Raw genomic sequence first — 114,330 nt, 5'->3', positions numbered from 1 at the left:
GACGACGTGTTCGGCGCCATGTGGACCATCTTCGCGCCGGCGTCCTGGTGCTGGCCCTCGCCCGCGAAGGCGATGGACAGCGTCTCGCCCTTGGCGTGCTCGCCCATCAGGTAGATGGCCGGGTACTTCATGGTCACCTTGGAGCCGATGTTGCCGTCGACCCACTCCATGGTCGCGCCCTCGTAGGCGACGGCACGCTTGGTGACCAGGTTGTAGACGTTGTTCGACCAGTTCTGGATGGTCGTGTAGCGGCAGCGCGCGCCCTTCTTGACGATGATCTCGACGACGGCGCTGTGCAGGGAGTCCGACTTGTAGATCGGGGCGGTGCAGCCCTCGACGTAGTGGACGTAGGCGTCCTCGTCGACGATGATCAGCGTCCGCTCGAACTGGCCCATGTTCTCCGTGTTGATACGGAAGTAGGCCTGGAGCGGGATCTCGACGTGCACGCCCTTCGGCACGTAGATGAAGGAGCCACCCGACCACACGGCGGTGTTCAGCGCGGCGAACTTGTTGTCGCCGGCCGGGATGACGGTCCCGAAGTACTCCTTGAAGAGCTCCGGGTGCTCCTTCAGGGCCGTGTCGGTGTCCATGAAGATGACACCCTGCTCCTCCAGGTCCTCACGGATCTGGTGGTAGACGACCTCGGACTCGTACTGGGCCGCGACACCGGCGACGAGGCGCTGCTTCTCCGCTTCCGGGATGCCGAGCTTGTCGTACGTGGCCTTGATGTCCTCGGGCAGGTCCTCCCAGGACTCCGCCTGCTTCTCCGTGGAGCGCACGAAGTACTTGATGTTGTCGAAGTCGATGCCCGACAGGTCCGAGCCCCAGTTCGGCATGGGCTTCTTGCCGAACAGCTTCAGGCCCTTGAGGCGGAGCTTGGTCATCCACTCCGGCTCGGACTTCTTCGAGGAGATGTCCTTGACGACGTCCTCGTTGATGCCGCGCTTGGCAGAGGCACCGGCCTCGTCGGAGTCCGCCCAGCCGTATTCGTACTTGCCCAGGCCCTCGAGCTCAGGGTGGGCAGTCTCCTCGATGGGGAGAGTCATGCGGGGTTCCTCCCGGCCGTGCTTGCAGATGCGTTGGTGGTCGTGTTGGGGGTGTTCTTGGGGATGAACGTCGTGCAGACCCCGTCGCCGTGGGCGATGGTGGCCAGTCTCTGTACGTGGGTGCCGAGCAGTTGCGAGAACATTTCCGTCTCGGCCTCGCACAGTTGCGGGAACTGCTCGGCCACGTGGGCGACTGGGCAGTGGTGCTGGCAGAGCTGCTCACCGACCGGTGCGCTACGCGCCGTAGCAGCGTACCCGTCCGCGCTCAAGGCCCTCGCCAGGGCCTGGGCGCGCTCCTCGGGGGCCGCCGCCTCGATCGCCGCCTTGTAGGGACCGGCCTGCGCGGCGATCCGCGCACGGGCGAACGAGACGAGCGCCTCGTCGCCGCCGGCCTGCTCCTTGATCCAGCGGAGCGCTTCCGCGGCGAGCTTGTCGTAGGACTGGTCGAAGGCGTCCCGGCCGCAGTCGGTCAGCGCGAACACCTTGGCGGGGCGGCCGCGGGTGCGGGCGCCGTAGACGCGCTGATCCCTGGGCTCCACGACATTGTCGGCACCGAGTGCGTCGAGGTGGCGGCGGACGGCGGCCTGGGTGAGGCCGAGGCGTCCGGCCAGCTCGGCGACGGTGGACGGGCCGTGGTCCAGGATGGAGCGCGCGACCCGGTTGCGGGTGGACCGCTCCCCGGTCGTGAGCTCCTCTGGGGCCTCGCCGACGTTTTTCACAACGCCATTGTTGCGTAATTCCTCAGACCCTGACAAGCGCGGCGGCGATCACCCTTCGGTGCCGTGCATCACTTAGGCGAACCTAAGTAGTCACGTGCCGTGACCTGCGGAAACGATCTTTGATCGATCAGAATTCCGGTGTCCCGCCCCTCGGGCCGGGAGCTAATTCCGTGGCGCCCGACGCCCCTGACCAGGACACTCGCCCCCATGCCCACACCCGCTCCGGCCGGCCCACTGGTCACCCGCGCGTCCCTCGCCTCGGACCTGCGTTCGCTCGGCGTCCGACCCGGCGAGACCCTCCTCGCGCACACCTCCCTCAGCAGCCTCGGATGGGTGAACGGCGGGGCGGTCGCGGTCGTCCGGGCCCTCCTCGACGCGCTCGGCGCCGACGGCACGCTCGTCGTCCCGACACAGTCCGCCGATCTCTCCGATCCGGCCGAGTGGAGCCGCCCGCCGGTCCCCCGGGAGTGGTGGGAGACCGTCCGCGCGACCATGCCCGCGTACGACCCGGCGACGACGCCCACGCGCGGGGTCGGCATCGTCCCGGAGACCCTGCGGACCTGGCCGGGCGCCCTGCGCAGCGCCCACCCGCAGACCTCCTTCGCCGCGCTCGGCCCGCGCGCCGCCGAGGTGACCGAGGGGCACGCGCCCGACTGCCGGCTCGGCGAGCGCAGCCCGCTGGCCCGCCTGGAGGCCATGGGCGCGCGGGTGCTGCTGCTCGGCGCCGGGTACGAGGCGTGCACGAGCTTCCACCTGGCCGAGTACCGCGTCCCGGCCGAGTACGAGGACGCCGGGCGGCCGGGGCCGCACGGCTGGGAGCACGTGCGCGAGGTGGTGATCGACGCCGACCGGTTCGACGAGCTGGGCGCCGGCTTCGAGGCCACCGGCACGGTCGCCCGGGGCCGCGTCGGCGCCGCCGAGTGCCGGCTCTTCGGGGTCGCGGAGGCCGTGGCGTACGCCGAGAAGTGGCTCCCCGCGCGTCGGAGCGCCGCGCCGCCTCCCTAGACTTGCCCACCATGCGAAGCGAGCCAGTCGTCCACATCACCGGTCTGGTGAAGCGGTACGGAACCAAGACCGCGGTCGACGGCCTCGACCTCACGACGGCCCCCGGCATCACGGCCGTCCTCGGCCCCAACGGCGCGGGCAAGACCACCACCATCGAGACCTGCGAGGGCTACCGCAGGCCGGACTCCGGCACCGTCCGCGTCCTCGGCCTCGACCCGGTCAAGCAGGCCGCCGCGCTGCGCCCCCGGATCGGCGTGATGCTCCAGTCCGGCGGCGTCTACTCGGGCGCCCGCGCCGACGAAATGCTCCGCCACATCGCCAAGCTGCACGCCCACCCGCTCGACGTGGACGCCCTCATCGAGCGTCTCGGCCTCGGCAGCTGCGGCCGCACCACCTACCGGCGCCTGTCCGGCGGCCAGCAGCAGCGGCTCGCGCTCGCCATGGCCGTGGTGGGCCGCCCCGAACTGGTCTTCCTCGACGAGCCGACCGCGGGCCTCGACCCGCAGGCCCGGCACGCCACCTGGGACCTGGTGCGGGACCTGCGGGCCGACGGCGTCTCCGTCGTCCTCACCACGCACTACATGGACGAGGCGGAGCAGCTCGCCGACGACGTCGCCATCGTCGACGCCGGCCAGGTCATCACCCAGGGCTCCCCCGAGCAACTGTGCAAGGGCGGCGCCGAGAACACACTGCGCTTCTCCGGCCGCCCCGGCCTCGACGTGGCCTCGCTCCTGAAGGCCCTGCCCGCCGACGCCGCGGCCGCCGAGCTGACCCCCGGCTCCTACCGCGTCAGCGGCAAGGTCGACCCCCAGCTCCTCGCGACGGTCACCTCCTGGTGCGCCCAGCACGGCGTGATGCCGGACAAGATCTCCGTCGAGCGGCACACCCTCGAAGACGTATTCCTGGAACTGACCGGTAAGGAGCTGCGCGGATGAGCGCGACCGACACCCACCGCGGCACCGGTACGTACGCCCCGAAGCCCGGAGCCGCGCCACTCGGCCGCATGATCGCGACGCAGGCCGCGCTCGAGACGAAGATGCTGCTGCGCAACGGCGAGCAGCTGCTCCTCACGGTTGTCATCCCGACGCTGCTGCTGGTCCTGTTCTCGGCGGTCGACATCGTCGACACGGGCTCCGGCGAGGCCGTCGACTTCCTGACCCCGGGCATCCTCGCGCTCGCCGTGATGTCCACGGCGTTCACCGGACAGGCCATCGCCACCGGCTTCGAACGCCGCTACGGCGTGCTGAAGCGGCTCGGCGCGTCCCCGCTCCCCCGTTGGGCGCTGATGACGGCGAAGACGCTGTCCGTCCTGGTCACCGAGGTGCTCCAGGTCGTCCTCCTCACGGTCATCGCGTTCGCGCTGGGCTGGTCCCCGCACGGCAACCCGTTCGCCGTGCTGCTCCTCCTGGTGCTCGGCACGGCGGCGTTCTCCGGTCTCGGCCTCCTCATGGCGGGCACGCTGAAGGCGGAGGCGACGCTCGCCGCGGCGAACCTGGTGTTCCTGCTCCTCCTGGTCGGCGGCGGCGTCATCGTGCCGCTCGACAAGTTCCCCGACGCCGCGCAGTCGGTGCTCGGCCTGCTGCCCATCTCGGCCCTCTCCGACGGCCTGCGGGACGTGCTCCAGCACGGCGCGGCGATGCCATGGGACGACCTGGGGATCCTCGCCGTCTGGGCGGTCGTGGGACTCGGCGCGGCGGGCCGCTTCTTCCGCTGGGAGTGACGGACGAGCTGGGCCGGGGGACGTAACCCCCGTCACAGTTGGCCCAGTTACGTCCCCCTCGTGAAGGCGTGCACAAGCGGCCGCCTACGATGGGCCCGTGCCAAAGCTGACCCCCACCGACGCCGCGCGGGCGCTGCGCAATCCGCTCGCCTTCATCGCCGAGTACTGGACCCCCACCCAGCGGACCGTCCAGCGCGCGGCCATGTCCGCCGTCGTCATGACGGTGCTCATCGTCTGCACCGGCGGTGCCGTGCGTCTGACCGGCTCGGGCCTCGGCTGCCCGACCTGGCCCAAGTGCACCGACCAGTCCCTGACCGCGACGAGCGAGATGGGCTTCCACGGCGCCATCGAGTTCGGCAACCGCATGCTCACGTACGTGCTGTGCGCCGCGGTCGGCTGGGCGATCATCGCCGCCCGCTCGCAGAAGCCGTGGCGGCGCACGGTGACCCGGCTCGGCTGGGCCCAGTTCTGGATCGTGATGGGCAACGCGGTGCTCGGCGGCATCGTCGTCCTGGTCGGCCTCAACCCGTACACGGTGGCGGCCCACTTCGTCCTGACGACCGCCCTGCTGACGGTCGCGGTCCTGATGTGGCAGCGCACCCGTGAGGGCGACGCGGAGCCGCGTCCGCTGGTCGGCGGCGCCATCAAGCAGCTGGTGTGGTTCCTGGTGGTGGCGTCCGCGCTGCTGATCATGGTCGGCACCGTGGTGACCGGTGCGGGCCCGCACGCGGGCGACTCCAGCGACGTGCACCGGATGCCGCTCGACTGGGAGACGGTCGCCAAGGGGCACGCCGTCCTGGCGTGGATCGTCGTGACGCTGACGTTCGCCCTGTGGTTCGTCCTGAAGGCGGTCGACGCCCCGAAGGGCCCGCTGCACCGTACCCGCGACCTGTTCCTGATCCTGCTGGCGCAGGGCGTCATCGGCTACGTCCAGTACTTCACGGACCTGCCGGAGATCCTGGTCGGCCTGCACATGCTGGGCTCGGCGCTGGTGTGGATCGGCGTGCTGCGCGTGGTGCTCTCGCTGCGCGAGCGCCCGGTGGCGCAGCCGGACCTCCCGTCCCAGTCGGGCCAGTCGGGCCAGGAGCTCTCGGCGGTCTGAGGCTTCCCGTACGGGGGCCCGAGGCGTCCGTACGGGCTCAGGCGGACTCCAGCCCGTACACCCGCCGCGCCGTCCCCGACGCGATCATCTGGGCCACCCGCTGCGCGTCGCTCAGCGACCACGCCCCGTCGGCGACCCACTCCCCGAGCACCCGCCCGAGCGCCTGCCGGAACAGCCGCGCGCCCACCACGTGCAGCTCCGGCAACCCCTGCGCGCCGGTCGAGAACAGCAGCTTCCCGAACGGCGCCAGCTCCAGGAACTCCGCCAGCAGCGCCGCGGCCCGCGCCCCCGTGCGGGCGAGCGCGGGGCCCAGGTCCGCGTAGACGTGCGGGAAGACGCCCGCCAGATGTGCCGCGTGCCGGTGGTACGGATAGCCGTGCAGTAGCACCACGTCGGTGCCGAGTCCCGCCGTGGCGCGCGCGAACTCGGCGAGCACCGCCGGGTCCGTGGGGTCGAGCAAGCCCCAGCGCAGTTGCAGCGGGCGTCCCGAGGCGACCGCGATCCACAGCAGGTGGCGAAGGAGCACCGGGTCCGTGAGGGCGCCGCCGACCTGCCGCCCGGACAGCCAGCGCGCCGCCGCGCCGCGCACCTCGCCGGGGCCGGGCGGCTGCGGGTCGAGCGCGAGCCCGTGGCGCACGCCGGCGACGGAGGTGAAGGCGACCGCGCCGGAGGCCGCGGCGTGCACCGATTCGGCGAGGTTGGCGAGGAAGGACTCGACGGTCCCCGACGTGTCGGCGACCTGCTCCGCGAGGAGTTCGAGGCGGATGATCTCGTGGGCCTCACTGCGGGCTGCCGAGGCCAGCTCCGCGGGCCCGGTCAGATCGTCCCGCTGCCCCGTGTCCACGAGATACGTGGTGATGCCGCTGCCGCGCAGCAGCCTGCGCCCCGCCTCGACGACGCCCAGTTCGCGGCGCCTCGCCAGATAGCGGGCGGGCGGACAGTGGGGCTCGAGACCGAGCAGCGGCGGGCACCAGCGGCGCACCGCGAACCCGGTCTGGGTGTCGAAGAAGGTGGTGCCGGGGGCGGGCGGCCCCTCACCCCGGCCGAGGTGGGCCTCGAAGGTGCCGAGGCCCAGCTCCGTACGCAGCACCCCGTGGCAGTACTGATCCACGAGGGACGGCGTTTCGATCATCGGGCTCCCCGTCTGTGGACCGTGCTCCTACAGTCCTAACGGGTGAACAAGCGTCTGGTGTTGCTCGAATTCGGCCGCCGGGTCCGGCTGCCGAAGGTTTCGGCCGCCGGGTTCAGCCGCCGAGCTGAATGCCCGCCATCCGCTTCCATTCGTACGGGCCCGTCTCGACCTTGGCCGCGAAGTCGCCGTCGAAGTCCTCGTGGACGGTGATGCCGGCCTTCTCGACGGCCTTCTGCGCGATCTCGTACGTGCGGGCCACCACGTCGCCCCAGCCGCCGTCCTCGCCGACGAGCACGATCCGCGTGCCGTGCTCGCCGATGTACGCGAGCTGCCCCTCGGCGCCGCCGTGCGCCTTGGCGAACACGCCGATCTCCTTGGCCAGCTTGGCCGCGCGACGCTCGTCCTTGGCCGCCCCGCGGGGCGCCTCAACCGCTTGAGTCTCTGCCATGGACAGGATGCTACCGACGAGTAGCCCGACAAGCGACAAGTGGGGTACGTGGCCTGGGCCACGTACCCCACAAGGAAAGAGCAGAGCGAGCGATCAGCGCAAGAAGGGGTCCACCGCGATCGCCACGAACACCAGCGACACATAGGTGATGGACCAGTGGAACAGCCGCATCTCCTTGAGCTTCGCGCCCGTGACCTCGGCCTTGGCGCGGTTCTGCAGACCGTGCGCCTCCCACAGCCAGAAGCCGCCGGCGAGCAGCGCGACCGCCGTGTAGAACCAGCCCGTGTAGCCGAGCGGCTGGAGCAGCAGCGAGACCGCCACCATCACCCAGCTGTAGGCGACGATCTGCTTGGCCACAACCTTGTTGGAGGCGAGGACCGGAAGCATCGGCACGCCTGCGCGCGCGTAGTCCTCCTTGACCTTCATGGACAGCGGCCAGTAGTGCGGCGGCGTCCAGAAGAACATGACCCCGAAGAGGATGATCGGCGCCCACGACATGGAGTTCGTGACCGAGGACCAACCGATGAGGACGGGCAGGCAGCCCGCGATGCCGCCCCACACGATGTTCTGCGCCGTGCGGCGCTTCAGGATCATCGTGTAGACGACCACGTAGAAGAGCAGCGCGCCCAGCGACAGCCAGGCCGACAGCCAGTTCACCGCGAAGCCGAACAGCAGCGTCGAGATCACCGCGAGGGAGATGCCGAAGACCAGGCACTCGGTGGGGCTGACCATGCCGGTGACCAGCGGACGCTGCGACGTGCGCTCCATGAGCGCGTCGATGTCGCGGTCGTACCACATGTTCAGGGCGTTGGCCCCGCCCGCGGACAGGTACCCGCCGAGGCAGGTGATGAGCACGAGCCAGAGGTCGGGCACACCTTGTTCGGCAAGGAACATCACCGGAACGGTGGTGATGAGGAGCAGCTCGATGATTCGCGGCTTGGTCAGCGCCACGAACGCCTTGATCCTGGCCCCGAACGGCCGCTGGCCCCGACTATTGCTCGTCAGCGCTCCCGCTGGACGGGATTCGACGGCCGTCACGCACACCCCTGACAGAGACTCCAGCGAGCCCCCGTTGCGGACCACTTGATGTGAAGTCCCGGTAAAGGCTCGCGCGTACCACGCCACTCTAGACGTTGCCCATACCCAGCCCTTCGTGGGGGTGGGTCGTGTTGGCCCGCATGCCGTAACGGCCCTGTGGACCCCTCCCCCGGGGCCTGTCCGGATGAGCAATTCCGGCCACGGATGAGCCCCCATCTGAGCGGCTGCGTATTCACGTGTCGAATGCGCGCCGATCCGCGTCAGGAGGCGGATCGGACCGAGTCCCGGCAGTCTGGAATGAGTCGAAAAAAAGCACGTTCCAGCGAAGGTAGGCTCGACAGCGGCCGGTGACAGACGTCACCGGCGATGAGACATGTGGAGAGGAGCCCTGACCCAGGGTGAGCACCAAGCCGACCACCACAGACTTCGAGTGGACCGAGATGGACCAGCGGGCCGTTGACACCGTCCGCGTCCTGGCCGCCGACGCCGTACAGAAGGTCGGCAACGGCCATCCCGGTACGGCGATGAGCCTGGCCCCGGCCGCGTACACCCTCTTCCAGAAGGTGATGCGGCACGACCCGGCGGACGCCGACTGGGTCGGGCGGGACCGTTTCGTCCTGTCCGCGGGGCACTCGTCCCTGACCCTCTACATCCAGCTCTACCTGGCCGGCTTCGGCCTGGAGCTGGACGACCTCAAGGCGTTCCGCACCTGGGGCTCCAAGACGCCCGGCCACCCGGAGTACGGGCACACCACCGGCGTCGAGACGACCACCGGCCCGCTGGGCCAGGGCGTCGCCAACGCGGTGGGCATGGCCATGGCCGCCCGCTACGAGCGCGGCCTGTTCGACCCCCAGGCCCCGGCCGGGGAGTCCCCGTTCGACCACTACGTCTTCGCCGTCGCCGGCGACGGCTGCCTCCAGGAGGGCATCTCCGCCGAGGCGTCGTCCATGGCCGGTCACCAGCAGCTGGGCAACCTGGTCCTGCTGTGGGACGACAACCACATCTCGATCGAGGGCGACACCGAGACCGCGGTCTCCGAGGACACCTGCAAGCGCTACGAGGCCTACGGCTGGCACGTCCAGCGCGTGGAGCCGAAGGCGGACGGCGACCTGGACCCCGAGGCGGTCTTCCACGCCATCGAGGCCGCCAAGGCCGTCACCGACAAGCCGTCCTTCATCGCGCTGCGCTCGATCATCGCCTGGCCCGCCCCGAACGCGCAGAACACCGAGGCCGCGCACGGCTCGGCGCTCGGCGACGACGAGGTGGCCGCCACCAAGCGCGTCCTCGGCTTCGACCCGGAGAAGTCCTTCGACGTCTCCGACGAGGTCATCAACCACACGCGCGGCGCCCTCGAGCGCGGCGCGCAGGCCAAGGCCGAGTGGGAGAAGTCCTTCCAGGAGTGGCGCACCGCGAACGCGGAGCGCGCCGCCGAGTTCGACCGCATCAACGCGGGCGAGCTGCCCAAGGGCTGGGAGGACAAGCTCCCCGTCTTCGAGACCGGCAAGGGCGTCGCCACCCGCGCCGCCTCCGGCAAGGTCCTCCAGGCGCTCGGCGGTGTGATCCCCGAACTGTGGGGCGGCTCCGCCGACCTCGCGGGCTCGAACAACACGACGATCGACAAGACATCGTCGTTCCTCCCGGCCGGGAACCCGCTGCCGGAGGCCGACCCCTACGGCCGCACGATCCACTTCGGCATCCGCGAGCACTCCATGGCCGCGGAGATGAACGGCATCGCGCTGCACGGCCACACCCGCATCTACGGCGGCACCTTCCTGGTGTTCTCCGACTACATGCGCAACGCCGTGCGGCTGTCCGCGCTGATGTCGCTGCCCGTCACCTACGTGTGGACGCACGACTCCGTCGGCCTCGGCGAGGACGGCCCGACGCATCAGCCGGTCGAGCACCTCGCCTCGCTGCGCGCCATCCCCGGCCTCAACGTCGTGCGCCCGGCCGACGCCAACGAGACGGCGATCGCCTGGCGCGAGATCCTCAAGCGCGGCAAGAAGGAGTACGGCGTCTCGCACCCGCACGGCCTGTCGCTGACCCGCCAGGGCGTGCCGACGTACGAGGCCAACGAGGACACGGTCAAGGGCGGCTACGTCCTGGCCGAGGCCTCCAAGGCGACGCCGGACCTGATCCTGATCGCCACCGGTTCCGAGGTGCACCTGGCCGTCGAGGCCCGTGAGCAGCTGGAGTCCGAGGGCATCGCCACCCGCGTCGTCTCGATGCCGTGCGTCGAGTGGTTCGAGGAGCAGGACCAGGGGTACCGGGACAGCGTCCTGCCGCCCGCCGTAAAGGCGCGCGTCGCCGTCGAGGCCGGTATCGGTCTGACCTGGCACCGCTTCGTCGGGGACGCCGGTCGCATCGTTTCGCTGGAGCACTTCGGTGCGTCGGCGGACGGCAAGGTCCTCTTCAAGGAGTTCGGCTTCACCGCCGAGAACGTGGCGGCCAAGGCGAAGGAATCCCTCGCCGCGGCCCAGCGCTGACGCCAGTACACGACCTGTAGGAGATGCAATTTCCATGACAGACGCACTGAAGCGCCTCTCCGAGGAAGGCGTCGCGATCTGGCTGGACGACCTGTCGCGCAAGCGGATCACGTCCGGCAACCTCGCCGAACTGATCGACGAGCAGCACGTCGTGGGCGTCACGACCAACCCGTCGATCTTCCAGAAGGCGATCTCGCAGGGCGACGGCTACGACCAGCAGCTCGCTGACCTCGCCGCCCGGAAGGTCACCGTCGAAGAGGCCATCCGCATGATCACGACGGCGGACGTCCGCGACGCCGCCGACATCCTGCGCCCGGTCTTCGACGCGACGGGCGGCCAGGACGGCCGCGTGTCGATCGAGGTCGACCCGCGCCTGGCGCACAACACCAGGGCGACGGTCGCCGAGGCACGCCAGCTCGCGTGGCTGGTGGACCGGCCGAACACGCTGATCAAGATCCCGGCGACCAGGGCGGGCCTGCCCGCGATCACCGAGACGATCGGCAACGGCATCAGCGTGAACGTGACGCTGATCTTCTCCCTCGAGCGCTACCGCGAGGTCATGGACGCCTACCTCGCCGGCCTTGAGAAGGCGAAGGCCAAGGGCCTGGACCTGTCGACGATCCACTCGGTCGCCTCGTTCTTCGTGTCCCGCGTGGACACCGAGATCGACAAGCGGATCGACGCGCTCGGCACGGACGATGCCAAGGCGGCGCGCGGCAAGGCCGGCCTGGCCAACGCGCGGCTCGCCTACGAGGCGTTCGAGGAGGTCTTCTCCTCGGACCGCTGGGCCGCGCTCGACAAGGCGCAGGCCAACAAGCAGCGTCCGCTGTGGGCCTCGACCGGCGTCAAGGACAAGGCGTACAAGGACACCCTGTACGTCGACGACCTGGTCGCGCCCGGCACGGTGAACACCATGCCGGAGGCCACCCTCGAGTCGACGGCCGACCACGGGCAGATCACCGGGAACACGATCGCGGGCACGTACGACCAGTCCCGCAAGGAGATCGAGGCCGTCGAGAAGCTGGGGATCTCCTACGACGAGGTCGTGCAGCTTCTGGAGGACGAGGGCGTCGACAAGTTCGAGGCGTCCTGGAACGACCTGCTGAAGTCGACCGAGGCGGAGCTCAAGCGCCTCGCCCCCTCGGAGGGCTGATCCCTTGACCGCACACGGAGCGAACAGCAATCCGCTCCGTGACGCCGCAGACCGACGGCTCCCGCGCATCGCGGGGCCGTCGGGTCTGGTGATCTTCGGCGTCACGGGCGATTTGTCCCGTAAGAAGCTGATGCCTGCCGTTTACGACCTCGCGAACCGGGGTCTGCTCCCGCCCGGCTTCTCGCTCATCGGGTTCGCCCGGCGTGAGTGGCAGGACGAGGACTTCGCGCAGGAAGTGCACGACGCGGTCAAGCAGCACGCCCGCACGCCGTTCCGCGAGGAGGTCTGGCAGCAGCTCATCCAGGGGATGCGCTTCGTCCAGGGCAACTTCGACGACGACGACGCGTTCGAGCAGCTCAAGGCGACCATCAACGACCTGGACAAGTCGCAGGGCACGGGCGGCAACTTCGCGTTCTACCTCTCCGTACCCCCCAAGTTCTTCCCGCAGGTCGTGCAGCAGCTCAAGAAGCACGGCCTCGCGGACGGCTCGAACGACTCCTGGCGGCGCGCCGTCATCGAGAAGCCGTTCGGCCACGACCTCGCCTCGGCCAAGGAGCTGAACGCGATCGTGCACGAGGTGTTCGACCCGGACCAGGTGTTCCGGATCGACCACTACCTCGGCAAGGAGACGGTCCAGAACATCCTGGCGCTGCGCTTCGCGAACCAGATGTTCGAGCCGATCTGGAACCGGTCGTACGTCGACCACATCCAGATCACGATGGCCGAGGACATCGGCATCGGCGGCCGTGCCGGCTACTACGACGGCATCGGCGCCGCCCGCGACGTCATCCAGAACCACCTCCTCCAGCTGATGGCGCTGACCGCGATGGAGGAGCCCGCCTCCTTCGACGCCGACGCGCTCGTCGCCGAGAAGGCCAAGGTCCTCGGCGCCGTGAAGCTGCCGAAGGACATCGGCAAGGACACGGTGTTCGCGCAGTACGCGGCCGGGTGGCAGGGCGGTGAGAAGGCCGTCGGCTATCTCCAGGAAGACGGCATCGACCCCAAGTCGAAGACCGACACGTACGCGGCCGTGAAGCTGGAGGTCGACAACCGCCGCTGGGCGGGCGTGCCCTTCTACCTGCGCACGGGCAAGCGGCTCGGGCGACGCGTCACCGAGATCGCCGTCGTCTTCCAGCGGGCGCCGCACTCCCCCTTCGACCACACGGCGACGGAGGAGCTGGGCCAGAACGCGATCGTGATCCGCGTCCAGCCGGACGAGGGCATCACGGTCCGCTTCGGCTCCAAGGTGCCGGGCACGTCGATGGAGATCCGCGACGTCTCGATGGACTTCGCGTACGGCGAGTCCTTCACGGAGTCGAGCCCCGAGGCGTACGAGCGGCTGATCCTGGACGTCCTGCTGGGCGACGCCAACCTCTTCCCGCGCACGGAGGAGGTCGAGCTGTCCTGGAACATCCTCGACCCGATCGAGCAGTACTGGGACAAGCACGGCAGGCCCGCGCAGTACCCGTCCGGCACGTGGGGGCCCGCCGAGGCGGACGAAATGCTCGCACGAGACGGACGGAGCTGGCGCCGGCCATGAAGATCGATCTCACGGACACCACCTCCAGCAAGATCAACAAGGCGCTCGTCAAGGGCCGCCGCGCCATCGGCACACCCGCCGTCGGCATGGTGCTCACCCTCGTCATCGTCACCGACGAGGAGAACGCCTACGACGCCCTGAAGGCCGCCAACGAGGCCTCGCGCGAGCACCCCTCGCGCACCCTCGTGGTCATCAAGCGCGTCTCCCGCTCGCCCCGCGACCGCACGAAGTCCCGGCTCGACGCCGAGGTGCGGGTCGGCGCCGAGGCGGGCACCGGCGAGACCGTCGTCCTGCGCCTGTACGGCGAGGTCGTCAACCACGCCCAGTCCGTCGTGCTCCCGCTGCTGCTTCCGGACGCCCCCACGGTCGTCTGGTGGCCCGTGGACGCGCCGCTGGACCCCGCGAACGACCCGCTCGGCGCGCTCGCCCAGCGCCGCGTCACGGACACCTACGCGGCCGAGCAGCCGGTCCACGAGCTGGAGGCCAGGGCCGAGTCCTACGCCCCCGGCGACACGGACCTGTCGTGGACCCGGATCACGCCGTGGCGCTCCATGCTGGCCGCCGCGCTCGACCAGGTGACCTGCGACGTCACCTCGGTCGAGGTCGAGGGCGAGGAGTTCAACCCGAGCTGCGAGCTGCTCGCGATGTGGCTCGCGGACCGGCTCGACGTCCCGGTGCGGCGCAGTCTGTCGGCGGGCCCGGGCCTGACCGGCGTACGCATGGAGTCCACCTGCGGCCCGATCGTCCTCGACCGGGCCGACGGCACCCTCGCCACGCTCTCCATCCAGGGCCAGCCGGACCGCGCGGTCGCGCTCAAGCGCCGCGAGACGTCCGAGCTGATCGCGGAGGAGCTGCGCCGCCTCGACCCGGACGACACGTACGCGGCCGCGCTGCGGTTCGGCGTGGACCGTCTTGGCGAGCCCGAGGAGCAGAAGACGGTGCCGGATTCGGTGTCGTCGGCGGCCTCGGCCGCTCCCGCGGCGGCGCCCGCCCAGAAGGCGGCCGCGAAGAAGGCACCGGCCAAGAAGGCCCCTGCCAAGAAGGCTCCGGCCAAGAAGGCAACGACGAAGTGAGCGCAGACAAGTGAGTGCAGCACCCCAACTCGTCGTCCACCGCGACAAGGAGCTGATGGCGCAGGCGGCCGCGGCCCGGCTGATCACCAAGATCGTCGACGCCCAGTCCGCCCGCGGCTCCGCCTCCGTCGTCCTGACGGGCGGCCGCAATGGCAACGGACTGCTGGCGGCGCTGAAGGCGGCGCCCGCCCGCGACGCGATCGACTGGGGCCGCATCGACCTGTGGTGGGGCGACGAGCGCTTCCTGCCGGACGGCGACCCCGAGCGCAACTACACGCAGGCGAAGGAGGCCCTGCTCGACGCGGTGCCGCTGGACCCCGCGCGCGTGCACCCCATGCCCGCGTCGGACGGTCCCTTCGAGGCGGACGCCGCGGCCGAGGCGTACGCGGCCGAACTCGCCAACGCCGCGGGGCCCGAGGACCACGGCCCCGTGCCGACCTTCGACGTCCTGATGCTCGGCGTCGGCCCGGACACGCACGTCGCCTCCCTCTTCCCGGAGCTCCCGGCGGTCCGCGAGACGGAGCGCACGGTCGTCGGCGTGCACGGCGCCCCCAAGCCCCCGCCGACCCGCACCACGCTCACGCTCCCGGCGATCCGGGCCGCACGCGAGGTGTGGCTGCTCGCCGCGGGCGAGGACAAGGCGCGGGCCGCCGCGATCGCGCTGTCCGGCGCGGGCGAGATCCAGGCCCCGGCGGCGGGCGCGTACGGTCGCTCGCGCACGCTGTGGCTGCTCGACGCGGCCGCGGCCTCGCAGCTGCCGCCGGAGCTGTATCCGCCGGCCGTCGCGTAACGACGCCTCACGTAGGCACATGGGCCCCGCTTCTTAAGAAGTGGGGCCCTACGCGTGCTGCGGCACCCGGTAGTCCGAGCCGTCCTTCTCGCGTACGAGCAGGCCGTCGATGACGCAGTAGCGGCGCAGCGCGGCCGTGTCGTCGTGGACCGTGCGCAGCGCCTCGTTGACCTCGCGCTCGCTGTAGGTGCGCTCGGCGTCGAAGAGGGTGCCCGTGAGGTGGACGAGGAGGTCGTGCCGGACGGTCGGGCGTACCGGTATGGCGGTGAGGCGGCCCCGGGAGAAGAACCCGGTGAGGTGGCGGGGCACCCCCGTGGTGGAGTCGGCGGCCCGGTGGTGGCGGAAGATCTCGGGACCGGCCCGCAGCGAGCCGTCGTCGAGGCGCTGGACGAGTCCCGCGGCGATCAGCTTGCCGAGGTGCTTGCGGGCCACCGGGGAGTCGGCCTCGCGGGGCGGCAGGTCGTCGAGGACGATGCGCGCGTAGAGCCTGAGTCGTTCGGGGTCGGCGAGTGCCGACATGAGCTGGCCGTTGGTCATCAGGGGGCTGCCTCCCGGCTGGGTCACGGACGGGCAGTCTCACCCGCCGGAAGGACTTTGCGCACCCCAATAATGCTTAACGTCCCCGCAGCTCCCGGTACTTCGCGACCAGCGCCGTCGTCGACCCGTCGAGCCCCGGCACCTCGGCGCCCTCGGTGAGCGCCGGCTCGACGCGCTTGGCGAGCACCTTGCCGAGCTCGACGCCCCACTGGTCGAAGGAGTCGATGTTCCACACGGCGCCCTGCACGAACACCTTGTGCTCGTAGAGGGCGACCAGTTGCCCGAGCACGGACGGCGTGAGGTTCTTCGCCAAGATCGTGGTCGTCGGGTGGTTGCCCTTGAACGTCTTGTGCGGCACCAGCTCCTCCGGCACCCCTTCGGCGCGCACCTCGTCGGGCGTCCTGCCGAACGCGAGGGCCTGGGTCTGCGCGAAGAAGTTGGCCATCAGGAGGTCGTGCTGGGCGACGAGCCCCGGCAGCAGATCGGCGACGGGTTCGGCGAAGCCGATGAAGTCGGCCGGGATCAACTTCGTTCCCTGGTGGATGAGTTGGTAGTAGGCGTGCTGCCCGTTGGTGCCGGGCGTGCCCCAGACGACCGGCCCGGTCTGCCAGCCGACCTCCTCGCCGTCGCGCTGCACGTACTTGCCGTTGGACTCCATGTCGAGCTGCTGGAGGTACGCCGTGAACTTGGAGAGGTAGTGCGAGTACGGCAGCACGGCGTGCGACTGGGCGTCGTGGAAGTTGCCGTACCAGATGCCCAACAGGCCCATCAGCAAAGGCACGTTGGACTCGGCGGGCGCCGTGCGGAAGTGCTCGTCGACGAGGTGGAACCCGTCGAGCATCTGGCGGAACGCGTCCGGGCCGATGGCGATCATCAGCGCCAGGCCGATCGCGGAGTCGTACGAGTAGCGTCCGCCGACCCAGTCCCAGAACTCGAACATGTTGGCCGTGTCGATGCCGAACTCCGACACCTTCTCGGCGTTCGTCGACAGCGCCACGAAGTGCTTGGCGACGGCTTCCTGACCGGCCCTCAGCTCGGTGAGCAGCCAGTTGCGCGCGGACGTCGCGTTGGTGATCGTCTCGATCGTGGTGAAGGTCTTCGAGGCGATGACGAACAGCGTCTCGGCCGGGTCCAGGTCCCGTACGGCCTCGTGCAGGTCCGCCCCGTCGACGTTCGACACGAAGCGGACGGTGAGCGCGCGGTCGGTGAAGGAGCGCAGCACCTCGTACGCCATCGCGGGGCCGAGGTCGGAGCCGCCGATGCCGATGTTCACGACGTTCTTGATGGGCTTTCCGGTGTGCCCGGTCCACTCCCCCGACCTGACGCGGTCGGCGAAGGCGGCCATCTTGTCGAGCACGGCGTGCACGTCCGGCACCACGTTCTCGCCGTCGACCTCGATCACGGCGTCGCGCGGGGCGCGCAGCGCGGTGTGCAGGACGGCCCGGTCCTCGGTCGTGTTGATCTTCTCGCCGCGGACCATGGCGTCGCGCAGGCCGAACACGTCGGTCGCGGCGGCCAGCTCGCGCAGCAGCCGCAGCGTCTCCTCGGTGACCAGGTGCTTCGAGTAGTCGACGTGCAGGTCACCGACCTGGAGCGTGTACGCGGACCCGCGTCCGGGCTCGGCGTCGAACAGCTCGCGCAGCCCCGTACCGGCGAGCTGCTCCCGGTGCTTGGCCAGCGCCTGCCAGGCGGGCGTCTGAGTGAGCCGCGGACGGCTTCCGGCTTGGGCGTCGAACGCGTTCATGTCGGACTTCAGCCTTCTCTCGTACGTGTGCACGTGAGCGCAGTACCGCGCTGCCGAATCCCAACCTAAGGGATCGGCGGGGTCCTCTCCTGCGGAGCGGAGCGGACCCCGCCGGGGCGCCCTACTCCTCGGCGTCGAGCGCCTCGCCGATGCCGGCCGCGGGCGCCCCCCGGGCCCGTTCGATCCGGACGTGATGTCGCGCAGCGCGTCACCGAGGCCGTAGACGGCACGGACGTGGGGCGGGAGGCCCTCGCTCGCGGGGGCGCGGTCCGGCTGCCTATGCAGTCGAGGTGCTGGACTCACCCGAACGAGCGGACACGATCAGGGAGTTGACGTCACACATCCCGCTGTTCGCCGCCGAGCAGTCCCTGCTGCCGCGGCCGGCTGTAACCACCTCAGCCCGATCTTTCAAGCCCCGCCGGCGCTTGAGCAGCGGGGTCCCGCGCAGAGCCGATCTTTCAAGCCCCGCCGGCGCTTGAGGCGCGGGGCCCGGGGCGGAGCCCCGATCTTTCAAGCCCCGCCGGCGCTTGAGCAGCGGGGCCCGGGGCAGAGCCCCGCGGCCGCAACCCCGGCGCCCGCAACGAGACACGCCTCAGATCTCGCCCCGCAACTTCGCAAGCGCCTCCGCCAAAATCGCCTCACCATCCGCATCACTGCGCCGCTCCCGCACATACGCGAGATGCGTCTTGTACGGCTCCGTACGCGGCGGATCCGGCGGATTGTCCCGGTCCTGCCCGGCAGGGAATCCGCAGCGCGGACAGTCCCAGGTCTCCGGCACCTGCGCGTCGGAGGCGAAGCTCGGCTGCGTCTCGTGCCCGTTCGAGCACCAGAAGGAGATGCGCAGGCGCGGCGCGGACTCGCCGCGCTCGGCCTCGCCCATCGGCCCCGCCCCGACCCGACTTCCTCGGATCGCGTTGCCACTTGCCACGGTCGTAACTCCCTGCGTAATGGTGCCGCGAAGCGTGTCGGCGTTCGAGCTTCGCCGCGGAGCGCCTCAGTCTACGTAAGGCCCAACGCGCGTCCAGTGCTTGGAGTTACATCGCTCCCCAGACGCAAGCCCCATGATAGGCCGCGTTGTTGAGCGCGTACCGAACATGGGGCTTTACGTGAGAGATATGCGGTTGTGGCGGGCCGACCCACGAGGCCGGATCCCGAAAGTCAGTTGTTGATCTTCATCAGAATGCCGAGCACAACGATGCACGCGAACCACAGGAGACCGACCACGATCGTGATCCGGTCGAGGTTCCGCTCGGCAACCGAGGAGCCGCCGACGGAGGACTGCATGCCGCCACCGAACATGTCGGAGAGGCCGCCACCCTTTCCCTTGTGCATCAGCACAAGGAGCATCAGCAGCAGGCTGAAGACGATCAGGGCGATCGAGAACCCCATAACCACGGCTGGACCAACTTCCTCGGACTTATTTGTCGGACTTCTTGGGACGACGGAGCCGAAGCTCGGCAAAGAGCCTCGGCCCCGCAAGGGTACGACGTATGGCGCCTAGCGCCTACTCGCTGCTCCGATCACTGCTCGTGGAAGCGAACGATCTTGACGAACTCGTCCGCGTCCAGCGAGGCGCCGCCGATCAGCGCGCCGTCGATGTCGGGCTTGGCCATGATCTCCGCGACGTTCCCGGACTTCACGGAGCCGCCGTACTGGATGCGGATCTTGTCGGCGACGTCCTGCGAGTACAGGTCGGCGAGCTTGCCGCGGATGGCCGCGCAGACCTCCTGCGCGTCGTCGGCGCCGCACACCTTGCCGGTACCGATGGCCCACACGGGCTCGTAGGCGATGACGATGGTCTCGGCCTGCTCGGCGGGCAGGTCCTTGAGGCCGCCCTCGACCTGGCTGAGCGTGTGGGAGACGTGGTTGCCCGCCTCGCGGACGTCCAGCTCCTCACCGACGCACAGGATCGGCGTGAGGCCGTGCTTGTACGCGGCCTTCACCTTGCCGTTGACGATCTCGTCCGTCTCGTCGTGGTACTGGCGGCGCTCCGAGTGGCCGATCGCCACGAAGGTGCACTTCAGCTTGGCGAGCATCGGGCCCGAGATCTCACCGGTGTACGCGCCGGAGTCGTGCGCCGACACGTCCTGGGCACCGTACTTGATCTTCAGCTTGTCGCCGTCGACCAGCGTCTGCACGGAGCGCAGGTCGGTGAACGGCGGCAGGACGGCGACCTCGACGGCGTCGTAGTCCTTGTCCGCGAGAGCGAAAGCGAGCTTCTGGACGTGCGCGATGGCCTCGAGGTGGTTGAGGTTCATCTTCCAGTTGCCCGCCATCAGCGGCGTGCGGCCCTGTACGGGAGCAGTCATGCGGGGTCAGTCCTCCAGTGCGGCGAGACCGGGCAGCGTCTTGCCCTCGAGGTACTCGAGGGAGGCGCCACCGCCGGTCGAGATGTGGCCGAATGCCTTCTCGTCGAAGCCCAGGGTACGGACCGCGGCGGCGGAGTCTCCGCCGCCCACCACGGTGAAGCCGGGAGCGTCGATGAGGGCCTGGGCGACCGCCTTGGTGCCCTCGGCGTAGTCGGGGTGCTCGAAGACGCCCATCGGGCCGTTCCAGAAGACGGTCTCGGCGTCGGCGAGCTTCGAGGCGTACAGCTTGCGGGTCTCCGGGCCGATGTCCAGGCCCTCTTGGTCGGCCGGGATGGCGTCCGCGGCGACGGTCGAGGGGTTGGCCGGGGTCTTGCCCTTGAGGTCCGGGAACTCGGCCGAGACCAGGACGTCGACCGGGAGCACGAGCTCCACGCCGTTCTTCTCGGCGCGCGCCATGTACTCGGTCACGGTCGGGATCTGGTCCTCCTGGAGGAGCGAGATGCCGACCTCGTAGCCCTTGGCCTTGAGGAAGGTGTACGCCATGCCGCCACCGATGAGGAGACGGTCGGCCTTGCCGAGCAGCTGGTCGATGACGGCCAGCTTGTCGGAGACCTTGGCGCCGCCGAGCGCGACCACGTAGGGGCGCTTGACGTCCTGGGTGAGCTTCTTGAGGACGCCGACCTCGGTGGCGATGAGGTAGCCGGCGTAGTGCGGCAGCCGCTTCGGCAGGTCGTACACGGAGGCGTGCTTGCGGTGCACGGCGCCGAAGCCGTCGCCCACGTAGACGTCCGCGAGGTTCGCGAGCTGCTCGGCGAAGTCGCCGCGCTCCGCGTCGTCCTTGCTGGTCTCGCCGGCGTTGAAGCGCAGGTTCTCGATGACGGCGACCTGGCCGGGCTCCAGGCCGTCCACGGCCTCGTTGGCCGCGGGGCCGACCGTGTCCTGGGCGAAGGCCACCGGCTTGCCGAGCAACTCGCCGAGGCGCTCGGCGGCGGGCAGCAGGGAGAACTGCGGGTCCGGGGCGCCCTTGGGGCGGCCCAGGTGGGAGGCGACGATCACCTTCGCGCCGGCGCCGACGAGGGCCTGCACGGTGGGCAGGACGGCGCGGATGCGGCCGTCGTCGGTGATGAGGCCGTCGGCCAGCGGCACGTTGAGGTCGGCGCGGACGAACACCCGCTTCCCGTCGACCCCTTCGGCGAGAAGTTCCTCAATCGTCTTCATGGATGGGCTCCTTGAGAGGGCTGGTCGTGCACGTTTTCGAGAAGGGCGAGCCTTGAAGGCTGAGCCGTGGCGGCTGACGCGCGAAGGGTCCGGACTGTCGCGCGGCATCGCGCGGGTCCGGACCCTTCGCTCACATCTGAGTGCCTTGCTGCTCCAGAACCTTAGAGGTTCAGAGCTGGCCGCCGACGAAGACCGTGAGGTCGACGAGACGGTTGGAGTAGCCCCACTCGTTGTCGTACCAGCCGAGGATCTTCACCGTCTTGCCCTCCTGGACCATGGTCAGGGAGGAGTCGAAGGTGCAGGAGGCCGGGTCGCTGACGATGTCCGAGGACACGATCGGGTCCTCGGTGTAGTACAGGATGCCCTTGAGGGCGCCGTCGTCGGCGGCCTTCTTGAACGCGGCGTTGACCTCGTCCTTGGTGACCTCGCGCTGCAGGTCGACGACCAGGTCGGTGGCCGAGCCGGTCGGGACCGGGACGCGCATCGCGATGCCGTCGAGCTTGCCCTTGAGCTGCGGCAGGACCAGGGCGGTGGCCTTGGCGGCACCCGTCGTGGTCGGAATGATGTTCTCCGCGGCGGCCCGCGCGCGGCGCAGGTCGCTGTGCGGGAAGTCCAGGATGCGCTGGTCGTTCGTGTACGCGTGGACCGTCGTCATGAGGCCCTTGACGATGCCGAAGTTCTCGTCGAGCACCTTCGCCATCGGCGCCACACAGTTGGTGGTGCACGACGCGTTGGAGATGACGTTGTGCTTCGCCGGGTCGTACTGGTCCTGGTTGACGCCCATCACGATGGTGATGTCCTCGTCCTTGGCCGGAGCCGAGATGAGGACCTTCTTGGCGCCGCCGGCGATGTGCTTCTCGGCGTCCGCCTTCTTCGTGAAGATGCCCGTGGACTCGATCACGATGTCAACGCCCAGCTGGCCCCACGGGATGTCGGCGGGGTTGCGCTCGGACAGCACCTTGATGGTGTGGCCGTCGACCGTGATGGTGTCCTCGGTGTGCGACACCTCGGCCTTGAGGCGGCCCAGGATGGTGTCGTACTTCAGGAGGTGTGCGGTGGTCGCGGTGTCACCCAGGTCGTTGACAGCCACGATCTCGATGTCTGCACCCTGGTCAAGGAGGGCGCGGAAATAATTGCGACCGATGCGGCCAAAGCCGTTGATGCCTACGCGGATCGTCACGAACCGATCTCCTCGTTGGTACGCCGGAGTATCGACGCCGGCGAGATTTATTTGGGATGTCCCCGACCGCCTCCGACCCTACCTCCCATAAAGCCTTGGGGTGACATCGAGCGACTCTATGTAGGGCACAGCGGCCCGTACTGGCGAGTAACGTACGGGCCGCCGTGTATTTCGCGGGTAATTCAGACCCCGTTCAGTCGCTAATTGAGCGCAGGGCCTTTCGGATGAGCGCATTTCGATCGGCGGCCGCGGTGACATGTTCAAGGCCGAATCCGAGCAGCACCGTGTCCGGAGTGCGGATCGCCCCGTAGGTCGTGAACAGGTCCTTGGCGAGCGCCCAGTCCTTCACGGCGGGCGGGCTGCCCGCGGGCGGCCCGGGCACCTTCCAGACGCCCAGCGACGTCTCGAAGTCCTCGGTCTCGGTGGCCTGTCCCCCGATGACGACGGAGGCGTTGTCGGCGCGCACGCCCTCGCCTCCGGTGCCGGGGTCGCTCACGTAGCTCAGGGACACCTCGACGGTCTTCCCCGCGTAGGCGCTCAGGTCGTACGTGACCGTCTTCCAGTCGTCCGAGGAGCCGGTGAGGCTGTTCCACTGGCCCGAGGTGCCGGTGTTGCCGCAGGCGGCGCCGTCCGGCGTCAGGTAGCGGGTGAGCGCCGGGTGGTCCTGGATGAAGAACCCGGCCTCGCACTCGGTGGGCACCTTGTTCGACGTGTAGCCGTCCCGGTCGGGCAGGGTCGTCCAGTCCTCCGCGCCGGTGGTGTGCGCCTCCAGGATCGCGTGGTCGTAGCCCGGCTCGGTGTCCCACAGGAGCTGCATCCGCAGCATGGGCTGCTGGGCGGCGGTGACCTGGGTGAGGTCGATGGTGCGGGTCAGGCGCTTGTACGCGTCGTCCGTGTGGACGGCCGCCGCCATGCCCGCGCCCTCGTACTGGCCCGCTCCCGCGCTGGTGAACTGCGGCAGCGTGGCCGAGGTCGCCTCGTACAGACCCGCGCCGTTCAGCGGGTTGCCGGGGGCGTCGCCGAGCGTCGCGGCGATCCCGTCGAGGGCGCCGGAGCTGTCGAAGCGGGTCGCCACGGGAGAGGCCGTGCGCGAGTAGGCGCCCAGGTAGTACTGGCTGAAGTCGTTCGTCGTGGTGTCGCCGATGTCGACGGAGCCGCCCGCCTTCTCACCGGCCTCGACGAGCTTGCCGCCCTCGTTCAGGTAGTCGCGGACGGCGAGTTGGGTGGCGAGGGCCGGCCGGTCCGCGCTCGTGTAGTGGACGACCGCCTTGAAGTGGCCGAGGACCGCGAGGGGGTCGGGAGCGCCCTGCTCCGCGACGTTCCAGACGACCGGGGAGCGGCCCGCCGCCTTGAGCGCGTCCACGTAGGCGCCCGTCTGCACACCCGCGGCGTCGTTCTCGGCGACGACAAGGGTGTCTCCCTTGTCGCGTGCGGCGACGGTGTAGGTGAAGTGCTCGCTACTTGTGCGCTTTCCGGATTTCGTCCGCCCCGTGAACCACACCTCCACCTTGTCGCCCACATCGGCGTCCTCGACCTTCGCCCGATAGGCGTCGAAGTGCAGATTGTCGTCGCCTCCGTAGGTCTCGCCGCCCTTCCAGGCCCGCAATTCCTCGTCGTGCGAACGGCCGCCATTGATGCGGTAGTTCAGCTCCTTGTCACGCACCGACTTCCGTGCGATCACGGAGACTTCCTGGTCGGCACCGCGCGCGTACGAAGTGGTGAACTTCGCCGGGGTGAAGTCGGGCGCCTCCATGCCGACCGATGACGACGGCTGGTCCGGGTGCGAGGCGGTCTCGGCGACGGAGAGCGCGAAGGGGATGTTCTTTTCGAACTCGGCCTGGATGAGCTTCTCGTCGTCCGGGAACGTGAAGACCGACGCGCAGTCGCCGGGGTTCCAGGCGTCGTTGGGGTCGACGTTCGACGCCGTCTGGCAGGTGCTCATCTCGGGGGTGAACATCGAGACGCCGTTGACGTTGCCGGCGTGCCCGTCGGCCTCGCCGTTCGTCGTGTACAGCTCCGAGGAGACCTGCGGGTGGTAGCCGGGTATCGCGGACTTCTCCGGGGTGCCGGCGAGCGCCTTGTAGAGCACGTCGTCCGGGGTCGGCGTGGCGACCTGCCAGCCCACTCCGTAGAGCAGCAGTTCGGCGGCGGAGTGGTAGTTGATGGCGTAGTCGAAGCCGACGCGCTTCTCGAAGGCGTCGACGGCCTTGGTCTCCGGCTCGGAGTTCGGGCTCGCGCCGCGGTAGGTCTGGTTGGCGGGCTCGGGTGACGAACCCTCGTCGTCGTAGCCCCACTTGTAGGCGAAGTTGCGGTTGAGGTCGACGCCGTCGCCGGTGGTGATCTTTCCGTCGCCGTTGTTGTCGCGCATGTTCTTGCGCCACTGGCGGTTGGCCGCGTCCTTGAACGTCCAGTCGTAGCCGTCGGGGTTCGCGGAGAGGACGAACCACATCTCCGTGGAGTCGACGAGCTTCTTGATGCGCGCGTCCTTGGAGTAGTTGTCCACGTAGTGGTGCATCAGGCGGCGGGTCGTCTCCGGGGTGATCCACTCGCGCGCGTGCTGGTTCGACATGTAGAGCACGGACGGCTTCGCGCCGTCCTTGGTCTTCTTGGCGTTCTTGCTGAGCTTGAGCGCGAGGATGTCCTGGCCCTGGACCGTCTTGCCGATGGAGACGACCTTGGTGAGGTCGGGGTGCTCCTGGCCGGTGCGCAGGATCTCCTCCTGGAGGCCGCCCTTGCCGCTGTACGGGCGGAAGACCCCGTCGCCCGCGGCCTTCACGCGGGCCGTGGCCTTGGCGGTCAGCTTGTGCTCGGTGAGCTCGACGCCCTTCTTGCGAAGGCCCTCGGCCTGCTTGTCGGTGAGGTAGACCTCGACCTTAGCGGTGCCCTTGTCCGGCGCCTGCTCACTCAGTTCGTGGCTGTCCTGGCCCGCCTGGAGGAGCAGCGGTATCTGGTCCTTCGACACCTCGGCGCGGAACACCTTGACGGCGTCCGCGCCTGCACTGCTCTTCGCCGGGTCGTCGTCCGCGTGGGCGACGGGCGCCAGTGCGGCGCCTCCCACCCCCAGGACGAGCGCTCCGACAGCGAGGATCGATCTCGCTCGTCGTCCCGCCCCGTTCCCAGTGTGTTCCGTTCTTCGTCCCACACTTCGTCGCATGAGCCCCCCTTGCAGTTGTCTGCCACGGTTGTGGCGCGATGCCGCAGAAGCGAACAAGCGCCAGACTCGTGACCGTTCATGGTCAAGTCAAGGGGGCCTCAACGCCCGTTCACAGACAGGGAAAAGCCGGTGGCGGCGCCCTTTGGGGCGCCGCCACCGGCTCGTCGAGGAGGTGCCGCGGGTCAGCCCGCCATGTTCTCCGCGAGGCTCTGTGCCATCTCCTCGGTCATCTCCTCCGCCATGTCCTCCGTGATGTTGGACTCCGTGCCGGGGATGCCGAGGTCCTGGGCCCGCTTGTCCGCCATGGCCAGCAGGCGGCGGATCCGGCCCGCGACGGCGTCCTTGGTCAGCGGCGGGTCGGCGAGCGCGCCCAGCTCCTCCAGGGATGCCTGCTTGTGCTCCATGCGCAGCCGTCCGGCCGCGGCGAGGTGCTCGGGCACGTCGTCCGCGAGGATCTCCAGGGCGCGCTGCACCCGGGCGCCGGCCGCGACCGCGGCGCGGGCCGAGCGGCGCAGGTTCGCGTCGTCGAAGTTCGCGAGGCGGTTCGCCGTGGCGCGCACCTCGCGGCGCATCCGCCGCTCCTCCCAGGCCAGCACCGACTCGTGCGCCCCCATACGGGTGAGCAGGGCGCCGATCGCGTCGCCGTCGCGCACCACCACGCGGTCCACGCCGCGCACCTCACGGGCCTTGCCCGCGATCTGCAGCCTGCGGGCCGCGCCGACCAGCGCGAGGGCCGCCTCGGGGCCCGGGCACGTCACCTCCAGCGAGCTGGAGCGCCCCGGCTCGGTCAGCGAGCCGTGCGCCAGGAACGCGCCGCGCCAGGCCGCCTCCGCGTCACAGGTGGCCCCCGAGACCACCTGGGGCGGCAGGCCCCGGATCGGCCGGCCGCGGCCGTCCACCAGACCCGTCTGACGGGCCAGCTGGTCGCCGCCCGCCACCACTCGTACAACGAACCGCGAGCCGCGGCGCAGCCCGCCGGGCGCCATCACGATCAGCTCCGAGCTGTGCCCGAAGATCTCGAGAATGTCCCGCTTGAGCCGCCGTGCGGCCATCGCGGTGTCCAGCTCCGCCTCGATCACGATGCGGCCGCTCACCAGGTGAAGGCCGCCCGCAAACCGCAGGATGGCCGAGACCTCGGCCTTCCTGCAGCAGGTCCGGGTGACGGGGAGCCGGGAGATCTCGTCCTTCACCGCTGCCGTCATCGCCATGGGCCGATCCTTCCATGCATCCGAAAAATACGGTCGTACGCGGCGGCCAACAGCTCCGGGTCGTGCCTCGGAGTGCCGTCGGGCCTGGCCACCGGCGCCAGCTCGACCGCGGCACCGAAACGCTCATGCGCGGTTTCGGTCAGGGACTCACGATCGGGCACGGCGGCCTCGTCGGCCAAAACCACGTCCAGGGCGAGTTTAGGGGCGTGTCGTCCCAAAACTTCCAAATGACGCTGCGGGGAGAACCCCTCAGTTTCTCCGGGTTGCGGAGCGAGGTTGAGCGAGAGGACCTTGCGGGCCTTCGTCTCGATCAGCGCGTCGAGCAACTCCGGGACCAGCAGATGCGGAATCACGGAGGAAAACCAGGAGCCCGGGCCGAGCACCACCCAGTCCGCGTCGAGCACCGCGGCGACCGCCTCCGGGACGGCCGGCGGGTCGTGCGGCACCACGTGCACGGACTGGACCTCGCCGCGGGTGAGCGCGACCGTGGCCTGTCCGCGGACCGTCTCGATGTCGTCCGGGCACTCCGGGTCGTGCCCCTTGACCTGGGCCTGGAGCTCCAGCGGGACGGCGGACATGGGCAGCACGCGCCCCTGTGCGCCGAGCAGCTTGCCGACCAGGTCCAGGGCCTGCACATGGTCGCCGAGCTGCTCCCACAGGGCGACGATCAGCAGATTGCCGACCGCGTGCTCGTGCAGCTCGCCCTTGGACTGGAAGCGGTGCTGGATGACGCGGGCCCAGGTCTGGCCCCAGTCGTCGTCCCCGCACAGCGCCGCCAGCGCCTTGCGCAGGTCGCCGGGCGGCAGCACGCCCAGCTCGTCCCGCAGGCGGCCGCTGGAGCCCCCGTCGTCGGCGACCGTGACGACGGCTGTGAGGTTGTTCGTGATGCGGCGCAGCGCGGCCAGGGACGCCGAGAGCCCCATGCCGCCGCCGAGGGCGACGACCTTGGGTGTGGCTCCCTTGCCCGGCTTCACCGGTGAGGTTCTGCGGCGGATCCTGCTGGTGAGCCGCAGGGTGCGTCCCGTCATTCCCGTCCCATGTCGCGATGGACGACCACGGTCTCGACGCCCTGCGCGGCGAGGCGGGCGGCGAGCTTCTCGGAGGTCGCGACGGAGCGGTGCTTGCCGCCCGTGCAGCCCACGGCGATCGTCACGTAGCGCTTGCCCTCACGGCGGTAGCCGGCCGCGATCAGCTGGAGCAGCTCGGTGTAGCGGTCGAGGAATTCCTTGGCGCTGGGCTGCGAGAAGACGTAGTTCGACACCTCCTCGTTGAGCCCGGTGAAGGGGCGCAGCTCGGGGACCCAGTGCGGGTTCGGCAGGAAGCGCATGTCGACCACGAGGTCGGCGTCGACCGGCAGGCCGTACTTGAAGCCGAACGACATGACGGTGGCCCGCAGCTCGGGCTCCTCCTCGCCGGCGAACTGGGCGTCCATCTTGGCGCGCAGTTCGTGGACGTTGAGGCTGGAGGTGTCGATGACCAGGTCGGCGTCGCCTCGCAGCTCGCGCAGGAGCTCGCGCTCGGCGTCGATGCCGTCGACGATCCGGCCGTCGCCCTGGAGGGGGTGCGGACGGCGCACGGACTCGAAGCGGCGCACCAGAGCCTCGTCGGAGGACTCCAGGAAGACGATGCGCCGCGTGACGTTCTTGGCCTCCAGGTCGGCGAGGGACTGCCGGAGGTTGTCGAAGAAGCGACGTCCGCGGACGTCGACGACGACCGCGATCCGCGCGACGTTGCCCTGCGAGCGGGCGCCGAGCTCCACCATGGTGGGGATCAGCGCGGGTGGCAGGTTGTCGACGACGAACCAGCCGAGGTCCTCCAGGCACTTCGCCGCCGTGGAGCGGCCCGCGCCCGACATCCCGGAGATGATCACCAGCTCGGGGATGGCGGCGTCGGGGACGCCCGGCGCCTCGACGGACTTGCCGGCGGCCGCGCCGGAGTCCGCGTCCGTGCCGGTTTCCGTGCCCGTGCCCGTGCCGGTGTCCGCGCCCGCGCCGGATTCCGCGCCGGTCTCCGGGGCCGTGCCCGCGCCTGGTTCCGTGCCTGGCCCTGTCCCTGATCCGGTGCCCGTGCTCACGTGTGCTCCGTGCTGTGGTTGCGGCTGCTGTTCTGGTGCTGCGGGGCGCTGTGGCGTGCCGCCGGTGTCACTGCTCTCGTGGTCCTGCTCGCTCATGGCTCCTGCCCCCGTCGTTCTTCCGGGGCGCCCGCGCTGACGGGTTCCCCGTCGGTCGGCACGTCCGTCGTACCGGCCTCGTCTTCAATGATCTCTCCGGTGGCCGTGTTCACCGCGGGAGCGGCGGGCGCGGCCTTGGCGAAGGCCGCCACGATGGCCTCGGCCGTCTTGCGGCCTATGCCTGGCACCTCGCAGATCTGGTCGATGGTGGCGGCCCGCAGCCGCTTCACCGACCCGAAGTGCTTGAGCAGCGCCTGCTTGCGCGAGTCCCCGAGCCCCGCCACCTCGTCCAAGGGGCCCGCCCGGAAGCGCTTGGCCCGCTTGGAGCGCTGGTAGGTGATCGCGAAACGGTGCGCCTCGTCGCGCACGCGCTGGAGCAGATAGAGCCCTTCGCTGGTGCGGGGCAGGACCACCGGGTCCTCCTCGTCCGGCACCCAGACCTCTTCGAGGCGCTTGGCGAGGCCGCACACCGCGATGTCGTCGATGCCCAGCTCGTCGAGGGCCCGCTTGGCCGCGGCGACCTGCGGCTGCCCGCCGTCGACCACCACGAGCTGCGGCGGGTAGGCGAACTTCTTGGGGCGGCCGTCGTCCTCCGTGAGACGCGACTCCTCGACCACCGTCCCGTCGGCACTCGCGGCGCCCTCGGCGACGGCGGCCTGGTCCGGCTCCTCGTCCGACCAGTCGCGCGACTTCTCCTGTGCGGAGAGGTACCGCTTGAAGCGGCGGGTGATGACCTCGTGCATGGACCGGACGTCGTCCTGGCCCTCGAAGCCCTTGATCTCGAAGCGGCGGTACTCACTCTTGCGGGCCAGGCCGTCCTCGAAGACGACCATGGACGCCACGACGTCGTCGCCCTGGAGGTGCGAGATGTCGTAGCACTCGATGCGCAGCGGGGCGCTGTCCAGGTCGAGGGCCGCGGCGATCTCCTCCAGCGCGCGCGAGCGCGTGGTGAGGTCGGAGGCGCGCTTCGTCTTGTGCAGGACGAGCGACTGCTGCGCGTTCCTGTGGACCGTCTCCATGAGCGCCTTCTTGTCGCCGCGCTGCGGGATGCGCAACGACACGTTCGCCCCGCGGCGCTCCGTGAGCCAGGCCTGGACGGGCTCCAGGGGGTCGGGCAGCGCGGGGACGAGGACCTCCTTGGGGACGGCGTCCCCGGTCTCCTCCCCGTAGAGCTGCTGCAGCGCGTGCTCGACGAGGTCGCCGCTGGTGACCGCCTCGACCTTGTCGGTGACCCAGCCGCGCTGGCCGCGCACGCGTCCGCCGCGCACGTGGAAGATCTGGACGGCCGCCTCCAGCTCGTCCTCGGCGAGGGCGACGAGGTCGGCGTCGGTGGCGTCGGTGAGGACGACCGCGCTCTTCTCCATGGCCTTCTTGAGCGCCTCGATGTCGTCGCGCAGACGGGCCGCCCGCTCGTACTCCATCTCGTCGGCCGCGGCGGCCATGTCCTTCTCCAGGCGCCGGATGTACGTCCCCGTGCGCCCCGCCATGAAGTCGCAGAACTCCTCGGCCAGTTCGCGGTGCTCGTCCGGCGTGACGCGGCCGACGCAGGGCGCCGAGCACTTGCCGATGTAGCCGAGCAGGCAGGGCCGGCCGGTGCGCTCCGCGTTCTTGAACACGCCCTTGGAGCACGTGCGCACCGGGAAGACGCGCAGGAGCAGGTCCACGGTGTCGCGGATCGCCCACGCGTGCCCGTAGGGACCGAAGTAGCGCACGCCCTTCTTCTTCTGGCCGCGCATCACCTGAACCCGCGGGAAGTCCTCGTTCATCGTCACCGCGAGGTACGGATAGCTCTTGTCGTCGCGGTACTTGACGTTGAACCGGGGGTCGTACTCCTTGATCCAGGAGTACTCCAGCTGCAGCGCCTCGACCTCCGTGGACACCACCGTCCACTCCACGGACGCGGCCGTGGTGACCATCGTGCGCGTACGCGGGTGCAGGTTCGCCAAATCCTGGAAGTAGTTCGCCAGGCGCTGGCGCAGGCTCTTCGCCTTTCCGACGTAGATCACTCGGCGGTGCTCGTCGCGGAACCTGTACACCCCTGGGGAGTCGGGGATCTGTCCCGGCTTGGGGCGGTAGCTGGAGGGGTCGGCCATGTCAGACACCCTACTGGCGGTGTGTGACAGTTCGGGGTGCCCTGCGGCGGTGGCGCCCGGCTCACGGCGGTACGCGGCCGTCCGCGGCGCCCGACGCCCCTGCGTGTCCGCGCGGTGGCGGTCAGTGTGGTGCGCATCGAGGCTTGTCGGGCGGGGGTCAACACGCTTCAATGCCGGGTGACTTGAGGCGGTGAGCATGCGGCTCGACGAACGACGGACCGAAGCGGTCCGGGCGCCGAACCTGGAGGCCGCGTTGCGCTCCGGACCGTTCAGCAGCGCCCTGCGGGCGGCGATCGCCGCCCGGCGGCTGCCCCTGCACCGTGTGCGCCATCACCTGGCACGCCGGGGCGTCCACATCGGCGTCACCAGCCTGAGCTACTGGCAGCAGGGCGCGCGGCGGCCGCAGCGCCCCGAGTCGATGCGGGCCGTGCGCGCCCTGGAGGAGATCCTCGAACTGCCCGCGGAGTCGCTGATCCGGCTGCTCGGCCCGACCCCCGAGGCGGCCGTGCGCGAGCGCCGGGCGGGCCGTTCGTACGGCGCGCTCACCGAGGCGTCCGGGGCCGTCGAGCGGCTGCTCGCGGAGCTGGGGTGCCCGCCGGACGGCGGACTGCACACCGTCGGGCACCACGAGCGGGTGCGGATCGGCGCGCAGCGGCAGCTCCTCGGCAAGGACTCGCAGCAGATCGTGCGGGCGCACCGCGACGGTGTGGATCGCTATATGGCCGTCCACCATGGCGATCCGGGGTGCACCCCGGCGGATGTGGCGGTCTGCGCCATGGAGAACTGCCGTGCGGGGCGGGTGCGCTGGGACGAGGGGACGGGCGTCCTGGTCGCGGAGCTGCTCTTCGACGCGCGGCTGCGGGCGGGCGACACCCATCTGTTCCACTACGGCTTCGAGGACGGGACGGCCGGTTCCGCCTCCGAGTACGTGCGCGGATTCGGCTTCTCCGGAGGGCAGTACGCGCTCCAGGTCAGGTTCTCGGACGACGCGCTGCCCGTACGCTGCCACCGCTTCGCCCAGCGGTCGGCCGCGGCCCCGCGCGACGGCCGCCGCGACCTCGCGCTGAGCGGCACCCATCGATCCGTGCACGTGGTGGAGCCGCAGGTGCGGGCCGGGCTCGTGGGGATCGGCTGGGACTGGGAGTGAACCGTGCCGGGTTCGGGGCGTACGTGTCCTTGGCACGGGGAGGGCCGTGCCCCGGTCCAGGGGGCGTTTACGTACCCGGGTCCAGGGGGCGTACGTGCCCGGGTTCAGCGGCGTATGTGCCCGGGTGCGCGGTGTGCGTGCCCGGTTCGGGTGAGGCGGGTGCCGCGGAGCGTGTGAGGCTCTAGCGTCGGCGGTGCCCGCGGGTGGCCCCCTGCTCGCCCACCCGCTCGCCCACCTGCTCGAAAGGACACATCGTGATCGTCGTCGCCGGAGAGGCTCTGATCGACCTCGTCCCGCAGGGCGTGCCCACCGGCGGCGGCCCCGCCACCGGACTTCCCGACCTCGCCCCGCGGCTCGGTGGCGGCCCGTACAACACGGCGGTGGCGCTCGGCCGCCTCGGCTCGTCCGTCGCGTTCTGCTCCCGGGTGTCGCGGGACGCCTTCGGGGAGGCCCTGCTCGGCGGCCTGCGGGCGGCCGGGGTGGACGTGTCCCCGGTGCAGCGGGGCGACGAACCGACGACGCTCGCCGTGGCCTCCATCGGAGCCGACGGCTCCGCCGCGTACTCCTTCTACGTGGAGGGGACCGCCGACCGGCTCTTCGCGGCGCCCGAGGCGCTGCCGGCGGGCACGCGCGCGGTGTCGTTCGGCACCTGCTCGCTGGCCCTCGAACCGGGCGCCACCGCGTACGAGGACATGATGCGCTCGGCCGCCGCGCAGGGCGTGTGCACGGCGCTCGACCCGAACATCCGGGCCGGCCTGATCCCGGACGCGGACGCCTACCGGGCCCGCTTCAAGAACTGGCTCGCGTCGACGACACTGCTGAAGCTCTCCGAGGACGACGCCGAGTGGCTGGGCGGCACGCCGCAGGAGTGGCTGGCCGCGGGCCCCGCCGCCGTGGTGCTCACGCGCGGCGGGGAGGGGCTCACCGTGCTCACCCGCGACGGGGGCGAGTACTCCGTGCCGGGCGAGCGGGTCGACGTCGTGGACACGATCGGTGCCGGGGACACCGTCAACGCCGCGCTGCTGCACGGTCTTTCGCACCAGGACGCCCTCTCCCCCGCCGCGATCGCCGGGCTCGACGGTGCGGGCTGGTCCCGGCTGCTGGGGTTCGCCGCGCGGGCTGCGGCGGTCACCTGCTCACGGGCGGGCGCGGAGCCGCCGTACGCCGGCGAGGTGGCGGACCCCGCCCGGTGAGGTGCCGCTGAACGCACGGCGCCCCGTGGGAAGTTCCCACGGGGCGCCGTCGCGCGCGTACCGGCGAGGCCGGGCCTGCGTCAGGCCTGTCAGGCCTTGCGGGCCTTCCCGGTCGCCTTCTTGGCGGCGGGCTTCTTCGCGGCCGCCTTGGTGGCGGTCGTGGCGGTGGTCGACTTGGCGGCCGTCTTCTTGACGGTCGTCGACTTCGCCGTGGCCGTCTTCTTGGCCGGGGCCTTCGTCGCCGCCACCGTCTTCTTCGCCGCCTTGCGGGTGCGCGCCGCGGGCACGGCCGCGTCACTGACCCGGTCGGCGCCGAGCACGTCGCGCAGGAACTTGCCGGTGTGGCTGGCCGGTTCGGCCGCGACCTCCTCCGGAGTGCCCTCGGCGACGACCAGACCGCCGCCGCTGCCGCCCTCGGGACCCATGTCGACGATCCAGTCGGCGGTCTTGATGACATCGAGGTTGTGCTCGATGACGATGACCGAGTTGCCCTTGTCGACGAGCCCGGAGAGCACGGTGATGAGCTTGCTGATGTCCTCGAAGTGCAGACCCGTGGTCGGCTCGTCGAGCACGTACACCGTGCGGCCCGTGGAACGCTTCTGCAGCTCGCTGGCGAGCTTCACGCGCTGCGCCTCACCACCGGAGAGCGTCGGCGCGGGCTGCCCGAGCCGGACGTAGCCGAGGCCCACGTCGTTGAGCGTCCTGAGGTGACGGGCGATCGCCGGGACGGCCTCGAAGAAGCTGAGCGCCTCCTCGATCGGCATGTCCAGGACCTCGGAGATGGACTTGCCCTTGTAGTGGACCTCAAGGGTCTCCCGGTTGTAGCGCGCGCCGTGGCAGACCTCGCACGGGACGTACACGTCCGGCAGGAAGTTCATCTCGATCTTGATGGTGCCGTCACCGGAGCAGTTCTCGCAGCGGCCGCCCTTGACGTTGAAGGAGAAGCGCCCCGGCAGGTAGCCGCGCACCTTCGCCTCGGTCGTCTCGGCGAACAGCTTGCGGACGTTGTCGAAGACTCCGGTGTACGTCGCCGGGTTCGACCGCGGCGTGCGGCCGATGGGCGACTGGTCGACGTGCACGACCTTGTCCACGAGGTCGTCGCCGTCCACGCGCGTGTGCCGGCCCGGAACGGAGCGCGCCCCGTTCAACTCCCTTGCCAGGTGCGTGTAGAGGATGTCGTTCACCAGCGTCGACTTGCCGGAGCCCGAGACGCCGGTGACGGCCGTCAGGACGCCCAGCGGGAACGACACGTCGATGTCCTGGAGGTTGTTCTCCTTCGCACCGTGCACCGTGAGGCGGCGTGCCGGGTCCGCGGGCCGCCGGATGTCCGGGATCGCGATGGCCTTCTTGCCCGCCAGGTACTGGCCGGTCATCGACTCGGGGTTCGCCAGCAGCTCCTTCAACGGACCGCTGTGCACGACCTTGCCGCCGTGCTCGCCCGCGCCGGGGCCGATGTCGACGATCCAGTCGGCGACCTTGATGGTGTCCTCGTCGTGCTCGACCACGATGAGCGTGTTGCCCATGTCGCGCAGCCGCACGAGCGTCTCGATGAGCCGGTGGTTGTCGCGCTGGTGCAGGCCGATGGACGGCTCGTCGAGCACGTACAGGACGCCGACCAGGCCGGAGCCGATCTGCGTGGCGAGCCGGATGCGCTGGGCCTCGCCGCCGGACAGGGTGCCCGCCGCGCGGTTCAGCGACAGGTAGTCGAGGCCGACGTCGACGAGGAAGCGCAGCCGCTCGTTGACCTCCTTCAGGACGCGCTCGGCGATCTTCTTGTCGCGCGCGTTGAGCTTCAGCTCGCTCAGGAAGTCGGCGCAGTCGCTGATCGACATCGCCGAGACCTCGGCGATCGACCTGCCCATGACCGTGACGGCCAGGATCAGTGGCTTCAGTCGCGTGCCCTCACAGGTCGGGCAGGGCACCTCGCGCATATAGCCCTCGAAGCGCTCGCGGCTCGCGTCCGACTCGGCCTCGCTGTGGCGGCGCTTCACGAACGGGACGGCGCCCTCGAAGGGCGTCGTGTAGCGGCGCTCGCGCCCGTACCGGTTGCGGTAGCGGACCTCGATCTGCGTCTTGTGGCCGTTCAGGAGCGCCTTCTTGGCGCGCTGCGGCAGCCCGGCGAAGGGGATGTCCGTACGGAAGCCGAGGGCGTCCGCGAGGGCGCCGATGAGGCGGCCGAAGTAGTCCTTCGTGTGCCCGTGCGACCACGGGTGGATGGCGCCCTCGTCGAGCGACTTGTCCTCGTCGGGGACGATCAGCTCGGGGTCGACCTCCATGCGGGTGCCGATGCCGGTGCAGTCGGGGCAGGCGCCGAAGGGCGAGTTGAAGGAGAAGGAGCGCGGCTCCAGCTCCTCGAAGGACAGGTCGTCGTACGTGCAGTACAGGTGCTCCGAGTACATGCGCTCGCGCTCCGGATCGTCCTCGGGGAGGTCGACGAAGTCGAGCACGACCATGCCGCCGGACAGGCCGAGCGCGGTCTCCACGGAGTCGGTGAGGCGGCGCTTGGCGGAGCTCTTCACGGTGAGGCGGTCGACGACCACCTCGATCGTGTGCTTCTCCTGCTTCTTCAGCGTCGGCGGCTCGGACAGCTGGATCGTCTGCCCGTCCACGCGCGCGCGGGAGTAGCCCTTGGTCTGCAGGTCGCTGAAGAGGTCGACGAACTCGCCCTTGCGCTCGCGCACCAGTGGGGAGAGGACCTGGAAGCGGCTGCCCTCGGGCAGCTCCAGGACCTTGTCGACAATGGCCTGCGGCGACTGCCGGGCGATGGGCCGGCCGCACTCCGGGCAGTGCGGCTTGCCGACGCGCGCGAAGAGCAGGCGCAGGTAGTCGTAGACCTCGGTGATGGTGCCGACCGTGGAGCGCGGGTTGCGCGACGTGGACTTCTGGTCGATCGAGACGGCCGGGGAGAGGCCCTCGATGAAGTCGACGTCCGGCTTGTCCATCTGGCCGAGGAACTGGCGGGCGTACGAGGACAGCGATTCGACGTACCGGCGCTGACCCTCGGCGAAGATCGTGTCGAAGGCGAGAGAGGACTTACCGGAGCCGGACAGACCGGTGAAGACGATGAGGGAGTCGCGCGGGAGGTCGAGCGAGACATTCCGGAGATTGTGCTCGCGCGCGCCACGGACGATGAGACGGTCGGCCACGCCGGTCCGCACCTTTCTGGAGAGACAAGTGACAGGGGCGGGCCCCCGTCTCTCGAGGTCTGACTATCGAGGGCGCTTACGCCACGATCGAGGCGGAGCGGCCCCCTGAGAAGGCTGTCCTTCGAAGACTAGAGGGAGCCACTGACAACGCCGGTCCGATTCCCTGGTTGGTAACAAACTGGACCCCCCGGAACTTCCAGGATGCCCGACGCCGCCCTCGACCATATAGCACGCACATTCGATTCATGTGGATCGTAGGCCACCTTCACCCGAACGGGTCGCGGGGCTATCGTCGGCGCCATGAGTGATCATGTGCGCGACCTGGCGTCAGTACGCGAAGCGACCGACCGGCTGCTCGCCGCGGTCGGCACCCTGGACAACGCCGCCGTGGCCGGGCCGTCACGGCTTCCGGGGTGGACCCGGGGGCACGTTCTCGCCCACCTCGCCCGCAACGCGGACGCGCTCGTCAACGTCCTCGAGGGCCGCCCCATGTACGAGAGCGCCCAGGCCCGGGACGCCGACATCGACCGGGACGCCCCGCGCGGACTGCGCGAGCAGCTCGGCGACGTACAGGAGAGCGCGCAGCGGTTCCAGCGGCTGGGGGCCGAGGAAGCCGACTGGGCGCGCACCGTGGAGCTGCGCAACGGCGTGAAGGACCTCGCCTCGAACGTGCCGTTCCGGCGCTGGATCGAGGTCGAGCTGCACCACGTGGACCTCGGGATCGGCTACGAACTGGAGGACCTCTCCCCCGAGTTCACCCAGCGGGAGATCAACTTCCTCGCGAAGCGGTTCCGCGACCACCCCGGCCTGCCGCCCCTGCTGATCAAGCAGGACGACGGCCGGATGATCTCCACGGGGGCCGTGCAGAAGCTCACCATGGAAGAGATCAAGGACGGCGCTCCCCTGCCGCCCCTCGGCATCGTCGTCAAGGGCCACCAGGCGGACATCCTGGGCTGGCTCGCGGGTCGCAGGGACGGCGGCAGCCTCACCGTCGACCGGGGCTCCCTGCCCGACCTGCCCCCGCTATAGGCTGAATCCATGACGTACAGCGGAAGCGTGAAGGTCGGCGGCCCGGCGGATGTGCACGAGCTGCAGGATCTGATGATCTCCAAGGTCGCGGTCGGGCCGATGGACAACAACGCCTACCTGTTGCGCTGCCGCGCGACCGATCAGCAGCTCCTGATCGACGCGGCGAACGAGCCGCGGACGTTGCGCAACCTCATCGGCGAGGACGGCATCGCGGCCGTCGTCACCACGCACCGGCACGGCGACCACTGGCAGGCCCTCCAGGAGGTCGTGGAGGCGACCGGCGCGCGCACGTACGCGGGGCGCGAGGACGTCGAGGGGATTCCGGTGGCGACGGACGTCGCCGTCGCCGACGGGGACACCATCGAGTTCGGCCGGATCACGCTCACCGCCCGCCATCTGGTCGGCCACACGCCCGGTTCGATCGCCCTGGTCTACGACGACCCGCACGGCCACCCGCACGTCTTCACCGGTGACTGCCTGTTCCCGGGCGGCGTGGGCAACACGTGGAAGGACCCCGAGGCCTTCGCGAGCCTCATCGAGGACGTCGAGACGAAGATCTTCGGCACGCTGCCGGACGAGACGTGGGTCTACCCGGGCCACGGGGGCGACACGACGCTGGGCGCCGAGCGCCCCCACCTCCAGGAGTGGCGCGAGCGGGGCTGGTGACCTCCTGATAGGCGGGCCGTTTCGCTTCGGCCCGCCCACAGGGGACGCTCTACGCCTGCGCCGTCCCCGGCGCGGCGAGCGCCGCCACCCGCTCCACGCCGAACGCGTATCCCTGCACGCCGCATCCGGCGATCACGCCGTCGGCGCGCAGCGACACGTAGGAGTGGTGCCGGAACGCCTCGCGCTGGTGGATGTTGGAGATGTGGACCTCCACCACCGGCATGCCGTCACAGGTGTTGAGCGCGTCCAGGATCGCCACGGAGGTGTGCGAGTAGGCGGCCGGGTTGATCACGATGCCGACGTGGTTCTCGCGCGCCTCGTGGATCCAGTCGACCAGCTCGCCCTCGTGGTTGGACTGCCGGAAGTCGACGGTGGCGCCGAGCGCGGTGGCCGCCTTCACGCACAGGGCCTCGACGTCGGCGAGGGTGTCGCGGCCGTAGATCTCCGGCTGGCGCTTGCCGAGCAGGTTCAGGTTCGGGCCGTTGAGAACCATGATCGGGGCGTTGGCGAGCGTGCGCGGCACGAGTGACCTCCGTAGAAGAGCGTTTGCTCCTTGAGGGTCTATCACGGTGTCACCACTGCCCGAAGGGGGTGGTCACAGGGCGGTCAGGGCGTGACGGCGAGCTCGATGTACGCGGCGAGGATCACCAGGTGGACGCCGCCCTGGAGCGGTGTGGCACGGCCCGGGACGATCGTCAGGGTCGCGACCACCATGGTCAGCGCCAGCAGCACCATGTGGGTGGCGCCGAGCCCGAGGACGAGCGGCCCGGTCAGCCAGTACGAGGCGATGGCGACGGCGGGCACCGTGAGGCCGATGCTCGCCATGGACGAGCCGAGGGCGAGGTTGAGGCTGGTCTGCACGCGGTCCCTGCGGGCCGCGCGGAGCGCCGCGATGGTCTCGGGCAGCAGCACGAGCAGCGCGATGATCACGCCGACCACCGCCTGCGGCATGCCGGCCGCCTCCACCCCCTGCTCGATCGTCTTCGAGACGCCCTTGGTGAGTCCGACGACGGCCACCAGGGCGAGCCCGAGCAGGCCGAGGCTGAGCAGGGCGGTCCGGGTGCTCGGCACGTCGGCGTGGTCGTCGGCGTCGATCACCTCGCCGTGCTTGGTGATCGGCAGGAAGTAGTCGCGGTGGCGGACGGTCTGCGTCGCGACGAAGAGCCCGTACAGGACGAGCGCGGCGACGGCCGAGAAGACCAGTTGGGAGGTGGAGAACTCCGGGCCGAGCTTGCTGGTGGTGAAGGTCGGCAGGACGAGGCAGAGCGTCGCGAGCGTGGCCACGGTGGCGAGGGCTCCCCCGGTGCCCTCGGACTGGAAGACCGCCACGCGGTGCCGCAGCGCGGCCGCCAGCAGGCTGACGCCGACGATGCCGTTGCAGGTGATCATGACGGCGGCGAACACGGTGTCGCGGGCGAGCGTGGAGCTCTTGGCCCCGCCGTCGGCCATCAAAGTGACGATCAGCGCGACCTCGATGATCGTCACGGCCACGGCGAGCACGAGCGAACCGAAGGGTTCACCGACCCGGTGGGCGACGACCTCCGCGTGGTGCACGGCCGCGAGCACGGAGACCGCGAGGACCACCGCGACGACGGCGACCACGGCACCGGGCAGATCGCGCCCCCAGGTGAACGCGAGCAGCACGATCGCGATCAGCGGCACCACCACGGTCCACTGCGTACTCAGCGCCCGCACTCTGGTGATCATTCATCGATGGTGCCCGCGGCGGGGTGGGGGCGCGACTTCGCGGGCGGCGGCGCCCGGCGGGCGCGGGGCGCCGCGCGCAGGTCACTTGAGCTCGCGCACGTCCTTCAGGTCGCAGTTGATGAAGGCCGGCGGGCGGGTGCACAGGGCCGAGAGCTGCTTGTTGAGCTCGGCCACCTCGGGGTGATCGTTGCTGCGCATCGCGTCCTCGTAGGACTCGAACTCGATGACCGCGAGATAGCGGCCCGTGGAGTCCCGGTCCTTGAGCATCATCCGGTGCGTGGGGCCGCCCTCGGTGCCCTGCATCCGCTGTTCGAAGGCTTCGAGCAGCTCCCGCATCTCGCCGAACCGCTGCGATTCGAAGTCGATGATCTGGACGAACTTCATGGGGTCCTCCCCCGTCGTGCCCTCGCGCCCCCGTGGGACGCGCTCAGGGCACAACGAAGCACCGGGAACGACGCGCGGCAATCGGCCGCGCACCGCTCCCGGTGCTGGTAATTCCTACGCCCGACGCCGTCAGGCCTCGATGCTGTCCTTCTGAGCCGCTTCGGCCGCGTCCCTCTCCGCCTGCTTCTTCGAGGCGATGAGGCTGGTGATCGTCGTGACGATCAGGACGCCGCAGATGACGGAGAGCGAGACCGGGATGGAGATCTCCGGTACGTGCACCCCGGACTCGTGCAGCGCGTGCAGGATCAGCTTCACGCCGATGAATCCGAGGATCACCGACAGGCCGTAGCTGAGGTGCACCAGCTTCTTGAGCAGGCCGCCGATGAGGAAGTACAGCTGGCGCAGGCCCATCAGGGCGAACGCGTTGGCGGTGAAGACGATGTACGGGTCCTGGGTCAGGCCGAAGATCGCCGGGATCGAGTCCATCGCGAACAGCACGTCGGTCATGCCGATGGCGAGCATGACGACCAGGAGCGGCGTCATGACCTTCTTGCCGTGCTGCTGGATGAAGAGCTTCGTGCCGTGGTACCGGTCCGCGACGCCGAACTTCTTCTCGATCGACTTGAGGATGCGGTTCTCCTCGAACTCCTCCTCTTCTTCGTCCGCCATGGCCTCCTTGATGAGCTTCCAGGCGGTGTACAGGAGGAAGGCGCCGAAGATGTAGAAGACCCACGAGAAGCTGGAGATGATCGCCGCGCCGGCCGCGATGAAGATCGCGCGCAGCACGAGGGCGATCAGCACACCGAACAGCAGCACGCGCTGCTGCAGCTGGGTGGGCACCGAGAACTTCGCCATGATCAGGATGAAGACGAAGAGGTTGTCCACACTGAGCGACTTCTCGGTGATGAAGCCCGCGAAGAACTCGCCGCCGGCCTGGCTGCTCCCCCAGACCATCACGCCGACGCCGAACAGCGCGGCGAGCACGATCCAGACGATCGTCCAGATGCCCGCTTCCTTGATCGACACATCGTGGGGCTTGCGCCCGATGAAGAAGTCGACCGCGATGAGGGCGCACAGACCGAGAACGGTCAGCACCCACACAGTCATTGATACGTCCACTACTGCGCCTCCGGCGTCGTACGGCTACTGATCAGCGTCGTCGCTGCCGGAGGTCTCTTCCACCCGAGCGCCTTGGCGGGTCTCGGGCCGGCGCCCCGGGATCGATGCCTTCTGGCCTGTCGTCCGTACTGACGGGAACGCCGCGTTGGAGTACTCCCCTCCGCGTCAAGGAGCGTACTAGAAACACCCATGAGAGGTAAAGGGAAAGGTAAAGAAGTCACCAAGTCCGCAGGTCAAAGGCCCCTCCTTCGACGGGCTTCCGCCACCTCCGCGAGCACCTGACGCAGGATCTGGCTGCCCTGAGGGACCGTCGACGGCTCGTACGTCCATGCGTGGCCGACCCAGGGATCGGTCAGATGGTCGTCCGGGACGGGGGTGAGGCGCAGCAGGGCGCGCCACAAGGGGTCGAGCAACGGTCCGTACTCGGCGGCGTCCTCCCGGTCGGCGACGAGCATCAGGTGCACGCCGACCGCAGGGCCCTCGTCCGCGAGGTAGCGCAGTCGGGTGATGGACCGGTCGTCGAAGCCGTGCGGGAAGTCGTGCACGATCAGGAGCTGCTCGGCGACGTCCAGGTCCGGTGGCAGCGCGTCGGCCGCGCCCGCCCGGACCGCCATCTGTACGAGGTCGACGCGCTCGGTCAGCCGGGTCAGGGTGTCCGCGACCCCTGCCGCTCCCCTGGCCGGCGGCCCGGCGAGCACGCCCGCGTCCACGAGCGGGGCGAGCGCGCCGACCGCGGTACCGGCCGGGTCGATGACGTGCACGCCGAACCCGCCCGCCGGATGGGCCGCGAGCAGCCGGGCCGCATGGAGGACGGCGGTGTGGGCGGCACGCGCGCGTAGTGCGTCGGCATCGGCGAGGCCGTCGGAGGCGGAGGGTCCCGCGTCGATCCACAGCCCGCGCTCCAGCGGCAGCCGTACGAGCATCGGGATGCGCAGCCCGGCGCTCTCGCTCTCGGGCAGGCTCAGCTCCCCGACCCGGACCGCCATGGGGCTCTCCAGCGGGCTGCGGTAGGCGTGCCAGCAAGGGCTGTCCCAGCCCGCGTACGCCGCCGGGAGCGCGGGCTCGACGACCTCGGCCTCGGCGACGAGCTGCGCGAGGTCCCGGTCGAGCGCCTCCCTGGCCCGGTCGACGAGGGCGGCATGCCGGGCGCGGGCGGCCTCGCGCGCGGCGTCGCCCTGGCCGTCGAGGCGGCTGCGCGGGTCGGCGGAGTCGGCGAGGGCCCCGTCGAGCTCGCGCTCCAGGCGGGAGTCCGCGAAACCGACGGCGCCGCGGTACGCGGCCGTGGCGCGGGCCAGGTCCTCGAACATGCCCCACACCTGGTTGTAGAGCCGCTCGTCCAAGGACCAGCCCGTCGCGTCTCCGGCGACAGGCGCCGCGGGCTGCCGCGCCGGCTCGGACGGCTCGCGGTCCCCGCGGCCGGGGTGCGTGTAGTCGATGGGTCCGCCCGGCGCCGCGGCGGGCGTGGGCGCAGGGGCGCCCGGAGGCCGGGCGCCGGAGGCGTGGCCCGCGGTGGCCGCCGCGCGGACGTGGGACCCGTCCGTGGCCTCCGGAGTACGCGGCGGAGGCGCCACCGCGCGGTCGCGGCCCCGGGCGACGGCGTCGTGGACGGAGCCGGCGAGCGCCTGCGCGTCCGGCAGGCCCTGGTCGGCGAGGAGCGCGGCGAGGCCGTCGGCGTAGCCCTGGCCGACGGCGCGCACCTTCCAGGCGCCCTGCCTGCGGTAGAACTCCAGGGCGACGACCGCCGACTCCGTGTCGAGGTCGGTGATCGTGTAGCTGGCCTCCGCCACGCCGTCGGGGCCGCCGACGGCGATGAACGGGGCTGCCGCGGCGCCGAACCGGGCCGGGCCGCCGTCGCCCACGGGCAGCGCCAGAAGGACGGTGACGCGGTGCACGTCCTGCGGCATCGCGTCCAGGTCGACGGCCAGGCGGTGGTCCGCCGCCGCCTGGCGCGGGACCTCGATGCCCGGCAGCGCGGGCGCGCCGGTGTGGACGATCCGGTCCGCGCCGCGCACGGCGCCCCGGTCGTCGGCGAGCGTGGCGCCCGCGACGACCGGCCGGCCGGCCGACACCCGGATCTCCAGACGGGTCTGGGCGAGGGGGTGGTTCTGCCCCCTCACCAGTTCGGCCGCCATCGTGGGTCCGCTACAGGCCGGGCAGGATCGAGGGCATCAGGTCCTGGAACGTGCGCCCCTGCGCCGCTTCTCCCAGGGCCGTCATCTTCCAGCCCGCGCCGTCCCGGTGCACCTTCGCCATGATCTGCGCGGTGTACTTTCCGCCGCCGTCCAGCGTGTAGCGGGCGAGCTCCTCGCCCGTCGTCTCGTCGACCAGCCGGCAGAACGCGTTCTGCACTTCCTGGAAGGTCTGCCCTGTGAAGGAGTTGACCGTGAAGACGATCTGGTCGATGTGGACCGGGACGCGCTGCAGGTCGACGACGATCGACTCGTCGTCACCACCCTGGCCCGCGCCACCGACCAGGTTGTCACCGGTGTGCCGCACCGAGCCGTCGTCGCTGACGAGGTGGCGGAAGAAGACCACGTCGACGGGCTGCTTGTCGGCGAAGAGGACCGCCGACGCGTCGAGGTCGACCTCGCGCGTGCGCGTGCCGAACAGGCCGCGCCGAGGTGCCGCCTGCCAGCCGAGTCCCATCCGTACGGCGGTGAGGGTGCCCCCGCCCCGCTTCTCCAGGCTGATGGCCTGACCCTTGGTCAAGTCGATGCCCACGCGCTGTCCCCTCTCGGACCGTCCCCTGTTGCCGCGCCAAGTGCGCGGTTGGCCCAAACCCTAGAGGGCGGCACCGACAGCGCCGCCAGGGCGGGCGGGGTTTTGTGGCGGTCTTGCGACATGCCCCCGTCACCCCGCCCGTCGTGGCAGGTCAGGCGATGCCTGCCTCCTTCATCTGCCGCAGTTCCTTCTTCATCTCCGACACCTCGTCGCGCAGCCGTGCCGCGACCTCGAACTGCAGGTCCGCGGCGGCCGCCCGCATCCGCTCGGTCAGCTCCTCGATCTGCCCCGACAGCTCGGCCGCGGGACGGTCGGTGGGAACCGTCTCCTCCGCCTTGCCGCGCTTCTTCTTGGCCGGCGCCTCCGCCTTCCCGGCGGCGGGCACGGGGGCCTTGGCACCCTTTCCGTCCTTGCCGCCCTTGCGGTATCCGGTGCCGAGCAGCGCCTCCGTGTCGACGTCCTCGCGCGCGATGGACGCCACGATGTCGTTGATCTTCTTCCGGAGGGGCTGGGGGTCGATCCCGTTCGCCTCGTTGTAGGCGACCTGCTTCTCGCGGCGGCGATTGGTCTCGTCGATGGCCTTCTCCATCGCCGGCGTGATCTTGTCCGCGTACATGTGGACCTGACCCGACACGTTGCGCGCCGCGCGGCCGATCGTCTGGATCAGCGAGGTGCCGGAGCGCAGGAAGCCTTCCTTGTCGGCGTCGAGGATCGCGACCAGGGAGACCTCGGGCAGGTCGAGGCCCTCGCGCAGCAGGTTGATGCCGACCAGCACGTCGAACTCGCCCGCGCGCAGCTCGCGCAGCAGCTCGACGCGGCGCAGGGTGTCGACGTCGCTGTGCAGATAGCGGACCTGGATGCCGAGCTCGACGAAGTAGTCCGTGAGGTCCTCGGCCATTTTCTTGGTGAGCGTGGTGACCAGGACGCGCTCGTCCTTCTCGGTGCGCGTACGGATCTCGTGCACCAGGTCGTCGATCTGCCCCTCGGTGGGCTTCACGACGACTTCGGGGTCGACGAGGCCGGTGGGGCGGATGATCTGCTCGACGTGACCGTCCGCGCGCGAGAGCTCGTAGTTGCCGGGGGTCGCCGACAGATAGACGGTCTGACCGATGCGCTCCTGGAACTCCTCCCACTTCAGCGGGCGGTTGTCGAGCGCGGAGGGCAGCCGGAAGCCGTGGTCCACGAGGGTGCGCTTGCGGGAGGCGTCGCCCTCGTACATGGCGCCGATCTGCGGCACGGTGACGTGCGACTCGTCGATCACGAGCAGGAAGTCGTCCGGGAAGTAGTCGAGCAGCGTGTTCGGCGGGGAGCCGGGCTCGCGGCCGTCGAAGTGCATCGAGTAGTTCTCCACGCCGGAGCAGGAGCCGATCTGGCGGAGCATCTCCAGGTCGTACGTGGTGCGCATGCGAAGGCGCTGGGCCTCGAGCATCTTGCCCTGCTTCTCGAGCTCGGCGAGACGCTCCTCCAGCTCCTTCTCGATGTCGTTGGCCGCGCGCTCCAGGCGCTCGGGACCCGCCACGTAGTGGGTCGCCGGGAAGATGTACAGCGAGTCGTCGTCGCTGATGACCTCGCCGGTGAGCGGGTGCAGCGTGGAGAGCGATTCGATCTCGTCGCCGAACATCTCGATGCGGACCGCGAGCTCTTCGTAGACGGGGAAGATCTCGATGGTGTCGCCGCGCACCCGGAAGGTGCCGCGCTGGAACGCCACGTCGTTGCGCGTGTACTGGATGTCCACGAAGCGGCGCAGCAGGTCGTCCCGGTCGATCTCGTCCCCGACCTTCAGGGGGACCATGCGGTCCACGTACTCCTGCGGGGTGCCGAGGCCGTAGATGCAGGAGACGGAGGCGACCACGACGACGTCCCTGCGGGTCAGCAGCGAGTTCGTCGCGGAGTGCCGCAGGCGCTCCACCTCCTCGTTGATCGAGGAGTCCTTCTCGATGTACGTGTCCGACTGCGGCACGTACGCCTCGGGTTGGTAGTAGTCGTAGTACGAGACGAAGTATTCGACCGCGTTGTTCGGCAGCAGCTCGCGGAACTCGTTGGCCAGCTGGGCGGCCAGCGTCTTGTTCGGCGCCATCACGAGCGTGGGGCGCTGGAGCTTTTCGATCATCCACGCCGTGGTGGCGGACTTGCCGGTGCCGGTCGCGCCGAGCAGGACGACGTCCTTCTCGCCCCCGGAGACGCGCTTCTCCAGCTCGGCGATGGCCGCGGGCTGGTCACCGCTGGGCTGGTACGGGCTGACGACCTCGAAGGGCGCCACCGTGCGTTCGATCTTGGATACGGGCCGCATGGAACCAACCGTACGACCCACCACTGACAACCGGGTCCGAACCCCTGTGGGGCCCGGCCTTCAGGGGCTCCGGGTCACCAGTCCTGCGGGGTGCGCGACGTGGGTCGCCGCAGCGGGCGGCGCAGCCGCGGGACGGTCGGCGCGGGGGTGCCGAGCCGGGCCTGCGCCGCTCGGCCGTCCCGCCAGTCGGGGCGGCCCGTCACCAGCATCGGGTCGAAAACCACGACCACTCCGGCCAGCAGCAGGAAGCTCAGCGGGCCGATCAGCATGGGACCGAGGATGGCGGCGGCCGAGTCCCCTCCGAGGGCGCCCGCGGCATCGGTGTGCGCGTGGACGCTGACCCCCGCCATCGCCATGTAGTGCATCCCCGAGACGGCGAGCCCCATGATCAGGCTCGCGCCGAGGCTCCACATGATGCCGCGCACCTGGACGGCCGCCCACAGGGCGGCGGTCGCCGCCACCATGGCTATGACCACGGAGGCGACCACGGTGAACGTGTTGTAACTGATCGTCCCGTGAAGACGCATTCCGGCCATTCCGAGGTAGTGCATGGACGCGACCCCGAGGCCCGTGATGGTGCCTCCAGTGAACAGGGCCGGGCCGGTCGCGCCCTTGTAGCCGACGATGAAGACGCCGATGCCGACCATGAGGACGGCCACGCCGAGGCTCGCGAACGTGGTCAGCGGGTCGTAGCGGATCGTCATGCCCTTCACGCTGAAGCCCATCATCGCGATGAAGTGCATGGTCCAGATCCCGGAGCCGATCGCCGCCGATCCCAGGGCGAGCCACCCCATCCGCCAGGTGTTGGCGACGAGCAGGGATCTGGTGGTGCAGCGCAGCCCCAGGGCGCCTCCGATGCAGGCCATGAGATACGCCACCACCGGTGTGACGAGCCCGTAACTGAAGCCGTCGACCGAACCCTGCATGCGTGACAGCCCTTCCGACTGGATTTCCGTGAGGTGTGCAGCTCGTCCCTTCGCGCGCGGCGGCCGAGGCGGCCGCGGGTGAGGTGGAGATTAAAGCGCACACAGGAACGTCCGAACGATTTTCCGGCAAAGAAACCGGGCGCACGACACGGGGGTCGGCCGCAGTTGAGTGACTCCGTTCAACTCCTGACCATCCTGCGCCTACTCTTCGTTCGCTCTCTGCTGTCAATCTCGTACAGTCCGTGATTCCACGACGCATGAGGAGCACACGTGTACGGACGCACAGCAGCCGCCCTGACCGCAGTGGCGGGCTCCGTCGTCATCGGTGTCCTGGTCCTGCCCACCGCTGCACAAGCCGCCCCCCAACCCAACAGAACCGTGGTCGTCGCCCACCGCGGCGCCTCCGCGTACGCCCCCGAGAACACCCTGGCGGCCATCGACCGGGCGCGCGCCCTGGGGGGCACCTGGGTCGAGAACGACGTGCAGCGCACCAAGGACGGCGCCCTGGTCGTCCTGCACGACACCACACTGGCCCGCACCACCAACGTCGAGCAGGTCTATCCGGACCGCTCCCCGTGGAACGTGGCGGACTTCACCTCGAGCGAGATCGCCAAGCTGGACGCGGGCAGCTGGAAGGGCGCCGAGTACACGGGCACCCGGATCCCGACGCTCCACGAGTACCTGCGGCGCGTCGACCGCAACCACCAGAAGCTGCTCATGGAGATCAAGTCGCCCGAGCTGTACCCGGGCATCGAGGACCAGATCCTGCACCAGCTGCACAGGGACGGCTGGCTGGACTCCTGGGACGTCAAGCACCGGCTAATCATCCAGAGCTTCAACGCGGACAGCGTGCGGACCGTGCACGCCCGGCGCCCGGACATCAAGACGGGCTTCCTCGGCACACCCGCCGTGTCCGAGCTGCCCGCGTACGCGAAGTTCGCCGACCAGGTCAATCCGTCGCACTCGACGATCTCGGCGGACTACGTCAAGGCGGTGCACGCGCTCAAGGGCCCGCACGGCAAGCCGCTCGAGTCGTACACCTGGACCGTCAACGACGCGAAGACCGCGCAGAAGGTGGCCGGCTACGGCGTCGACGGGATCATCAGCAACGCCCCTGACGTGGTGCGGGCGGCCGTCGGCGGCTGACCCGCCCGGCGTTGTCAGTGCCCGGCCGTACCGTGGTCGGCATGAACGCCACTGGACCGATCGAGACCCCTCCCGCCGCGCCGCGGCAGGCCGTATGGGCAGTCGTGCGCAGCGACATCGGCCCGCTGCTGCTCGCCGCGACGGACGCCGGTCTGGTGAACGTGGTCTTCCACGCCACCGACGCGGTGCGGGACAAGGCGCTCGACCGGCTCGGCTCCCGGCTCGGGGCCGAGCCCGTCGAGGCACCCGACTCCCCGCTGCTCGCCGAGGCGATACGGCAGTTCGCCGAGTACTTCGCCGGGCGGCGGCGCGAGTTCGATGTGCCGCTCGACTGGTCGCTGATCACCGGCTTCAACCGGGAGGTGCTGCGCGAGCTGTTCGCCGGGGTGCCGTTCGGGGCGGTCGTCGGGTACGGGGATCTGGCCCACCGGGTCGGACAGCCGGGCGCCGCGCAGGCCGTGGGCCTGGCCATGGGGGCCAATCCGCTGCCGGTCGTGGTGCCGTGCCACCGGGTCGTGGAGCGCGACGGCGGGATCGGCGGCTTCGGGGGCGGGCTCGAGACGAAGCGGAAGTTGCTCGCCCTGGAAGGGGTGTTGCCCGAGCCGTTGTTCTGAGACGGTCCTGGGGTGGGGCGGACGGGCAGGGTCCACGGGGTTGATCGGGGGGTTGTGAGTTGAGCACGGACGAGGGGCAGTTGCGGCGGCCGGAGGATGTGCCACCGCAGGGCGGGAGCACCGACCCGGTCGGGCGGACCGGCGACGCCGAGCCGGGGACGGAGGCGCTGCAGCGGCGTACGCAGCGGGTGCTCGTCGCCTCGCAGATACTCGGCGGGCTCGGGACCGCCACCGGGATCGCGCTGGCCGCCGTGCTCGCCAAGAAGGTCAGCGGAGACGAGGCGCTCTCCGGCCTCGCGTCCACGGCGAGCGTCGCGGGGACCGCGGTGCTGTCGGTGCCGCTGGCCGCGCTGATGAACGCCCGTGGGCGGCGGGCCGGCCTCGTACTGGCCTATCTGATCGGCACCTTGGGGGCCGTGGTGACCGTCGTCGCCGCGGCGATCGGCACGTTTCCGCTGCTGCTGATCGGCCTGATGGGCTTCGGCGCGGCGTCCTCCGCCAACCTCCAGGCCCGGTACGCGGCCGCCGACCTGGCGGAGCCCGACCGGCGGGCCCGCGCCATCTCGACCGTCGTGTGGGCCACCACCATCGGCGCCGTCCTCGGACCGAACATAGCGGCGCCCGCGGGCCGCAGCGTCTCCGGGCTCGGCATACCGGCGGAGGCCGGACCGTTCGTCTGGGCGGCCGGGGTGTTCCTGATATCGGCGATCGTGGTGCACCTGTCGCTGCGCCCGGACCCGCTGTTGACCGCGCGGTCCCTGGCCCCCGCGGAGGAGCAGTCGCCGGCCGCGCGCTCCATACGGGCGGGGTTCGCGGCGGTGTCCGCGTCCCCCCGCGCCCGGCTGGCCCTCGTCACGGTGGCGGTGTCGCACACGGCGATGGTGTCCGTGATGTCGATGACGCCGGTCGACCTCGAACACCACGGCGCGGGCATCGAGTTGATCGGGCTCGTGATCAGCGGGCACATCGCGGGGATGTACGCGTTCTCTCCGGTCATGGGGCGTCTCGCCGACCGGTTCGGGCGACTGACGGTGATCGGGCTCGCGGTGGGCCTGCTCGCGTGCGCGGCGCTGCTCGCCGGGACCGCGGGCGGGAGTCACGGGCAGAGCGCGGCGGCGCTGTTCCTGCTCGGGCTCGGCTGGTCGGCCGGGCTCGTCGCGGGCTCCGCGCTGCTCACGGACTCGGTGCCGCAGGCCGCGCGGGCCGCCGCGCAGGGCCTCTCCGATCTGACGACGAGCCTGTCGGCGGGGATCGGCGGCGCGACGGCCGGCATCGTGGTGGCGACGGCGAGCTACGCGTGGCTGAACCTGGCCGCGGCGTGCCTGCTGCTGCCGCTCGGGGCGTTGGCGCTGTTCACGCGGCGGACCCAACACCCTTAGCGGAAGCGGCTGTTCGGGCGCGGGCTCAGCCCAGGGTGATGTGGTACGCCTTGCGCAGGGTCTCGTGCACCGTCCAGGTCGTCCGGTCGCCCTCGCGCAGCACGGCGGCCGTGCCGGGGCCGAGCTCCAGGCTCTCGCCGCCCTCGACCGTGACCGTGGCGCGGCCGCTGACGACCACGAACAGCTCGTTGGCCTCCGTGTCGGTGACCACGCCGGGCGTGATCTGCCAGATGCCGCGCAGCTGCTTGCCGTCGACGGACTCCCACAGCACCTTGCCGGTCACCTCGGGGGCGCCGGAGACGATCTGTGCGGGGTCGAGGGGCTCGGGTTCGAGCTCCGCGTCCGGGACGTGGACGGCGAAGGAGCCCAGGGCGGTCGCGGGTCGGTCGTTCGTGGTCATGGCCAGTCACCGTAGACGACCTGTGCCTCTGCTCTCACTGGACGGCCTGTGCCGTACGGGTCCCGCCGACTCGACGGCTCGTCGAGGCTTCAACAACTGCGGCCGGAAGGCTCCTCAGAACGCCGTTTCGGTAGCAGACTCCGCCGTGCGCACAGCCGGAGCATCCGCCGTAGACGAGTCACGGAGCCGAAGGGACGGCGATCAGGGATGAGCGGAAACAGGGCAGTCGCATATCTCAAGCCGGGCACGGTCGAGGTCAGGACCATCGACCACCCGACCCTTGAGCTGAAGGACGGGCCCGGAGTGGCCTCGCAGAACGTGGGCAGGACCTGTCGGCACGGCGTGATCCTCAAGGTGCTCGCCACCAACATATGCGGCAGCGACCAGCACATGGTGCGCGGCCGCACCACGGCGCCCGAGGGCCTCGTCCTGGGTCACGAGATCACCGGCGAGATCGTGGAGAAGGGCCCGGACGTCGAGTTCCTGGACGTCGGGGACATCGTCTCCGTGCCGTTCAACATCGCCTGCGGGCGCTGCCGCAACTGCAAGGAGCGCAAGACCGGCATCTGCCTGAACGTCAACCCGGCACGCCCCGGGGCGGCTTACGGCTATGTCGACATGGGCGGCTGGGTCGGCGGCCAGGCCGAGTACGCGATGATCCCCTACGCGGACTTCAACGCGCTGCGCTTCCCCGACGCCGAGCAGGCGCGCGAGAAGCTCCTGGACCTGACCATGCTCTCCGACATCTTCCCGACCGGGTTCCACGGCGCGGTGACGGCGGGCACGAAGGTCGGTTCGACGGTGTACGTGGCCGGAGCCGGGCCCGTCGGGCTCGCGGCGGCCGCGTCGGCGCAGCTCCTCGGGGCGGCCGTGGTGATCGTCGGCGACATGAACGCCGAACGGCTCGCGCAGGCACGGAGCTTCGGCTGCGAGACGGTCGACCTCACGCGCGGCACCGTGGAGGAGCAGGTCGCCGAGATCCTCGGGGTGCCCGAGGTGGACGCGGCCGTGGACGCGGTCGGCTTCGAGGCCCGCGCGCACGGCCCGGACGCACCCGAGGCACCGGCCACGGTCCTCAACTCGCTGATGGGGCTCACCGCGGCCGGTGGCGCGCTCGGCATCCCCGGCCTGTACGTCACCGACGACCCGGGCGGCGTCGACCAGGACGCGCGCACCGGGACGCTGAAGGTGCGGCTCGGCCTCGGCTGGGCGAAGAGCCACCAGTTCACGACCGGTCAGTGCCCGGTGATGCAGTACCACCGGGGGCTGATGATGGCGATCCTGCACGAGCGCGTGCACATCGCGAAGGCCGTCAACGCGACCGTGATCGGCATCGAGGACGCGCCGCGCGGCTACGCGGAGTTCGACCAGGGCGCGAGCCGCAAGTACGTCCTCGACCCGCACGGCGCGCTGAGCGGAGTCCGGCCCGTCTGAGGCCGGCCGGGAGGGGAAGTGGGAGTGGGCTGCGCCCCGCGGGGGGCGCAGCCCTACTTCCTCCCCCACGCCGAGATCAGCGGAGCCGTCGCCAGGTCCATGGTGCCCTCGGCGACATTCGCCAGGTGCTGGTCGATCTCGTCGTCCGTCGCAAGGCCCGCCGTCACGAGCCGCTCGCGGATCTGCCCGACCGTCGCCGTCTCCAGCGCCGTGCAGGCCGGTGAGGCCAGCGGGAAGTACGCGTCCGCCTCGACCTGGCGCAGGCCCGCCGCCCGCAGCAGGCCGGGCAGCCTGCGGCCGTAGCCCAGGTCGGCGCCGCGCTCCGCGAGCAGGGAACGGAAGCCGTGCCGCAGCCGGTTGGCCAACTGCTGCGCGGGACCCGCCTCGTCCGGACAGAGCAGGGGCTGGAGCGCGGGGTCGGCGTCCTCGACGAGCAGCCGCCCGCCGGGACGCAGGGCGCGGATCATCGACGCCAACGCCCGCTCCCGGTCCGGGACATGGACCAGGACGAGCCGCGCGTGCACCAGGTCGAAGCTCTCCGCGGGCGGCTCGTCGAGGCCGATGTCGTGGCGCCGCACCTCGACGGGCGTGCGGGGCGTGGCGGTCTGCCAGGACGTGTCGATGTCGGTGGCCAGGACACGGCCGGTCGGGCCGACCTTGCGCGCGAGCCACGAGACCACCGACGTGCCGCCGGCGCCGACCTCCCAGCAGCGCCAGCCGGAACCGATGCCGAGCCGCTCGATGTGCCGGAACGTCGTGGGGTCGAAGAGGACCGAGAAGGCGTCGAAGCGCCGCCCCGCCTCGGGCTGCCGGTTGTCGAGGAGGTACGCGTGCTCGCCTGATCGCATCATGGACCGATCATCCCAGCCCAAACGTTGAATACGGGATATTGCGCAGCGGAGCGGAGTATTCCGTTCCCACAGGGCTGGACACGCCGTCGGTGACCGCTGGCAGACTGACCCACCAAGTCGTCTCCGCGCCAAAGAACGCGCCAAGGAGCGCGCCAAGGACGCGACGAGGGCAGGACGGAGAGCGGACGGAAGCCAGGAGGGGCCGAGCATGTCGATGGCGGGCAATCTGCGGAAGGTCGGCGGTCTGCGCAGGGTAAGCAGCCTGCGCAAGGTCGCGCGGCTCGCGCGGCGCACGCCCAGGGTCGACCTGAGCCACCCGGCGCGCTCCCCGCTGGGCTCCGCGGTGGTGAACTGCGTGACCTACCGGGAGGGCGTGCGCGAGTCGGGCGACAGCGACCTCGTCGAGTCGGTGCGCGCGGTGCGCAAGGCCGCGGACGGGTTCGTCTGGCTGGGGCTGCACGAGCCGTCGGAGCTGGAGTTCGCGGACATCGCCGAGCTGTTCGACCTGCACCCCCTGGCCGTCGAGGACGCGGTGCACGCGCACCAGCGGCCCAAGGTGGAGCGGTACGGGCAGACGCTCTTCGCGGTGCTGAAGACGGTCTGCTACGTCGACCACGCGGAGCTGACCGCCACCAGCGAGGTGGTGGACACCGGCGAGATCATGGTGTTCCTCGGCCAGGACTTCGTGATCACGGTGCGGCACGGCCGGCACGGCTCGCTCGGCCCCGTGCGCGAGCGCATCGAAGCGGACACGGAGCAGTTGGCCAAGGGCCCGGCGGCGGTACTGCACGCGATCGCGGACAGCGTCGTCGACGACTATCTGACAGTGATCGACGAGGTCCAGGCGGACATCGACGAGGTCGAGGCGGACGTCTTCGCGCAGAACGGCGCGAAGGCCGACCCCGGCCGGATCTACCAACTCAAGCGTGAGCTGCTCGAGTTGAAGCGTGCCGTGGTGCCGCTGTCGCGGCCGATACAGGAGCTTTCGGGGCGCCCCTTCCCCGCCGTGCCGCCCGAGATACAGGCGTACTTCCGCGATGTGTCGGACCACTTGCTGCGGGCGGCGGAGCAGATAGCGTCCTTCGACGAACTGCTCAACTCGATCCTGCAGGCCCACCTGGCGCAGGTGACGGTCGCGCAGAACGAGGACATGCGCAAGATCACGGCGTGGGCCGCCATCGTGGCCGTGCCGACGATGGGCTGCGGCGTCTACGGCATGAACTTCACGTACATGCCTGAGCTGCACTGGCGGTTCGGCTATCCGCTGATGATGTCCGTGATAGCGGTGATCTGTTTCGTGGTGTACCGGGGGTTCAAGCGCAACGGCTGGCTGTGACCCGCACAGCGCACGCGGCGCACGCGACCGTACGGGGCTGAGCGGTCACCCGCTCCACGCCGGATGGCGCGGGTCGTCCGCGCGCACGACGACGTCGGCGCTCGCGGCGGGCCCGGTCTCGGAGTCGTAGCGCTCGAAGGCCGGGAGCGTCCACTGCTCGGGCTCGGGGGTGCGGCGCCGCAGCGCGCCCTGCGACAGGCTCACGTGCACGGTCAGATCGAAGGGGAACCAGTGGTGCAGCAGCAGCGGGCCGTGCATCAGCAGCACGCCGCCGGGCGGGAGTTGGACGTAGCCGCTGCGGGTCGCGCGATCCGTGACCGGGTCCCACAGGTCGGGCAGGACCCGGCCCGTGCCGTCCGGTTCGAGCGGTCCGAACACCTCGCGCCACAGCGCGCCCGTGTCGAACCAGCCGCTGTAGTACGCCTCGACGTCCCGGTGCCCGTACTCGAACCGGAGCGAGGCCGGGCGCAGAAAGCCCTCGGTGCCGACCGTGAGCGAGGACCGGCCGCGGGTGCGCAGGGCCTCGGAGACCAGCGCGGCGAGCTCGCCGGGGCGGGCGGCTGGCGCCCCGTCGAGGGCGACCTTCAGCCACGGGCCGCCGTCGGCCGGCTTCAGGTCGAGCAGCCGCTCGGCGAGGGCCTCGCCGAGCCGTTCCCAGGTGATCGCTTCGAGTCGCACGCCCTCCATGATGCAGGGGACGTCCGGGCGGGCATCACGCTCGTATGACCAGAGCCGCCCCACCGCAGGCCGCGCGCGGCCCCCTCGTCTTCCAGCCGGTCAAGCGCAAGCGGTGCGGCGCCTGCCGGCGGGGGCCGCTCGGGCTGCTGACCCTGGAGGGCGGGCAGCCCCGCTGTCTGGACTGCGCCGACCTGGGGCACCTCGTGTTCCTGCCGCGCGGGGACACGGCGCTGACCCGCAGGGCGCGCGAGGAGAGCGCGCTCTCGGCCGTCGTCGTGCGCTTCCACCGAAGGCGCGGGCGGTACGAGCGGCAGGGCGTGCTCGTCGAGGAGGCGGCACTCGCGCGGGCCGAGGCGCCCTGTCTGGCGGACGCGGAGGCACGGGCCCGGCGGCGGGCGCGGGACGCGGCGCGGCGGGCGGCGCAGGACGCGGTGTTCGTGACGGAGTTCGCGGCGCGGATCCTGCTGATGTATCCCGGCTGTCCGGCGGACCGGGCCGCGGCGATCGCCGCGCACGCCGGGGTGCGCGGGAGCGGGCGGGTGGGCCGGAGCGCGGCGGGGCGGGCGTTCTCGCAGGGCGCGGTCACGGCGGCGGTGCGGGCCGCCGTGCGCCATGTGGACACACCGTACGACCGCCTGCTGATGGCGGGCCTGCCCCGCAGGGAGGCCCGGTCGCGGGTGGCCGAGGAGGTGGCGGCGGTACTGGACGCGTGGCAGGTGCTCCACAGAACCGCCACAAGCGGCACCGTTCGCTCAATGTAATCGTGAAATCACTGTCCACAACCGACAAACTGCGGCATGATCGCTCTCAGACAGGGGGGACGCATGATCGAAGGTCCGTATTTCGCGCTGGTCGTACTGGGAGCGGTCTGGTGCGGCGTGAGCTCAGGGGTGTTCATCGCGTTCTCCACGTTCGTGATGCGCGGGCTCGGCGCGCTGCCGGCCGCACAGGGGATCGCCGCGATGAACTCCATCAACATCGCCGCCCTCACGCCGCCGTTCATGATCGTCTTTCTCGGCGCGGCGGTGCTGTGCGCGGTGATCGCGGTCGTGACGTTCCTGCTCTGGCCCGATCCGGGCGCCGTCGAGCTGCTGGTGGGCTGTGGGCTGTATCTGGCAGGGTCCTTCGGCGTGACGGTCCTGGCGAACGTGCCGCGCAACGCGGCGCTCGCCGGCCTCTCCGGCGACGAGGAGTCCGAGAGCGCCGCCGCGCAGTGGCGGTCGTACCTCGTCGAGTGGGTGCGGTGGAACCATGTACGGGCCGCGGCGGGCGCCGCCGCCTCCGCGCTGTTCGTGCTCGCCCTGACGTGAGCCGGAGCGGCCCGCGCCCACCCGACGTATCGTGACGAAAAGAACCGGAGCACCGGCAGGAGTCACGGCGTAGGGAGACGGCCATGGCCGACCCCAAGGGCTTCCTCAGCACGCCCCGGCAGGAGGCACCGCGCCGCCCCGTCGGGGAGCGGGTCCGCGACTGGGACGAGGTGTACGTCCCCGGCGGTCTGCTGCCGATCGTCGAGGCACAGGCCGACCGCTGCATGGACTGCGGGATCCCGTTCTGCCACGAGGCGTGTCCGCTGGGGAACCTGATCCCCGAGTGGAACGACCTGGTCTCGCGGGACGACTGGCGGGCGGCGAGCGAGCGGCTGCACGCAACGAACAACTTCCCGGAGTTCACCGGCCGCCTGTGTCCGGCCCCGTGCGAGGCCGGCTGCGTCCTCGCCATCAATCATCCCACCCGCCTCCCACCACCACCCTCAACCGGGCCCCTGCGGGCCGCCCCTCCTGCTCCAGTGACCATCAAGAACGTCGAGGTCGCCATCGCCGACCGGGCCTGGGACGAGGGCCTCGTGTCCGCGCAGCCGCCCGAGCGGCACAGCGGCCGCACCATCGCCGTCGTCGGCTCGGGCCCCGCCGGGCTCGCCGCCGCGCAGCAGCTGACGCGGGCCGGGCACACCGTCGCCGTGTACGAGCGGGACGACCGGCCGGGCGGGCTGCTGCGCTACGGGATCCCCGCGTTCAAGTTGGAGAAGCGACAACTGGACCGCAGGCTCGACCAGTTGGCCAAGGAAGGCGTGCGATTCCGTACCTCGACGGAGATCGGCCGGGACCTCGGGGCCGCCGACCTGCGGTCCCGCTACGACGCCGTGGTGATCGCGGCCGGCGCCACGGCCTGGCGTGAACTCGACGTGCCAGGGCGGGAGTTGACCGGAGTCGAGCAGGCGATGGAGTACCTGCCGTGGGCCAACCGCAAGTACGAGAACGAGACGCGCGCCGCGCAGGAAGAACAGCCGGATCCGCTCTCAGCCACCGGCAAGCACGTCGTCATCGTCGGCGGCGGCGACACCGGCGCCGACTGCCTGGGCACGGCGGTCCGCGAACGGGCCGCGTCCGTCACGCAGTTGGACATCTACGACAGGCCGGGCGAGGCACGCGACGAGGACGTCGAGCCCTGGCCGACGTACCCGAAGCTGTACCGGCTCTCCGCCGCGCACGAGGAGGCCGGTGAGCTGCGCACGGCCCCGGCGGCCGACGCGGACGCCCGGCTCTTCGCCGCCTCCACGCTGCGCTTCACCGGGGACGCGGCGGGGCACGTGCGGGAACTGCATCTCGTGGAAGTGGACGCGGGGCGCCGGCCGCTGCCGGGGACGGGGCGGACGCTGCCCGCCGATCTGGTGCTGCTCGCGCTCGGCTTCCACGGGCCCGAGCGCCGGGCCGGCGGCCTCATCGACCAGTTGGGCCTCGATGTCGACGAGCGGGGCCGGCTCGCGCGGGACGCCGCGTTCTCGACGGGCGTGCCCGGCGTGTTCGTCGCGGGTGACGCGGGGCGTGGCGCCTCGCTCGTGGTGTGGGCGATCGCCGAGGGCCGGGCGGCGGCCGCCGCGGTCGACCGCTGGCTGACGGGGCGCACACGGCTTCCGGAGCCGATCGGGGCGCACGACCGCCCGATGACCGTCTGAGCGGACCGCCCGCTGAAACGGCCGGCCCGCGGTACGTCACGAGAGCAGAAAGTCCGCGGCCCCCGACTTCGCTCCCTCGATGAACGCGGTGATCTCACCGATGGTGTAGATCAGCGCGGGCCCGTCCGGGTCCGAGGACTGACGTACGGCGACGCGCCCGTCGGCCAGCTTCATGGCTTCGAGGCAGTTGCCCCCGTTGCCACCGCTCCAGGGCTTGTGCCAGCCCTCGCTGCCGAGTTCGCGCGCCGGCATGCCGTTGTAGATCGGCTCGCCGTCGACGCCTCGTATTCGGTCCTTGATCGAGTCCATTCACAGCTCCTTGCGGAGATCACGGAGGATCTCCTTTGTGCGTTGCGCCGTCGCGGCATGCGCCGCCATGCGGTCCATGACTTCGAGGTGGGTGGCCACCTCGGGGCGCGCGTCGAGATAGACCGCGCCTGTCAGGTACTCGCTGTAGACCATGTCCGGCAGTTCTGACATGGCAAATCGGAACAGGACGAAGGGGCCGTACGTGCCCGGGTGCGGGCCCGCGGCGAACTCCGCGACCTGAAGCGTCACGTTCGGCAGCTCCATCGCCTCGAGGAGCCGGTCGATCTGGCCACGCATCACGTCCGCGTCGCCGACCGGGCGGCGCAGGGCGGTCTCGTCCATCACGACCCACAGACGGGGCGCGTCCTCGCGGGTGAGCAGGTTCTGGCGCTGCAGGCGCAGGGCCACGTGCCGCTCGACCACGTCGGGGTCCTCGGCCAGGGCCCGCCCTATGGCGCCCGACTCCAGCACCCCGCGCGCGTAGTCCTCGGTCTGCAGCAGGCCCGGCACGAAGTGCGGGTCGTACGACCTGATGAGCCGGGCCGCGCCCTCCAGGCTCACGTACATCGAGAACCAGCCGGGCAGGATGTCGTGGTAGCGCTGCCACCAGCCGGGCTTGTTCGCGTCCTCCGCGAGCTGCACGAAGGAGGCCGCCTCGTCGTCGGCGACGCCGTAGGCCTTGAGGAGCAGTTGGACGTACGGGATCCGCAGCGAGACCTCGGCGGTCTCCATGCGGCGGATCGTCGCGGCGGTCACGCGGAGTACTTTCGCGGCCTCCTCGCGCTTGAGCCCGGCGCCCTCGCGAAGGTCCTGCAGGCGGCGGCCGAGAACGACCTGGCCGACCGTCGGAGCGGACCGGGGTTCGCTCACGCCCCCTACCTCCCAGTAGTCCTGATGTCTGAATCCCGCCACTTCACACCGCGAGAAAAGGTCCGAAAGACGTCCCTCACCGGCCGTTTCCCTGCGGTTCACCCATGATTGAGGCCGCGTGGCGCACTGCTGCGAGCAGTCTGCCATGCCCGCTCCACACGGCATACGCCACTCTGCACTTTTCAGAGTGGCCCTTGCCAAGTGTTCATGGCGGGGAGATAGTGGCAAGCGTGACTCCGTCTGCGCCTTTAGGAACAGAAGCCGGCGAAACTACGCTCGGTGACCGTTCGGGTACCCCGGCTGGGGCCCACCCGTCGGCGGTCCGCCGCAGCAGTTTCGAACTGGCTCCCCATCCGGGCTCCGCCGCTCAGGCCCGGCGCGTGACGCGCACTCACCTCAGTGCGTGGGGCGCGTGCGAGGACACCCTGGACGCGGCGGCCCTCGTCGTGTCCGAACTGGTCACGAACGCGATCGTGCACACCGCGAGCCGGCGCATCCACTGCGAACTGCGCGAACTGCGCGACGACGCCGGTGACCGGCTGCGGATAGCGGTCAGGGACGAGGGCTGCATCCCCGGCGACGCGCGCGCGGGCCGTGTCGCGCCCGAGGAGGAGCACGGCAGGGGGCTCCTTCTCGTGGCCGCGGTCGCCACGGCGTGGGGCGCCCAGGAGACCGGGCCCGGTCTCCTGGTCTGGGCCGAACTGCCCCGCGACGAAGAGGCTCCGCAACCGCCGGGCCCCGTCCCGGGCGCCTCGGACGGCGCCGGATGGGCCTGGTGAACGTCCGCTCCTGCCGGACGGCGGGCGGAGGAACGACGAACGTGCGAAACGGGATCGGATGGGCGTGGTGACAACGGGCAAGCGGACGATGCACTTGAACTCGCTGGCCGGACTGGCCCGGAGGCGTCGCCCCCGGCATCCGGAGCACGCGGACGCGCCGCGTGCGGGCCGCGCCCGGCCCGTGCGGCTCAGCGTGCCCGCGGGCATGACCGCGCCGCTCGGCTGCGACGCCGTCGCCGTGCCCGAGGAGTTCGGCCGGGCGATGGCGAAGCGGCTGCCGCGCATGGGCTGTGTCTACGCGGACGGGGCGCACTGGTGGTGGCTCGTGCCCTCGGACTCCGATGTGTCCCTGGAGTGGCCCGCGCCCGCGGCCTACACGGCGGGCGCCCTGGTGCGCGATGCCCCGCGGGCCCCGTCCCTCGTGCACTGCCCGGAGGATTCGGTGCCGTACACGCCGCCGATTCCGCTGTACCTCGCGCTGTGCCGGGTCACCGGGACCACGCCGGTGTGGTCGCGCTCGGTCGGCGCCTCGTAGGTCCCGGTTCCGCCGCGGGCGTCAGCCCACCGGATCGGCGGCCGGCTCCCGCACGATCACCAGGAACGCGTCCGTCGCCAGGTCCATGACCACCTCGGCCGGCTGGCCCTCCTGACGGCGCCGGCTCGCGTACTCCTCCGCGGGCCAGGAGCCGCGGGGTCCGCCCGCCGGGAAACGCTGCAACACCACTCGTCCGTTGATCATCACTTGTCCCTGCCCCCGTGATCGTGCCGATGTGCGGCGCCCGATGCGTCCTGGCGCTTCATGAGGGAGAACGTTGACAGGGGCGGTTCCGGCTCGCAACGTGACGAGAATGACACCGGGTTGAGACGCGGTCAGGTCGTCCGTGCCGAGACTTCCGGCGGCTCTCAGCGGGTCTCGGTCGAGGTACTCGTCTCAGTCGAGGTATTCGTCGTGGTAGCGCACCCGCGCGCTGCCCGCCGGGGCGCCGAGGGCCGACGCGCGCCCCGCCGGTTCCTCCCACTCCTCCTGGCGGCCGAGGGCGGTGAGGTCCAGGAGGTTCGTGGTGAACCCGATGTGGTCCATGCCGCGGGCGAACGTCGAGTACGTGTGGAAGACCCGCTCCCCCTCGCGCAGGAAGCAGCTGATCGCGGGCTGCTCCTGCGGGACGCCGTCCTCGCCCACCACCGTGGCACCGAAGTCCAGGTTGAAATCGCTGAGATGGGACGAGTACCAGGGCACCGTCCACCCCATCCGCGCCTTGAACGGCAGGATCCTGGTGAACGGCGCGCGGGACACCGCCGCGAACTCCGTGCCACGGGCCCGCAGATGCGCCAAGTGCCCGATCTGGTCGAGGAATCCGGAGCAGCTGCGGCAGCCCGCGTCCCAGTCCGGCGCGAACATGAAGTGGTAGACGACCAGTTGGGGGCGCCCCTCGAACAGGTCGAGCAGCTCCGACTTCCCGTCCGGGCCCTCGAACACGTACGACTTGTCGATCTCGACCATGGGCAGCTCGCGCCGCCGTGTGTTCAGCGCGTCCCGCGCGCGGGTCGCCGCCTTCTCCAGGGCGAGCAGTTCCTCGCGAGCGGCGCGCCACTCCTCGCGCGTGACCACCTTCGGCAGCCCCATGGTTCCTCCTCCGGTCGTGTCTCTCGTCAGGGGTGACCGGGTGCCGGTGCGGAACTCATCGCTGCGGCGGAAGTTTTTCTGAACAGGCCCTGATTTCCTGTCGGGTCACCGATTCCCCGACGGGTCCCTGGACGGGTCCCTGATTTTCTGCAGGAGCGCTGTCCTCCCCGCGGGGCCGCTGGGACGCTGCCCGCCCCGGCCCGTCCGGGCCGGCCAGAGGACGGAGCACGCCATGCTCGTCGGAACCTGGAACCTGGAGAACCTCTATCGCCCCGGCGGCCCCTACGGCCTACGTGACAAGGCCGCTTACGAGGCGAAACTCGCCTCGCTCGCCGCCACCGTGAACCGGCTCCGGCCGACCCTGCTCGGCGTCCAGGAGGTCGGCGACCCGGCGGCGCTCGACGATCTCGTGCAACTGCTCGACGGCCGGTACCGGGTGACGCTGTCGGAGTATCCGGACGAGCGCGGGATCCGGGTCGGCTTCCTCAGCGACGTCATCGTGAACGTGGTCACGGACACGGCCGCGTTCCCCGAGGCCGTGCGCCCGGTGCAGGTCGACGACAGCGGCAGGACCGCGGACCGGGCGGGCCGGGGCGTGCTCGCCGTGCACTTCTCGACCCGGGCGACCTGGCTCACGGCCGCCGTCTGCCACCTCAAGTCGAAGCTCCTCGGCTACCCGGGCGGCCGGTTCGTGCCGCGCAACGAGGGCGAACGGGCGCGCTACGCGGCCTACGCGCTCCAGCGGCGCGCGGCGGAGGCGGCGACCGTGCGCGCCCTCGCGGACACCCTCGTCGGGGAGGACGGCCGGCGGGAACGCGTCGCGGTGCTGGGCGACTTCAACGACGAGGCGGCCGCGGCGACCACCCAGATCCTCCAGGGTCCGCCCGGCTCCGAGATCGGCACGCCCGGCTTCGACCACGCCGACAAGGGCGACGTGAAGCGGCTGTGGAACGTGGCGCCGCTGATCCCGGAGGAGCAGCGCTACTCGCGGGTGCACGCGGGCCACCGCGAGCTGATCGACCACGTCTTCGTCTCGCACGAGCTGCTCGGCCACGTGGTCCGCGCGGGAACGGGCGCGCCGCATGAGGAGGACGCCGCGCTCGAACCGCTGCCGTCGGTGGGCGCGGATCCGCAGGACCGGCGGGACGCGACGGGCTCCGACCACGCGCCCGTCTGGATCGACCTGCGGCCGTAGCTTTGGGGCCTAGGCGGCGAGTTCCGCGAGCAGCACGTCGATCCTGCGCGCGTGCTGCTCGGGCACCCGCCCGGTGTCGTCGACCTGGACCGCGCACGCGGTGGTCGCGTCGACGAGCCGTTCAAGTGCGACCGTCACCTGCCGCGAGCCGTCCGAGTGCCGCGCGAGCACCGGCAGTTCGGCGGCGGCCAGGTCCGCGGCGGCCCGCGCCTGCGCGAGCGTCCGGTACGCCTCGCGCCGCAGCGCCCACCGCCCGTGCCGGTCGACACCCGCCGCGCCCTGTCCGGACTCGCTGAGCACATGCCGTACGTAGGCGTGGGCGGCGTCGTGCGCGACGGCGAGCCGCACCCGCACCCCGCCCCCGCGGTGCCGGCCCGGCAGCGGCAGATGCCCGGCGACCAGCACGATGGCGCAGGCGAGCAGCGTCTCGGTGATCCGGCCCCAGGACGCCTGCGGTTCCCCGCCGACCATCACCAGGGACAGTACGAGGACGGTGACGACGGCGGTCTGCGCGGCGAAGTGCCGGGTGGCGACGGGGATCAGCGCCCCGCAGGCGGCGACGAGCGCGACGAGCCCGAGGGGGTCGGGCAGCACGGCGGCGAGCCCGGCGAACAGGACGGCCCCGGCCACGGTTCCCGCGGCCCGGCACAGCGCGCGCGAGGCGAGCGGCCCGAGGTCCGGCTTGACGAGGAAGACGGCGGTGGCGGGCAGCCAGTACCAGTGCAGCGGGTGCAGGGCCTGGGCGACGGCGGCGCTGGCCCCGAAGGAGAGCCCGACGCGGACGCCGTACTCGCGCCCGGCGGGCCCGACGGCCCTGCGCAACACACCGCGCACGGACGCGCGCCCGCCAAGCCCCGCCTGGGATTGAGACGCGGGCAATTCAAGCGGCATTTCAAGCCCCGCCGACGATTGAGATGCGGGCATTTCAAGCCCCGCCGGCGATTGAGGCGCGGGGTCCGGGGCAGAGCCCCGAGACGTCGGCAGCGGTGCCGGTGTCGCGTCCGCAGGGCTCCGCCCCGGCCCCCGCCGCTCAGCCGCCGCAGGCGCATGCGCACCGTTCCCGTCGAACGCCTCGGCGGCCCGCAGCAGCGACTCGTCGAGCGCCCGCAGCCCCGCGTCGGCGCGAGCGGGAGCGGGCAGCGCGCCCGGCGCGTCCCCGGACCGCACGGCGGCGGCGAGCCGGCGCGGCCCCTCCGCGGCCCGCGCGGGCACCGGCTGCCCGGCCCAGGCGAGCGCGGTGGCGGCCTCGGCAAGCGGGAGGGCGGCGGAGTACTGGCGGCGCAACCGCAGGGACGCCTCGGAGCGGCCGCGCCGCAGGGCGTCCTGCGCCTGGTCGAGGGCGGCGGTCAGCGCGACGCGGCGGGCCTGGGCCTCGGGGCCGCCGACGGCGTCGAGCAGCCGGGCCACGGCTTCGTACACGGAGGCGACGGCGGCGCGCTCGCCGTCGTAGAGGTAGCCGAGCCCCTTCGTGCGGACGTTCACGCGTACGGGAGAGGGCAGCAGCAGCCGCAGCAGGATCAGCCACGCGGCGCCACCGGCGAACAGCAGCGCACGCTGCCAGCCGGGTTCCGGCAGCGGCATCCCGGCGCCTATGGCGACAGTGACGAGGAACTGGGTCCCGGCGGAGGACGCGACGGGCCCGACGGCACTGAACGCACCGCCCACCAGCCCGAGCACCGCGAAGAGGCAGGCGATGAGCGCCCCGGTCGGCAGCGCGCCGCCGACGAAGCTGCCGACGGTCATGCCCAGGGCGCCGGCGAGCGCGGGCCCGCCCAGCCGTGACACGGCGGCGAGCCGCGGCCCCGGCCGGTCGTTGACCCCGGCGAGCAGCGTCCCGAGCGCGAGCAGCACTCCACTGGAGGGCCGCCCGGCGGCGACGGCGACCAGCAGCAGCGGCCCGCCTGCCAGGGCCCCGCGCACGACGGCGGGCCACGGCACGGGCGCGCGCTGGGCGCGCAGGGCGTGGCTCAGCCAGGGCGGAAGTGAAAGGGGGCGGCGCATGACGGTGGGCAGACTCCTGTCCTATGAGCACGGAGGGGTGCCGGACGCCGTCGGCCAGCCTGAACTGGTCTGTCAAGAGTAAGCGGGGTTGTTGGAGGGGAGGAAACAACGAGGTTTCCGGAATGTGACACTTGACCGTGCCCACGAACACCGCCGACGAAGGCTGGCCGGACCTCCCCGGTGACACGGCCCTGACGATTCACGTCCCGGAGGCGGACGCGCTGGTCCACACTCCGTCGCGGGCCCACATCACGCTCCTGTACCCGTTCCTCCCGCTGGAGCGGATCACGCCGGAGGCGGACGACTGCCTGCGCGCCCTGTTCGCGGCAACGCCGCAGCTCGCGCTCACCTTCCCCGAAGTACACCGCTGGCCGGGCGTGCTCTTTCTGCCCCCGGCCCAGGCCGACCCCCTCCGCGCCCTGACGAAGGCGATACGGACACTCTGGCCGGAGGCGGTCCCGTACCGCGGAATCTTCGGCGACGAGGGCCTCGACCCGCACCTCACGCTGGCGAGTGGCGCGGGCACGGACGACATCCCGGAGACGGAGTTCACGGGGGCGCTGCCGCTGCACGCGCGCGTGGAGTCGGTGAGGCTGATCGTGACGGACGGCGCGGGCACGGGGTGGCGGGACATCCGCTCGTACCCGCTGGGGCGCCCCGGCTACTGAGCGTCGGCGACGGCCCGCGCCAGCAACTCCCGTGCCCGGTCGACGAGTTCGCCGAGCGGGATCGAGGGGTCGGCCAGCAGCTGGTCGATCCCCCGCAGCCCGGCCCGCTCAAGGAGCCGCTTCTCGTTGGTCACCCACTCCCCGCGCGCGGCGAGCACCGCGTGCCCCGCCTGCATCGCGGCGCCTGCCACGGCCCCGAGGACCTCGGTGCGCCCGCCGAGGGGTGCGTTGTTCCCCTTCGCGTACTCCAGGGTGATCGAGGCGCGCCCCCACCACACGTCGGGGGCGGCCTTGCGCAGGGCGACCGGATACCCGTCGGGCCTCGGCGCCGCGCCGCGCAGCACCCGATTGACGGCGAGCTCGGCGACGACGAGATACGACGGAATCCCGGCGAGGTGGAACATGAGCGGCTCCCAGTGGAACCGCCCGGCCTCCGCCTCCCTCAACTCGTGCTCGACGACGTCGAGATCCCGGTAATGCACGTCCACGCGCCGCCCGTCGACGCTCAGCCAGGCCCCACCATTGAAGACGCCCCCGCCCCAGCCACCGATCTCGGAGACCTCGCCCTCCCACCCGACGTCCCGCAGATGCCGTGGCGCGAACAGCTCCTCGCTCCCCCGGTAGTACACGGCGGTGTCCCAGTCGCTCGCGGCGGTGTGCGTACCTTGGGCGCGTGACCCGCCGAGGGTGACGGCGTGCACGCCGGGCAGGGCGTCGAGCCGGTCGGCGAGGCGGTCGAGGAAGACGTCATCGGTGGTCTCGGACATGCGCCCACGCTAGGCGAGCCACACCTTCTGCGTCAGCCAAGAATTCGGCGTCAGACCTCCAGTGCCGCCGACTCCGCCCGCTCCCGCCTGCACACCACCCCGTACAACCCCGCCCCCGCCGCCGTCCCGATGAACCACGAATACGCCGCCACCGAGTCGAAGTACGGGACGAGGGCCAGCACCACGGCCAGTGCCGCCGACGGGACGAACGCGGCCAGAGCCTTCGGGTTCACGCCGTGCCAGTAGTAGTACCGAGACCCCGGCCGTGCGTCGAAGAGCGCCTCCGTGTCGATCCGCCCCCGCTTCACCCAGAAGTAGTCCAGCATCAGGATCCCGAACAGCGGCCCGAGGAATGCCCCGAGCCCGCCCAGGAAGTAGTTCACGACGTCCGGGTTCGAGTACAGGTTCCACGGCGTGACCAGCAGCGCCAGGACCGTCGAGATCGCGCCGCCCACCTTGAACGTGATCTTCTGCGGCCAGACGTTCGCCAGGTCGTAGGCGGGAGAGACGAAGTTGGCGACGATGTTCACGCCCATCGTGGCGATCGCGAAGGTCAGCGCGCCGAAGACCAGGACCCAGGTGTTGCCGATCTTGGCCACAAGGAGTGCCGGGTCGGTGATCGCCTCGCCGAAGACCTCGACGCTGCCCGCCGTGACCACAACGGACAGGACGACAAAAGCGGTTGAGTTGATGGGCAGGCCCCAGAAGTTGCCACGGCGCACCGTCTTGTAGTCCGGCGCGAAGCGGGAGAAGTCGCAGAAGTTGAGCATCAGCGTGCCGTAGGTGGCCAGGATGAGGCCGATCGCGCCGAACCACTGGCGGAACTGTTCGCCCGTCGACACCGGGTGCGGTGTCGACGTCAGCGAAATCGTCCAGCCGGCCTTCGCCCAGATCCAGATCGCGAGGGCGAGCATCACCACCCAGATCGCGGGGCCGCAGAAGTCCTGGAACTTGCGGACCGACTCCATGCCGCGCGTGATGATCAGGGACTGGACCAGCCAGAGGAGGAGGAAGGACGCCCAGCCCAGCGCGTGCAGGCCGAGGAATGAGTGTTCCGTCCACGGCTTCGTCCCGGGGAACGCCGCGAGCACCATCACGTTGACCGCCACCGACGCCAAGTACGTCTGGATTCCGTACCACATGATGGCGATCACGGCCCGGACGAGCGCCGGGATGTTCGCTCCCCAGACGCCGAAGCTGATCCGGCTGACGACCGGGAACGGGACGCCGTGGCGCTGGCCGATGCGGCCCATCGCGTTGCAGCCGACGTAGATCAGGACGAAGCCGATGAGCAGCGAGGTGAAGACCTGCCAGGCGTTCAGGCCGAGCACCAACAGGCCTGCGGCGAACGTGTAGTTGCCGAGGTTGTGGACGTCGGACATCCACAGGGCGAAGAGGTCGTAGACCTTCCATTTGCGCTCGCGGGCCGGCGCCAGGTCCGCGTTGGTCAGGCGCGGGTCGGGCGGCACGGGGGTGGTGGTCCTGGGGTGCACTGGCTCGGCCACGGACATGGCGGTCCTCCGGCAGGGAGATTTGGTATACCAATACCGCGCGATCGTCCCGCTGCCGACCCCGTCCGGCAATGTCCGTGCGGTTACATCTCCGTAAACCCACCCCGCTCTCCCTGCCGCCCGGGGACATCGACGAAGATGGACCCATGACGACGGCAGGATCGGCGGAGCCCCTGGGCGCGGTGCGCGAGCGCGTGCTCGCGGCCCTGCGCGAGGACATCATCGGCGGGCGCCGGCGGCCGGGCGACCGGCTCGTCGAGCGGGAGCTCGCCGACCGGTTCGGGGTCTCCCGGGTGCCCGTCCGCGAGGCGATCCGCGCGCTGCTCGCCGAGGGCTTCGTGACGTACGAGACGCCCCGCAGGGCCGTCGTGCGCACCCTGACCCGCACCGACGTCACTGAACTGTACGAGCTGCGCGAGGCCTTGGAGGTCTACGCGGCCGGGCTCGCGGCCGAGCGGGCCACCAAGGACGACCTGGCGGAGCTGGAGGGGCTGCTCGAACGCGCCACGCGCGCGACGCGCGAGGGCGACGCCGAGACCAACACCGACGTCAACTCCCGTTTCCACGACCGGCTGTTGGAAATGGCGCGCAACGAACTCATCGTCTCCGTGATGCAGCCCGTCAGCGGACGGCTGCGCTGGCTCACCCGGCGCGCCGAGGAATGGTCCCAACAGCTGGCCGAGCACCAGGAGTTGTACCAGGCGATGGCCGGCGGCGACGCCGAGCGGGCACGGGCGGTCGCCCTCACCCACGTCCGCACCAACTACCACTTCACCGTGCGTCATCTCTTCGAGGACGAGCCCACCGCGTAGCGCCGGCTGTCAGGCGCCGCGCCCGCCGAACCGGTCCAGGGCCGTGACCAGTTCATCGGCGATGCCGGGCGCGCCCGCGTTGTGGCCCACGTCGTCCACGACGATCAGCTCGGCGTCCGCCCAGCCCTGCGTGAGCCGCCACGGGATGCCGAGCAGATTGCCCAGGTCCACCTTCCCCTGCACCACCACCCCAGGAATCCCTTTGAGCAGCGGCAGGTCGCGCAGCACCGTGTCGGGGCCGTCCAGGAAGTGGTTGCGCCCCCAGTAGTGCGTGACGGTGCGCGCGAAGCCGTACCGGAAGTCCGGGTCCTGGTAGCGGGGCACGGAGCGCGGCGGCTGCGAGACGCACGCCGTCTCCCAGTCGGTCCAGGCGAGCGCCGCCCGCTCACGCACGGCGGGGTCGGGCGACTCCAGGAGCCGGTTGTACGCGGCCGCGAGGTCGCCGCCGCGCTCCCCCTCGGGCAGCCCGTCGAGGAACGCGGCGAACGCCTCCGGGAACACCGCGCCGAGCCCCCGCGTCAACAAGTCGACTTCTTCCTGGCTGCCCGTCGCCAGGCCCGTCAGGACCAATTCGGAGACGGACTCCCGGTGCGTCTGCGCATACCGCAGGGCCAGCACGGACCCGAAGGACACGCCCCACACCAGCCAGCGCTCGATGCCGAGGTGGGCGCGGAGCAGCTCCAGGTCGGCGATCAGCTTCGGCAGCGTATTGACGCTCATGTCGGTGTCGTACGCGCTCGCCGGCGGGGTGGAGCGGCCCGCGCCGCGCTGGTCGAGCAGCACGATCCGGAAGCGCTCGGGGTCGAAGAGGCGGCGGGTGAAGGGCGTGGCGCCGGAGCCGGGCCCGCCGTGCAGCACGAGGGCAGGCTTGCCTTCCGGGTTGCCGCAGGTCTCCCAGTGGATCCGGTTGCCGTCGCCCACGTCCAGGAGGCCGTGGGCGTACGGTTCGGCAGGCGGGTACAGAGGCATCCGGCGAACCTACTACCGGTCCGCCGCCCGCCGCCCCGGGTTAATGGACCTTGATGCTGCGCATTCGCCCGTAGGCGTACACACAGCCCGCGAGCGCCAGGTCGGACAGCAGCATGAAGCCGATGGAGTACGAGTTCTGCGCACTGTAGATCGCGCCCATGACCAGCGGCGGGACGAAGCCGCCGAGGCCGCCGATGGCGCCGACGATGCCGGTGACCGAGCCGACCTGGGACGGTGGGGTGACCTGGGCGACCAGGGCGAAGACGCTGCCGCTCGCGGTGCCGAGGCCCGCGCCCATGACGAGCATGTCGATGGTGCCGCCGGGGGCCAGGTGCGGGTTGAAGGCCTGCACGATGGCGAAGAGCGCGACGACCGCGAGCGCCCAGGCGGTGACGACCGCCGGGTGGATCCGGTCGGAGAGCCAGCCGCCGATCGGCCGGAAGATGACGGTGACGAGGGCGAAACCCGCGGCCTTGGTGCCCGCGTCGATGGGGTCGAGGTCGTACCAGGTCTTCAGGTACGTGGGCAGATAGGTGCCGTACGCGACGATGCCGCCGAAGCCGATCGCGTAGAGCGCCGACAGTTCCCAGGTCACCCGCAGCTTCCCGGCCTGGCCGAGGCGTTCGCCCAGCGTGGTGGTCGGGATGGTGCGGCCGGGGTGGTCGCTGATGAGGAACCAGCCGACCACTGCGAACGCGGCGAGCGCGATCGCGACGATGTAGAACGGCAGGTTCTCGCCGTGCTTGGCGATGCGCGGGGTGAAGTAGCCGGACAGCGCGACGCCGCCCATGCCCATGCCGAAGATGCCGACCGCCGCGCCGCGCTTGGCGGGCGGGAACCAGGCGTTCACCAGCGGGACGCCGATGGCGAACGTGGTGCCGCCGAGCCCCAGCAGAAAGCCCACGAGGACCATGGCCAGATAGGAGTCCCTGGCCACCGTCACCAGCAGCACGGGGATGATCGTCGCCGCTGTGACCAGCGGGAACATTAGCTTGGCGCCGAATTTGTCGGTCATGGCGCCGACCGGGATCCGGCCCAGCGAACCGACGATCACCGGCACGGCGACCAGAAAGGACTGTTCGAACGAGCTGAGTCCCAGGGACTCGCCGAAGGCACTGCCGAGCGGGGCGATGAGGTTCCAGGCCCAGAACGTGAGCGCGAAGCCCACGGTCGCCACGATGAGGTTGCGATAGGCCGCCGCGGGCGGCTTGGGCGTCGTCTCCTGCGCTGTCTGTGCTGCCACACCGCCACGCTAGGAAGCGGGCGGGTCGCGGTCCTCCTGAGCTGGGCCGAACGGGTGCAAACCAGCCGCCTGCGCCGCGTCCCGCAGCACGCCGCGCAGCATCTCGGGAGTGAGCCGGCCGGTGAAGGTGTTGCGCTGGCTGACGTGGAAGCAGCCGAAGAGGGCGAGCCCGTCGAGGTCGACGCGGGCGCCGTGCCCGAAGGCCGGGCGCGGGCGCGGCACCTCCCAGCCGGCCTCCGCGAACGCGGGCAGCGCCGCCTGCCAGCCGAACGCGCCGAGCACGACGACCGCGCGCAGGGTGGGCCGCAGCAGGTGCAGCTCCTGGACCGGCCAGGGGCGGCAGGTGTCGCGCTCGGCCGGGATGGGCTTGTTCGCGGGCGGCGCGCAGTGCACGGGCGAGGTGATCCGGACGCCGTGCAGGGTCAGCCCGTCGTCGACGCTCAACGCGTCCGGTCGGGAGGCGAGCCCGATGTCGTACAGGGCCCGGTAGAGGACGTCGCCGGACCGGTCGCCCGTGAACATCCGGCCCGTGCGGTTGGCGCCGTGCGCGGCGGGCGCGAGGCCGACGATCAGGAGCGACGCGTCGTGCGGACCGAAGCCGGGCACCGGGCGCCCCAGTACGTCCAGTCGGCGAAGGCGGCGCGCTTGGTGCGCGCCACCTCCTCACGCCACTCGACGAGCCGCGGGCAGGCCCGGCAGTCGCTGATCCTTCCCCAAGCTCTCGAACAGCCTCGAGCAGGGGAGACCCCATTGTCGAGTTCGCCGAGACCGTCCATGCACTCGACGATAGGGGCTGGACTACGGGGCTATGTGAACGCGGCCCCCAGCGCGACGAACACACAGATCAGCACGAACAGGATGGCAAGCAGCGGCCACACGAACCGCAGGTACTTGTCGTAGCCGACCTTGGCGAGGGCCACGCCGCCGATGGTGACGGCGGTCGTCGGCACCCACAGGTTCATCCAGCCGCTGGCCGCCTGCCACGCGGTGACGACCACCGCGCGCGAGACGTCCGCGAAGTCGGCGAGCGGCGCGAGGATCGGCATGGCGAGGGTGGCGTGCCCGGACGTGGACGGGATGAGGAAGGCCAGCGGCAGGTTCACGAGGAAGACGATGATCGCGAAGACCCCCGACGAGGTGCCCTTCACGACCCCCTCGATGGCGTGCAGCACCGTGTCCGTGATCTTCGAGTTGTTCATGATCACGGTGACGCCGCGGGCCAGCAGGATGACGAGCGCGGGCGAGACGAAGTCCGCGGCGCCCTGGATGATCGTCGAGCTGAGCTTCTGCTCGCCCATCCGCGCGACGAGCCCGATGAGCACGGCCGCGACCAGAAAGAGGGCCGCCAACTGCGGGAAGGACCAGTCGAGTTCGAAGCCGTACGGGGTCGCGTCGGCGTCTCCGGTCAGGGCGCTCGCCCAGGGCACCACCGAGAAGATCATGAAGGCGAAGACGAGCGCCGTGGCGATCAGAACGCCCTTGTGCAGTCCGGTCAGTTCGGGAACCCCGGCCGCCTCGGTGGCCGTCTCGTCGAGGTCCCGGTCCCCCGGCAGGAAGCCGGAGATCGAGCGCTCCGGATCGCGCCGCACGCGCTTCGCGTAGCGGATGACGTACGCGATGGTGACCGCGGTCAGCACGATCCACATCACGAACCGCAGCGCGATGCCGTCGCCGAGCGAGATATCGGCGGCCGACGAGGCGACGCCGGTCGCGAACGGGTTGACGGTCGAGCACAGCACGCCGACGCCCGCGCCGAGGATGATCGCGCCGACCGCCGTCATCCGGTCGTAGCCGAGCGCGAGCATCAGCGGCACGATCAGCCCGTAGAACCCGAGCGTCTCCTCGGCGAAGCCCTCGACCGTGCCGAGGACGGAGAAGACGGCCATGACACCCGCGATGAGCAGCGCCCCGCGCTCGCGGAGCCGGTGGGCGAGGCGTCCGATGCCGCGGTCGAGGGCGCCGGTCGCGAAGACGACGGTGATGAAGGCCCCGATCGTGAGCACGAACAGGAAGACGCCCGCACTGCCGTACAGATCACCGGAGTTGTCGGGCGAGACGAGGGCGGTCTTCGGGTCCTGGATGCCGTAGAGGCCGTTGACCGGGGCGAGGAACAGGTCGTTCAGGCGGTCGACGAAGGACTGCCCGGAGTCGACGCGCTGGTACGTGCCCTCGACGGGCGCGCCGTCACTGTTCCTGTCGTACTCCCCCGACGGGATCAGGAACGCGAGCAGCCAGATCGCGATCGTGACGACGGCGAGGACGGTGAGGGCGCTGGGGAAGGTGAACTTCTTCTTCTCCGGAGGCTGTTCGGGCGCCTCGGTGGTGTCCGTCGGGCCAGCGGTGCTCATGCGCCGCTCCGGAAGTCGGCGGCGTACTCCCGCACGAACGCGCACATCGCGACGACCGTGGCGTGCAGTTCGGAGAACAGGACGCGTTCGTTGGGGGCGTGCAGATTGCAGAGGTTGTCCTGGGCGCCGAAGAGCAGCACCTCGGCGCCGGGCGCGGCCTGCGCGAGGCCGTTGACCAGCGGGATGGAGCCGCCGGTCGCGACGTACGAGGCGTCGGCGCCCCAGGCCTCCTTGAGCGCGGCGCGGGCGGCGCGGTAGGCGGGGCCGTCGGTCGCCGCCTCGAAGCCGGGCCCGGTGTCGCCGGGGGTGACGGTGAGGGCGACACCGAAGGGCCGCAGCGCGCGCAGATGCCGTACGAGGAGTTCCTGGGCCTCGACCGGGTCCTGCTGGGGGTGGAAGCGCAGGTTCAGTTTGGCGCGGGCGTGCGGGACGACGGCCGAGGCGGCGCCCGCCACGCTCGGTGCGTCGAGGCCGATGACGGTGATCGCGGGGCCGCTCCACAGGCGCTCGCCGAGGGTGCCGCTGCCGAGCAGCGGGAGGCCCTCCTCGACGCCGGCCAGCTCGCGGAACTCCTCGTCGGTGTAGCCGGCGCCGGTCCACCGGTCGCGGCGCAGCCCCTCCACGGCCACGTCCCCGTGCACGTCGTGGAGCGTGGACAGGGCCTTGAGGAGGACGAGCAGGGCGTCGGGGGCCGCGCCGCCGAACTCGCCGCTGTGGCGGGCCTCTTCGAGCGTGCGGACCTCGACGGTGACCTCGGCGGCGCCGCGCAGGCCCGTGGTGAGGGTGGGGGTGCCGGGGCGGAGGTTGCCGAGGTCGGCGATGACCATGGCGTCGCAGGCGAACCGGGCCGGGTCGCTCGGCGGGTACGCGTCGAAGGCGCTGCCGTACTCCTCCTGCCCCTCGAACACGATCTTGACGCCGACGGGTGGGCGCCCGCCGAAGGCGCGGAGCATACCGAGGTGGGCGATGACGTTCGACTTGTCGTCCGCGATGCCGCGGGCCCGCAGCCCGCCCTCGATCTCCGTCGGCTCGAAGGGCGGCGACTTCCACAGGCTCTCGTCGCCGGGTGGCTGCACGTCGTAGTGGGAGTAGAGCAGGACGGTCGGAGCGTCGGGCGTGGGCGGCGGGATCTCGCCGAAGATCACCGGGGCGGTGTCGGGCAGGTCGAGGGTCTCGATCTGCTCCACGCCCGCGTCCCGCAGCAGCCCGACGAGCACGTCGTGGGCCTCGCGCACCGGCTCCGCCGGGTAGCCGGGGAAGGCGACGGAGGGGATGGCCGCGAGCCGCTCCAGGTCGGACCGCAGCCCGTCCATCAGCCGGTCGACCGCCGCCCGCGGGTCACCGTTCGGGTCGATGGCATCCATGCCGTCCATGTCTTCATGCACCCCTCGCTGTCGATTACGCTCCTTTCGCCCGGATTATCCGGGGAGGGTGGGGGCAGTTCGGCCGGGGCTCGCCGAGGCGTGCGACAACGGGTTCGGGGCGCGGCCCGCGCGGGACTATCGTCGGACGCATGGCATCGCAGACACCGGGGACACCTCAGGCGCCGGACGGGTCGGGCGGCGGCGGCAGCGTGCGGGTCGACAGCTGGATCTGGGCCGTACGCCTGGTCAAGACGCGCTCGGCGGGGGCCGCCGCGTGCAAGGGCGGGCACGTCAAGGTCAACGGGACGAGCGTCAAGGCCGCCCACGCGCTGCGGATCGGGGACGAGGTGCGGGTGCGCAGGCCCGGCGAGCGCGAGCGCCTGGTGAAGGTCACGCGCCTGATCCGCAAGCGGGTCGGGGCGCCGGTCGCCGCCGAGGCCTACGTCGACAACTCCCCGCCGCCGCCCCCGCGCGCGGTCGTCGCCCCGGTCGGCGTCCGCGACCGCGGCACGGGCCGCCCGACGAAGCGCGACCGCAGGGAACTGGAACGCCTGCGCGGCATGTTCGGCCAGGGACCGGGCACACCGGAGCCCCCGGCCCCCGGCCAGGACTGAGCCGAGCCCACCATCGTGGCGCCCTCGGCTCGGTCCTGCCCGGCGTCGGGCCTGTCCCTTTGGCCGGGCCTGCCCGGGAGCGAGCCTGCCCCTTGATCGGGCCTGCTCGGGATCGGCCCTGCCCAGGATCAGTGCCGGAGCAGCGCGGCCAGCTCCCGGTTGCGCCCACGGCGTGTCCACGCCAGGGCGATGAGCGGGACCAGCAGGATCACCGGTGTCGCCGCGTTCTCCCCGGCGAACGCCACGACCTGCATGAAGAACGCGCCCACCATCAGCACGCTCAGGCCGAGTGCCGCGAGACCGGAGAGCGCGGGGACCAACAGGCCGACGGCTCCCGCGACTTCGAGCAGCCCGATGGCGTACATGCCGGGGCGGCCCCAGCCGATGCCGTTGAAGGCCTCGACGGCCGTGGGGTGCGCGATCAGCTTCGGCAGGCCGCTCGCGATCCCGTAGAACAGGGCGAGCAGCACGGTGACCGTGTGCAGCGTGATCCGGGCGGCGCGGGAACGGACGGGTGCGACGGCCGCGGCGGCGTTCGACATGACGGGCTCCTCGATGACGAAGGGGGGCGCGGCCCGCACGGTGCGGTGCGCTGTCACCGATACAGACCGGGCCCGCCTGCCGAACTCATCGCGCCCCGCCCGCCGTTACACCGGCACGGCCCGCACCCAGCTGCCGTTCTCCGTCAGCACCCGGTCGATCTTCAAACCGGCCTGCGCCAGGGCCTGTTCGAACTCCTCCGGACTGAGCGGGCGCACCCGGTACGTCTGGGTCCACACCGCGTCGGGGAACACGTACTCGACCTTCACCGAGCGCACCCCGTCGTCTCCCACCGGCTCCGAGTAGAGCTTGCGGATGGTGAGCCCGCCGGGCCTCGTCACCTCCCGCGGCAGGTTCTCGTGCGCCCCCGCCGGCTCGCGCTGGATCAACACACAGCCGTCGTCGGCGACATGACGCCGGCACGCGGCGAGCATCCCCTCGCGCACCGCCGCCTCGCCCGTGTGTACGAGGATCGACCCGAGCAGCACCACGTCGAACGTCTCGCCGAGGTCCAGCTCCTCGATGGCGGCGCGCACGGTGCGCGCGCCCCTGACCCGCTCCAGCATCTCGGGCGACTCGTCGACCGCCGTCACCGTGAAGCCGCGCTCCACGAGCGCGTGCGTCACACGGCCGACCCCGCAGCCGAGCTCCAGCAGGCTCGCGCCCGCGGGCACGGCCCCCGCCACGACGTCCGGCTCGTCCTCGACCACAAGCCGCGAATACAGCTCCACGGCACAGCCGTCGGGCGTGATCGCCCCCGGTCCCGTGCCCTCGTATCCCGTACGCATCTCAAGACCCATGCCGGCCCAACGAACCGCCCGCCCGCGCCGTTCCCCGCCCACGGATCCCGCGTGGCACCCTGGAAGGGAGGCCGCGAAAGGGGTGCTCGAGCGCCCCCGCCCGTCGCCCACGCGCGGAGGGGATGGTGACCATGGACCGCACGCATCCGCATCGCACGCACCGGCCGCACCCGGCGCACTTCGTCCGCACCGGTGACGAGCCGGTCACCGCCCGCAGCCCGCTGCGCCTGCGGCTCGGGCTCGCGCTGTTCGGGCTCGTGTGGACGGTCTTCGGCACCGTCGCGTTCCTGCTGGCGCACCGCCCGGGATGGGCGCTGGCCTGCGGAATCCTCTGGCTGATCACGACGGTCGACCTGTTCATGATCCTGCGGCACATCCGGCAGGGCCCGCACTATCAGCCGGGCCGGGACGTCCCGCCGTACCGCAGGGCGCGGTAGCGCCCCTCAGTCGTCGAAGCGCGCCGCCGCCAGGTACTCCGGCTGCGGGTCGAGCGCGGCGGCGAGGCGGAAGTGCTTGCGTGCCTGCCGCGGGCGCGACCACCGCTCGTACGTCCTGGCCAGCGCGAAGTGCGCGAACGCGTTGTCCGGCTCGCGCTCCAGGACGATCGTGAACTCCAGCTCCGCCGCCCGCAGTTGCGCGGCGGCGAAGAACGCGCGGGCCCGCAGCAGCCGGGCCGCCGTGTGCTCCGGGTAGACGGCGAGCACGTCGTCCAGAAGCTTCACCGCTCCGCGCGGATCGCGCGCGGCCAGGAGCTGCTCGGCGGCGCGATAGTCGATGACGTGTGTCTCCGGGGTGGCCTCGGGCACGACGAACCTCCTCCTGGTGTCGACCAGGTCAACACCGTGGACCGTAAGGCCTATTCCTTCCCGCCGCCCTTGGGCGGAACACGCGGCGCGATCAGCGCGAGCTGCTCAGGGACACCGTGAGCACCATGCCGACGAGCACCAGCAGTGCTCCCGCGATCATGAAGGCCCGGTCGACCCCGGGCCGTTCGCCGCCGAGCAGCACGGTCTCGCGCGGGTCCTCCGTGTCGTACGCGACGCTGACGACCCCGCCGGCGGGCAGCGGTCGCCGTTGCTGGGCGGCACGGGCGAGACGACCTCCACGACCCGGCCGTCGCCCGTCTCGAACTGGAGCAGCGGCCGCTCGGACCCCGGTTGCGGCGGTTTGACCAGGGCCTGCGCGATGTTCCCCGCGCTCTGGACACGACGACCGCGCTGCAGTCCGTAGGCGCCCGCGATGAGCGCCACCAGGCCGCCCAGCGCGGTGCAGGCGGCGAGAACGATCACGCGGTCGCGGCACGCGCCCGGCGCGCCAGCTCCGCCCAGACCTCGTCGACCCGCTCCGTCAGCCGCTCCAGCGGTACGTCGTTGTCGATCACGATGTCCGCGATCTCAAGGCGCTTCTCGCGGGTGGCCTGCGCGGACATCCGGGCCCGCGCGTCGTCCTCGCTCATGCCGCGCAGCCTGGTGAGTCGGTCGAGTTGGGTCTCGGTGCTCGCGTCGACGACGATCACGAGGTCGTAGAACGACGCGAGCCCGTTCTCGGTGAGCAGCGGCACGTCGTGGACGACGACGGAGTCGGGCCCAGCGGTGGCCTCCAGCTCGGCGGAGCGGGTGCCGACCAGCGGGTGCACGATCTTGTTGAGGATGGCCAGCTTGTCGGCGTCCGCGAACACGACCGAGCCGAGCCTCGGCCGGTCCAGGCTCCCGTCCGGCGCCAGCACCTCGTCGCCGAACGCCTCGGCGACGGCCGCGAGCCCCGGCGTTCCGGGCTCGACGACCTCGCGCGCGATCCTGTCGGCATCGATCAGCACGGCCCCCCGCTCCACGAGCAGCCGCGACACCTCACTCTTGCCGGCACCGATTCCGCCGGTCAGCCCCACCTTCAACATAAGCGGAAGCTTAGGGCCTGCCGGGCTGATCGGGCAGGGCCCGTGATCAGGCGTCGCCCTCGCGCTCCGCCAGGAACTTCTCGAACTCCTGGCCGATCTCGTCGGCCGACGGGATGTCCATGGGCTCCGCCAGCATGTTGCCCCGCTGGTCCGCGCCCGCGGCCGCGTCGTACTGGTGCTCAAGGCCCTGGACCAGGGAGACCAGCTCCTCGTCGCCCTCCTGGACCTGCCGGTCGATCTCCGTCTGCGTACGGTGCGCGTCCGTGCGCAGTCCGTGCGCGACGCCCGGCAGCACCATGCCCGTCGCCGCCGTGATCGCCTCGATGACGGTGAGCGCGGCGTCCGGGTACGCGGAGCGGGCGATGTAGTGCGGGACGTGCGCGGCGACGCCGAGGACGTCGTGGCCCGCCTCCATGAGGCGGTACTCGACGAGGGCCGCGGCGCTGCCCGGCACCTGCGCCTCGTCGAACGGGCTGGCGTGCCCCGGCACCAGATCGGTGCGGTTGCCGTGCGGCGTGAGGCCCACGGGCCGCGTGTGCGGGACGCCCATCGGGATCCCGTGGAAGTTCACCGCGAGGCGCACCCCGAGCCGCTCCGCGATCTGCCGGACGGCGGCCGCGAAACGCTCCCACTCGACATCCGGCTCCGGCCCGGCGAGCAGCAGGAACGGCGCCCCCGTCGCGTCCTGCACGAGCCGCACCTCGAGCACCGGCGTCTCGTACTCGGTCCACCGGTCGCGCCGGAACGTGAGCAGCGGACGGCGTGCCCGGTAGTCCACGAGCCGGTCGTGGTCGAAGCGGGCGACCACCTGGTGCGGCAACGAGTCGATGAGCCGCTCGACGATCTGGTCGCCCGTCTCACCGGCGTCGATGTAGCCGTCGAAGTGGTAGAGCATGACCAACCCGGCCGACTCCTGGGCCAGCGCCATGTCCACGGCGGCGAGCCCCTTCGGCTCCCATGAGTACAAATCCTGCGGATCAAGCACAGTGACCGCTCCTCCTCGTGTTCCACCCCAAGAACGCGCGGAGCGGGTGCGGACATTCCCGTCCGCACCCTTTCTCAGCTGCCTCTTACGAACATGAGCGGCGCGTGAGTGCGCGTCGGACCATGTCAGTCGGCCAGCACGCGCGCGTGCAGCCGGCTCACCGCCCGCCGCGCCGACGTGAACGCCCCGTGCTGCCAGGCGTCGGTGTAGCTGAGCCAGTCACCGGCGAAGTAGACGCGGCCCGTCGGCTCGTTGAGCGGCTTGTAGCGGGGGTCGTCGGGGCCACCCGGGGTGTCGTGCCAGGCGGCTTCCAGGTGCGGCGCCTGCCGCCAGTGGTGCGAGAACGAGGTCGCCAGCTCGGTCCGGTACTTCTCGCCGTAGATCTTCACGCCCTGCGCCACGGCCCGCGCCTCGCGCTTGTCGGGCGTGAGCTTCGCGTACGCGTCGGCATCCGCGTCGTAGTTGTAGTAGCCGATCATGAGGCCGCGCTCGCCGTGGAACCCGTACGACGGGTGCCAGATGTGGCTGAGGTCCATGTCGGTCTCGGTGATGCCGCCGTAGATCCGGTGGTCCAGCTCCCACCAGCGGGACCTGTACTCCAGGCCGATCTTGCCCGCGGACTGCGGCTTGATTGCCTCAAGGGCGTTCTGCACGCCGGAGCCGAGGTTGTGCGGGATCCTGGCGAGGATGTTGGGCGGCAGCGCCCCGACGCAGAAGTCCGCCTCGACGACCCTGGTCCGACCGCCCTGCGCGTAGGTGACGGAGACCCGGTCCCCCTTGTCCGTGATCTTGCTGACGACTGCCCCGGTACGGATCCGGGAAGCCCCTATCGCGCCCGTCAGCGCCTTCGGTATCCGGTCCATCCCGCCGACCGGCTGGAACATCAGCATGGCCTGGTCGAAGCCGAACTCGAAGGAGAAGTAGCGCCCGACGCCGCTCGCGAACACCTCGGACGCGGAGGGCACGTCCCCGAGCACCACGCCCGGCGTGCCGGTCGCGGCGGGCACGGTCGAGTACCCCCGCCGGTCACACCCCTCGTAGGCGAGCTTGTCCCCCAGTGCCCCGAAGTCCTTCAGGAACTCGACGAGCCGCTCCTGGTCGGCAACACTCAGCTCCTTGTCCAACGCCCCCTTGTCGGAGGCCTTGGCCAGCAGCTCGGACACGTAGCCGTAGACATCGGCCTTGGCGGTCCTGTACCGCACGGGCTTCGTCATTCCGGCCGACTCGTTGAAGAGGTATGCGTCGGCATTGGTATTGGTGAACACCTCGATGGGGACGCCGAGTTCACGGCAGTAGTCGAGCGTGACCATCCACTGCGGGAGTCTCGCAGGACCGGCGTTCATGTACTGCCCGTCACTGAAGCTCGCGGTCTGCCGGTTCCCGTACGTGTCGACGGTCGAATCCCCGCCCCGCACCGTGAAGTTGCGTCCGCCGGTCCGGTCCCTGGCCTCCAGGACCGTACAGTCGTAGCCGGCCTTGCCCAGCTCGTACGCGGTGGCGAGCCCGGCGATGCCGCCGCCGACGATCACGACCTTCGCAGCGCCGCGCCCGCTCAGCGAGAAGTCCCCCGACCGCGGGGCACGGTACGGCGATTCGCGCTGCGCGGCCTGCGCGGTCGGCGCGAGCCCCAGAGCCCCCATGGTCGCGAACATGGCCCCCGCACCCCCGGTGACCCCCACGTTCCGCAAGAACGCCCGTCGACTGCCGCCCGTGCCCGTCGTCCACTGTGCTGCCATGGTGCCGATTCCCCTCGCCTGGTGAGCGATCTTGGCTGATCCGGGGATGGTGGCAACGCCGCGTTACGGCACACCCACACCTCGTGTATCCGCCACGTTTCTCTTGGGCGGGAAGCGGCGCGGCAGAGGGGGCGCGAGGAACTGCGCGCGCAACACATCGCCGGTGGCACAGCCGACGAGGCGACACCCTGTGGCCCAGGGCGCAAAAAAACGGTTGGCCCGCACCAAATGGTGCGGGCCAACCGCTAACTACCTGCTAGCGCAGAGCGTTTCAGCTCTGGCCGCCCGCCAGCTTCTCGCGAAGCGCGGCGAGCGCCTCGTCCGAGGCGAGCGCGCCGGAGTTGTCGGCCGTCTCCGAGGAGTACGAGCCGCCACCGCCGCCGCCACCGGAGGCCGCCGGAGCCGAAGCACCGGCGGGAGCCGCAGCACCCTCGGCCTCGGCCTGGGCGTCGGCCTCGCGGGACTTGATGACCTGAGCCTGGTGCTGCTCGAAGCGCTGCTGCGCCTCGGCGTACTGGGTCTCCCAGGCCTCGCGCTGGGTGTCGAAGCCCTCGAGCCAGTCGTTGGTCTCGGGGTCGAAGCCCTCGGGGTAGATGTAGTTGCCCTGGTCGTCGTAGGACGCGGCCATGCCGTACAGGGTCGGGTCGAACTCGACGGCCGACGGGTCGGCACCGAAGGCCTCGTTGGCCTGCTTCAGCGAGAGGCTGATGCGACGACGCTCGAGGTCGATGTCGATGACCTTGACGAAGATCTCGTCGTTGACCTGGACGACCTGCTCCGGGATCTCCACGTGGCGCTCGGCCAGCTCGGAGATGTGGACCAGGCCCTCGATGCCCTCGTCGACGCGGACGAACGCACCGAACGGAACCAGCTTCGTGACCTTGCCGGGAACGACCTGGCCGATCTGGTGCGTACGGGCGAACTGCTGCCACGGGTCTTCCTGCGTCGCCTTCAGCGACAGGGAGACACGCTCGCGGTCCATGTCGACGTCGAGGACCTCGACGGTGACTTCCTGGCCGACCTCGACAACCTCGGAGGGGTGGTCGATGTGCTTCCAGGAGAGCTCGGAGACGTGGACGAGACCGTCGACGCCACCCAGGTCCACGAAGGCACCGAAGTTGACGATCGAGGAAACGACGCCGGAGCGGACCTGACCCTTCTGCAGGGTGGTGAGGAACGTCTGGCGGACCTCGGACTGGGTCTGCTCGAGCCAGGCACGGCGGGACAGGACCACGTTGTTGCGGTTCTTGTCCAGCTCGATGATCTTCGCCTCGAGCTCCTTGCCCACGTAAGGCTGAAGGTCGCGGACGCGGCGCATCTCGACGAGGGAGGCCGGCAGGAAGCCACGGAGGCCGATGTCGAGGATGAGACCACCCTTGACGACCTCGATGACGGTACCGGTGACGATCCCGTCCTCTTCCTTGATCTTCTCGATCGTGCCCCAGGCACGCTCGTACTGAGCGCGCTTCTTGGACAGGATCAGACGGCCTTCCTTGTCCTCCTTCTGGAGAACCAGGGCCTCGATCTCGTCGCCGACGGCCACGACCTCGTTCGGGTCGACGTCGTGCTTGATCGAGAGCTCGCGGCTCGGGATGACACCTTCGGTCTTGTAACCGATGTCGAGGAGAACCTCGTCCCGGTCAACCTTGACGATGACGCCGTCGACGATGTCGCCATCGTTGAAGTACTTGATCGTCTCGTCGATGGCGGCGAGGAAAGCTTCCTCGTTACCGATGTCGTTGACCGCAACCTGCGGGGTGGTGGCGGTGGTCTCGGTGCTGCTCGTCATGTGGGAAAGGGCTCCGGCGGACATTGAAAGTCGGTGGGTACTGCTACGCCGGGAACCCGTTTCGCTCTGAAGAAGCCGGACAGCCCAGGAAGCGCCGAATCCGGACTTCCCTGAGGAACCGGTGGCGCCTCGATAACCGAGGGGACATACAACAGATGCGAGCACAGCCTGCTATGTCCGAGGTGCGCAGGCCCGCAGCGCAACTTGTAGCATACGGGGGCAGCCGGACAGGGTCAATGCGCGAAGGCGCACACCCGGGGCGGATCGCCGCATACCCGGCAGAAAACCTGTCACGCGAGGCCACTGGCACCGCCTTGGGCCTCGCAGGGCCCGCACACTATTACGAGGGAGCCGATCATCCAAGAGTCCGGACCAATGGAAGCGCACGACTCCCCCTCTACGGTCGACGACGACTCGACGGCGACCCGGCGGGACGCGGACACCACCGAGAGTTCGCGGGCCAACCGCGGCTGGTGGGACAGGAACGCGGACGACTATCAGGTCGAGCACGGCACGTTCCTGGGCGACGACCGTTTCGTGTGGTGCCCCGAGGGGCTCGACGAGATGGAGGCCGAGCTGCTCGGCCCGCTCGACGAGCTCGCGGGCAAGGACATCCTGGAGATCGGCGCGGGCGCAGCGCAGTGCTCGCGCTGGCTGCTCGCCCAGGGCGCGCGCCCCGTCGCGCTCGACCTCTCGCACCGCCAGCTCCAGCACGCGCTGCGCATCGACGGCGGCAAGGTGCCGCTCGTGGAGGCGGACGCGAGCGTGCTCCCCTTCAAGGACGGCTCCTTCGACCTGGCCTGCTCCGCGTACGGGGCGCTCCCCTTCATCGCGGACCAGGTGCAGGTGCTGCGCGAGGTGCACCGCGTGCTGCGGCCCGGCGGCCGGTTCGTCTTCTCCGTCACGCACCCCGTCCGCTGGGCGTTCCCCGACGAGCCGGGCCCCGAGGGCCTGTCCGTCTCCGCCTCCTACTTCGACCGCACTCCTTATGTGGAGCAGGACGATGCGGGGCGAGCGGTGTACGTCGAGCACCACCGGACCATCGGGGACCGGGTGCGGGACGTGGTGGCGGGCGGCTTCCGGCTCGTCGACCTCGTGGAGCCCGAGTGGCCCGCGTGGAACACGCAGGAGTGGGGCGGCTGGTCGCCGCTGCGCGGGAACCTGATCCCGGGGACGTCGATCTTCGTCTGCGAGCGGGATCAGACACTGGGCCCGTGATCCGTGACGACGCTCTGCATGCCCTTCCCGTACGTTCCGCGCTGCCGGCGCTGACCTCCGCGCTCGACGCGGACGGCGCCGCGGTGCTCGTCGCCCCACCCGGCACCGGCAAGACGACGCTCGTGCCGTTGGTGCTCGCCGGGCTGCTGGACTCCGCGCAGGACGCTCCCGTACGCCGTGTGGTGGTTGCCGAGCCGCGGCGGATCGCGGCCCGGGCGGCGGCCCGGCGGATGGCGTGGCTGCTCGGCGAGCAGGTCGGGGAACGGGTCGGCTACACGGTGCGCGGTGAGCGCGTCGTCGGGCCTCGCACGTGCGTCGAGGTCGTGACGACCGGGGTGCTGCTGCAACGGCTGCAACGGGACCAGGAGTTGGCCGGCGTCGACGCCGTGATGCTGGACGAGGTGCACGAGCGGCACCTGGACGCGGACACCGTGGCCGCCTTTCTGTGGGACGTGCGCGAGGCGCTGCGTCCCGAGCTGAAGCTGGTCGCGGCGTCCGCGACGACGGACGCCGAGGGGTGGGCCGCACTGCTCGGGGGCGCTCCGGTCGTCGAGGCCGAGGACGTCTCCCATCCGGTGGACGTGGTGTGGGCGCCGCTCGAGCGTCCGGTGCGGCCGCCGCACGGGATGCGGGTGGATCCGGCGCTGCTGACGCATGTGGCGTCCGTGGTGCGGCGTGCGCTCGCCGAGCGGGACGGGGACGTGCTGTGCTTCCTGCCGGGCGTCGGGGAGATTGCGCGGGTGGCCGGGCAGTTGGGCGACCTGGGCGACGTCGAGGTGCTTCAGGTGCACGGGCGGGCGCCGGCCGCCGTGCAGGACGCGGTGCTCTCGGCGAGTGCGCGGCGGCGGGTCGTGCTGGCCACGGCCGTCGCCGAGTCCTCGCTGACGGTGCCCGGGGTGCGGGTCGTCGTCGACGCGGGGCTGACGCGCGAGCCGCGGGTGGACCACGCGCGCGGGTTGAGCGCGCTGACGACCGTACGGTCCTCACGGGCGGCCGGGACGCAGCGGGCGGGCCGGGCCGGGCGTGAGGCGCCGGGTGTCGTGTACCGGTGCTGGGACCAGGCGGAGGACGGGCGTCTGCCGCGTTTCCCCTCCCCCGAGATCAAGGTGGCGGACCTGACGGCGTTCGCGCTGCAGGTGGCGTGCTGGGGCGACCCGGACGCGTCGGGGCTCGCGCTGTTGGACGCGCCTCCGGGTGGGGCGATGGCGGCGGCCCGGTCCGTACTGACGGCGGTCGGCGCGGTCGAGGAGGATTCGGGCCGGGCCACCGGGCGCGGGGCGCGGCTCGCGCGACTCGGGCTGCATCCACGCCTCGGCCGTGCGCTGGTGGACGCGGCACCGGTGGTGGGCGCGAAGCGTGCAGCCGAGGTCGTGGCACTGCTGAGCGAGGAGCCGCCGCGGGCGTACGGGGACGACCTCGGTGGGGCGTTGCGCTCCGCGCGGCGTGGAGGCGACGCGTATGCCTCGCGGTGGGCGCGTGAGGTTCGGCGGCTGGCCCGCCTCACCTCGGCGGAGACGGCTGCCCCGGCCCCCGCATCGGACGATCACGCCGTCGGTGTCGTCGCCGCGCTCGCCTTTCCCGAGCGGGTCGCCCGCAAGGTGGGCGGCTCCCTGCTCATGGTCTCCGGCACTCGCGCCGACGTCTCCGACGGGTCCGCCCTGCGGGACGCCGAGTGGGTGGCCGTCGCCGTCGCGGACCGGCCAGTGGGGGCCGGGCACGCGCGCATGCGGCTCGGTGCCGTGGTGGACGAGGAGGTCGCCCGGCGGGCCGCCGCGCCACTGTTGCGCGAGGGCGACGAAGTGGCCTGGGCGGGCGGCGAGTTGGTGGCCCGGCACGTCACCCGGCTCGGCGCCGTGGAACTCGTCGTGCGCCCGCTCAGGAACCCCGCCCCCGGCCTCGTACGGGACGCCCTGCTCGAAGGGCTGCGGCGCGAAGGGCTCGGGCTGCTGCGGTGGAGCAAGGACGCCGTGGCGCTGCGGGAGCGGCTCGCGTTTCTGCGGCGGCATGTCGGGGAGCCGTGGCCGGACGTGGGCGACGAGGCGCTGCACGCGCGCGTGGACGAGTGGCTGGAGCCGGAGCTGAGCGCGGCGCGGCGCCGGGCGGACCTCGAGCGCATCGACGCCGGGGAGGCGCTGCGACGGCTGCTGCCGTGGGCGGGCGGGCAGGCGTCGCGCCTGGACGAGCTGGCACCCGAGCGCCTCGAGGTGCCGAGCGGGTCCCGGATCCGGCTCGACTACTCCGATCCCGAACAGCCCGTGCTCGCCGTGAAGTTGCAGGAGATGTTCGGGCTGCGCGAGACGCCGCGCGTGGCCGGGGTCCCCGTGCTCGTGCATCTGCTGTCGCCCGCCGGGCGGCCCGCGGCCGTCACCGCGGACCTCCCCTCGTTCTGGGGCGACGGCTACCGCTCCGTACGGGCCGATCTGCGCGGCCGGTACCCGAAGCACCCGTGGCCCGAGGACCCGGCGACGGCCGAGCCCACGCGGCACACGAACGCACGCCTCAGACGCTGACCGGGTCGGGCTCCGGCTCGACCGCCGGTGTCTCCTCCGGCTCTCCGGGCCGCCGGCTGCGCGCCTCCAGCCACAGCGAGAGCGCGAGCAGCAGCGCGCCGAGGATCAGGAAGCCCCACGGCAGGTACGAGGTGAGCAGCAGGACCAGGACGCGCTGCGACTTGACCAGGTCGACCGTCGACTCGATGAAGTCGGGGCGCATCTTGACGTGTCCGGAGAACGCGGTGATCTTCTTGTCGGGATCACTGGCCAGGAGCGTGCCGCCGCGCATCTGCTCCTTGTGGATCTCCTCGCCGTAGACGGGCGCGCCGGTCGTCGGGTCGACCCAGAACTTTCGGACCGTCGTGTAGTACATCTTGGTGCCGGTCTTGGCGACGGACTCCGGGGTGATGCCCTTGACGGGGAGCTTCTTCGGGAAGGGGACCTGCGTCCAGGGGATGGTCTGCTCGAAGTAGTAGACGTTCAGGCCGTGGAACTTCTGGGTGCCCTTGTAGTGGATGGGGCGGGTGACGCGGGCGCGCGCGTCGAAGTACTCGTAGTCCCGCTTCTCCGTCAGGAACGGCCACTTGAACTCGATGCCCTCGCGCTTGACCGGGTCGCCGTCGACGGACTCGCCCTTGGCGTGCACGGGCGCGGAGCTGTGGGCGTCGAAGATGTAGCGCTCGGGGATCTGGGAGACCATCTTGCCGTCGGGTCCCACCACGTAGGTGAGGCCGTCCCAGACGACGACGTCGCGTCCGGCGCTCTCCTCCACCTTGTTCGACGCCTCGACGTTGCCCTTGAGGGTCTGCACGATGCTGAGTTTGGGGACCTTCTTCTCCTTCATGGTCCCGTAGTCGACGAGGGTCGCGTTCTTCGCCTCCAGGACCATGGTCTGGTACTGGCTCGGCGGGATCTTCGCGAGGCGCGGGAACGCGTACCAGCGCATCAGCGGGGACATCGCCGTGAAGAACACGGCGAAGGCGAGCAGGATCAGGCTGGCCTTGCGGCGCATCGCGGCGGCCCTCCTCAGCTACGGGCGTGGCACGGGCTTCTACGGGTGTTTGGGCACGGAGTGCAGCAGCGGTTTCGGGGATGTCTCGCCCGGCGGGGCACCGACCGCGGTCATGGTGAGGACCAGGGCGAGCGCCGCGGCGAGACCGATCGCCGCGGCGACGAGAGCGCGCATGTCCGACCTCCCTGCAGCCTTGCGGCACACGGAATCTGATGAGGCGTCAGGCCTCGGGGTCGGTGCACCGTAGCAACGCGGAGCGGGAATGAGAACACGTTGTACGGGACGTAGTTGAGCCCCCGACCGTGTGGGGTCGGGGGCTCAACGCAGGGCCGTGCGGCGGGCGTTACGAGGCGGGCGGCGCGGTCACCTTCAGTTCGACGTCGAGCGTCGCGCCGCCCGTCGTGGTGACGCGCACCAGGAACGTGCCGGTGGTGTCGTCCGCGTACAGCTCGGGCAGCGTGACGTGCCCGTCGGCGCCGGTCTCCAGGCCCTTGAGGGTGCGGATCTTCTTGCCGTCCGCGTCCTTGAAGTAGGGGCCCTTGGCCGCCTCGGTCGCGTCGTCCTTGGACGTGATGAGGGTCGCGGTCGCGGCGACCTTGTCGGCGGCGGCCCCCTTGTACGTGGCCGCCAGTTCGACGGCCTTGGCGAAGGTGCCGCCCGCCTCGCAGGTCAGCGGGTCCTCGCCGACGCGGGTCAGCTTGTCGGCGGCCCGTGCGGTGACCTTCGCCTGGTAGTCGAGGGCCACGGAGCGGCCGACGACGGTGGCGCGGACCTTGAACGAGCCGGTCTTCTCGCCCGCCTTGAGGGCCGGGGCGGTGGCCGTGCCGGAGCCGCTCGTGGTGACGGTGGCACTGGTGGCGCCGCCGGAGAACGTGGAGTCGGTGTCACCGACGATGCTGAAACGGATCTTCACGGAGCCGACGCCGGAGCCCGCCGCGTTCTTGGCCTTCACCACGACCTTGGCGGCGAAGGTGTCGCCGGCCATGGCGCTGAGGCCGCCGGTGCCCGCGTCGGCGAGCTTGGTGACGGACTGGGTGGGGCTGGTGGTGGGCGGCGGTGTGGTCCCGCCGGGGCTCTCCGAGCCGCCGCCCGTGTTTCCGCCGGGAGTGGTCGAACCGCCGCCGGTGCCTCCGCCGGGGGTCGTCGAACCGCCGCCGGACGGCGGCTTGGACGGGTTCTTCGTGTCCGGCGAGTGCGACGGGCGGCCGGAGTCGCGCCCGGTGGGGGTCGGCGACGGACTCGCGCCGCCGCCCGTGCCGCCGCTGCTCGGGTGCTTGGGCAGCACACCGGTGCCGTCGGGGACGGAGTGCGAGTGCTTGCGGTAGTGCTCCAGCCAGGCCAGGACCTTGGCGAGGTAGTCCGAGGAGTTGTTGTAGCTGAGGATCGCCTTGTTGAGGTCCGAGGCGTTCGACAGATCGCGGTCGGCGCGGCACAGGTAGTGGCCCGCGGCGAGGGCGGCGTCGTAGACGTTGTTCGGGTCCTTCTTGCCGTCGCCGTTGCCGTCGCGGCCCGCCCATTCCCAGGTGGAGGGGATGAACTGCATGGGGCCCACGGCCCGGTCGTGGACCGTGTCGCCGTCGTAGGAGCCGCCGTCGGTGTCGGTGATCTTCGCGAAGCCGTTGCCGTCCAGGGGCGGGCCGGTGATCGCGTGGAGGGTGTTGCCGTCCTTGTCGACGTCGCCGCCGTTGGCCTGGCCCGACTCGACCTTGCCGATCGCGGCGAGCAGTTGCCAGTCGATGTTGCAGCCGGGCTTCGTGGTGCCTATCTCGGCGGCTGCCTTCTTGTACGCGTCGAGGACGGTCGCGGGTATGCCGGAGCCGTCGCCGCCGCCCTTCCCGCCCTTGCCGGGCGCGGTGGTGGGGCTGTCCAGCGGCGGCAGGTCCGTGTAGTAGTCGGGGCCCGACGCCGAGTCCGGTGGCGTGTCGTCGGAGCGGTCCGCCGCGGAATTGCCGCTGTCCCCGTGCGGGGTGGTCACTCCGGGGGCCTGGGACGCGGACAGGGCCGCCACCGCCGCGGCGGCGACCGCGGCCGTCATGGCTCCCCTGCGCAGTCGCCTGCCGAATACCGCCGCCATGCCGCGAGCCCTCCCCTTTGTCGCCTGTAACGACCCGCGACGCTCCCCAGCGCGCGGATCCCGCCGACCCTACGACAACTTCCGCCGCACAGACACCCGTTCGCGCCCGGTATTGAACGATTGCGCCGCTACGGATGCCGTACGATTCCACGCTCGCACGCCACGGATAACAGGGGGACACGTGCCGTTCACCATCAGCCATGCCGCGGCCGTGCTGCCCTTCGTACGGCGTGACGGTGCGGGCCGGGGGCCGCTGGTGCCCGCGCTGCTCGTCGCCGGGTCGTTCGCGCCCGATCTCACGTACTACGCGGCGGGGGTGGCGCCGGGTGCCATGGAATTCGGCGCGTTCACGCACTCGTTCGCGGGCGTCTTCACCGTGGACGTGGCGCTCGCGCTCGTGGTGGTGGCCCTGTGGCGGCTGATCCGGGAGCCGCTCCTCGGGCTCGTACCGGTGCGGGCGCGGGGGCGCCTGGCGGCGGTGCTCCGGCCTCGGGCGCGGACGCGGTGGTGGCCGCTGTGGTGGTACGTGTCGGCGGCGATCGGCGCCACGACGCACGTCGTGTGGGACGCCTTCACGCACCCGGACCGCTGGGGCGTGCGGCTCTTCCCGGTCCTCGGCGAGACGTTCGCGGGCTCCCCGCTGTACTGGTACGCCCAGTACGCGGGTTCGGCCGCGGCACTCGCGGTGCTGGCCGCGTACGCGTGGTGGGCGGTACGGAGCGCGGAACCCGCACCGGCACCGGCCACCGGGGAGCGGTGGCTCGCGTGGACCCTGATCGCGGGCTGCGCCTGCGCCGCGGGCGCCCTGCGGGTGACGCGCTGGCTGTCGTACGTGAACGGGGCCGGCCTCACGTGGCAGCCGTGGGAAATCATCCCGGCCCTGTGCTTCGGGGCGGGAGCGGGCGTGGGGGTCGGGGTGGTGCTGTACGCACTGGTGACCCACTCACGCACCCCTCGGTCCTCGCCAATTCAAGCCCCGCCGGCGATTGAGGCGCGGGGTCCGGGGCAGAGCCCCGCGACGTAGGCCCGGTGCGGGCCGCGACGACACGACCCACACCCGACCGACCAGGCCCTAGTGGGCCGCGGACTCCCAGTCCGCCCCCAGCCCCACCGACACATCCAACGGCGCGCGGAGCGCAACCGCTCCGGCCATCTCCCGCCGCACCAGCTCCTCCGCCGCCGCGGCCTCCCCGGGAGCGATCTCCAGCACGACTTCGTCGTGCACCTGGAGCAGCATCCGGGACTTGAGCTTCGCCTCCGTGAGCGCCTTGTCGACGTTCAGCATCGCGATCTTCACGATGTCGGCGGCGGTGCCCTGAATCGGCGCGTTGAGAGCCATCCGCTCGGCCATCTCGCGGCGCTGCCGGTTGTCCGAGTTCAGGTCGGGCAGGTAGCGGCGGCGCCCCAGCATCGTCTCCGTGTACCCGGTGGCGCGCGCCTCGTCGACCGCCCGCCGCAGGTAGTCGCGGACGCCGCCGAACCGCTCGAAGTACGTGTCCATCAGGCCGCGCGCCTCGCCCGGGTCGATGCCCAGCTGGCCGGAGAGGCCGAAGGCGGACAGGCCGTACGCGAGCCCGTACGACATCGCCTTGATCTTGCGGCGCATCTCGGCGTCGACCGCGTCCCGCCCCACGCCGAAGACCTGGGAGGCCACCGTGGTGTGCAGGTCCTCGCCGGAGTTGAACGCCTCCAGGAGGCCCTCGTCCTCCGAGAGGTGCGCCATGACGCGCAGTTCGATCTGGCTGTAGTCGGCCGTCATCAGCGACTCGTAGCCCTCACCGACGACGAAGCCGCGGCGGATCGCGCGGCCCTCGTCGGTGCGGACCGGGATGTTCTGCAGGTTCGGGTCCGTGGACGACAGGCGGCCGGTCGCGGCGACCGTCTGGTTGAACGTGGTGTGGATGCGGCCGTCCGCCGCGATCGTCTTGATCAGGCCCTCGACGGTGACGCGGAGCTTGGCCTGCTCACGGTGGCGCAGCATGATCACGGGGAGTTCGTGGTCGGTCTGCGTGGCCAGCCAGGCGAGCGCGTCGGCGTCCGTCGTGTACCCGGTCTTGGTCTTCTTCGTCTTCGGGAGGTCGAGCTCCTCGAAGAAGACGGCCTGGAGCTGCTTCGGGGAGCCGAGGTTGAACTCGTGGCCCACCGCGTCGTGCGCCTCCTTCACCGCCTGCTGGACGGCGCCCGCGAACATCTGCTCCATCGACTCCAGGTGGGCGCGGTCGGCCGCGATGCCGTGCCGCTCCAGGCGCGCGAGGAGCGTGGACGTGGGCAGCTCGATGTCGGTGAGCAGCTCCGCCGCGTTGACCTCCTTGAGGCGCGTGCCGAACGCCTCGCCGAGGTCGAGGATCGCGCGGGCCTGCACCATGAGCGCGTCGGCCTCGGCCTGGTCGTCCTCGTCCGTACCGAACGCGAGCTGACCGTCGGCCGCGCCGGCCGGGGCGAGCTCGCGGCCCAGGTACTCCAGGGACAGCGCGTCGAGCGCGAAGGAGCGGCGGCCCGGCTTGACCAGGTACGCGGCGAGCGCCGTGTCCATGGTGATGCCCTCGACGCTCCAGCCGTGCTCGGCGAAGACCCGCATCACGCTCTTGGCGTTGTGCAGCACCTTCGGCTTCTTCGCGTCGGCGAGCCAGGCGGCGAAGGCCTTCTCGTCGGCCTCGTCCAGCGTCGACGGGTCGAACCAGGCGGCCTCTCCCCCGGCTGCGGCCAGCGCGATCTCGGTGACCGAGCCGGTGCCCAGCGTCCAGGTGTCGACGGTCGCCATGCCGAGGACCGCCTTGCTGTGCTCGGCCAGCCACGGCGCGACCTCACCCGTCGCGAGGACCGTCCCGTCGAGCTCGACGCCCGGCTCGGCCGGGGTCTCCTCGGCCTCCTCGGCGCCCGGGTCGACGGCGAACAGGCGCTCGCGCAGCGACGGGTTACGGATCTCCAGCGTGTCCAGGATCATCGCGATCGCCGTCCGGTCGTACGCCTCGCGGCCCAGTTCGGTGACCGTCTTCGGCAGCTCGACGTCGCGCACCATCTCGGTCAGGCGCCGGTTCAGCTTCACGGCCTCGATGTGGTCCCGGAAGTTCTGCCCCGCCTTGCCCTTGACCTCCTCGGCGCGCTCGACCAGCTCCGCGAACGAACCGAACTGGTTGATCCACTTCGCGGCCGTCTTCTCGCCGACCCCGGGGATGCCCGGCAGGTTGTCCGAGGGGTCGCCGCGCAGCGCCGCGAAGTCCGGGTACTGGGCGGGGGTGAGCCCGTACTTCTCCTCGACCTTCTCCGGCGTGAAGCGGGTCAGCTCGGAGACGCCCTTGGTGGGGTACAGCACCGTCACGTTCTCGGAGACCAGCTGGAACGAGTCCCGGTCGCCGGTGACGATGAGGACCTCGAAGCCGGCGGCCTCAGCCTGCGTGGCGAGCGTGGCGATCACGTCGTCGGCCTCGAAGCCGTCGACCGCGAAGCGCGGCGTGTGCATCGCGTCGAGCAGCTCGCCGATCAGCTCGACCTGCCCCTTGAACTCGTCCGGGGTCTTCGACCGGTTCGCCTTGTACTCGGTGAACTCCTCGGAGCGCCACGTCTTGCGGGACACGTCGAACGCCACCGCGAAGTGCGTCGGCTCCTCGTCGCGCAGCGTGTTCGCCAGCATCGACGCGAAACCGTAGATCGCGTTCGTCGGCTGGCCCGTCGCCGTCGTGAAGTTCTCCGCGGGCAGTGCGAAGAACGCCCGGTACGCCAGCGAGTGCCCGTCCATGAGCATCAGGCGGGGACGCCCACCCGAGCTGCCGTCTGCTGCCTTCGCCACCGGATCCACCGTCTTCTGCGTCGTCTTTGGCGTGTTCGCTGCTGCTTTCTCTGCCACGCCCACGATCCTGCCACGCCCCACTGACAGCGCGGCCCACCTCCGGCCGGAGCGGGCGTTGTCGGACCCCCGTGCGAAGATCGGAGACGTAGCTCACAGCACTGCTCGGCAGGACGCGCAGCAGCACTGCAGGACCGCTCAAAGGGGAGCCGACCCATGGCAAGCAAGCCGCCCGCATCCGACCCGGTACAGGACGCGCCGCAGGTCGCGGCGCCGCAGCACCATGCCGCCGGGCTCCCCGCCGTCAAGCACTCGCTCAAGATGGCCCGCGAGCAGATGGGCGTGAAGCGGACCGCGCTGACGCTGCTTCGCGTCAACCAGAAGGACGGCTTCGACTGCCCCGGCTGCGCCTGGCCGGAGCCGGAGCACCGGCACGCGGCGGAGTTCTGTGAGAACGGGGCGAAGGCGGTCGCCGAGGAGGCCACGCTGCGCCGGGTGACGCCGGAGTTCTTCGCCGCCCACCCCGTCACGGACCTTTCGACACGCTCCGGGTACTGGCTGGGCCAGCAGGGCCGCCTCACCCACCCCATGTATCTGGCGGAGGGCGCCTCGCACTACGAGCCGGTGACCTGGGAGCGCGCCTTCGACCTGATCGCCGAGGACCTCGAAGCCCTCGAATCGCCCGACGAGGCCGTCTTCTACACGTCCGGGCGCACCAGCAACGAGGCGGCGTTCCTCTACCAATTGTTCGCCCGCGAGTTCGGCACGAACAATCTGCCCGACTGTTCGAACATGTGCCACGAGTCGTCCGGCTCCGCGCTGACCGAGACGATCGGCATCGGCAAGGGCAGCGTCCTCCTGGAGGACCTCTACAAGTCGGACCTGATCATCGTCGCCGGGCAGAACCCTGGCACGAACCATCCGCGCATGCTTTCCGCCCTGGAGAAGGCGAAGGCCGGCGGCGCGAAGATCATCTCCATCAATCCGCTGCCCGAGGCGGGCCTGGAGAAGTTCAAGAACCCGCAGACCCCCAAGGGCCTCACCAAAGGCGCGGCGCTCAACGATCTGTTCCTGCAGATCCGCCTCGGCGGCGACCAGGCCCTCTTCCGCCTCCTCAACAAGCTGATCCTGGGCACGCAAGGCGCCACCGACGACGCCTTCATCGCCGAGCACACGCACGGCTACGAGGAGTTCGCGAAGGCCGCCCGCGCCGCCGACTGGGAAGAGACGCTCGCCGCGACCGGCCTGTCCCGCGCCGACATCGAGCGCACCCTGGAGCTGGTCCTCGCCTCCAAGCGCACCGTCGTGTGCTGGGCCATGGGCCTCACCCAGCACAAGCACTCCGTGCCGACGATCCGCGAAGTGGTCAACTTCCTGCTGCTGCGCGGCAACATCGGCCGCCCGGGCGCGGGCGTGTGCCCGGTGCGCGGCCACTCCAACGTGCAGGGCGACCGCACCATGGGCATCTTCGAGCGCCCCGCCCCCGCGTTCCTCGACGCCCTGGAGAAGGAGTTCGGCTTCGCCCCGCCGCGCGAGCACGGCTTCGACGTGGTGCGCGCGATTCGCGCCCTGCGCGACGGGCAGGCGAAGGTCTTCTTCGCCATGGGCGGCAACTTCGTCTCGGCCTCCCCCGACACGGAGGTCACCGAGTCGGCGATGCGCCGCGCCCGCCTCACCGTGCACGTCTCCACGAAGCTGAACCGCTCGCACACCGTCACCGGCGCCCGCGCGCTGATCCTGCCCACCCTCGGCCGCACCGAGCGCGACCTCCAGGTCGGCCCGAACGGGAAGAACACAGAGCAGTTCGTGACCGTCGAGGACTCCATGGGCATGGTGCACGCATCCCGCGGCCGTCTGGACCCGGCGAGCCGCCACCTGCTGTCGGAGCCGGCCATCGTCGCCCGCCTCGCCCGCCGCGTGCTGGGCGCCGAATCGCTCACGCCGTGGGAGGAGTTCGAGAAGGACTACGCGACGATCCGCGACCGCATCGGGCACGTGATCCCCGGCTTCGAGGACTTCAACGCGCGCGTGGCGGACCCGTCGGGTTTCGCGCTCCCGCACGCCCCGCGCGACGAGCGCCGCTTCCCCACCACCACCGGCAAGGCCAACTTCACGGCCGCGCCCGTCGAGTACCCGCGCGTGCCCGAGGGCCGCCTGCTCCTTCAGACGCTGCGCTCGCACGACCAGTACAACACCACGATCTACGGCCTCGACGACCGCTACCGCGGCATCAGGAACGGCCGCCGCGTCGTCCTCGTCAACGCCGACGACGCCAAGGACCTCGACCTCGCCGAGGGCTCCTACGTGGACCTCGTCAGCGAGTGGCGCGACGGCGTCGAGCGGCGCGCGCCCGGCTTCCGCGTCGTGCACTACCCGACGGCCCGCGGCTGCGCGGCCGCCTACTACCCGGAGACGAACGTCCTGGTGCCGCTTGACGCCACCGCGGACACCAGCAACACACCCGCCAGCAAGTCCGTCGTGGTCCGCCTGGAACAATCCAGGACCGACTGAGCGTTTGCTCAGCCAGGTATCAGCCACGTAGACGACTCAAGCACTGCACGACGAACGGAGCCGGGCGCCATGGGCGAGCAGAACCACACGCAGTTCCCGCAAGAGGTCATCGACGAGTACGCCGCACTCGGCATCGACCTCGTCGCCCTGTTCTCCGCAGGACACCTCGGCACGCGCATGGGTATCGACGTCAAGGAGGCCTCGGCCGAGCGCGTCGTCGGCACCATGCCCGTCGAGGGCAACACCCAGCCCTACGGGCTGCTGCACGGCGGCGCCTCCGCCGTCCTCGCCGAGACCCTCGGCTCCGTCGGCGCGATGCTGCACGGCGGCAGCGGCAAGATCGCCGTCGGCGTCGACCTGAACTGCACGCACCACCGCAGCGCCCGCTCCGGCCTCGTCACCGGCGTCGCGACGCCCCTGCACCGCGGCCGCTCCACAGCCACGTACGAGATCGTGATCACCGACGAGCAGGACAGGCGGGTCTGCTCGGCCCGCCTGACCTGCATGCTCAAGGAAGTCCCTGACGCGCCCACCGCGTAGCGGACGCCCCGGCGTCTACCCCTTTCCGATGGGCGCCAGCGGCAGCGTCACCGAGCTGTCCCCGGCGCGCACCGTCATCCTCGTGCCCGCCGGGTAGCGCAGCGTGTAGTCGTAGTCGGTGGAGATCAGGACGACGCCGAGCCGGTGCCCGGCCTTGAAGACGTAGTCCTCGGGCTGCATGTCCCAGCGCAGCCGGTACTCACGGCCCTCGACGACCTTGGACTGGCGCTCGTACGACGTCCGGTTGCGGGCGTCCAGCCAGCCCCGCGTCACGATCTTGTAGTCGGCGGTCTCGGTGCGGTGCTTCGTGCGGTACGCGCAGCCCGTCTCGCCGACGAGCCCCGGCACGCCCTCGCCGTAGCAGACCTGCTGCGAGGTGTCGGTGACCGTGCCCGATGTGGCGCGGGTGTCACGGCCGTAGTCGACGAGCAGCGCCGTCACGTACGGCGACGTACCGGCCAGCGAGGCCCGCACATCGACCTTCGGCACACCGTTGAGCCGGACGTCCTTGTCCAGCGCCCTCGTCGTGTACGCGAGCCGGTTCGGATTCGCCGCGTCCGGTGACGTCACGAGCTTCTCCGCGGCGACCGTGCGGCCCGCGTCGGTCAGCGACTGCACGCGCTTGGGCCCGGCCTTGCTCCCCAGCGCCCCGTCGGCGCGCATCCGCAGCGTCGTCGAGCGGGTGCCGGGCGCCGGCCAGTCGCTCTGCCGCTTCCAGCCGAAGTCGGCCTGCTCGACGTCGACTTGAGGTTCCTTCGTGACGCCGTTGTCGATGCCGTACAGATAGTGGTCGAACCAGTGGTGGACCTGGCTCAGCCACTCCTCCATGCGCAGCGGCATCGGATTGGCGTGCCCGGCCTGGTGCAGCCACAGCTTGCGCGGCACATGGTTCTTCTTCAGCGCCTCCCACAACTGGCCCGCGTTCTTCGTCTTCACGTTCCAGTCGTTGAGGCCGTGCACGACGAACGTCGCCGCCTTGATCCGGCCGGCGTCCTTCAGGTAGTCGCGCTCCTGCCAGTACGGCGACCAGTCGCCCGTCACCCGGTCCTGATCACTCTCCAGCGCGTCGAGCACCGGCTTGCAGATCTCCCGGTCGGCCCGCGAGTACACATACCGGGCGAGCACATCGGTGTCCTCGCCCTGGAACGTGCCGGGCGCGACGACGCCGCCGTTCGCGCGGTAGTAGTCGTACCAGGAGGAGATCCCGGAGATCGGCACGATCGCCTTCAGGCCCTCGACTCCCGTACTGGCGACGGCCGTTGGCAGCGTCCCGTTGTAGGAGATGCCCATCATCGCCGAGTCACCGGTCGACCAGTCGGCGCGGACCGGATTACCGTTGGTGTCCCAGCCCTTGGCGCGGCCGCTCAACCAGTCGATCGCGGCCTTCGCGCCGAGCGTCTCGTTGCGGCCGCCCGAGGTCGGACAGCCCGTGGAGTCGCCCGTACCGAGACTGTCGACCTCGGCCACGGCATAGCCGCGCGGCAGGAAGTAGTTGTCGTAGTACCCGCCGTACGCCACGGCAGGACCCGTCAACCCAGCCTGCCCCGCCGCCTGTTGGAACGTCTTGCCCGCCTCCGGAAGTCCGTCCTCGTCCAGGTCGACGACATGGTTCGGGACATCGTTGCCACCCGCCCAGTACGGGCTGGCCTCGACGATCGTGGCGACCTTCAGGCCCGCCGACTCCGTCTCCTTGGGCCGCAGGATCCGCATGCGCACGGTGTCGCGCTTCCCGTCACCGTCGCTGTCGACCGCCGTCTGCACGTCGACCTTCTGCAGCACGGCGTCCGCACGCGAGAAGACGGGCTGCGTCTCACGATCCTCGATCCTCAACTCCGCCCGGTCGGCGGAGGGTTGCACGGCGGACGCGGACGGAGCGACTGTCGCCGCCACCAGCGCACACACCAGGGCCAGGCCGAAGCATCTCTTACCGGTGGATCTCGCCATCGTGCCTCCAAGGGCGCGTTCGGGGAGTTCACTCACGGGACGGGAGGTGACGTGAGGTATTCCACCGCGCCGCGCCCCACCCGGCCAGAGGGCCTCACCAACTCGCACACCGCGCGGCGCAATCGACGCCCGCACCCGCAACTCCTCCACTCCGCGCCGACATTGGCGGAACCGCACCCTCCGCCCTACCGTCGAGCATGACCGGCATCGGACCCGTCGAGCCGCACGAACCGGCGGCCGACAGCCACCCCCGCACGCCGCACCCCGCCGACATCGTCGGCACCGACTCCCCACGCATGCACGACCGTTGGACCGCACTGCTCCCACGCAGACGCCGCCTCCTCATCGCCGCCATCGTCGCGGCCGCCGCCGTCGCGGGCATGCTCCTCCTGTCCCGCCCCGAACGATCAACCCCCGCACCACTCGACCCCTGGCCCGCCCAGGTCACCCACCTGACGTACGAAGGGGCCCACGACGAGACCTTCCGGTTCACCGTGCACGTCGACCACGGAGGGCCAGTGACGATCAGTCACATAAGGCCCGGCGACCCGAGATTGACGCTCTCCGCCACACCCGGCCCACCGTTCAGGGCGACCGCAGGATCGCGCCGCACCCTCACCGTACGGATCGCCGTACGCGACTGCCCCGCCCTGCCCCGCGCCCTCGACATGACCTACCTGGACCTCACCCTGACCAACCGGCGGGCCAGGGAACTGCACAGCTTCATCTTCGTCGACCGCTACCCGCACGACCTGCTCACCCTGCTGCGCGCACGCTGCGCGAAGCCCCGGGCCGAACTCACACAGCGGTAACACTCGGTTACCTCTGCCGCAACGAAGCAATGCGAACGTCGCACCGCGCAGCCCTGTCGACGCACACGGGGCGTACGCAAGCGAGTCGATCTTGAGAACACCCCGTTCCACTGCGGGACTTGAGGTGATCTTGATCCGTCGCGGCCAACCGGCACACCCCGGCATAACAAGAACGTCACAGCCTCTTCCGCACCCACGCTCCACCCCGTCACCTGCGCTTATAGTCACGGCCAGTCACCGCGCCGCCGGGCGCTCCACTTGCACGGCCCCTGTACCACTCCGTACGGCCCGGCGAGACACACGGCCCCTGGACCAGGGGACCGCGCCAGGGAGAGGAATGATCGTGCGACACCGTTCTTTGCTCATACTCACTTCCGTGCTCACCACCGGAGCACTCACGCTGACCGCCTGCGGCTCGCGCGACGACGACAACAAGTCCGAGGGCGGCAAGAAGACCACCGTGGTCATCGGCGTCGACGCCCCGCTCAGCGGCGACCTCTCGGCCATCGGCATCGGCATCAAGAACTCCGTCGACCTGGCCGCGAAGATGGCCAACAAGAACAACGAGGTCAACGGGGTCACCTTCAAGACCCAGCCCCTCGACGACGTCGCCAACCCCTCCACCGGCGGCCAGAACGCCACCAAGCTCGTCGGCCAGGACGACGTCCTCGGCGTCGTGGGCCCCCTGAACTCCAGCGTCGCCCAGTCGATGCAGAAGACCTTCGCCTCCGCGAACCTCGTCCAGGTCTCGCCCGCGAACACCGCCCCCGAACTCACCCAGGGCGCCAAGTACGCGACCGCGAAGTCCCGCCAGTTCGACACGTACTTCCGCACCGCCACCACCGACGCCCTCCAGGGCCCGTACGCCGCCCAGTACGCGTACAACACCCTGAAGCTGAAGACCGTCTACTCCGTCGACGACAAGAAGACCTACGGAGCGGGCCTCGCCCGCACCTTCCGCCAGGAATTCACCAAGCTCGGCGGCAAGGTCGTCGCCACCGACCACATCAACCCCGACGACCGCGACTTCGGCGCCATCGCCACAAAGATCAAGAACTCCAAGGCCGACTTCGTCTACTACGGCGGCGAATACCCGGCAGGCGCCCCGCTCTCCAAGCAGATCAAGGACGCCGGAGCCAAGATCCCCGTCGTCGGCGGCGACGCCCTGCAGAGCGCCGACTACACCAAGCTCGCCGGCAAGGCCGCCGAGGGCGACTTCGCCACCTCCGTCGGAGCCCCGCCCGAGAAGCTCGACACCGCAAAGAAGTTCATCGCCGACTACAAGGCCGCCGGGTACAAGGAGCCCTACGAGACCTACGGCGCCCTCTCCTACGACGCCGCCTGGGTCATCGTCCAAGCCGTCAAGCAGGTCATGTCCGACAACGACGGCAAGCTTCCCAGCGACCCCAAGGAAGCCCGCAAGAAGATCACCGAAGCCACCCAGAAGGTCTCCTTCAACGGCGTCACCGGCAACGTCGGCTTCGACAAGTACGGCGACACCACCAACCGCACCCTGACCGTCTACCAGGTCAAGGGCGGCAAGCACACCCCGGTCAAGACCGGCGAGCTGGAAGCGCAGTAACACGCGGGGAGCGCCCGGCACCCCGGCCACTCCCCCAATACCGCACCGAGCGCGGGGGGGCCCACAACAGCCCCCCGCGCACCCGTACTTGACACCACACCAACGGAGGCCCAGCGGTGCACGATCTGCCGCAACAGCTGGTCAACGGCCTGATCCTCGGAGCCCTGTACGGCCTCATAGCCGTCGGCTACACCATGGTCTACGGCATCATCCAGCTCATCAACTTCGCCCACGGCGAGATCTACATGATCGGCGGCTTCGGCGCCCTCACCATGTGGCTCTGGCTCCCCGGCGGCACCTCACTCGCCCTCGCCCTGCCCCTCATGCTCCTGATGGGCATCACCTGCTCAGTCCTCATAGCCGTCGGCGCGGAACGTTTCGCCTACCGACCCCTCAGAAACGCCCCACGCCTCGCACCCCTCATCACCGCCATCGGCCTCTCCATCGCCCTCCAGCAAGCCGTCTGGGCCTTCTACCCCGACGCCAAGGCCGACCGCACCTTCCCCCAGTTCGAAGGCGGCCCCATCGACCTCGGCGCCTTCAACCTGCAACGCGGCGACATCTTCCTCATCACCGCCGCCCCCATCTGCATGGCCGCCCTCGCCTTCTTCGTCGCCAAAACCCGCACCGGCCGCGCCATGCAAGCCACCTCCCAAGACCCCGACACCGCCAAGCTCATGGGCATCAACACCGACCGCATCGTCGTCACCGCCTTCGCCATCGGCGGCGCCTTCGCCGCAGTCGCCGCCATGGCCTACGGCCTCAAATACGGCCAAGTCGGCTTCAAAATGGGCTTCATCGCCGGACTCAAAGCCTTCACCGCCGCCGTACTCGGCGGCATCGGCAACATCTACGGCGCCATGATCGGCGGCCTCGCCCTCGGCCTCGCCGAAGCCCTCGCCACCGCCTACATCCAGGACATCCCCGGCATGGAACTCCTCGGCGGCGGAGCCTGGAAGGACGTCTGGGCCTTCGTCGTCCTCATCCTCGTTCTCCTCCTGCGCCCCCAGGGCCTACTCGGCGAACGCGTCGCGGACAGGGCGTGATCACCATGACGACAACCACCACACCCGCCATGAAGACCGCCGCCCTCCCGCTCCCCGAGAAGGCCGCCCGCTACGGCACCGCCGCAGCCGCCCTCCTCACCCTCGCCAGCACCTTCCTCGCCTGGACCTGGACCGACGAATTCCCCGGCGACCTCACCGTCACCGGCTACCCCGGCGGACTCCAGGTCCTCACCCTCGCCGGCGCCCTGTTCACCCTGCTCCTGGCCCTCTCCGGACTCGGCACCCGCGGCCTGCAATGGCTCACCCCCGCCAGCACCACCGCACCCACCCTCCTCTTCGCCCTCGGCACCCTCTGCACCACCGGCTTCACCATGGGCGCCATCTCCGCGAAACTCGGCGGCACCGCCAACCTCGAACCCGGAGCCTGGATCGCCGGCCTCGCCGCCCTCGCCACCACCCTCCTCGCCCTCGGCCTGCCCGCCGACACCCCCGACCCCGAAGCCACCAACCCCTGGACCCGCTTCCGGGCCGCCCTCAAAGCCCCACCCGCACGCCCCAGCACCAGCACCCTCCCCGCCTGGGCCGAAATCCTCCTCATCGCCGTCGCCTTCGGCCTCGCCCTCTACGTCTTCACGTACGGCATCGACACCGAATACGGCGAACTCTTCATCGGCTACCTGATCATCGTCGGCTTCGGAGCCGCCGCCCTCTCCAAATCCGGCCTCCTCAGCCGCATCACCGGCCTCACCAACAAACACCGCAACATCAGCCTCACCGCCGCCTTCGTCGCCGCGGCAGCCTTCCCCTTCACCCAGTCCAACGACACCTACACCAACGTCGCCGCCAACATCCTCGTCTTCGCCACCGTCGCCCTCGGCCTCAACGTCGTCGTCGGCCTCGCAGGACTCCTCGACCTCGGCTACGTCGCCTTCCTCGGCGTCGGCGCCTACGCCGCGGCCCTCGTCTCCGGCAGCCCCGACTCCACCATCGGCGTCCACTTCCCCTTCTGGGCAGCCGTACTCACCGGCGCCGCCGCCTCCCTCGTCTTCGGCGTCGCCATCGGCGCACCCACCCTCCGCCTCCGAGGCGACTACCTCGCCATCGTCACCCTCGGCTTCGGCGAGATCTTCCGCATCACCATGAACAACCTCGACGGCGACTCGGGACCCGACGTCACCAACGGGCCCAACGGCATCCCCAACATCCCCGACCTCAAAATCTTCGGCTTCGACCTCGGCGAAACCCACACCGTCCTCGGCGTCGACCTCGGCCGCTTCGCCAACTACTACCTGTTGATGCTCTTCTTCACGATCATCGTCGTGACCGTCTTCCGCCGCGCCGGCGCCAGCCGCATCGGCCGCGCCTGGGTCGCCATCCGCGAAGACGAGACAGCCGCCCGCGCCATGGGCATCAACGCCTTCCGCCTCAAACTCCTCGCCTTCGCGCTGGGAGCAGCACTGGCAGGCATGGCCGGCTCGGTACAGGCCCACGTCCAGTACTCGGTCACCCCCGACCAGTACAAATTCGTCGAGAACGCACCACCCAACTCCGCGTTCCTGCTCGCGGCCGTCATCCTCGGCGGCATGGGAACCGTCAGCGGCCCCCTCATCGGCGCGGCCCTGCTCTACCTCATCCCCGCCAAACTCCAATTCATCGGCGACTACCAACTCCTCCTCTTCGGTATCGCACTGATCCTCCTCATGCGCTTCCGCCCCGAAGGCCTCGTCGCCGACCGCCGCAAGCAACTCGAATTCCACGACACCGGCCAACTCGACATCCCCGAACAAACGAGCCTGCCCGGCACCGCCACCACGGCATCCACCAAGGCAGGAGCGTGAACACGATGACCAACACGGCCACAGTGCTCCAGGCAAGCGGCGTCACCATGCGCTTCGGCGGCCTCACCGCCGTACGCAACGTCGACCTCCACGTCGACCAAGGCGAGATCGTCGGCCTCATCGGCCCCAACGGCGCCGGAAAAACCACCTTCTTCAACTGCCTCACCGGCCTCTACGTCCCCACCGAAGGCCAGGTCTCCTACCAAGGCAGCGTCCTCCCACCCCAACCCCACCTCGTCACCCAGGCAGGCGTCGCCCGCACCTTCCAGAACATCCGCCTCTTCGCCAACATGACCGTGCTCGAAAACGTCCTCGTCGGCCGCCACACCCGCACCAAGGAAGGCCTCTGGTCCGCCCTCCTGCGCGGCCCCGGCTTCAAGAAGGCCGAACGCGGCAGCGAAGAACGCGCCATGGAACTCCTCGAGTTCATCGGCCTCGCCCACAAACGCGACCACCTGGCCCGCAACCTCCCCTACGGAGAACAGCGCAAGCTGGAAATCGCGAGGGCCTTGGCGAGTGAACCCGGACTGCTGCTCCTCGACGAGCCCACAGCAGGCATGAACCCCCAAGAGACCCGCGCCACCGAAGAGTTGGTCGTCGCCATCCGCGACAAGGGCATCGCCGTCCTCGTCATCGAGCACGACATGCGTTTCATCTTCAACCTCTGCGACCGCGTCGCCGTACTGGTCCAGGGCGAGAAGCTGGTCGAGGGCACCAGCGAGGTCGTCCAGGGCGACGAACGCGTCATCGCCGCCTACCTCGGCACCCCCTTCGAAGGCGCCCCCGAAGACACCGCGATCGAAGAAGTCCAGGCCGCGGAGGCCCAGGCCGGCGGGGAAGGAAACGACCAGTGACCGCACTGCTCGAGGTCGAAGACCTCAAGGTCGCGTACGGCAAGATCGAAGCCGTCAAGGGAATCTCCTTCAGCGTGGAGGAAGGCCAGGTCGTCACCCTCATCGGCACCAACGGTGCGGGCAAGACGACCACCCTGCGCACGCTGTCGGGGCTGCTGAAACCTTCGGGCGGCAAGATCAGCTTCGCCGGACAGCCACTCGCCACCGTCCCCGCACACAAGATCGTCGCCATGGGGTTGGCCCACTCCCCCGAAGGCCGCCGCATCTTTCCCCGCCTGACCATCATGGAGAACCTCCAACTCGGAGCGTTCCTCCGCAAGGACCAGGCCGCCATCGACAAGGACATGCAACGGGCCTACGAACTCTTCCCCATCCTGGGCGAACGAAGGAAGCAGGCAGCGGGAACACTCTCCGGCGGCGAGCAGCAAATGCTCGCCATGGGACGGGCGTTGATGTCCCAGCCCAAGCTCCTGATGCTGGACGAGCCCTCCATGGGCCTCTCCCCGATCATGATGCAGAAGATCATGGCGACCATCAACGAGCTCAAGGCCCAGGGCACGACCATCCTGCTCGTCGAACAGAACGCCCAGGCGGCACTGTCGCTCGCCGACCAGGGCCACGTCATGGAAGTCGGCTCCATCGTCCTCTCCGGCACCGGAGAGGACCTGCTCCACGACGAATCCGTACGCAAGGCGTACCTCGGCGAGGACTGATGGCCTTACGCGAATGTGGCCCGTGCCCCTCGAAAGGGACACGGGCCACATTGGCAAGCTGAGCCGGGCCTCAGCCCTTCGACGCCTTCTTCTCCTCGGCGTCCTGAATGACCGCCTCGGCAACCTGCTGCATCGAAAGCCGACGATCCATCGACGTCTTCTGAATCCAACGGAACGCCGCCGGCTCCGTCAGCCCGTACTCCGTCTGAAGCACCGACTTCGCCCGGTCCACCAGCTTCCGCGTCTCCAGACGCTGCGTAAGGTCCGCGACCTCACTCTCCAGCGTCTTCAGCTCCGTGAAGCGGGACACGGCCATCTCGATCGCCGGGACGACATCGCTCTTGCTGAACGGCTTCACGAGGTACGCCATCGCACCGGCATCGCGCGCACGCTCGACGAGGTCGCGCTGCGAGAACGCGGTCAGCATCAGAACCGGGGCGATCGACTCACCGGCGATCTTCTCCGCCGCGCTGATGCCGTCCATCTTCGGCATCTTCACGTCGAGGATCACCAGGTCGGGCTTGTGCTCGCGGGCCAGCTCGACGGCCTGCTCGCCGTCGCCGGCCTCGCCCACGACGGAGTAGCCCTCTTCCTCGAGCATCTCTTTGAGGTCGAGGCGGATCAGGGCCTCGTCCTCGGCGATGACGACGCGGGTCGTCAGCGGCGGGACGTGCGACTTGTCGTCGTCGACTGCGTCTACGGGCTCGGGCGTCTCGGGGGCGGTCACGTGGGCGCTCCTTGTTCGGGCAGGCTAGGGGCTGCCCCTAGAGCCTACCTAGCTGCGAGGACGTCCGGTTACCCGGTACACTCCTCTCGGGTTGACCAGCCGGGTTGGCGGAATGGCAGACGCCGATGCCTCAAACGCATCTGTCCGAAAGGGCGTGCGGGTTCGAATCCCGCACCCGGCACACTCCAAGGAAGCGGATGTTCACGTTCTCGTGAACATCCGCTTTTTTGCATCACATCGCCGCATAGTCATGCAAGGTCAATGAATGATCATGCATTCGCTGGAGACCCGGCAACGCGCACTCACGCTCCTCCGAGGCGGCGCCAAGAACGCGGACGTCGCACGCAGCCTCGACGTCCCCCTCGGCACGGTCTCGTACTGGCTCCACATGGACCGAGCGAAACGGGGCGAGTGCCCCGGCTCGCACGATCCGGCCTGCCCGCGCTGCGACGGCCGCCCCCTGGACGCAGCCGCGTACTCGTACCTGCTCGGCCAGTACCTGGGCGACGGCCACATCAGCCGCTACTCGGGGCACCGCGTCCCCAACCTGATGATCACCTGCGCCGACGCCTGGCCCGGCATCACCAACGAGACGGAACGCGCGATGCAAGCCGTCTTCCCGGACAATGGCGTGTGCCGCGTACGGCGGGCCGGCTGCCACAACGTGAAGGTCTACTCGAAGCACCTCCCGTGCCTCTTCCCCCAGCACGGCCCCGGCAAGAAGCACGATCGCAAGATCGTCCTCGCCCCCTGGCAACAGGAGATCGTCGACGCCCACCCGTGGGAGTTCGTCCGGGGGCTCATCCACTCCGACGGGTGTCGGATCACGAACTGGACGACCCGGCTCGTCGGTGGTGAGCGCAAGCGCTATGAGTACCCCCGGTACTTCTTCACCAACAAGTCGGACTGCATCCGGCAGCTGTTCACCGACACCCTTGACCGGCTCGGCGTCACGTGGACGCACTGCACCCGGCACGGGAACCCGTACAACATCTCGGTCGCCCGCAAGCCGGACGTCGCCCTGATGGACGCCCACATCGGCCCCAAGTACTGACCGCCACCGCCTACTTCGGGCTGTCGTCCTCGCCGATGTGGTGGATGCGGACCAGGTTCGTGGAGCCGGCCACCCCCGGAGGGGAACCAGCCGTGATGACGACTACGTCGCCCTTCTTGCAGCGTCCGATCTTCAGGAGTTGTTCGTCGACCTGGGCGACCATCGCGTCGGTGGAGTCGACGTGCGGGCCGAGGAACGTCTCCACGCCCCACGTGAGGTTGAGCTGCGAGCGCGTCGCCGCCTCCGGCGTGAAGGCGAGGAGGGGGATCGGCGAGCGGTAGCGGGAGAGGCGGCGGACCGTGTCGCCGGACTGCGTGAAGGCCACCAGGAACTTCGCGCCGAGGAAGTCGCCCATTTCAGCCGCCGCGCGGGCGACCGCTCCGCCCTGGGTGCGGGGCTTGTTGCGCTCGGTCAGGGGCGGGAGGCCCTTGGCGAGGATGTCCTCTTCGGCCGCTTCGACGATGCGGCCCATGACCTTGACCGTTTCGATGGCGTATTTGCCGACGCTGGTTTCACCGGAAAGCATGACGGCGTCCGTACCGTCGATGACGGCGTTCGCCACATCGCTCGCCTCCGCCCTCGTGGGGCGGGAGTTGTCGATCATCGAGTCGAGCATTTGGGTCGCGACGATGACGGGCTTCGCATTGCGCTTCGCCAGCTTGATCGCGCGCTTTTGGACGATCGGGACTTGTTCGAGGGGCATTTCGACGCCGAGGTCGCCGCGGGCGACCATGATGCCGTCGAACGCGGCGACGATGTCTTCGATGTTGTCGACAGCCTGGGGCTTTTCGACCTTGGCGATGACGGGGAGGTGCCGGCCCTTTTCGCGCATGATGCGGTGGACGTCTTCGATGTCGCGGCCGCTGCGGACGAAGGAGAGGGCGATGATGTCGGCGCCGGTGCGCAGGGCCCAGCGGAGGTCGGCTTCGTCCTTGTCGCTGAGGGCGGGGACGGAGACGGCGACGCCGGGGAGGTTGAGGCCCTTGTGGTCGGAGACCATGCCGCCTTCGATGACGCGGGTGCGGACGCGGGGTCCGTCGACTCCGGTGACTTCGAGGGTGACTTTGCCGTCGTCGACGAGGATGCGTTCGCCGGTGGTGACGTCTTCGGCGAGGCCGTCGTAGGTGGTGCCGCAGGTTTGGCGGTCGCCCTGGATGCCGTTTTCGACGGTGATGGTGAACTCGTCGCCGCGTTCGAGTAGTACGGGTCCTTCGCTGAATCGGCCGAGTCGGATCTTCGGGCCTTGAAGGTCGGCGAGGATTCCGACGCTGCGGCCGGTCTCGTCGGAGGCCTTTCGCACGCGCTGGTAGCGCTCCTCGTGTTCGGCGTAGGTGCCGTGGCTGAGGTTGAAGCGGGCTACGTCCATTCCGGCTTCGACGAGTGCCTTGATCTGCTCGTACGAGTCGGTGGCGGGGCCCAGGGTGCAGACGATCTTTGCTCGGCGCATGTTTCGAGCCTAGACCTTACCGGCGGGTAGAGAATTGGCCGGTCATGACTACTCAACAACCTTTACGTGAAGGGCTATTGACAAGGTTTGAATGTGGGCGACATTGCGCTCTGATGAGCGGCAGAACGGCTCAGAGTGTCGGTGGGTGCATCGTAAAGCGGGCGTTGACCTGGGCTCGTACGCGCTGGCGTTGGGGTTCGAGGTCGAGTGCGGGGGCGGGTTCCGCGGCTTCGGCTCCGTAGGCGGCCGTGCGCATCATGGCGCGGGGCGTGGCACCGGGCTGGAAGGTGTCGTCGGCGCCGATGTCGGCGATTTCGATGAGTGCGGCGAGGGTGGTGCCGAGGGCTTCGGCGTATTCGCGGGCGCGCTGGACGGCTTCGCGGACGGCTTGCTGCCTGGCCTGGGCGTGGACGGGTGAGGTGGGGCGCAGGGACCACCAGGGCCCGTCGACGCTGGTGAGGTCGAGGTCGGCGAGGCGGGTGGTGAGTTCGCCGAGTGCGGTGAAGTCGGTGAGGTCGGCGGTGATGTGGACGCGGCCGTGGTAGGTGCGGATGCGTTCGCCGCGGCCACGTTTGGTGAGTTCGGGGGTGATGGAGAGGGCGCCGGTGGCGGTTTTGTCGATGGCGTCGCCGTAGCCCTTGATGAGGTCGAGTACGTGGGTGTTGCGGCGGGTGAGGTCTTCGAGGGCGGTGCGGCGGTCGGTGCCGCGGGCGGCGACGGTGATGCCGATGCGGGCGATTTCGGGTTCGGCTTCGATGTGGGCTTCGCCGCGGACGGCGATGCGCGGGGCTTCGGGGGTGGCGGTGTGGTGGTGGTCGTTGGCCATGCGCCCACCTTGTCATCATCGAAACGAAACCTTGTGAGGCTGTTGCGAGTTGGGGTTGGTGAGCAAGAATCTACGCGCGTCGCCATGGCGTACACGTAGACGAGGAGACGTCGATGTCGTTGGACCGTAGATCCTTTCTCGCCAGTTCGGCCGCGTCCGGTGCCGGGGTGGCCCTGACGGGTGCGGTGGCCGCGCCCGCTTCCGCGGCGGGGCCGAAGCCGAAGAAGCCGAAGAAGCGGTACGCGTTCACGGTGATGGGGACGACGGATCTGCACGGTCACGTCTTCAACTGGGACTACTTCAAGAACGCGGACTACTCGGACTCGGCGGGCAACGCGCAGGGACTGGCGCGCGTCTCGACGCTGGTGGATCAGGTGCGTGCGGAGAAGGGCCGGGGGAACACGCTGCTCATCGACGCGGGGGACACGATTCAGGGGACCCCGTTGACGTACTACTACGCGAAGGTCGATCCGATCACGGCGGCCGGTGGTCCGGTGCATCCGATGGCGCGGGCGATGAACGCGATCGGGTACGACGCGGTGGCGCTGGGCAATCACGAGTTCAACTACGGCATCGAGACGCTGCGGAAGTTCGAGTCGCAGTGCGAGTTTCCACTGCTGGGCGCGAATGCGGTGGACGCGAAGACGGAGAGGCCGGCGTTTCCCCCGTACTTCATGAAGCGGCTGCGTACTCCGCACGGCAAGGACGTGAAGGTGGCGGTCCTGGGGCTGACGAATCCGGGGATCGCGATCTGGGACAAGGCTTATGTGCAGGGTGTGTTGAAGTTCCCTGGCCTTGAGGAGCAGGCGGCGAAGTGGGTGCCGAAGCTGCGGTCGATGGGCGCGGACGTGGTGATCGTGTCGGCGCATTCGGGGGCGTCGGGGCAGTCCTCGTACGGGGATCAGGTGCCGTATGTGGAGAACGCGGCGGCGAATGTCGCGAAGCAGGTTCCGGGGGTCGACGCGATCCTGGTGGGGCACGCGCATGTCGAGATCGCGCAGCAGCTGGTGACGAACGAGAAGACGGGGAGGACGGTCGCCCTGTCCGAACCGCTGTGTTTCGCCGAACGGTTGGCGTTGTTCGACTTCGATCTCGTCTGGGACAAGGGGCGTTGGACGGTCGAGTCGGTGAAGGCGTCGCTGCGGAACACGAATGCGGTGGCGGACGATCCGGAGATCTCGAAGCTGCTGAGGGAGCAGCACGAGACGGTGGTGGCGTATGTCAATCAGGTCGTGGGGACGGCGAAGCAGACGCTGACGACGGTGGACGCCCGGTACAAGGATGCGCCGATCATCGATTTGATCAACAAGGTGCAGTCGGATGTGGTGGCGAAGGCGTTGGAGGGCACGGAGTACGCGTCGCTTCCGGTGCTGTCGCAGGCGTCGCCGTTCTCGCGCACGTCGGAGATTCCTGCGGGTGATGTGACGATCCGCGATCTGTCGAGCTTGTATGTGTACGACAACACGCTGGTGGCGAAGGCGATGTCGGGTGCGCAGATGCGGGCGTACCTGGAGTACTCGGCGGAGTATTTCGTGCGGACGGCGGCGGGTGCGGATGTCGATGTGGACAAGCTGACGAATGCCGGCAATCGGCCGGACTACAACTACGACTATGTGTCGGGGTTGTCGTACGACATCGACATCGCGCAGGCGGCTGGTTCGCGGATCAAGAACCTGAAGTTCGAGGGGAAGGATCTGGATGACGCGGCGCAGTTCGTGTTCGCGGTGAACAACTATCGGGCGAACGGTGGTGGCGCGTTCCCGCATGTGGCGTCGGCGAAGGAGCTGTGGTCGGAGTCGACGGAGATCCGGACGCGGATCGCGGAGTGGGTGACGGCGAAGGGCGTCCTCGACCCGGCCGATTTCGCGTCGGTGGACTGGCAGTTGACGCGGGACGGGACACCGGTGTTCTCGTCGTGAGCCGGTAGGCGGTCGGGCCGTCAGTCCTGGAGTTTGACCATGGTGCCGCGTTCTCCTGTCTGTTGTCCGGGCAGGGGGGCGCGGTTTTCGTGTCCGGTGAGGCCGAAGGTGGTGAAGGCGGTGCGTCGGGGCTGCGGGTAGGGGTCCTTGCCGGTCAGCGAGTTGAGGATGGTGGCGCTGCGCCAGGCGGCGAGTCCGAGGTCGGGGGCGCCGACGCCGTGGGTGTGGCGTTCGGCGTTCTGTACGTAGACGGAGCCTTGGACCCGGTCGTCGAGGACGAGGCGGAAGTGGTCGTCGATGCGGGGGCGTTCGGACTGGTCGCGGCGCAGGTAGGGGTCGAGTCCGGTGAGCATGCCGCTGAGGGGGCGTTCCTTGTAGCCGGTGGCGAGGACGACGGCGTCGGTGGTGAGGCGGGAGCGGGTGCCTTGTTGGCGGTGTTCGAGGTGGAGTTCGACCTTGGTGCCGGCGACGCGGCCTGCGGTGCGGATACTGACGCCGGGGGTGAGGGTGGCGTCGGGCCAGCCGCCGCCCAGGGTGCGCTGGTAGAGCTCTTCGTGGATGGCGGCGATGGTGTCGGCGTCGATGCCTTTGTGAAGTTGCCACTGTGCGGGGACGAGGCGGTCGCGCTCGGCTTCGGGGAGGTGGTGGAAGTAGTGGCTGTAGTCGGGGGTGAAGTGTTCGAGGCCGAGTTTGCTGTACTCCATGGGGGCGAAGGCTTCGCTGCGGGCGAGCCAGGTGATCTTTTCATGGCCTGCGGGGCGGGCGCGGAGCAGGTCGAGGAAGATTTCGGCGCCGGACTGGCCGCTGCCGATGACGGTGATGTGGTCGGCGGCGAGCAGGCGTTCGCGATGGGTGAGGTAGTCGGCCGAGTGGACGACGGGCACGGTGGGTGCGTCGGCGAGGGGTTTGAGGGGTTCCGGGACGTACGGGGCGGTGCCGACGCCGATGGCGACGTTCTTCGTGTACGTACGGCCGAGGGCTTCGGCTTCGCCTTCGGCGTCGAGTTGAGTGAAGTCGACTTCGAAGAGAGCGCGTTCGGTGTTCCAGCGGACGGCGTCGACCTGGTGGGAGAAGTGCAGGCCGGGGAGGTTTTCGCTGGCCCAGCGGCAGTAGGCGTCGTATTCGGCGCGCTGGATGTGGAAGCGCTCGGCGAAGTAGAAGGGGAAGAGGCGTTCGCGGGTCTTGAGGTAGTTGAGGAAGGTCCAGTGGCTGGTGGGATCGGCGAGGGTCACCAGATCAGCGAGGAAGGGGACTTGGAGGGTGGCGCCTTCGATGAGGAGGCCGGGGTGCCAGTGGAAGTCGGGGCGTTGTTCGTAGAAGGCGGTGTCGAGTTCGGTGAGGGGGTGGGCGAGGGCGGCGAGGGAGAGGTTGAAGGGGCCGATGCCGATGCCGACGAGGTCGCGGGGCTCCTCGGTGGGCGGTGCGGTGGGCTTGGGGGTGGGCCCGGTGGGTGCGGCTGTCATCGGGGGGTGTGTCCTTCCACCAGTTCCAGGAGGGCGGTGAGGTCTTCGGGGGTGGCGTGCGGGTTGAGCAGGGTGGCTTTGAGGTGGAGCTTTCCGTCCATGGGGGCGCGGCCGAGGACGGCGCGGCCTTCGGCGAGCAGGGCGCGGCGGATCGCGGCGATGGTGTCGTCGGTGGCGCCGGTGGGCCTGAACAGGACGGTGGTGAGGGTGGGGGTGTCGTAGAGCTCGAAGTGCGGGTGGGCGTCGATGAGTCGCGCCAGGTGGTGGGCGAGGGCGGTGACGTGGTCGACGAGGGCGGCGAGTCCGGTGCGGCCGAGGGCTTTGAAGGTGACGGCCGTTTTGAGGACGTCGGGGCGGCGGGTGGTGCGCAGGGAGCGGCCGAGGAGGTCGGGGAGGCCGGCTTCGGTGTCGTCGTCGGCGTTGAGGTAGTCGGCCTGGTGGGTGAGGGCGGTGGTCTCGGTGGTGTCGCGGACGGCGAGGATGCCGGCGGCGACGGGTTGCCAGCCCAGTTTGTGCAGGTCGAGGGCGACGGTGTGGGCGCGGGCGAGGCCGTGCAGTTTGGGGGCTTCGCGGGGGCTGAAGAGGGCGCCTCCGCCGTAGGCGGCGTCGATGTGGAGGCGGGCGCCGTGCCGTTCGCAGAGGTCGGCGATCTCGGGGAGCGGGTCGATGAGTCCGGCGTCGGTGGTGCCGGCGGTGGCGGCGACGAGTTTAGGGCCGGGGAGTTCGGTGAGCGCTTCGTCGAGGGCGGCGGGGTCGAGGGTGCCGGCGGGGGCGGGCACGACGACCGGTTCGGGCAGCCCGAGGAGCCAGGCGGCGCGGGTGAGGCTGTGGTGGGCGTTGGCCCCGACGAGGAGGTGGACGGGTTCGCCGGGGGCGGCGGCCTCTGCGGCTTCCCGGGCGAGGAGGACGGCGAGTTGGTTGGCTTCGGTGCCGCCGGTGGTGATGAGGGCGTCGGGAGTGGGGGGCGTGGGTGGCGTGTGGGCGGTGTTGGGGGTGGCGGTTGTCGTGGGGGCGAGGGAGGTGGCGGGGTACGTGCCGTAGATCTCGTGGGCGAGGGTGGTGGTGACGAGGGCTTCGAGGGCGGAGGCGGCGGGGGCCTGGTCCCAGGAGTCCATCGAGGGGTTGAGCGCGCTCGCGGCGAGGTCGGCCGCGGTGGCGACGGCGAGCGGCGGGCAGTGCAAGTGAGCTGCGCACAGCGGGTCCGCGGGGTCCGCGGCGCCTTCCGCGAGGGCGGTGACGAGGGTGCGCAGCGCCTCTTCGGGGCCCGTGCCGTGGGTGGGCAGCAACTCCCCTACGTCGTGGTGGAGTTGCGCCGTGACGGCTTCGGGGCCGCCGGCCGGGAGGGGGCCGCCGCGGTGGGCGGCGCCCTTGTGCAGGGCGTCGAGGACGGTGGCGAGCAACGGCCGCAGGGCGTCGGGGCCTTGGGTACCACCGGCGAGGGGCGGCGTGCTGCGCATGTGGGTCCTTTACGGGTGCGGGCTTGCGGGGGTGCGGGGTGCGGGTTTTGCGGGCGTACGTGATGCATCAGCTTGCCCATTGCCTGGTGGCGCGTCCGCCGGACCGGGGAAGCTGACCCGAAAGTGGTAGGGGTGGGGGTGGGTGGGGGCGTGCCTGTGCTAGGGCTTGTCGTTTGGATCAGGCCGGATCAGGGAGCGGGGCCTGGTGCGTGCGATCGCAAGGCGGAGGAGGGAGGCGACGCGGAGCGTCG

The 114,330-nt window shown here is 70.5% G+C and carries 98 protein-coding genes, 1 tRNA gene and 1 pseudogene (1 of these 100 only partly in view); 42 read left to right on the top strand and 58 right to left on the bottom strand.

Features of this window, described 5'->3' with window-relative positions:
* Positions 1–1,046 carry the 5' portion of a Fe-S cluster assembly protein SufB gene (gene sufB, locus ACIA8D_RS15815; protein ID WP_399232392.1) on the bottom strand. The gene continues 379 nt to the left of window position 1, outside the view, so 1,046 of the gene's 1,425 nt are visible here — the first part of the coding sequence; its start codon is at positions 1,044–1,046; its stop codon lies beyond the left edge, outside the window.
* A complete protein-coding gene (locus ACIA8D_RS15810) occupies positions 1,043–1,765 on the bottom strand; it encodes a helix-turn-helix transcriptional regulator (protein WP_399232390.1) in 723 nt (240 codons plus the stop codon). Before ACIA8D_RS15810 ends, sufB begins: the two co-directional genes overlap by 4 nt.
* A gap of 207 nt (positions 1,766–1,972) precedes the next feature.
* On the opposite strand from ACIA8D_RS15810, the gene ACIA8D_RS15805 reads away from it, so the two are divergent.
* From ACIA8D_RS15805 to ACIA8D_RS15790, 4 genes are all read left to right on the top strand, one after another.
* Positions 1,973–2,770, top strand: coding sequence for an aminoglycoside N(3)-acetyltransferase (locus ACIA8D_RS15805; protein ID WP_399232388.1), 798 nt, complete (start codon positions 1,973–1,975; stop codon positions 2,768–2,770).
* Between the two features lie 11 nt (positions 2,771–2,781).
* Positions 2,782–3,705, top strand: a complete 924-nt coding sequence (locus tag ACIA8D_RS15800) for an ABC transporter ATP-binding protein (protein ID WP_399232387.1) — start codon at positions 2,782–2,784, stop codon at positions 3,703–3,705.
* Positions 3,702–4,490 (top strand): ABC transporter permease, encoded by a 789-nt coding sequence (locus ACIA8D_RS15795; RefSeq protein ID WP_399232386.1) that lies wholly within the window; start codon positions 3,702–3,704, stop codon positions 4,488–4,490. Before ACIA8D_RS15800 ends, ACIA8D_RS15795 begins: the two co-directional genes overlap by 4 nt.
* Positions 4,491–4,587: 97 nt before the next feature.
* Positions 4,588–5,592, top strand: coding sequence for a heme A synthase (locus ACIA8D_RS15790; RefSeq protein ID WP_399232384.1), 1,005 nt, complete (start codon positions 4,588–4,590; stop codon positions 5,590–5,592).
* Positions 5,593–5,629: 37 nt separating this feature from the next.
* Here ACIA8D_RS15790 and ACIA8D_RS15785 read toward each other — a convergent pair whose 3' ends face one another.
* The 3 genes from ACIA8D_RS15785 to ACIA8D_RS15775 all read right to left on the bottom strand — a co-directional run bounded on the left by ACIA8D_RS15785 (position 5,630) and on the right by ACIA8D_RS15775 (position 8,216).
* A complete protein-coding gene (locus tag ACIA8D_RS15785) occupies positions 5,630–6,724 on the bottom strand; it encodes an amidohydrolase (RefSeq protein ID WP_399232382.1) in 1,095 nt (364 codons plus the stop codon).
* A gap of 112 nt (positions 6,725–6,836) precedes the next feature.
* Positions 6,837–7,172 carry a hypothetical protein gene (locus ACIA8D_RS15780; protein ID WP_385766146.1) on the bottom strand — a complete coding sequence of 112 codons (336 nt, stop codon included), beginning with the start codon at positions 7,170–7,172 and terminating at the stop codon, positions 6,837–6,839.
* Between the two features lie 93 nt (positions 7,173–7,265).
* Positions 7,266–8,216 carry a heme o synthase gene (locus tag ACIA8D_RS15775; protein ID WP_399232379.1) on the bottom strand — a complete coding sequence of 317 codons (951 nt, stop codon included), beginning with the start codon at positions 8,214–8,216 and terminating at the stop codon, positions 7,266–7,268.
* A gap of 392 nt (positions 8,217–8,608) precedes the next feature.
* Here ACIA8D_RS15775 and tkt point away from each other — a divergent pair, with 392 nt between their 5' ends.
* The 5 genes from tkt to pgl are packed head-to-tail and all read left to right on the top strand — an operon-like array spanning position 8,609 to position 15,252.
* Positions 8,609–10,696 (top strand): transketolase, encoded by a 2,088-nt coding sequence (tkt, locus tag ACIA8D_RS15770; protein WP_399232377.1) that lies wholly within the window; start codon positions 8,609–8,611, stop codon positions 10,694–10,696.
* Positions 10,697–10,730: 34 nt separating this feature from the next.
* A complete protein-coding gene (gene tal, locus ACIA8D_RS15765) occupies positions 10,731–11,849 on the top strand; it encodes a transaldolase (RefSeq protein ID WP_399232375.1) in 1,119 nt (372 codons plus the stop codon).
* Between the two features lie 4 nt (positions 11,850–11,853).
* Complete coding sequence (zwf, locus tag ACIA8D_RS15760) at positions 11,854–13,389, top strand: glucose-6-phosphate dehydrogenase (protein ID WP_399232373.1); 1,536 nt, start codon at positions 11,854–11,856, stop codon at positions 13,387–13,389.
* Positions 13,386–14,462 (top strand): glucose-6-phosphate dehydrogenase assembly protein OpcA, encoded by a 1,077-nt coding sequence (opcA, locus tag ACIA8D_RS15755; RefSeq protein WP_399232371.1) that lies wholly within the window; start codon positions 13,386–13,388, stop codon positions 14,460–14,462. Before zwf ends, opcA begins: the two co-directional genes overlap by 4 nt.
* Before the next feature lie 10 nt (positions 14,463–14,472).
* Positions 14,473–15,252, top strand: coding sequence for a 6-phosphogluconolactonase (pgl, locus tag ACIA8D_RS15750; RefSeq protein WP_399232369.1), 780 nt, complete (start codon positions 14,473–14,475; stop codon positions 15,250–15,252).
* 48 nt (positions 15,253–15,300) lie between these two features.
* Here the strand turns inward: pgl and ACIA8D_RS15745 are convergent, their stop codons facing one another.
* The 12 genes from ACIA8D_RS15745 to uvrC all read right to left on the bottom strand — a co-directional run bounded on the left by ACIA8D_RS15745 (position 15,301) and on the right by uvrC (position 30,865).
* Positions 15,301–15,789, bottom strand: coding sequence for a DUF2087 domain-containing protein (locus ACIA8D_RS15745; RefSeq protein WP_399232367.1), 489 nt, complete (start codon positions 15,787–15,789; stop codon positions 15,301–15,303).
* 76 nt (positions 15,790–15,865) lie between these two features.
* Positions 15,866–17,533 (bottom strand): glucose-6-phosphate isomerase, encoded by a 1,668-nt coding sequence (pgi, locus tag ACIA8D_RS15740; RefSeq protein ID WP_399232581.1) that lies wholly within the window; start codon positions 17,531–17,533, stop codon positions 15,866–15,868.
* Positions 17,534–18,125: 592 nt separating this feature from the next.
* Positions 18,126–18,461, bottom strand: a complete 336-nt coding sequence (locus ACIA8D_RS15735) for an RNA polymerase-binding protein RbpA (protein ID WP_003976875.1) — start codon at positions 18,459–18,461, stop codon at positions 18,126–18,128.
* Between the two features lie 230 nt (positions 18,462–18,691).
* The gene (gene secG, locus ACIA8D_RS15730; protein ID WP_306322637.1) at positions 18,692–18,922 is read right to left on the bottom strand and encodes a preprotein translocase subunit SecG; all 231 of its coding nucleotides are present in this window, start codon (positions 18,920–18,922) and stop codon (positions 18,692–18,694) included.
* Positions 18,923–19,053: 131 nt separating this feature from the next.
* Positions 19,054–19,809: a triose-phosphate isomerase gene (gene tpiA, locus ACIA8D_RS15725; RefSeq protein WP_399232579.1), complete on the bottom strand. Its 756-nt coding sequence runs from the start codon at positions 19,807–19,809 to the stop codon at positions 19,054–19,056.
* Positions 19,810–19,848: 39 nt separating this feature from the next.
* The gene (locus ACIA8D_RS15720; protein ID WP_399232365.1) at positions 19,849–21,060 is read right to left on the bottom strand and encodes a phosphoglycerate kinase; all 1,212 of its coding nucleotides are present in this window, start codon (positions 21,058–21,060) and stop codon (positions 19,849–19,851) included.
* Between the two features lie 169 nt (positions 21,061–21,229).
* Entirely contained in the window at positions 21,230–22,240 is a 1,011-nt protein-coding gene (gap, locus tag ACIA8D_RS15715; protein WP_399232363.1) for a type I glyceraldehyde-3-phosphate dehydrogenase, read from the bottom strand.
* Positions 22,241–22,433: 193 nt separating this feature from the next.
* Positions 22,434–25,394: a M14 family zinc carboxypeptidase gene (locus ACIA8D_RS15710; RefSeq protein ID WP_399232362.1), complete on the bottom strand. Its 2,961-nt coding sequence runs from the start codon at positions 25,392–25,394 to the stop codon at positions 22,434–22,436.
* Between the two features lie 182 nt (positions 25,395–25,576).
* Complete coding sequence (whiA, locus tag ACIA8D_RS15705; protein ID WP_399232360.1) at positions 25,577–26,602, bottom strand: DNA-binding protein WhiA; 1,026 nt, start codon at positions 26,600–26,602, stop codon at positions 25,577–25,579.
* Positions 26,593–27,630, bottom strand: coding sequence for a uridine diphosphate-N-acetylglucosamine-binding protein YvcK (yvcK, locus tag ACIA8D_RS15700; protein WP_399232358.1), 1,038 nt, complete (start codon positions 27,628–27,630; stop codon positions 26,593–26,595). The genes whiA and yvcK overlap by 10 nt, the downstream gene beginning before the upstream one ends.
* Complete coding sequence (gene rapZ / locus ACIA8D_RS15695; RefSeq protein WP_399232356.1) at positions 27,627–28,676, bottom strand: RNase adapter RapZ; 1,050 nt, start codon at positions 28,674–28,676, stop codon at positions 27,627–27,629. The genes yvcK and rapZ overlap by 4 nt, the downstream gene beginning before the upstream one ends.
* A gap of 92 nt (positions 28,677–28,768) precedes the next feature.
* Positions 28,769–30,865: an excinuclease ABC subunit UvrC gene (gene uvrC, locus ACIA8D_RS15690; RefSeq protein WP_399232354.1), complete on the bottom strand. Its 2,097-nt coding sequence runs from the start codon at positions 30,863–30,865 to the stop codon at positions 28,769–28,771.
* Between the two features lie 196 nt (positions 30,866–31,061).
* Here uvrC and ACIA8D_RS15685 point away from each other — a divergent pair, with 196 nt between their 5' ends.
* Both ACIA8D_RS15685 and ACIA8D_RS15680 read left to right on the top strand, forming a co-directional pair.
* Positions 31,062–32,012: a hypothetical protein gene (locus tag ACIA8D_RS15685; protein WP_399232352.1), complete on the top strand. Its 951-nt coding sequence runs from the start codon at positions 31,062–31,064 to the stop codon at positions 32,010–32,012.
* 254 nt (positions 32,013–32,266) lie between these two features.
* A complete protein-coding gene (locus tag ACIA8D_RS15680) occupies positions 32,267–33,205 on the top strand; it encodes a carbohydrate kinase (RefSeq protein WP_399232351.1) in 939 nt (312 codons plus the stop codon).
* An 89-nt stretch (positions 33,206–33,294) separates the two neighbouring features.
* Here ACIA8D_RS15680 and uvrA read toward each other — a convergent pair whose 3' ends face one another.
* Positions 33,295–36,351, bottom strand: coding sequence for an excinuclease ABC subunit UvrA (gene uvrA / locus ACIA8D_RS15675; protein WP_399232350.1), 3,057 nt, complete (start codon positions 36,349–36,351; stop codon positions 33,295–33,297).
* Positions 36,352–36,651: 300 nt separating this feature from the next.
* Between uvrA and ACIA8D_RS15670 the strand changes: the two genes are divergently transcribed.
* On the top strand, positions 36,652–37,380 hold the full coding sequence (locus ACIA8D_RS15670; protein ID WP_399232349.1) for a maleylpyruvate isomerase family mycothiol-dependent enzyme: 729 nt from the start codon (positions 36,652–36,654) through the stop codon (positions 37,378–37,380).
* A 9-nt stretch (positions 37,381–37,389) separates the two neighbouring features.
* Positions 37,390–38,046, top strand: coding sequence for an MBL fold metallo-hydrolase (locus ACIA8D_RS15665; RefSeq protein WP_399232347.1), 657 nt, complete (start codon positions 37,390–37,392; stop codon positions 38,044–38,046).
* 49 nt (positions 38,047–38,095) lie between these two features.
* Here the strand turns inward: ACIA8D_RS15665 and aroQ are convergent, their stop codons facing one another.
* From aroQ to ACIA8D_RS15625, 8 genes are all read right to left on the bottom strand, one after another.
* A complete protein-coding gene (aroQ, locus tag ACIA8D_RS15660; protein ID WP_399232346.1) occupies positions 38,096–38,569 on the bottom strand; it encodes a type II 3-dehydroquinate dehydratase in 474 nt (157 codons plus the stop codon).
* Positions 38,570–38,652: 83 nt separating this feature from the next.
* Positions 38,653–39,753: a calcium:proton antiporter gene (locus tag ACIA8D_RS15655; RefSeq protein WP_399232344.1), complete on the bottom strand. Its 1,101-nt coding sequence runs from the start codon at positions 39,751–39,753 to the stop codon at positions 38,653–38,655.
* Positions 39,754–39,834: 81 nt separating this feature from the next.
* On the bottom strand, positions 39,835–40,137 hold the full coding sequence (locus ACIA8D_RS15650; protein WP_399232342.1) for a hypothetical protein: 303 nt from the start codon (positions 40,135–40,137) through the stop codon (positions 39,835–39,837).
* A gap of 129 nt (positions 40,138–40,266) precedes the next feature.
* Positions 40,267–41,244 carry a TerC family protein gene (locus ACIA8D_RS15645; protein WP_399232341.1) on the bottom strand — a complete coding sequence of 326 codons (978 nt, stop codon included), beginning with the start codon at positions 41,242–41,244 and terminating at the stop codon, positions 40,267–40,269.
* Positions 41,245–41,489: 245 nt separating this feature from the next.
* The gene (locus tag ACIA8D_RS15640; RefSeq protein WP_399232339.1) at positions 41,490–43,388 is read right to left on the bottom strand and encodes a TerD family protein; all 1,899 of its coding nucleotides are present in this window, start codon (positions 43,386–43,388) and stop codon (positions 41,490–41,492) included.
* 10 nt (positions 43,389–43,398) lie between these two features.
* Complete coding sequence (locus ACIA8D_RS15635; RefSeq protein WP_399232337.1) at positions 43,399–43,977, bottom strand: TerD family protein; 579 nt, start codon at positions 43,975–43,977, stop codon at positions 43,399–43,401.
* Positions 43,978–44,128: 151 nt separating this feature from the next.
* Entirely contained in the window at positions 44,129–46,267 is a 2,139-nt protein-coding gene (gene uvrB / locus ACIA8D_RS15630) for an excinuclease ABC subunit UvrB (RefSeq protein WP_399232335.1), read from the bottom strand.
* A gap of 74 nt (positions 46,268–46,341) precedes the next feature.
* A complete protein-coding gene (locus ACIA8D_RS15625) occupies positions 46,342–47,193 on the bottom strand; it encodes an MHYT domain-containing protein (protein WP_399232333.1) in 852 nt (283 codons plus the stop codon).
* A 270-nt stretch (positions 47,194–47,463) separates the two neighbouring features.
* On the opposite strand from ACIA8D_RS15625, the gene ACIA8D_RS15620 reads away from it, so the two are divergent.
* From ACIA8D_RS15620 to ACIA8D_RS15610, 3 genes are all read left to right on the top strand, one after another.
* Positions 47,464–48,339: a glycerophosphodiester phosphodiesterase gene (locus ACIA8D_RS15620; RefSeq protein ID WP_399232331.1), complete on the top strand. Its 876-nt coding sequence runs from the start codon at positions 47,464–47,466 to the stop codon at positions 48,337–48,339.
* Positions 48,340–48,380: 41 nt separating this feature from the next.
* Positions 48,381–48,953 (top strand): methylated-DNA--[protein]-cysteine S-methyltransferase, encoded by a 573-nt coding sequence (locus ACIA8D_RS15615; RefSeq protein ID WP_399232330.1) that lies wholly within the window; start codon positions 48,381–48,383, stop codon positions 48,951–48,953.
* Positions 48,954–49,120: 167 nt separating this feature from the next.
* Positions 49,121–50,332, top strand: a complete 1,212-nt coding sequence (locus ACIA8D_RS15610; RefSeq protein ID WP_399232577.1) for an MFS transporter — start codon at positions 49,121–49,123, stop codon at positions 50,330–50,332.
* Between the two features lie 25 nt (positions 50,333–50,357).
* On the opposite strand, the gene ACIA8D_RS15605 is transcribed toward ACIA8D_RS15610, so the two are convergent.
* Entirely contained in the window at positions 50,358–50,732 is a 375-nt protein-coding gene (locus tag ACIA8D_RS15605; protein WP_399232328.1) for a cupin domain-containing protein, read from the bottom strand.
* Between the two features lie 207 nt (positions 50,733–50,939).
* Here ACIA8D_RS15605 and fdhA point away from each other — a divergent pair, with 207 nt between their 5' ends.
* Positions 50,940–52,166 (top strand): formaldehyde dehydrogenase, glutathione-independent, encoded by a 1,227-nt coding sequence (fdhA, locus tag ACIA8D_RS15600; RefSeq protein WP_399232326.1) that lies wholly within the window; start codon positions 50,940–50,942, stop codon positions 52,164–52,166.
* A 53-nt stretch (positions 52,167–52,219) separates the two neighbouring features.
* Here fdhA and ACIA8D_RS15595 read toward each other — a convergent pair whose 3' ends face one another.
* A complete protein-coding gene (locus ACIA8D_RS15595) occupies positions 52,220–53,017 on the bottom strand; it encodes a methyltransferase domain-containing protein (RefSeq protein ID WP_399232325.1) in 798 nt (265 codons plus the stop codon).
* A 208-nt stretch (positions 53,018–53,225) separates the two neighbouring features.
* Here ACIA8D_RS15595 and ACIA8D_RS15590 point away from each other — a divergent pair, with 208 nt between their 5' ends.
* Positions 53,226–54,353, top strand: coding sequence for a magnesium and cobalt transport protein CorA (locus ACIA8D_RS15590; protein ID WP_399232323.1), 1,128 nt, complete (start codon positions 53,226–53,228; stop codon positions 54,351–54,353).
* 45 nt (positions 54,354–54,398) lie between these two features.
* On the opposite strand, the gene ACIA8D_RS15585 is transcribed toward ACIA8D_RS15590, so the two are convergent.
* Positions 54,399–55,031, bottom strand: a complete 633-nt coding sequence (locus tag ACIA8D_RS15585) for a uridine kinase (RefSeq protein ID WP_399232321.1) — start codon at positions 55,029–55,031, stop codon at positions 54,399–54,401.
* Positions 55,032–55,075: 44 nt separating this feature from the next.
* Here ACIA8D_RS15585 and ACIA8D_RS15580 point away from each other — a divergent pair, with 44 nt between their 5' ends.
* The 3 genes from ACIA8D_RS15580 (at position 55,076) to ACIA8D_RS15570 (ending at position 57,987) form a co-directional block, all read left to right on the top strand.
* On the top strand, positions 55,076–55,792 hold the full coding sequence (locus tag ACIA8D_RS15580) for a DUF2293 domain-containing protein (RefSeq protein ID WP_399232319.1): 717 nt from the start codon (positions 55,076–55,078) through the stop codon (positions 55,790–55,792).
* A gap of 63 nt (positions 55,793–55,855) precedes the next feature.
* On the top strand, positions 55,856–56,341 hold the full coding sequence (locus tag ACIA8D_RS15575) for a DUF1772 domain-containing protein (protein ID WP_399232317.1): 486 nt from the start codon (positions 55,856–55,858) through the stop codon (positions 56,339–56,341).
* Between the two features lie 83 nt (positions 56,342–56,424).
* On the top strand, positions 56,425–57,987 hold the full coding sequence (locus ACIA8D_RS15570; protein WP_399232315.1) for a glutamate synthase subunit beta: 1,563 nt from the start codon (positions 56,425–56,427) through the stop codon (positions 57,985–57,987).
* A gap of 36 nt (positions 57,988–58,023) precedes the next feature.
* Here ACIA8D_RS15570 and ACIA8D_RS15565 read toward each other — a convergent pair whose 3' ends face one another.
* Both ACIA8D_RS15565 and ACIA8D_RS15560 read right to left on the bottom strand, forming a co-directional pair.
* The gene (locus tag ACIA8D_RS15565; RefSeq protein ID WP_266720810.1) at positions 58,024–58,296 is read right to left on the bottom strand and encodes a DUF397 domain-containing protein; all 273 of its coding nucleotides are present in this window, start codon (positions 58,294–58,296) and stop codon (positions 58,024–58,026) included.
* The gene (locus tag ACIA8D_RS15560) at positions 58,297–59,166 is read right to left on the bottom strand and encodes a helix-turn-helix domain-containing protein (RefSeq protein WP_399232313.1); all 870 of its coding nucleotides are present in this window, start codon (positions 59,164–59,166) and stop codon (positions 58,297–58,299) included.
* A gap of 380 nt (positions 59,167–59,546) precedes the next feature.
* Between ACIA8D_RS15560 and ACIA8D_RS15555 the strand changes: the two genes are divergently transcribed.
* Both ACIA8D_RS15555 and ACIA8D_RS15550 read left to right on the top strand, forming a co-directional pair.
* Positions 59,547–59,945, top strand: coding sequence for an ATP-binding protein (locus ACIA8D_RS15555; RefSeq protein WP_399232312.1), 399 nt, complete (start codon positions 59,547–59,549; stop codon positions 59,943–59,945).
* Between the two features lie 58 nt (positions 59,946–60,003).
* On the top strand, positions 60,004–60,480 hold the full coding sequence (locus ACIA8D_RS15550; RefSeq protein WP_399232310.1) for a hypothetical protein: 477 nt from the start codon (positions 60,004–60,006) through the stop codon (positions 60,478–60,480).
* A gap of 21 nt (positions 60,481–60,501) precedes the next feature.
* On the opposite strand, the gene ACIA8D_RS15545 is transcribed toward ACIA8D_RS15550, so the two are convergent.
* Together ACIA8D_RS15545 and ACIA8D_RS15540 are read right to left on the bottom strand one after the other, a co-directional pair.
* Positions 60,502–60,684, bottom strand: coding sequence for a hypothetical protein (locus ACIA8D_RS15545; protein ID WP_399232308.1), 183 nt, complete (start codon positions 60,682–60,684; stop codon positions 60,502–60,504).
* A gap of 192 nt (positions 60,685–60,876) precedes the next feature.
* Complete coding sequence (locus ACIA8D_RS15540) at positions 60,877–61,569, bottom strand: DUF899 domain-containing protein (protein ID WP_399232307.1); 693 nt, start codon at positions 61,567–61,569, stop codon at positions 60,877–60,879.
* Between the two features lie 232 nt (positions 61,570–61,801).
* Here ACIA8D_RS15540 and ACIA8D_RS15535 point away from each other — a divergent pair, with 232 nt between their 5' ends.
* A complete protein-coding gene (locus ACIA8D_RS15535) occupies positions 61,802–62,764 on the top strand; it encodes an endonuclease/exonuclease/phosphatase family protein (RefSeq protein ID WP_399232306.1) in 963 nt (320 codons plus the stop codon).
* Positions 62,765–62,773: 9 nt separating this feature from the next.
* Here the strand turns inward: ACIA8D_RS15535 and ACIA8D_RS15530 are convergent, their stop codons facing one another.
* Positions 62,774–64,765, bottom strand: a complete 1,992-nt coding sequence (locus tag ACIA8D_RS15530) for an FUSC family protein (RefSeq protein ID WP_399232304.1) — start codon at positions 64,763–64,765, stop codon at positions 62,774–62,776.
* A gap of 137 nt (positions 64,766–64,902) precedes the next feature.
* Here ACIA8D_RS15530 and ACIA8D_RS15525 point away from each other — a divergent pair, with 137 nt between their 5' ends.
* Positions 64,903–65,433 carry a 2'-5' RNA ligase family protein gene (locus ACIA8D_RS15525; RefSeq protein WP_399232303.1) on the top strand — a complete coding sequence of 177 codons (531 nt, stop codon included), beginning with the start codon at positions 64,903–64,905 and terminating at the stop codon, positions 65,431–65,433.
* On the opposite strand, the gene ACIA8D_RS15520 is transcribed toward ACIA8D_RS15525, so the two are convergent.
* Together ACIA8D_RS15520 and ACIA8D_RS15515 are read right to left on the bottom strand one after the other, a co-directional pair.
* A complete protein-coding gene (locus tag ACIA8D_RS15520) occupies positions 65,427–66,200 on the bottom strand; it encodes a nucleotidyltransferase domain-containing protein (RefSeq protein WP_399232301.1) in 774 nt (257 codons plus the stop codon). The two genes, ACIA8D_RS15525 and ACIA8D_RS15520, sit on opposite strands and share 7 nt — an antisense overlap.
* Positions 66,201–66,250: 50 nt before the next feature.
* On the bottom strand, positions 66,251–67,711 hold the full coding sequence (locus ACIA8D_RS15515) for an NCS1 family nucleobase:cation symporter-1 (protein ID WP_399232299.1): 1,461 nt from the start codon (positions 67,709–67,711) through the stop codon (positions 66,251–66,253).
* Positions 67,712–67,857: 146 nt separating this feature from the next.
* Here ACIA8D_RS15515 and ACIA8D_RS15510 point away from each other — a divergent pair, with 146 nt between their 5' ends.
* Entirely contained in the window at positions 67,858–68,523 is a 666-nt protein-coding gene (locus ACIA8D_RS15510) for a GntR family transcriptional regulator (protein ID WP_399232297.1), read from the top strand.
* Between the two features lie 9 nt (positions 68,524–68,532).
* On the opposite strand, the gene pip is transcribed toward ACIA8D_RS15510, so the two are convergent.
* The 5 genes and pseudogenes from pip to ACIA8D_RS15485 form a co-directional block, all read right to left on the bottom strand.
* A complete protein-coding gene (gene pip / locus ACIA8D_RS15505) occupies positions 68,533–69,492 on the bottom strand; it encodes a prolyl aminopeptidase (RefSeq protein ID WP_399232295.1) in 960 nt (319 codons plus the stop codon).
* 40 nt (positions 69,493–69,532) lie between these two features.
* Complete coding sequence (locus ACIA8D_RS15500) at positions 69,533–70,735, bottom strand: nitrate/nitrite transporter (protein WP_399232294.1); 1,203 nt, start codon at positions 70,733–70,735, stop codon at positions 69,533–69,535.
* 9 nt (positions 70,736–70,744) lie between these two features.
* Positions 70,745–71,511 (bottom strand): annotated as a pseudogene (locus ACIA8D_RS15495) (uracil-DNA glycosylase).
* A gap of 30 nt (positions 71,512–71,541) precedes the next feature.
* The gene (locus ACIA8D_RS15490) at positions 71,542–73,083 is read right to left on the bottom strand and encodes a YfcC family protein (RefSeq protein ID WP_399232292.1); all 1,542 of its coding nucleotides are present in this window, start codon (positions 73,081–73,083) and stop codon (positions 71,542–71,544) included.
* The gene (locus ACIA8D_RS15485) at positions 73,080–74,456 is read right to left on the bottom strand and encodes a M20/M25/M40 family metallo-hydrolase (RefSeq protein ID WP_399232290.1); all 1,377 of its coding nucleotides are present in this window, start codon (positions 74,454–74,456) and stop codon (positions 73,080–73,082) included. The genes ACIA8D_RS15490 and ACIA8D_RS15485 overlap by 4 nt, the downstream gene beginning before the upstream one ends.
* Before the next feature lie 140 nt (positions 74,457–74,596).
* Here ACIA8D_RS15485 and ACIA8D_RS15480 point away from each other — a divergent pair, with 140 nt between their 5' ends.
* Entirely contained in the window at positions 74,597–75,061 is a 465-nt protein-coding gene (locus tag ACIA8D_RS15480) for an RNA-binding S4 domain-containing protein (RefSeq protein ID WP_399232288.1), read from the top strand.
* Between the two features lie 128 nt (positions 75,062–75,189).
* On the opposite strand, the gene ACIA8D_RS15475 is transcribed toward ACIA8D_RS15480, so the two are convergent.
* Both ACIA8D_RS15475 and ACIA8D_RS15470 read right to left on the bottom strand, forming a co-directional pair.
* On the bottom strand, positions 75,190–75,603 hold the full coding sequence (locus ACIA8D_RS15475; RefSeq protein ID WP_399232287.1) for a DoxX family protein: 414 nt from the start codon (positions 75,601–75,603) through the stop codon (positions 75,190–75,192).
* A gap of 105 nt (positions 75,604–75,708) precedes the next feature.
* Entirely contained in the window at positions 75,709–76,389 is a 681-nt protein-coding gene (locus ACIA8D_RS15470; protein WP_399232285.1) for a methyltransferase, read from the bottom strand.
* 143 nt (positions 76,390–76,532) lie between these two features.
* Here ACIA8D_RS15470 and ACIA8D_RS15465 point away from each other — a divergent pair, with 143 nt between their 5' ends.
* Complete coding sequence (locus ACIA8D_RS15465; RefSeq protein ID WP_399232283.1) at positions 76,533–76,838, top strand: DUF6343 family protein; 306 nt, start codon at positions 76,533–76,535, stop codon at positions 76,836–76,838.
* A gap of 6 nt (positions 76,839–76,844) precedes the next feature.
* Here ACIA8D_RS15465 and ACIA8D_RS15460 read toward each other — a convergent pair whose 3' ends face one another.
* The 5 genes from ACIA8D_RS15460 to rpsA form a co-directional block, all read right to left on the bottom strand.
* A complete protein-coding gene (locus tag ACIA8D_RS15460) occupies positions 76,845–77,207 on the bottom strand; it encodes a tetratricopeptide repeat protein (RefSeq protein WP_399232281.1) in 363 nt (120 codons plus the stop codon).
* A 479-nt stretch (positions 77,208–77,686) separates the two neighbouring features.
* Positions 77,687–78,295 carry a dephospho-CoA kinase gene (gene coaE / locus ACIA8D_RS15455; RefSeq protein WP_399232279.1) on the bottom strand — a complete coding sequence of 203 codons (609 nt, stop codon included), beginning with the start codon at positions 78,293–78,295 and terminating at the stop codon, positions 77,687–77,689.
* Positions 78,296–78,341: 46 nt separating this feature from the next.
* Entirely contained in the window at positions 78,342–79,280 is a 939-nt protein-coding gene (locus ACIA8D_RS15450; protein ID WP_399232278.1) for a PAC2 family protein, read from the bottom strand.
* 125 nt (positions 79,281–79,405) lie between these two features.
* The gene (locus ACIA8D_RS15445) at positions 79,406–80,932 is read right to left on the bottom strand and encodes a flavin monoamine oxidase family protein (protein WP_399232276.1); all 1,527 of its coding nucleotides are present in this window, start codon (positions 80,930–80,932) and stop codon (positions 79,406–79,408) included.
* A gap of 355 nt (positions 80,933–81,287) precedes the next feature.
* Entirely contained in the window at positions 81,288–82,805 is a 1,518-nt protein-coding gene (gene rpsA, locus ACIA8D_RS15440) for a 30S ribosomal protein S1 (protein ID WP_399232274.1), read from the bottom strand.
* Positions 82,806–83,180: 375 nt separating this feature from the next.
* Here rpsA and ACIA8D_RS15435 point away from each other — a divergent pair, with 375 nt between their 5' ends.
* The gene (locus ACIA8D_RS15435; RefSeq protein ID WP_399232272.1) at positions 83,181–84,023 is read left to right on the top strand and encodes a class I SAM-dependent methyltransferase; all 843 of its coding nucleotides are present in this window, start codon (positions 83,181–83,183) and stop codon (positions 84,021–84,023) included.
* Positions 84,020–86,533: an ATP-dependent helicase HrpB gene (gene hrpB / locus ACIA8D_RS15430; RefSeq protein WP_399232270.1), complete on the top strand. Its 2,514-nt coding sequence runs from the start codon at positions 84,020–84,022 to the stop codon at positions 86,531–86,533. Before ACIA8D_RS15435 ends, hrpB begins: the two co-directional genes overlap by 4 nt.
* Here the strand turns inward: hrpB and ACIA8D_RS15425 are convergent.
* The 3 genes from ACIA8D_RS15425 to ACIA8D_RS15415 form a co-directional block, all read right to left on the bottom strand.
* Positions 86,523–87,527, bottom strand: coding sequence for a DUF3068 domain-containing protein (locus ACIA8D_RS15425; RefSeq protein WP_399232269.1), 1,005 nt, complete (start codon positions 87,525–87,527; stop codon positions 86,523–86,525). The two genes, hrpB and ACIA8D_RS15425, sit on opposite strands and share 11 nt — an antisense overlap.
* A 39-nt stretch (positions 87,528–87,566) precedes the next feature.
* On the bottom strand, positions 87,567–87,701 hold the full coding sequence (locus tag ACIA8D_RS15420; protein ID WP_266720761.1) for an SPW_0924 family protein: 135 nt from the start codon (positions 87,699–87,701) through the stop codon (positions 87,567–87,569).
* 169 nt (positions 87,702–87,870) lie between these two features.
* Positions 87,871–89,601 (bottom strand): lytic transglycosylase domain-containing protein, encoded by a 1,731-nt coding sequence (locus ACIA8D_RS15415; RefSeq protein WP_399232267.1) that lies wholly within the window; start codon positions 89,599–89,601, stop codon positions 87,871–87,873.
* 181 nt (positions 89,602–89,782) lie between these two features.
* Between ACIA8D_RS15415 and ACIA8D_RS15410 the strand changes: the two genes are divergently transcribed.
* Positions 89,783–90,625: a DUF4184 family protein gene (locus ACIA8D_RS15410; protein WP_399232265.1), complete on the top strand. Its 843-nt coding sequence runs from the start codon at positions 89,783–89,785 to the stop codon at positions 90,623–90,625.
* 48 nt (positions 90,626–90,673) lie between these two features.
* Here the strand turns inward: ACIA8D_RS15410 and polA are convergent, their stop codons facing one another.
* The gene (gene polA, locus ACIA8D_RS15405) at positions 90,674–93,343 is read right to left on the bottom strand and encodes a DNA polymerase I (RefSeq protein ID WP_399232576.1); all 2,670 of its coding nucleotides are present in this window, start codon (positions 93,341–93,343) and stop codon (positions 90,674–90,676) included.
* A gap of 258 nt (positions 93,344–93,601) precedes the next feature.
* On the opposite strand from polA, the gene ACIA8D_RS15400 reads away from it, so the two are divergent.
* Positions 93,602–95,896 (top strand): FdhF/YdeP family oxidoreductase, encoded by a 2,295-nt coding sequence (locus ACIA8D_RS15400; RefSeq protein WP_399232263.1) that lies wholly within the window; start codon positions 93,602–93,604, stop codon positions 95,894–95,896.
* Between the two features lie 69 nt (positions 95,897–95,965).
* Complete coding sequence (locus tag ACIA8D_RS15395; RefSeq protein ID WP_399232262.1) at positions 95,966–96,436, top strand: hotdog fold thioesterase; 471 nt, start codon at positions 95,966–95,968, stop codon at positions 96,434–96,436.
* Positions 96,437–96,451: 15 nt separating this feature from the next.
* Here ACIA8D_RS15395 and ACIA8D_RS15390 read toward each other — a convergent pair whose 3' ends face one another.
* Positions 96,452–98,380: a Xaa-Pro dipeptidyl-peptidase gene (locus ACIA8D_RS15390; protein WP_399232260.1), complete on the bottom strand. Its 1,929-nt coding sequence runs from the start codon at positions 98,378–98,380 to the stop codon at positions 96,452–96,454.
* Between the two features lie 197 nt (positions 98,381–98,577).
* Between ACIA8D_RS15390 and ACIA8D_RS15385 the strand changes: the two genes are divergently transcribed.
* The 6 genes from ACIA8D_RS15385 (at position 98,578) to ACIA8D_RS15360 (ending at position 105,186) form a co-directional block, all read left to right on the top strand.
* Complete coding sequence (locus ACIA8D_RS15385; protein WP_399232259.1) at positions 98,578–99,192, top strand: hypothetical protein; 615 nt, start codon at positions 98,578–98,580, stop codon at positions 99,190–99,192.
* Positions 99,193–99,529: 337 nt separating this feature from the next.
* Complete coding sequence (locus tag ACIA8D_RS15380) at positions 99,530–100,774, top strand: branched-chain amino acid ABC transporter substrate-binding protein (protein ID WP_399232257.1); 1,245 nt, start codon at positions 99,530–99,532, stop codon at positions 100,772–100,774.
* Positions 100,775–100,890: 116 nt separating this feature from the next.
* Entirely contained in the window at positions 100,891–101,820 is a 930-nt protein-coding gene (locus ACIA8D_RS15375) for a branched-chain amino acid ABC transporter permease (protein WP_399232255.1), read from the top strand.
* Between the two features lie 5 nt (positions 101,821–101,825).
* The gene (locus ACIA8D_RS15370; protein ID WP_399232253.1) at positions 101,826–103,619 is read left to right on the top strand and encodes a branched-chain amino acid ABC transporter permease; all 1,794 of its coding nucleotides are present in this window, start codon (positions 101,826–101,828) and stop codon (positions 103,617–103,619) included.
* Positions 103,620–103,624: 5 nt separating this feature from the next.
* Positions 103,625–104,473, top strand: coding sequence for an ABC transporter ATP-binding protein (locus ACIA8D_RS15365; RefSeq protein ID WP_399232252.1), 849 nt, complete (start codon positions 103,625–103,627; stop codon positions 104,471–104,473).
* On the top strand, positions 104,470–105,186 hold the full coding sequence (locus ACIA8D_RS15360) for an ABC transporter ATP-binding protein (protein ID WP_399232251.1): 717 nt from the start codon (positions 104,470–104,472) through the stop codon (positions 105,184–105,186). The genes ACIA8D_RS15365 and ACIA8D_RS15360 overlap by 4 nt, the downstream gene beginning before the upstream one ends.
* Positions 105,187–105,256: 70 nt before the next feature.
* On the opposite strand, the gene ACIA8D_RS15355 is transcribed toward ACIA8D_RS15360, so the two are convergent.
* On the bottom strand, positions 105,257–105,913 hold the full coding sequence (locus ACIA8D_RS15355; protein WP_399232249.1) for an ANTAR domain-containing response regulator: 657 nt from the start codon (positions 105,911–105,913) through the stop codon (positions 105,257–105,259).
* A 98-nt stretch (positions 105,914–106,011) separates the two neighbouring features.
* Between ACIA8D_RS15355 and ACIA8D_RS15350 the strand changes: the two genes are divergently transcribed.
* Both ACIA8D_RS15350 and ACIA8D_RS15345 read left to right on the top strand, forming a co-directional pair.
* Positions 106,012–106,094, top strand: a tRNA-Leu gene (locus tag ACIA8D_RS15350).
* An 84-nt stretch (positions 106,095–106,178) separates the two neighbouring features.
* On the top strand, positions 106,179–106,967 hold the full coding sequence (locus ACIA8D_RS15345) for a helix-turn-helix domain-containing protein (RefSeq protein ID WP_399232248.1): 789 nt from the start codon (positions 106,179–106,181) through the stop codon (positions 106,965–106,967).
* A gap of 10 nt (positions 106,968–106,977) precedes the next feature.
* Here ACIA8D_RS15345 and pyk read toward each other — a convergent pair whose 3' ends face one another.
* Positions 106,978–108,414 carry a pyruvate kinase gene (gene pyk / locus ACIA8D_RS15340; protein ID WP_399232246.1) on the bottom strand — a complete coding sequence of 479 codons (1,437 nt, stop codon included), beginning with the start codon at positions 108,412–108,414 and terminating at the stop codon, positions 106,978–106,980.
* A 130-nt stretch (positions 108,415–108,544) separates the two neighbouring features.
* Positions 108,545–109,240, bottom strand: coding sequence for an SIMPL domain-containing protein (locus ACIA8D_RS15335; protein WP_399232243.1), 696 nt, complete (start codon positions 109,238–109,240; stop codon positions 108,545–108,547).
* A 113-nt stretch (positions 109,241–109,353) separates the two neighbouring features.
* Between ACIA8D_RS15335 and ACIA8D_RS15330 the strand changes: the two genes are divergently transcribed.
* Positions 109,354–111,159 carry a bifunctional metallophosphatase/5'-nucleotidase gene (locus ACIA8D_RS15330; protein ID WP_399232242.1) on the top strand — a complete coding sequence of 602 codons (1,806 nt, stop codon included), beginning with the start codon at positions 109,354–109,356 and terminating at the stop codon, positions 111,157–111,159.
* A gap of 20 nt (positions 111,160–111,179) precedes the next feature.
* Here ACIA8D_RS15330 and ACIA8D_RS15325 read toward each other — a convergent pair whose 3' ends face one another.
* Both ACIA8D_RS15325 and ACIA8D_RS15320 read right to left on the bottom strand, forming a co-directional pair.
* Positions 111,180–112,622, bottom strand: coding sequence for a lysine N(6)-hydroxylase/L-ornithine N(5)-oxygenase family protein (locus ACIA8D_RS15325; protein ID WP_399232240.1), 1,443 nt, complete (start codon positions 112,620–112,622; stop codon positions 111,180–111,182).
* Positions 112,619–114,079 (bottom strand): pyridoxal phosphate-dependent decarboxylase family protein, encoded by a 1,461-nt coding sequence (locus ACIA8D_RS15320; RefSeq protein ID WP_399232239.1) that lies wholly within the window; start codon positions 114,077–114,079, stop codon positions 112,619–112,621. Before ACIA8D_RS15320 ends, ACIA8D_RS15325 begins: the two co-directional genes overlap by 4 nt.
* Positions 114,080–114,330 lie beyond the last annotated feature (251 nt).

The organism is Streptomyces sp. NPDC051684, assembly GCF_044453445.1.
GTDB lineage: Bacteria > Actinomycetota > Actinomycetes > Streptomycetales > Streptomycetaceae > Streptomyces.
The sequence above is the reverse complement of the archived record's forward strand: the minus strand, read 5'-3'. Positions and strand labels throughout refer to the sequence as shown.

Excerpts from the sequence above, each read along its gene's own strand:
- ACIA8D_RS15625 (WP_399232333.1), bottom strand. The coding sequence starts at position 47,193 with ATGCAGGGTTCGGTCGACGGCTTCAGTTACGGGCTCGTCACACCGGTG.
- ACIA8D_RS15650 (WP_399232342.1), bottom strand. The coding sequence starts at position 40,137 with ATGAAGTTCGTCCAGATCATCGACTTCGAATCGCAGCGGTTCGGCGAG.
- ACIA8D_RS15565 (WP_266720810.1), bottom strand. The coding sequence starts at position 58,296 with ATGGACTCGATCAAGGACCGAATACGAGGCGTCGACGGCGAGCCGATC.
- coaE (WP_399232279.1), bottom strand. The coding sequence starts at position 78,295 with ATGTTGAAGGTGGGGCTGACCGGCGGAATCGGTGCCGGCAAGAGTGAG.
- ACIA8D_RS15800 (WP_399232387.1), top strand. The coding sequence starts at position 2,782 with ATGCGAAGCGAGCCAGTCGTCCACATCACCGGTCTGGTGAAGCGGTAC.
- ACIA8D_RS15795 (WP_399232386.1), top strand. The coding sequence starts at position 3,702 with ATGAGCGCGACCGACACCCACCGCGGCACCGGTACGTACGCCCCGAAG.
- ACIA8D_RS15445 (WP_399232276.1), bottom strand. The coding sequence starts at position 80,932 with ATGTTCGCGACCATGGGGGCTCTGGGGCTCGCGCCGACCGCGCAGGCC.
- ACIA8D_RS15640 (WP_399232339.1), bottom strand. The coding sequence starts at position 43,388 with ATGGCGGCCGAACTGGTGAGGGGGCAGAACCACCCCCTCGCCCAGACC.
- ACIA8D_RS15805 (WP_399232388.1), top strand. The coding sequence starts at position 1,973 with ATGCCCACACCCGCTCCGGCCGGCCCACTGGTCACCCGCGCGTCCCTC.
- ACIA8D_RS15605 (WP_399232328.1), bottom strand. The coding sequence starts at position 50,732 with ATGACCACGAACGACCGACCCGCGACCGCCCTGGGCTCCTTCGCCGTC.
- ACIA8D_RS15435 (WP_399232272.1), top strand. The coding sequence starts at position 83,181 with ATGGAAGCGCACGACTCCCCCTCTACGGTCGACGACGACTCGACGGCG.
- ACIA8D_RS15320 (WP_399232239.1), bottom strand. The coding sequence starts at position 114,079 with ATGCGCAGCACGCCGCCCCTCGCCGGTGGTACCCAAGGCCCCGACGCC.
- ACIA8D_RS15645 (WP_399232341.1), bottom strand. The coding sequence starts at position 41,244 with ATGACTGTGTGGGTGCTGACCGTTCTCGGTCTGTGCGCCCTCATCGCG.
- ACIA8D_RS15325 (WP_399232240.1), bottom strand. The coding sequence starts at position 112,622 with ATGACAGCCGCACCCACCGGGCCCACCCCCAAGCCCACCGCACCGCCC.
- ACIA8D_RS15425 (WP_399232269.1), bottom strand. The coding sequence starts at position 87,527 with ATGCGCCGCAAGGCCAGCCTGATCCTGCTCGCCTTCGCCGTGTTCTTC.
- ACIA8D_RS15615 (WP_399232330.1), top strand. The coding sequence starts at position 48,381 with ATGAACGCCACTGGACCGATCGAGACCCCTCCCGCCGCGCCGCGGCAG.
- ACIA8D_RS15570 (WP_399232315.1), top strand. The coding sequence starts at position 56,425 with ATGGCCGACCCCAAGGGCTTCCTCAGCACGCCCCGGCAGGAGGCACCG.
- polA (WP_399232576.1), bottom strand. The coding sequence starts at position 93,343 with ATGCTCATGGACGGGCACTCGCTGGCGTACCGGGCGTTCTTCGCACTG.
- ACIA8D_RS15395 (WP_399232262.1), top strand. The coding sequence starts at position 95,966 with ATGGGCGAGCAGAACCACACGCAGTTCCCGCAAGAGGTCATCGACGAG.
- ACIA8D_RS15595 (WP_399232325.1), bottom strand. The coding sequence starts at position 53,017 with ATGATGCGATCAGGCGAGCACGCGTACCTCCTCGACAACCGGCAGCCC.
- ACIA8D_RS15670 (WP_399232349.1), top strand. The coding sequence starts at position 36,652 with ATGAGTGATCATGTGCGCGACCTGGCGTCAGTACGCGAAGCGACCGAC.
- ACIA8D_RS15470 (WP_399232285.1), bottom strand. The coding sequence starts at position 76,389 with ATGCGTACGGGATACGAGGGCACGGGACCGGGGGCGATCACGCCCGAC.
- ACIA8D_RS15380 (WP_399232257.1), top strand. The coding sequence starts at position 99,530 with ATGATCGTGCGACACCGTTCTTTGCTCATACTCACTTCCGTGCTCACC.
- ACIA8D_RS15580 (WP_399232319.1), top strand. The coding sequence starts at position 55,076 with ATGACCAGAGCCGCCCCACCGCAGGCCGCGCGCGGCCCCCTCGTCTTC.
- ACIA8D_RS15400 (WP_399232263.1), top strand. The coding sequence starts at position 93,602 with ATGGCAAGCAAGCCGCCCGCATCCGACCCGGTACAGGACGCGCCGCAG.
- ACIA8D_RS15540 (WP_399232307.1), bottom strand. The coding sequence starts at position 61,569 with ATGGGGCTGCCGAAGGTGGTCACGCGCGAGGAGTGGCGCGCCGCTCGC.
- pyk (WP_399232246.1), bottom strand. The coding sequence starts at position 108,414 with ATGCGCCGAGCAAAGATCGTCTGCACCCTGGGCCCCGCCACCGACTCG.
- tpiA (WP_399232579.1), bottom strand. The coding sequence starts at position 19,809 with ATGGCGGGCAACTGGAAGATGAACCTCAACCACCTCGAGGCCATCGCG.
- yvcK (WP_399232358.1), bottom strand. The coding sequence starts at position 27,630 with ATGACGGGACGCACCCTGCGGCTCACCAGCAGGATCCGCCGCAGAACC.
- rpsA (WP_399232274.1), bottom strand. The coding sequence starts at position 82,805 with ATGACGAGCAGCACCGAGACCACCGCCACCACCCCGCAGGTTGCGGTC.
- ACIA8D_RS15575 (WP_399232317.1), top strand. The coding sequence starts at position 55,856 with ATGATCGAAGGTCCGTATTTCGCGCTGGTCGTACTGGGAGCGGTCTGG.
- pgi (WP_399232581.1), bottom strand. The coding sequence starts at position 17,533 with ATGAACGCGTTCGACGCCCAAGCCGGAAGCCGTCCGCGGCTCACTCAG.
- ACIA8D_RS15335 (WP_399232243.1), bottom strand. The coding sequence starts at position 109,240 with ATGGCCAACGACCACCACCACACCGCCACCCCCGAAGCCCCGCGCATC.
- ACIA8D_RS15415 (WP_399232267.1), bottom strand. The coding sequence starts at position 89,601 with ATGGCGGCGGTATTCGGCAGGCGACTGCGCAGGGGAGCCATGACGGCC.
- uvrB (WP_399232335.1), bottom strand. The coding sequence starts at position 46,267 with ATGCGGCCCGTATCCAAGATCGAACGCACGGTGGCGCCCTTCGAGGTC.
- ACIA8D_RS15535 (WP_399232306.1), top strand. The coding sequence starts at position 61,802 with ATGCTCGTCGGAACCTGGAACCTGGAGAACCTCTATCGCCCCGGCGGC.
- ACIA8D_RS15520 (WP_399232301.1), bottom strand. The coding sequence starts at position 66,200 with ATGTCCGAGACCACCGATGACGTCTTCCTCGACCGCCTCGCCGACCGG.
- opcA (WP_399232371.1), top strand. The coding sequence starts at position 13,386 with ATGAAGATCGATCTCACGGACACCACCTCCAGCAAGATCAACAAGGCG.
- ACIA8D_RS15785 (WP_399232382.1), bottom strand. The coding sequence starts at position 6,724 with ATGATCGAAACGCCGTCCCTCGTGGATCAGTACTGCCACGGGGTGCTG.
- ACIA8D_RS15655 (WP_399232344.1), bottom strand. The coding sequence starts at position 39,753 with ATGATCACCAGAGTGCGGGCGCTGAGTACGCAGTGGACCGTGGTGGTG.
- ACIA8D_RS15390 (WP_399232260.1), bottom strand. The coding sequence starts at position 98,380 with ATGGCGAGATCCACCGGTAAGAGATGCTTCGGCCTGGCCCTGGTGTGT.
- ACIA8D_RS15720 (WP_399232365.1), bottom strand. The coding sequence starts at position 21,060 with ATGAAGACGATTGAGGAACTTCTCGCCGAAGGGGTCGACGGGAAGCGG.
- ACIA8D_RS15485 (WP_399232290.1), bottom strand. The coding sequence starts at position 74,456 with ATGGACGGCATGGATGCCATCGACCCGAACGGTGACCCGCGGGCGGCG.
- ACIA8D_RS15420 (WP_266720761.1), bottom strand. The coding sequence starts at position 87,701 with ATGCGCGCTCTCGTCGCCGCGGCGATCGGTCTCGCCGCGGCGCTCGCC.
- ACIA8D_RS15385 (WP_399232259.1), top strand. The coding sequence starts at position 98,578 with ATGACCGGCATCGGACCCGTCGAGCCGCACGAACCGGCGGCCGACAGC.
- ACIA8D_RS15370 (WP_399232253.1), top strand. The coding sequence starts at position 101,826 with ATGACGACAACCACCACACCCGCCATGAAGACCGCCGCCCTCCCGCTC.
- ACIA8D_RS15780 (WP_385766146.1), bottom strand. The coding sequence starts at position 7,172 with ATGGCAGAGACTCAAGCGGTTGAGGCGCCCCGCGGGGCGGCCAAGGAC.
- ACIA8D_RS15465 (WP_399232283.1), top strand. The coding sequence starts at position 76,533 with ATGGACCGCACGCATCCGCATCGCACGCACCGGCCGCACCCGGCGCAC.
- uvrC (WP_399232354.1), bottom strand. The coding sequence starts at position 30,865 with ATGGCCGACCCCTCCAGCTACCGCCCCAAGCCGGGACAGATCCCCGAC.
- ACIA8D_RS15345 (WP_399232248.1), top strand. The coding sequence starts at position 106,179 with ATGATCATGCATTCGCTGGAGACCCGGCAACGCGCACTCACGCTCCTC.
- ACIA8D_RS15490 (WP_399232292.1), bottom strand. The coding sequence starts at position 73,083 with ATGAGCACCGCTGGCCCGACGGACACCACCGAGGCGCCCGAACAGCCT.
- ACIA8D_RS15745 (WP_399232367.1), bottom strand. The coding sequence starts at position 15,789 with ATGACCAACGGCCAGCTCATGTCGGCACTCGCCGACCCCGAACGACTC.
- ACIA8D_RS15550 (WP_399232310.1), top strand. The coding sequence starts at position 60,004 with ATGGGCGTGGTGACAACGGGCAAGCGGACGATGCACTTGAACTCGCTG.
- ACIA8D_RS15665 (WP_399232347.1), top strand. The coding sequence starts at position 37,390 with ATGACGTACAGCGGAAGCGTGAAGGTCGGCGGCCCGGCGGATGTGCAC.
- ACIA8D_RS15590 (WP_399232323.1), top strand. The coding sequence starts at position 53,226 with ATGTCGATGGCGGGCAATCTGCGGAAGGTCGGCGGTCTGCGCAGGGTA.
- ACIA8D_RS15545 (WP_399232308.1), bottom strand. The coding sequence starts at position 60,684 with ATGATCAACGGACGAGTGGTGTTGCAGCGTTTCCCGGCGGGCGGACCC.
- ACIA8D_RS15710 (WP_399232362.1), bottom strand. The coding sequence starts at position 25,394 with ATGCGACGAAGTGTGGGACGAAGAACGGAACACACTGGGAACGGGGCG.
- ACIA8D_RS15480 (WP_399232288.1), top strand. The coding sequence starts at position 74,597 with ATGGCATCGCAGACACCGGGGACACCTCAGGCGCCGGACGGGTCGGGC.
- ACIA8D_RS15510 (WP_399232297.1), top strand. The coding sequence starts at position 67,858 with ATGACGACGGCAGGATCGGCGGAGCCCCTGGGCGCGGTGCGCGAGCGC.
- ACIA8D_RS15685 (WP_399232352.1), top strand. The coding sequence starts at position 31,062 with ATGCGGCTCGACGAACGACGGACCGAAGCGGTCCGGGCGCCGAACCTG.
- whiA (WP_399232360.1), bottom strand. The coding sequence starts at position 26,602 with ATGGCGATGACGGCAGCGGTGAAGGACGAGATCTCCCGGCTCCCCGTC.
- ACIA8D_RS15330 (WP_399232242.1), top strand. The coding sequence starts at position 109,354 with ATGTCGTTGGACCGTAGATCCTTTCTCGCCAGTTCGGCCGCGTCCGGT.
- ACIA8D_RS15530 (WP_399232304.1), bottom strand. The coding sequence starts at position 64,765 with ATGCGCCGCCCCCTTTCACTTCCGCCCTGGCTGAGCCACGCCCTGCGC.
- ACIA8D_RS15365 (WP_399232252.1), top strand. The coding sequence starts at position 103,625 with ATGACCAACACGGCCACAGTGCTCCAGGCAAGCGGCGTCACCATGCGC.
- secG (WP_306322637.1), bottom strand. The coding sequence starts at position 18,922 with ATGGGGTTCTCGATCGCCCTGATCGTCTTCAGCCTGCTGCTGATGCTC.
- ACIA8D_RS15515 (WP_399232299.1), bottom strand. The coding sequence starts at position 67,711 with ATGTCCGTGGCCGAGCCAGTGCACCCCAGGACCACCACCCCCGTGCCG.
- ACIA8D_RS15475 (WP_399232287.1), bottom strand. The coding sequence starts at position 75,603 with ATGTCGAACGCCGCCGCGGCCGTCGCACCCGTCCGTTCCCGCGCCGCC.
- pip (WP_399232295.1), bottom strand. The coding sequence starts at position 69,492 with ATGCCTCTGTACCCGCCTGCCGAACCGTACGCCCACGGCCTCCTGGAC.
- fdhA (WP_399232326.1), top strand. The coding sequence starts at position 50,940 with ATGAGCGGAAACAGGGCAGTCGCATATCTCAAGCCGGGCACGGTCGAG.
- tal (WP_399232375.1), top strand. The coding sequence starts at position 10,731 with ATGACAGACGCACTGAAGCGCCTCTCCGAGGAAGGCGTCGCGATCTGG.